Genomic DNA, 115343 nt, shown 5'->3' on the forward strand with positions numbered 1-115343 from the left:
ACTTGGCGTAAAGCTATACGCGCTGTCTTCATTCACGCTAGTTGCAGGCGAGCCTGAAATCACTGGCGCATCATTGAAATCGTATAAGACACTATATGTTGCAGCAGCTTCATTACCATTTGAAAAACCATCAACAGCTACATCAGCAACAATATCTAATGAAACACTACTTTGAATAATTGGGGTTACCAGTACAGTATATGAGCTGTTTGATAACTGAGTAAAACTTGAAAGCCCAGCATTTATAGTTGAAATATCACTAATATCAAAACCACTAATATCTTCGGAAAAATCTATTTGAACTGTAAAAGGTGATGCAACTGTACCTCCAGGACCTGTGATTGATACCGTCGGTTTAAGCGCATCAAAGTCTATATTTAAACTATTAGACGTTAAATTGTTATTACCTGCGGCATCGGTTGATTTATCAGCTGGTACAGCCAGCGAAATACTCACATCACCTGAAGCAGAAACAGTCACTTGATAATTTTTAGCATCGATGGTTTGGAAATTAGAAAGGGATGCATTACTTACTGTGATATCAGATACATCAAATCCAGAGACATCCTCACTAAATTGAATATCAACAATAAAGTCAGAGTTAACACTATTACTGGCAGTAGATAAAGCTACCGAAGGAGCCAATGTATCAACCGCAAATACATCAGACGGCCCCACTGCTGGTGCAACATTAGTGCTGTATCTTGCTGTACCCTCAGCAATGTTTAATCCAATTGTACCGTTGCCAGTAAAGTTACTAAGTTCTATGGTGGCTGAGCTAGTATCACCATTTAGAACATTAATAGAAGCATAGGCATTGCCCGTTGTATTTAAGGATACATTAGCAGTAGTAAGGTTTACTTGCTCAACGTCAGTGTAGTTAACAGAATAAGTGACGATATTGCTGCTGGTTAATATTGCAGAAGGGGCGCTTAAGCTAATGCTTGGGGTTGGAATCAAAGGGGCTGATTGATAGCTGAAAACGATATCTGTAGCAGCAAGATTACCAATGTTAGCATCTTCAGCATCAAGAGCCACACCAGCTGGAATTTGAATGGTTACATCACCATCCAGAGTAGGAAGAACCTCTAAGTAATAATTTGACTCAGAACCGGTGAAGCTACCCTTTGTTGCATTGATAAGCACAACATCACTTGCATCAAAACCTGTTACTGGAGAAGAAAAGCTAATAGATACATTAACTACAGATTCTGAAGTCGGACTACTAACATCTATACTGGTATTGGTTGTTAATTGAGAAACTGTTAATTCTACAGTGTTTGAGGTGACAGCCTGCGATATGGCATTAACTGTAGCAGAGAGAGAAACAGGCGCACTCAAATAGGATGAAGGGGCAGTCCCTCCAGGAACCTGTATATCAATAGCAAAACTACACTGCCCTCCCTCTGGTATTTCTAAACCCGTTACTATCAGAAATGTCGTACCACTTGCTGAGCTACTTGCACCACAAAACCCACTTAAAGCACCGGATACGGATTGGGCACTTGGTATAAAGCTACTTATACTATCAGTAATAGCTCCAGCTGTTGCATTGCCTGCTCCAGCTTGATTAGTGACCAAATAAGTCATTTGAACAGTTTTACTTGAACCATCTAATCGAATGCTAGAAGGAGAAATGGTACGTGATATTCTTAGTCCAGAGATATTAAAGTTGGTTGATACTGCAGGCTTAGATAAACTAACACTATTCACATCAGCGGCGAGATCTGAACTAGTTACAGTAACAGCTCCAACACCAGCTACTGGTATTTGTACTGGAACAGAGAACTCACATGACTCCCCTACCCCCAAAGAACCACCAGAAAAGGTAAGTAAGCCTGTTCCAGAAATTGAAGACGTTGCGCCACAAACGTTAGTCAAAGGTAACCCTGTTGAAACAAAACCTGAAGCTGCAGCATCCAAATCAACCGTAAAGGCAATATTTTCCGCTAAAGCAGAATTATTTGAAGAGTGGCTTAGCTTAAAATCCAGAGAAGTAGGCTCTCCAGGAAGCACAGAACTATCAGCCAGACTCATTGAAAAACTAGGGGCACTATCTAATGAAAATGAAACGCTTGCTGAAGTGGAACCTGATACAACATTTTGTCCATTAATCGATGCAGATATCGCTTGTGAGTAATAATTGTATTGACCTGCAACTGCCGAGCTATTTAGGGTTAAAATTAAATCAAAAGAACAACTGCCTCCTGCTGGTAGGTAAACTCCACTATAGGCAACGCTCCACAAATCTAAGTCCACTAATTGATTACTTGTACCGCTGCCTTGACAATAGTTTGCAGCAGGTAGAGTCGTAATCGTTGATAAAGATGGGGAACCTATAAATGAATCAAATGCAATATTAGAGGCTGCGTTTACAGTATCTATATTTTCAAGACTGTATCTGAGAGTGATGCTATCACCCGCTTTAAATGACGATTCAACAATCTCCATTGTCAAAACAGGCGCATTGGAAATAATTAAGTTACTGCTAACATCGTCATAGTTTTGAAGAGAAGAACTGATGCTTGTTATTGTATTTTGCACCGTGCCATTTGAAGCATTATTCGGCACAGAAACGGGAATAGAGAAGTTACACTTTTGCCCCGCCTCAATCGTACCTGAAGAAAGCGTGACAACATTTGTCCCAGACAAAGTTGAGCCTGAACCACAAATATCTGTCAAAGGTAAGCCGTTAGCTACCATCCCAGACAGTGCAGCACTTAAATCTGTAGTAAACGTGACATTGGCAGCTTGATTATCCCTATCAAAATTCGTCATTTCAATGTCAAGCGATGTCACTGAGCCCGATTGCACCGTTTTGGGTGAAAACGAAGCATTCACAAAACCGATAGGGTTCACCACCAATTCAGTGCTCGCTTTACCTATTGTTAAGGTCGCCCCATTATAAGTGAGTAGGTCAGTACTAATACTATAATCACCCGGTAAGGTACCTTCTACATTCATTGTGATAGTACATTGATCACTATTACCGTTTACAAAAGCCACGATTGCATTGTTGAATACAAAAGAGCTCAAATTAACCGTGTCACTTCCGGATTTGGTGGCTGTAAAATAATCTCCACAATTATTGGTAGTAATATCATCTTCACTAAACGTTAGCCCAGATGGCAGTGTGATGCCTCCTGCAAAACCATGAGCGAACCCCGCATCGTTATTCGTTAAGGTTAGTACTAAATTGGTTGTTTCCTGAAAAGGAACCGCCGACTCTTGAACGGCAAGCGTTGCAGTTATCGTCGATACAGTGACATTTAATGTATTTGAAATGTCAGAAGACAACCCTAAACTTGATTCAAACCCGTCAGTGGTGATATTGAAACTTTGATCAATGACTGATGTGGCAACTACATCAAACTCTATCTCACAACTGGCTCCAAAATTCAGCGTGTAACCGGAAAATAAAACAGACGTCGCATTAGCCGTGATATCTGTAATACCTGCAGCACATGTTGTCGAAAAATTATGTTGTTGAGATACAGTTACCCCTGAAGGTAACAAGGTAGAAAACGCAATAGCCAAAGCATTCGTATCAACAGAGTTATTCGTAAGGGTATAATGTAAAGTTGTAGCATTCCCACTAGTAACGCTCCCGCCTTCAAGGTCACCCGTAATCACTAAGTCTGTCCCAGCCGCTGATACATTAAAGCTGAGTAAAGCGAAAAAACAACAGAATATAAAGTTAATAGATTTTGAAGGGGACATGCTGATTCCAAGAGTGACTGATTAAATTCCTTTACATAATCATAACACTTGATACAGCGTTAACTCTATTTTTTATCATTCATAGTGACAACAAATATGCCAAGCCAAGATAGCTAAACAAAAAAAGATAATACTTACAGTAGAGTACAAAAGTATTAAAACCTTTTTATTATAAAATAATTCTTTCAGGTCATACCTTATAGTGTTACAAAATGCACAAAGTAAATGTATAATATTTGTTAACACTTATATTGCGACCGTTTGAGACTTTGAAATGAAAGTAAAACGAAGGAATAAACAACTCATTACCTTGGTTATAGCAGGCCTACTATCCTGTTCTTCTATGGCTGAAGGTATCGTTGCCAGCCAAACCACATTAGATTTTTCAACTGAACAAAAATTTAATCAGATCACGATACACATTACTGGCCCAAATGGTTTTAACGCTAATTACGATTTATATGATGAATCTCAATTAGACATAGATCAGCTAGGTAATGCCGCAGACGGAAATTACACCTATAAGGTGCAATACACCCAAAACGGAAAGACGGAAATTATCAATGATCCTACTACAGGTAGACAAGGCGCCAAGCGCAATAAAGGTAACATTAAAACGGTAACGGGCTTTTTTAATATTAGAGATCATGCATTTGTTACTAAAGAAGAAGCGATGAGCCAAAGCGAACCTGCTTACCAAGAGCTATAATTCAGATATTAAGGATAATAGGAAATAAAAATGAAAATTTACATAAGGTCAGCAATGGCCCTATCATTATTCGGAGCATTCTTTGCAGCTCATGCGGATCAGCAAATTCTAGATGATTTAATTGTCACTCAAAGTGCATGTATTGGACAAGACTGTGTTAACGGTGAGTCATTTGGTTTCGATACTCTACGCCTCAAAGAGAACAACCTTCGCATTAAATTTCAAGACACCAGTAACAGCGCTAGCTTCCCATCGAATGACTGGCAACTCACTGCTAATGATTCAACAAATGGTGGTTTAAACAAGTTTTCGATTGATGATATTGATGGTGGTAGAACACCTTTTACTATCGAAGCAGGCGCTCAAAACCATGCTTTATACGTTGATGATGGAGGCCGAGTTGGATTAGGTACCTCGACTCCAGTTGTGGAACTGCAAGTAGTAGACGGTGATAGCCCTACATTAAGGCTGGAACAAGACGGAAGCTCAGGTTTTACCGCTCAGACCTGGGATTTAGCGGGTAACGAAACAAACTTCTTCGTGCGTGATGTCACTAATGGTTCAAAGCTGCCCTTTAAGATTATGCCAAGTGCGCCAACCAATGCATTAGTCGTTTCCTCTAGTGGTAATATTGGTATCGGTGATCAAACTCCTGATGCCAAGCTTGATATTGAAAATGGCGATCTCTTAGTTTCTCACAATTCAGCAACAAATATTATGCCAGTGGCAAGATTTGAAATGAATCAAACCAATAACCCACACGTTAAAGTGCTAGAGCTAGAAAATTTGGGCGGCAGTTCTATTATTGGGATGAAAATAAATAATGTGCAAGAAGGCTTGCCGAATGAATGGAAACAGCAAGCACGATATGAAGACTCTACCTTCAGAATTGTAAACTCAACAAACCCGTATGAAGAGTTTGTTTTGTCTCCAAATGGTGACTTAACAATTTTAGGCACAATCACCGCTACAGGAACTGATTTTGCTTCAAGCCGCTCATTAAAAGAGAACTTTACACAGGTTGATAATAATTTAATATTAGAGAAGTTAGTTTCTTTACCGATTTCCAAATGGAATTATATTAAACAAAGTAATAACACTAAACATATTGGCCCAATGGCGGAAGATTTCCACAAAGCGTTCGGATTAAATGGTGATAAAAAGGGAAAAATATCTGTATCAGATATTGCAGGAGTATCATTGGCTGCAATACAAGCACTCAAGTTAGAATTGGATAAAAGTAAAGCTGAGATAAAAATGCTTAAAGAACTAATTCAAGAAAAATAATAGTGAATAGTGTGAATTTAAAAGGAGTGATTGTAATTTCTCATATGCTATAGAAACTACGTAAATCTAAATTAAAACTATATAGTAAAAACTTATAACATAAGAGTCATTTTTTGCGCAGTAGGGGGACATCCCCCCTTCTTTTAAAGAACAACCAAGTGATTAAGTAGAAAATTTATCCACAAAATTAGCTCAAATTAGAAATGACATACTATTGTGGCTAAGTTAATACTAGCTAAATTTATTTATGCATCTTCTTACGAGTAAGAACCTATTTATCTATGGGGTATTTACAGTCTCTAACGTTGTTTTGAAGAATTTAAAAACATAGAGTAGGTATATAACTTAAGGCTAACCATTAATGTCTAATAGACTAAAATGAATAATTAAGATATGCGATATCGTCACTATACAGCGACTCGACTATCTCTTTAGATTCGCTATCATAAAATCGCTGATAGCCTTCTCTACTTCCTTTATTCAAATGTGGTAAATTAGCTTCTATACCTAAATGCCCAAATACTCTGTCTACATCATCGTTCAAGTCTTCGAAGCGACCAATAAAATTGACCAGCAACTCACCGTCATCATCTAACAAAAAGTCAGTTTGCTTTGTCCATTGAACATGCTGCTTCTGAGAAATCAAATCCAGATAACTCTTAAAGCATGAGTCATCAGACATTCCACAAAATTCACGTAAATCGGGGCGTTTTTTCATATAAGTGTACTGGGACACTGCTTTGTCCCATGGGTTTCGCACTATTGAGAACTTATAGAATTGTTCAAAAATATCATTACCAACCTCTAACTTAATTTGTTTGGCAAGTAAGTGCTGCAACCCGCCTGTTTGGTATTTATTGTGAAACTTATCAACAAACCCCATCCACAGGTTCTCTGTTCGCCGTTCGCCGGGCCAAATCACACGTTCGATGCTCGTGCCAGCGACCTTGGGGATATGTACGAATATACACTTATGTTCGAAAGAAATCATTTGGTTTCACTAATCCAATAAGGTTGTCTAACTAACAAAATAGAATGTTGAACAAAAACATTAGATACAACATAGGCTAATTATATTACGCAAAAAAAATCAATCACTGCAAACGTAAACGACATATTGAGAATTGAAAACATTACATGCTAAATGAGTACTCAGGGAGCAGGACACGCATATTACGCTCGATTCACTTTCCCAAATGTTTCGTCAAGAAAAAGTAATTGCAGACTCAAAGACAGTGAAGCAAGCTAGAAAATCGCCTTGTGCCAATTATTAGGAAAGATTATTCTTTGATTAGAAAATACTCAGAGTATTAAGTGCTTCAGATTATTCTTGTGCCAACATATGTTGAAATTAATCATGAACTATAACTAAACAGCAAATCAGACTCATTGAAATGTTCGAGATAAAGTTCAAAGTCTTTTTGATATAACTTTTTAACGACTTCAATCAAATCAGCTGTATAGAGGTTTACATAGCTTGGTACTTTACCCTGACGTTTTAAGTTCGCCAGATGAGCTGACTGGGCCCGACTATAATCTTTATCATACAATGATTCAAAGGTATCTAATCCATGGTTTGTAAGACTCCTTGCATCTGTCACTTCTATTGCTAACTTTTGTTTAAGCTTCTCAACTAAAATAGGAAACTTTTCAACACTAAAGTAATCACTATATTGTTTGTATAGTAGGAAATGATGCTGGGGTCGCCAGTGGTTATTTAAATTCAGTGCACCCGGCTGTCTTAAGCCAAGTACAAACTGCCTAAAAGTTAACTTATCTAGTTCAATATTCCGTTTTGTAAAATCTCTATATGCCCATGCAGGCCCTTCTTTAGCAACAAACTTATCTAAAAACACACTAGCAAGCCTTCTGAAAGGACAGCGTAAAACTACGAAGGTATAATCAGCTTTAATAGCTTCTGATAATGTGGGTTTAAATGTTTGATTATTACTATGAATCCAGTGCCCATCTTTTATGTCATCAATACATCCGTTTTCAAAGGCAGCAGTTAACCTAAGAGTAGAACATGCATTTTTGGGAATAAATGTATAAAGGGCACTAGTTCTGTAAAACATAATCGAATGATTCATTGCAAAATTATGCTCAGGATTCCTTGCTAGAGGGCCATGTGTTTTTGCAGCAAAATTAAATGTCAAGACTCAACCTCTTATCTTTCTATTGTAATTAAAGAATCTCTGGATTTTTTAATCAAAAAGCCAGCGACGCTGGCTTTTTATATAAAAATAGAGTTAATCATTTCCAAACAAATCACGAGTATAGACTTTATCAGCTACATCCTGAAGAGTATCTTCCATCCTGTTTGCCACAATCACATCCGCTTTTTGCTTAAATGCTTTAAAGTCTGTGATGACTTCTGAATGAAAAAACTCAGTTTCTGTCAATACGGGCTCATAAACCACAACCTCTATGCCTTTAGCTTTTATCCGCTTCATGATGCCTTGAATGGCAGATGACCTAAAGTTATCAGAACCCGCCTTCATAACCAAACGATAAATACCCACTACCTTAGGGTTTCGCCTAATGATCGATTCTGCAATAAAATCTTTACGAGTAGTATTCGCTTCAACAATCGCACCAATGATACTGTTAGGCACGTCCGCATAATTTGCACGCAGCTGCTTAGTATCTTTGGGCAAACAGTAACCACCATAACCAAACGAAGGGTTATTGTAATGGTCTCCAATACGCGGGTCTAACCCCACGCCCTCAATAATTTGCTTTGTATCTAAGCCATGACTCTCAGCATAGCTGTCTAACTCATTAAAATAGGCCACTCGCATAGCAAGGTATGTATTTGAGAACAGCTTAACTGCTTCGGCTTCTGTTGAGTCTGTATATAAAATTGGTACGTCTTGCTTTATTGCGCCTTGCAACAACAACTCGGCAAACTGTTGGGCACGCTTTGAACGTTCACCAATAATGATTCGAGAGGGGTGAAGATTATCGAGTAGTGCTCTTCCTTCACGTAAGAACTCAGGCGAAAAAATAATATTTTCACAATCAAATTTTCTACGCACACAATTTGTAAACCCGACAGGCACAGTAGACTTAATAATCATCACAGCTTCAGGGTTAATCTCCATAACATCTTTAATTACCGCCTCAACTGAGGAGGTATTAAAGTAGTTTGTTTCTGGGTCATAATCTGTGGGGGTCGCAATTACCACATAATCAGCATTACTATAAGCTAGCTCATTATCTGTAGTCGCCTTAAAATTTAAATTTTTGTGTTGCAAAAAGTACTCAATCTCGGTATCAGCAATAGGAGATATCTTATCGCTAAGCATTTTGATTTTTTCAGGGACGATATCTAACGCAATAACGTCGTTAAATTGTGCCAATAACATGGCATTAGAAAGGCCAACATAGCCAGTGCCAGCAACGGTAATATTCATTAGTTTTTTATCTCAATGGTAAAAGTATTAGTGTTCTACACAACTAATTCAGGACACTTTTCTTAAGTAAACCTGTTCACACACTATTGGCGACAGGTCATCATTAAGTGTATGTTATCTATCTGCGTTGTAATAACGCATAAATGCGTTTACATCATTTCTCACATGCTCATGAGTTGGCTGAAGTATTTTCAATAACTGGTCATGTTTAAAGCTTCCAAAGAACCTTTCAACGACATCATTATCCCAACAAGCGCCCACGTCCCCATGCTAGATCTGACACAGTAGTTAGCGAGGGATTTACGATAATGCTTACAGATATATTGCGAACCTCTATAAAAGTGAAAGACTAAATTCTTAGGCGGTTGCTGCAAGTTATATGCTTTCGTCATAGCTTTGCTTACTAAGTTCGTTGTCGTGAGCTTATCAATATGCCAGCCAACGATACGAGGCAAATATAAGTCCATGACCATGGCCATGGCCAAATACATCTTCCTTCCCCACTCATTAGATAGATCAAGCCTCAAGCCCTAACTTGATTAACTACAATAGAATTTAAGTATTGATTCAATAAGTTACAAGCTACAGCATCACTATACTTGCGCTTAGTTGTGACCTTATGAGCAATTCGTTGAGTCACATCTAAACCTAACTTACCAATGAACTTTTGAACACTATAATCACAGACCTTAGAGGCTTTTTGCAGGATCTATTATGCAATTCCCGATAGCTAAACTATATCGACTTTGCACGAAAATAGTTCTAGCTCTTCAGTACATATTAAATTACTTAGTAGAAATCAGTTTTGCTTGTAGCTTTAACTAGACGTAATAAACTTAGCGACTCACCTTCGTCATTTGGCAAAGCTTAGTTACAAAAACTATCGCTGAAAGTTGCTTAATCGTTTTGAACATTACTTGATTTCCTTGAGCAGGTAGTCACTGGCCTTTTTAGAATCTCTTTTCACATCCTTGGCTCTTTACTTTCCTTACATTACCTTAATAACTCAGCTCGTTCGTCATAAATTAAAGCCGCTACAGACTGGTCAGTTTAAAACTTTACATTCCTATTATAGTGGACTATACGTGATGCCTAAAGACGCAACAGCCTTGGGAATGCTGTAACTTTGTCCGGTTACCTATGCAACGGCTTCTTGTTTAAACTCAGCCGAATAACTTCTAAAAGTTAGTGTAGTCATTTAAATCATCAATAATTGGATTATATTCCATTATCAAAGTATTCTGTTTGATTAAATCAGATCATAATTTTACTTTGTTCTTGCTTAATGCAATTTCGTATTGCTTAAGTTTTTTAATAACTCTCGGCCCGTTAGGTCTATGTTTAAAGGCTATTTGCATAAGCTGATTAGCTTTCCTTAAATCTATACTTTCTAGTAGCAAAGCTGTCTCAATACAAAAACTCGCGTCAAAATGATCTTTTTTCTGAAACAATTGTAATAACAATTCAGTATCTCTAACGCCCATATTCTTTAAATAAGTATAAGCAAACTCTTTTACAAACTCAGATTCCCCTTTCGCAACCTCAACTAAATTCTTAGCATCCAGTAGACTAAATTGATATTCCTCGCTGAAAGTGTATTTTTTATCAGTAAACCCCTCCCCAAGTAGCTCATATAATCGGTTATTTTCTTCATCTAATAAAGATTTTACTTGTTCATACTCACGCTTAGTTAAACTGAATTTATCTGAATCAAATGATAAATCTAAATAGTAACGTCCCTTTCTAATTGAATTCGGCTTACCAGATTGTATTGATGGATAAACTTTATTGAGCTCGTTAATAAATCGAGTGGACTTGTTACCAATACCTTTGTTATCAGACACAAACTCAATGTTTGATTGTTCTTTAACTCCTATCAAGTCAAGAAAAAAACCAGCTGGACCATTTTCGTGCTTGCAAACTAACTCAAAAGGATAGAATTCAGAATTTGGGAAAATTGAAATTAATTTTTTTACATCCTCTGATACGCTAAAACTTGGTAGGTTATTAAAATCAATTACACCTCCTGATTTAGCCTTTTGTTGTAAAACAGAATTTAAAGAAGAGTAAGGACTTCTTACAAAAGCTATAGGACGAATTTTGAACTCTGAATTATTTAATTTAGCTAAAAGTTTTCTCAATTCGTTACGATTAAAACTGGGAATAGTTTCAGATGACAGAATTATATCATTAGTTTCGGACAATATTTCATCTAAAACTTTCTCATAGAAGCTATTGACCTCTTCACTATCAAAGTTATTTAAAATATTATCTCTAAAAGTTTGAGGGCTATCAGAAAACAAACTCGTAAGCATATTAAAATGACTTTGCATTTTCCTATTCTTTAAATCAAGGAACCGAGGATAACTAACATCAATTAAACCCTCATTTTTAGCCAATGTTGCCTGTACTGACGTAGAAGCCGTTTTACCAAACCCCATATGTAAGTATAAAGTTTTCATTTCTATCCTTTATATTTTCAGCCATATCTCAATTAACATGGCCGAGTATAAATTTTGTAATTAATTTAGCACATCTAGGTAAACACTAATATTTTTCTCAACAGTATAGTTCTCTGAAATATCTTTATAAGCATTTTCTCTTATAGATTCCCTAAAGTTATCATTTACGATTAATGTTTTAACGGCTTGATACCATGCTTGCTCATTGTTACTGGCAACCAAACAATTTTTCCCATGTTCGGCAATGCCTTTATATGTAGGAACATCAGAACAAACAATTGCTAAATCTAACGCTGTATATTCAAGAAACTTAAGATTACTCTTGCTTAAGTTAAAATCATCATCTTTCAGCGGGATTACACCAATATCCCAATGAACTCTCTTATGTAACCATTTAACGAAACTCGTATAATCATTGGCTTTAGGAAGAGCTACTTTACTCCCAAAAAGAGGGGAAGTTTTGTGATATGCACCTATTACTTCAATTTCAATTTTAGAACCAAATTCACTTTTCAACCTATTCATAGCTGATTGTATAATTTTCAAATCTGAATCATGAGTAGGAGTACCTATGTACCCAATTCTAATCGGGTCACCTTCTTTCTTTATATAACTATCTTTACAACCAACGCTTTCATTACCTATTTCCCACAATTTCTCATCGAGAAAATTAGGTACTATTCTTACATTGTTATTATATTCTAACAAAAGTTCTTTTAGCTTTTCCGTTGAAACTGTCACTAAATCGGCAGACTTTGCTAAAAAGATGATTCGTTTTTTTAATTTTTCAGCATCACCTGCAAAACCTCTTTCTTTTAAAGCTTTGACTTCAAAAAGGTCATCATCAATTTCAAAAATTAGCTTATTATTTTTTTCTTTCCAACAAGTAAGCCAACTCTCAAGTTTATGCTGGGAGATATGCGCTATGTCTCTTTGAATCACAACAGCATTATAATCTGAAGGTTTTGGAAGCTCTTCCCCTAACATTTCATTAACGTCCCACTCACCCAATAAATGAGGATTAGAGTATGGGTAATTTACTCTTACAAACCCAGAGCCAGTAGCAATACCATCTCCTCGTCTTGTTGGGACTAAAGCTAGTTTCTTTTTAGTAGGTATGGGACATTTTTTCCTAAAAGCACTCAAAGCACTGCTAAATAAGCACAACTCGCTTATAGCTGCTTTATTTACTGAGAACTCTGTTGCCGTTTGAATGGCACTCCTTTGAAATTCCGGAAATAGGTGCCAATTCTTCAGAAATTGATTAGCCTTTTCAAAACACTCATCTTCATTGAGAGTATCGACTACTATTGAATTAAAATTATCAATTGCATACTCGTCACCACCACCGTGAGTAGGTAAAATAGGAACTACTCCACAGGCCATAGCTTCAAGAGACGTCCTGCCAAATGCTTGATAATCTGACAGATCAACAAAAACATCTGACTTACCTAATATATCTGAGACCTGTGGTCTTTTCAAAATACCGTGATTCGTAAATTCAAAACTCTTATCTAAAAATTTATATTGAGAGTCGCTGCTCGTACAACCGAAAATGTTTATATCTAGATTGTCAAACTTCTGTGACAATTTCTTTAGCAACCTCATAGTTTTCTCAGCTCCTCTAACAGGAGTTTGAGGTCTAATCATTGCAGTAATATTGATCCTAGAGCTATTTAATCTCTTTTGCACCCTATATACATCATGATCTATACTTGGGTTTACTTTATGAACATTAATGTTATGGTGTTTTCGTACTTCTTTACGTATCCAATCAGTTTTCGCGAAACACAAAGATTCTGGAATTAACTCATAAGATTCTTTAGCCTTTTTCCAAGATTCACTTTCGGGTTGAAAAAAATATGGTTCATAGTCTTGTATGTAATATGCTGGAATAATATGTGGAAATACATTAACAATATTTTTAATTATCCACATTGAATGGAAAACAGTTCCAATCGCAATATCATAATCTTTAGCTAAAACCAAAATATTACTGTCATCGAATTCTATAAATAAATTTTGAGCATATTCTAGCTCTTTATACTGCTCTAAAAAGCTAGATTTTCGACCTCTTTTCACCGCAACATTTACTTTAACCCCAAGAGAAATCATATGGTGTGCTTCCTGTACAACGGAATGAGAGCCCCCACCACCACCATTTACAGGGAGAACAAAAAGAATTCTTGATGATAAAATGCCATCATACACTCCTCTCTCAACAGCTCTTGCTTCAAGGTCGAGCAACTCGTTGTTAATAGATTTGCGTACCTTGTCTAAATCTGAGGTATTTTTAACTTTAGTAATTAGACTCTCAAAATATTCTTTTGTATGCTTCTCTCTTAATTTCAAAGCCCCTTGCTGTGAAAGTTTTTTTCTATTTGTATGACCAAAGCTTTTCGATTTTGCATGGAAAACATAACTATCATCAGCTATTGCTAATTCATAACCAGCTTTAATTGCTCGGATACAAAAGTCATTTTCCTCTCCATAGCCTAAAGGAAAATTTTCTTCGTCCATATAGCCGACTTCTTGCAACACATTTTTTTTAATCATGAAGCAAAAACCATTGACGAAGGGTAACCTCGGGTAAGATCTCTCTGAATTATTTGACACTATTTGAGCAAATTCATCAGGTGTTAAACCTAGAGGGATCTGATTAATACAAAAAGCACCATCATCATCAAATAATATCGGCACACTCTGCCAGCTCGCAGCATTAGATAGTGGGCCCGCAATACCAATATTCGAATCTGACTCTAGACACTTAATTAAACTAGTCAACCATCCGGTCGTGACTATAGTGTCGCTATTTAGTGTCACAACATAATCCGCTTCTGAATGTCTCAGTCCTGTATTAACTGCTTTGGTATAACCTTTATTAATTTCATGCTCAATAAGAGTAACTGTGCCGTAAGACTCTGAAAATTCCCTCAACCAATCAGTGGTCTCTTGATTGGACCCATCATTTACAGCTAATACTTTAATTAAATAGCCATCATCCTTTTCCACTACAGAGTTTAAGCACTTTTTAACATCGTCTAAAGCATTGTAAACAGGAATAACAATATCAACTGACTTTAGTGACAGGGAATTGCCAATATTGTATTTCTTTGTCAGTCTATCCTCTAAGGCACCAAAAAGAATGTAATGCAGCAATGGGTTTACATTCGCACTTTTTACATCTGGATAGTTATCTATATAGAAATTTGTAGAAAATTTATCAGAAGGGTCTATCCCCTTAAGGTAGCCTTCTTCAAGATAATTTTGAGCGAGTTGTTCGGGAGTTAGCTCCTTTCGTTCAATTTGGTGGGCATAATACGCAGGATCGAAGTATTTAGATTGAATTATAAGAGAAATATAATCTAGGTTTTCATCATTGGCTTCTTTCTGTTTTAGGGGTTTTATAGTTCTACCTTCAGCCTGGCCATGTAGAATGTAATGAATTAAAGGGTTTAGCCCACTTTTTTTAACATCGCTATACTGTTCTAGGTAATGAGCTGTTGAAAATAATTCTGACGGGTCATGTCCTAAACTCGCCCCTTTTAGCAAATAATGAATGGCAGGATGTAGCTCGGCTAATTCTTCATAGTGATGCTTTAAATAGAAATCTTCATCAAAATAATCTGAGTTCAATAAAAGATCGTACTGCATATATAGATGACTATTTTTTTCACCATGTTCTAGTTCAAAAGATTCACTATATATTTCTCTACTTTCTTTCATGCCAAATTGCAAATAATGAACAAAAGGTTCAACACCATCAGCTTGTACATCTGGATATTGAGTTAAGTAAAATTGAACAGAAAAATTTTTATTTGGATACCTTCTAATAAGTAAAGGAGTTTTTAAGTAGTGTTCAATTGCATCATCTTCTGTTGCAAACTTTTGAGTTTGCTCGGTATAAAATGCTAGGTCGAACAAGCCACTTTTCTTGATTAATTTTTTCTGATTTTGTGCTTTTTTTAAATTCATGTCTAAAGTAACTCCACCCACCAAGCTTCATTTGCCAGATACCATTTCAAAGTCTTTGCAAAGCCAGTTTCAAATGATTCTGCAGGCACATAACCTAGCTCATCATTGGTTTTGGTGGCATCTATAGCATAACGTCTATCATGGCCGGCACGGTCAGTAACATAAGTAATAAGCGATTCAGTCTCGCCTGAAATGGCTGCTTTGGCATTAGGGTAACGTGAAGCTAATGATTCATCTTCAGCAAAAGACTCATTCATCACTTTACATATCAATTTTACAATATCGATATTGGCCCATTCATTGTTGCCACCAATATTGTAGTTTTCACCCACACGGCCTTTATTCAGTACTAAATCAATTCCACGAGCATGATCTTCAACGTATAACCAATCTCGGATTTGTTGACCGTCACCATAAATAGGTAGCGGTTTGTTATTCAGAATGTTGGTCACAACCAGTGGGATCAATTTTTCTGGGAAATGGTATGGCCCATAGTTATTTGAACAGTTGGATGTAGTCACTTCTAAACCATAGGTATGGTGATAGGCGCGTACAAGGTGATCTGACGCTGCCTTAGAGGCTGAATAAGGTGAATTTGGTGCATAGGCTGTTTCTTCAGTAAAAGCTGGGTCACTTGGGCTTAATGTGCCATAAACCTCATCTGTTGAAACATGGTGGAATCTGTGAGGGATAACCTCTTTCCCTTGAGATTTTGGTTCATCAATCCACTTTTGTTTTGCCGCTTTTAATAACGCGTACGTACCAATAATATTGGTTTCAATAAACGCATCTGGGCCAGTAATAGAACGGTCTACATGCGACTCCGCAGCAAAATGGACGATGGTATCAATTTGATGTTCAGAGATTAACGACTCTATTAAACCTTGATCGCAAATATTGCCTTCAATAAAAGTATATTGTGGGTTTGACTTTACCGGCGTTAAATTTTCAATATTGCCAGCATAGGTTAATGCATCTAGCACAATCACTTTATCTTTCGTATGTTGCCCTAACCAGTAATGTACAAAATTGGCACCAATAAAACCCGCACCACCTGTGACTAGGATATTTCTATTTGAGTTTGTCATAAAAATGCTTACTTATTCTAAATTTATGTCCGTATACACGGATGAAAAAATATTGGGTTTGATGGCTATAATTCGGCCATCATCTTAGCTAATTGCTTGCGCCAATGAACCGTTTGATATTGGCTCAATTGCTCAGCTTCAGTCTTATCAATCACGCTAAATGCAGGGCGCGCAGCAGGCACTGGGTACTGTGAAGCAAAAATAGGATTAACAGGAATCGCTTGAGTCAGTAAGCCTTTTTCTAAAGCAATTTCTTGTATTGCGACTGCAAAATCATACCAAGATGCCACACCGGCATCTGTCCAATTAATAATTGGTGTTTGATTATTACTGGCAAAGCCTAGGCAGGGGTTCGTACCTTCACTCCCTTTTTCCACTTTCCCAATCAGTGACCAGATCATCAGTGCTAAACCTTTTGCCCAAGTTGGCGTGCCTACTTGGTCTGAAACAATCCCTAACACAGGCTTTTCAGCCATTAGACGTAGCATGGTTTTAACAAAATTATTGCCATATGTTGAATACACCCAAGCGGTACGGATAATCACAGCCTGCTCGGCCAGAATTTCTGCCACGAGCTCTTCACCCGCTAATTTACTGGCACCGTATACGTTGATTGGATTTGGCGTGTCTTCTGCTGTGTATGGGCTGGTTTTAGTACCATCAAAAACAAAGTCTGTTGAGATGTGGACTAATTTGGCATTGTGCAGCTTACATGCACTGGCAATGTAGCCAGAAGACGTGCCATTTACAGCAAATGCTAATTCTTGTTCTTGTTCAGCTTTATCTACTGCGGTATAAGCCGCTGCATTGATAACATAATCCGGGTTTAACTCCGCAATTGTGTTAATAACTGCGGTTTCATCTGTAATATCTAATTGTATTTGATCTAAACAGATTACATTGACATGTTCTGGGGCCGTTACCGTTAGCTCTGATGCTAACTGACCACCTTTTCCTGTAACTAACACCTTCATAAATTTTTCACCTTAAAATTTGGGGGCGTCAATAAATGACAAGCCAGCTTCATCTTTGGCCGACAATTGAGGTGGCAAATCATCGACTAAAGGCCATTCTATGCCAATGGATGGATCATCCCACTTAATTGAAATTTCTGCACTAGGGTTGTAAACATCAGTACATTTATAAACAAACTCAGCTATATCGCTAGTAACATAAAAGCCATGAGCAAAGCCTTCAGGCACCCATAGTTGGCGCTTGTTTTCAGCTGATAACAATACTCCTACCCATTGTCCATATGTCGGTGAGTGTTCTCGCATATCAACAGCAACATCAAATACCTCACCTTTAGTAACACGCACTAGCTTTCCCTGTGTATTCTCGGTTTGATAGTGCAATCCGCGTAAAATGCCATGAGCTGATTTACTGTGGTTCTCTTGTACGAATTCTCTTGGTGCGCAATGTTCATTAAACAATGACGTTCTAAAAGTTTCCATAAAGAAGCCACGTTCATCACCAAATACTTGCGGCTCAATGATTTTTACATCTGGTATTTCTGTTTCAATAAATTTCATATTAACTACTTCATAAACCTAAAAGACTTTTTGTTCCAATATCTCTAAAAGATATTTTCCGTAACCCGATTTCTTCAACGGCTGGGCAAGCTCTCGTAGCTGTTGATCATTGATATAGCCCATACGGTAAGCAATCTCTTCCGGACAGTTTATCTTAAGGCCTTGGCGCTTCTCAATGGATCGAATAAAGTTTGCTGCATCTAATAAGTCATCAAGTGTGCCGGTATCTAACCAAGCAGTACCACGCCCCATAATTTCAACGTTTAGCTCTTCGAGTGCTAAATACTGTTCAATTACATCAGTGATTTCTAATTCACCACGTGCAGAAGGTTTTACGTTCTTGGCAAACTCAACCACACGACTATCAAAGAAATATAACCCTGGTACAGCGTAATTAGATTTAGGTTGCTGTGGTTTTTCTTCAATTGAAATAGCCTTACCGTCTTCGTTAAATTCGACAACGCCATATGATGTAGGATTAGCTACGTGGTATCCAAATACAGTTGCACCTGCACGGCGATTTGCTGCACGTTGCAATGATTGAGATAAATCATGTCCATAAAACAAGTTATCACCCAACACCAATGCGGCTGGGCTACCCGCTAAAAACTCTTCCGCTAGAATAAATGCTTGTGCTAGCCCGTCAGGAGAAGGCTGTGCAACGTAGTCAAATACCACGCCCCAAGCACTGCCATCACCTAACAAAGCTTTGAATCTAGGTAATTCTTCTGGTGTAGCAATAATCAATATTTCTTTAATACCCGAAACCAGCAATGTAGAGATCGGGTAAAAAATCATTGGCTTATCATACACGGGCATTAATTGCTTACTCACTTCCTTCGTAAGTGGATAAAGTCGAGTGCCTGAGCCGCCAGCGAGGATGATACCTTTACACGCAGGAGGTTGTGAGAGAGGGTTAATATTATTCATGATTTTTCCAATACTAATTGTTCAGGGGTTAATTTAACTCTTTGACAGTTGCTACAATGACTTTACCTATTCCAAAAATCATCAATAGAACAACAAGCAATAGTGTTAAATTATAAAATATTTTGGGATACTGGTTGTCTTGAGGAAAAGTTGCAGACTCTACTACAACTAAAAACTTTAATTGTCGATAAGCTTCAATCCTTGCTTTTTCGAGTGATATTTCCGAAGAAGTGTATGCTTGCAATGCCAGTTCAAGTTCAATTTTATAATCTGAATAACTCGCAATAACTTGACTTACAGACTGTGATGCTAATCTGGTGCTTTCAGGTGAAAAGTTGCTCCCCTGATGTCTTTTTACCAGCGATAACCGCTCACGCTCAAACTCTAATTGAGTTTGCAACGCATTGAGTTGCGCTTCTAAAATAACCACTTGTGGAGCTTGTGCTGTCATCACTGCCTTTAGTGCTTTTAGCTCAGCTCGTTTAGAGGCTATTTCAGATTCCATACCATAGGTTATTTGCTGTAATGCAGCCCCTTCTGCTTCTGGGTCTAGCAAATTGTTTTCTTGTTGGAATGTTAATAATTTCTTTTTTGCCTCAAGTAATCTTGCTTCAACCAGCTGATGCTCTTGTCTAATAAAGTTTAATTGTGCATCGGCGAGCTGGTGGCCAATTGAGTTAATGTACCATTCAGCTCTTTCAACAATAGCTAGGTTTAGCTCAAGAGCGAATTGTGGGGTGAAGCCCTGTACAAAAACGCTGATGACACCCGATTTCTCATCAAGCTCAACCACGACATGTTTAGCATAAAATTGGTATATATCCTCTTGACTAGCATCTGAACTTAATCGCGAGAACACATCAATACTGGAATCACTATAATGCGCCAAGAACTCAACTTTAGTTTGTACATAATCGATCATATCTTGGGAATAGATATACTTTCTAACTAACTCAATATCATTAGAGGTAGCTCCCCCCATGCCTAAACCACTTAGTAGCGCCATTGAAGCATCCATAGTCGCCATGCCATCAGGTTGTTGTACTATTACTTGTGCTCGGCTTTCGTAGCCTGGGCTCGCCCAAATAATTTGGTAAAATGCAAACATCAGAAACGGCAACAACACGAATATTACTAACGGCTTTTTCAACAAAATCTTAGCTGAGCTGGGGACCTTTTCTGACCATAACGTCATGAACAGTTTCGCAGCTGAATTGCTTTTACTTTGTTCTTGCGATGAACTAACCATTTGCTCCTTAGCTGTAGAAGCAAGTTGGTTTGAAAGTTTATTCAATAACGCCAATACCTTTTTATTTTTTGGCGCTAAATTTTTAGCTCTCTGCAACACTCTACGAGCTAAAGCAGTGTCGGTATCCTCTAACCTTTCTGCAATTTCTATTAGATCGTTTACATTATTCCAATCTTTACTATCAGTTTCATCTTTGAGCGTTCTAAATCTCTGCTCTACATTGTTCACGGCTTGTTGCGTCATATGCTTTATAGAGCCTTATAATGGCTTATACCTTGTTCCAAATCGTTGTAAAAATGCATCTGACCTTTATGTAGTACAATCGCACTATCACAAAAATGTCTTAGTTCATCCATTTCGTGGCTAACCATAATTACATTCGCCACCCTGCTCCTTTTAGTGAGTTCTTTTTTCGTTTTACGTCGAAACTTGGCATCACCAACCGATGTCACTTCGTCAATCAAATACACGTCAAAATCTACGCCCATGGAACAGGCGAAAGCCAAACGTGGCTTCATACCACTTGAATAAGTACTCACACGCAAATCAAACTTATTTTTTAAATCTGAAAATTTGTGCACACGATTAACGTATGCATCGAGATCTTTGATGCCATTGATCATACCAATAAAACGAGCATTCTCTCTTCCCGTCATCTGAGGGTGTATGCCTGTAGTCAGCGCAACTGGCCAAGACAAGTTTAAGTCAGTCACAATACGTCCTTGATTCGGATACTCACTTCCCGCCAGTAACCTAAACAGTGTAGATTTACCCGCACCATTGCTACCTAGGATGGCAATATTATGTCCACTGGGTATTTCAAAGTTCAAATTTTTAAAAATATATTGCCGCCCAATATCTGACTCATAATATTTTGTAAGGCCTTCGATTTTGATCATTTTAATTCATCGCTAACGACTAATCGCTTGTTTCCAGTAGGCGTAATAGACTGACATTGATAAACTTAACAAAGACAATGCACACAGAGATAAGAAGCTCAAACTGACTCCAGTATCACCATAGGAACCGTAAGCTGAATACCTTGCAAGCTCAATCGCATGTAAGATTGGGTTCCAATCAAAATACTTCCACATTTCTTTTGGCATATCTTGCAAAGAAAAAAATACTCCAGAAATAAAAAACAAGGGGCGAGTCATCATAGACTGTATTTTTTTCATCTCTGGTATGAAACAAATAATTATGGCAAACAGTAACCCTAATGAAAACCCAACCACCCCTAATAAAAAAAACACAGTCACTAAAAGTAGTGGGTTATCTAGGCGGAGCTCCATACCAAGCAGGTACATAATCAAAGTAATCGTCAGTGCAACAAACACCTTGACAAGTAATGTAAACATTGAAGAAGCTAGCACTGCACTAATTGGCTGTACTTGACGAAATGCAAATAATGGTTTGCTCTTTTTCATTGCACCAGATGTTGAAGCTAATGTGTCCAAAAAAAACTGTATAAAAAGCAAGCCAAACGCCATGAAGAAGAAAGTGGGGAGTGTATGAGTTTCCCCCCCATCAAGTCGCCCACGTATAAAAGACAAAACAAAAATAAAGGCTACTGGGTTGATTACCGCCCAAGCTAAACCAAATTTGTCGTTAAAGCCCGTTCTTATTTCCCTAACAAACAAAGCAAATATGACGTCTTTCCATATTTGCCAGTTGTTGCGCTTAACTATATGACTCAAAATATCCTACTTGATTGCGTTAGCCGCAACTGCAATTTGGTAGATAATTTGCGTCACATCTTTCACGTTTTGCATAATTTTTGCATCGACTTTCGGTAAGACTAAAATTTGATCCCCTGGGTTTAACTCACCTGTAGCATTTAATTTCACCATACCATTAGGGTGTATTACCATAATTTGCTCATAGTTAGCCCGTTCACTATACCCACCAGCCCATGCGATGTAATCTTCAACTGTCGCTTTAGGGTTATAAACCAATGCTTGCGGCATCATCACTTCACCACCAATTTGTATTAAATCACTCTTGGCTGGAATATGAATAATATCACCTTGTTCTAACTGGACATTGGCAACCTTACCACCATCTGCAACTATCACTTTACCGAGCGGAATAATTTTACGCGCACGCTCTGTAAACTCTAAGATCATCTTACCTTCTTCGGCTCTAATTCGAGCTTCGCCATCAGATGAAGCTGGCGCGGTAAATACGCTACGTTCTAGCCGTTCAAGCGATTGGTCAATCATCTCTTTTTGCTTTTGCGCAACACTTTTTCGCTGGATATATATCGACTGAAAGTCAGAGAGGTTTGGGTCAACTTGAACATTGGCAAGTAAATCATGTAAGCGGGTATCTTTTTTAACCGCAAAATATGAAGGACCTAAATAACTACCGGCCACTTGAATATCAAATACTTGCGCACGGATGTCATCATTAAAGAAAATTCTGTCACCGTCTTTGAGATCAAAGGCTGCAAAGTCATTAAACGGCATATACAAGGAAAAAGGTCCAGTATCTCTGTCACCAACAATGCCCACATGACTGACTTTGGCATATGGTCTAGCATATTTAATGAGCTCACTGCCATTTGCTTGTTGCTCAGTAAATTCAAATCGAAACGGGTTTCTGACACTACCGGTGACGAGTACGGTTGCTTTTTGTCGCTCGACAAGAATGACATCACCATCTTTGAAATTAAAACGAGGTAATATGCCTTGGGTAATAAAATCATATAAGTCAATATTTTGGATGACCTGGTTATCGCGCATCACTTTAATGTGACGATAACTGCCTCTTTCTGAATCAATACCGCCAGCACGTTTTAAGTAATACAGGATACTATCAGAGGCAATGCCAGCATATTGACCAGGGCGAATAACACTCCCAGTGATATAAACACTCACGGGAGTTGCTGTTAGCAAATTGACATAGATATTGACACTGGATTTATACACCTTTTGTATTTCTTGTGTCACCACAGTATTTAACTGACTCGCCTTAACATTCGCGACATTAACTGGGCCAACATTGGTGATAAATAAGTTGCTCTGATTATCAACCGTTAATACTTCAGATAAATTAACAGCCCCCCATAACCAAATAGAGACTTTGTCGCCTGGTGCTACGATGTAATCATCATTCAAGCCATCAGAACGCTCACTTTCATAACCGCCGGCAAACAAGTTAGCACCAAACGGTGGGGGAAGACCGGCTTCTGAGGTAGGTAAAAGCTCCTCAGCACTCGCTTCACCTGGCAAAAGCACGCCATTACGAGACTGCTTGTTAAAACTACCTTGCTCTAACCCAGTATTGGTGACACTTTGAGGCGTTGTACCTAATGACTGCAGCTGAGTTAAATTCTGAGGTTCAGCGGCTATTACCACAGTACTAAATAAGACTGCTGAACTGACTATTAATTTGTTTAAAAAGCTCATAAATTTTCTTTGTAATGTCTGACAAACCAAAGGCAAGTTAACCTTAGCTCAGGTTAGTTAGCAAAAAAGTGGCTTGTTTCTTTATCCATTATTTGAGGGACAAGAAACCATTGCTCCTCAGCATTTTGGCAAACAAGATGTTTGTTCTCATCTTGAATCTCAGTTTTGTGAACCGAAAGTTGCAGACAAGCTGTACCTAACGCAGAGTGGTACTTCTTAGTTGCCTCAATGGTATGGTTGTTATAAGCAAAGTGACTTCCGACAACAGCAGAGTCTAACTGAGACCATAATTGTTGAGGCACTTTCTGATAATGCTCAAACTTAGTCTGTGCTGTTACTAATGCCACATTGGGCTGTAATTGTGGCGGTGACATGCTGCAAGCAGACAAGATCACAACACTTAATCCAGCGATATATTTTGATAGTTGTTTTTTCATGTGTTTATTTAGCGACATCTTTCCGAAATGCTTTGAGAATTTTCCATATATTTTGCAATATCCAGTTATACACTAAGAACGTGCAAATAAAAATTGCAAACATAATCCATTCAGCTACTTGATTGACTTCTGACCAACAACCTGCGATGGCAAAAATAGCGCCAAGGATGCTGATGATCAACAAGGTTTGTTTACGGCTAAATCCGGCACGCTCAAAAATATGATGTAAATGCTCGCGATCAGCTTGAAACGGAGATTGGCCTCTGCGAACTCTCCTGATCATAATGGCAGCCATATCCATCAACGGGATAGCAACCAAATACAATGCGGTAACAGGTCTTAAATGTCCGTGTTCAGGTTGAGCTCCAATCACCATCAACCATACAATCGTAAGGCCAATAAACATATTGCCTGCATCCCCCATAAACACCTTTGTTAATGAGCGATGTAACCCCAGATTAAACATCAAATAGGCAGCCAATGAAGAGATAAATAAAATAGGCAATAAAAACAGTGCATGGGCTCCATCTGCAAATAAAAATGCTAGGGAGAGGAACGTAATAATGCTTAAAGAGCCAGCTAAACCGTCAATGCCATCGATCATATTAAATGCATTAATACCGGCAATAATACCCAATACTGTTACAGCTGCACCAACAAAGCCGAGTTTTATCTCGAAAAATCCGAGTAATTCGCCGAGGGAGGTAAGGTGAATCTCAGTACCAAAAATCATTAAGGCACTGACTAATATTTGAGATACGAACCTGACTCTAACACTCAAATCATATCTGTCATCTAATCCACCTAAAAACAAAATCATTGCAGCTGCCAATAGGTAAATATTCAATAACTGGCTCTGCTCAATAAACAACATAGAGGCTGTTAGGATTGAGATGAAAATACCAAAACCTCCCACAAGTGGAATGTCACCCACGTGGGTTTTTCGTGATGCATTTGGCGAATCAACCAGGCCCGTTTTGATGGCGACTGGCTTACTTAGCCTTATGGTTAAAAATGATATGATGAAACTGCTAAAAAACGGTATCAGGTAGTCCATACTTGTCCTTAAGTCTTTGACTGATTATCCAATAGTGTAGTTGATCGTGGTATTTCCGTTAACCACGTAGTATTTGTTAATTTGTACATATTAATAACACCGTAATTAACAGTTTAGTTTTACTCCGTTTTTTAATGAAATTATCAAAATCCACTTTCAAATTATATTGTGGATGCTTGGTAACGTTCTTTAATTAGTAACTAGTATGTTTCGGTGTATATTGTAAAACCCATTAAATTTTTAGCGTTACTTTACAGGTTAAGTAATAACCTTAGAGCATTTGGGCACGCTACCGACCCGCGTGGCGGTCGAGACGACCTTCGGCGTCCGCTTAACAAATGAAACTCTTCATTTGATGCCCTTTGGGCACGCTACCGCCCATGGATTATGGCTTCCAACATGCCCATCACTGTCCGAATTTTTTATTGTTTTGTGCTTTGTGTTTCGTGTAGATTAGCTCTTTCTACAATTGAGAAACTTGGTCTTATAAGGCTTTGATACTGCTGATATCAACATTGATTCTTTTCTGCTGCCCCATGATGTTGAACAGAACAAAGCACCGTTGTTGTGAGTCTGACTGTTCAAATATTGCATCAAGCTCAGAAAACGGGCCTTCAATAAACGTCACTTTATCCCCTTTTGATATAGCACCAGTTTCTTCAGGTGTATGCCACTCAACTCTTTGTTTAATCGAGGCCAAAAGGTCATCAGAAATAGGCGTCATTGCTTCTCTACAACCCACAATGCGGCTAGCACCACGAGTAGAGTGAATACGACTGACACTAAATTCAGTAGGGTCAAAATTAATAAATAAATAATTAGGGAATAAGGGGGATTCTACCAACTTTCCATTTGGAGAAGATTTAGACTTTTTTTGTTGCGGAATCATAGGCAGATAGCTTTCTACCCCCTGCAAAGCTAGGTTTTGTTTTGCCCTGAGCTCTTCACGAGGCTTACAGAACAGTAAATACCAAGATTTCATAATTCTCACTTCAAAATAGAATAGCGTGATACTCCTTATCACCGCGAGTATTCTAACAGACCTGAATTATCGGGTAAATGCTCTATACAGTATTAAATCTTGAAAAAACATAGTACTCGGTTGTTATTTTCGCACCGCAATATCCATAACCTATACATTCAAAAAATCAAATACTTACAAACAATTATTTTTACTAGCACAATGGGTTAAAAATGTATCTTTTTGTCCATCACATATGAGAAAAGCCACCTAAGCATCTAATTTGACATTTTTAATCAAGTTGTCCTACAAGTGAAAATGCTCCTATCTAGGAAAATAACACTAAAAAGATTTTAAATGAGGTATAAAAAGATTTGACTCCATGAAGTTAACCTCACAAAAAATGCCTCATTAAGAGGCATTTTCAAATGATGTTTTGTTTATTGCTAAAGCAATTCAAGCTAAGTCAATTCAAGCTGAACCAATTTACTCTGCTTGCGGCGGGAAGTTTGCCATCACTTGGTTAATTGCTTTGTTAACGACTTCAACACGCTTTTCCGGTGTTTTGTGATCTCTAATGGTATCTGCTACCGTGCCACGCCATACTAGTGCACCTTTTTCTTTGTCAACTAAATCAACAATTAAGGTACCCACTTTATATTCTCTCACAGTGGTTTGAGTATGCATGCTGCCACCATATGCCCATCCGCCTCGGTGGTAAGGGTAATAGCCAAAATTATTGTTGAATGTGTCAACGTTGATTTTTTTGTCAACTTTAGTCAAATAGTTAACTAATAAGTCTGCAGAGTCGGCATCGACTTTCTTCATGCCTTTAGCAGCCATTTCAGCATCAATTGCACTTCGGACCCGTTGATCCATTAGGCCATCTAAGTGATATTTCTCACCAGTATTTTTTTGCTTTACCCATGCGTAGGTTTTGTAGTTATCAAACGATACCGATGGGTCAAAGTCAGAATTAGTTTTCATTGAGCTACAGGCCGTCAAGGCAAGTGCTGCGAGAATAATTATTATATTTTTCATGTTTGCTCCAAATACTGGGTACCGAATATTTCTTCTAGCTTATATTGGCAAAGGTGTAAGTCAAGTAACACTCTGGATTATGTTGATTTTTCAGCCTCTTGCTATGCCATTAATCTAGAAAATTCATGTTTAAATTAGTTTATATTGATCATTATACGCAGGCAAACTGAATGACAACTGACTAGTCGTATATTTATGGAGCGCATAGGAAAGTTAATTGCTAATCCAAACTGTTTGGTAAGGTGCTAACACCATGACGCTTTGCTCTTCGTCAATGGACACTTGGCTGATGAGATCTTTCCAAGATTCAGTAATAATCAGGTTAATCTCTCCTAATACCAAATCTTGCTGTTGGTCAGTGACATTACTAATACAAAAAATGCTTTGTTTTCTATCTAGACTTTGACGCCACACGCCAAACATACCTAGCCCCAAGTGCAAGGTAAACTGAATTGCATTGGGGTGAAATGCACTCTGCTCCTTCCTTATTTCTATTAACTTACTTAGTTGAGATAGCACCTTATGATTCAAGCTTGATGTATCATCGAGCAATGGCGTAAGCGCTTTTTGGGGCCATCTATGACGATTAATACTGCGGTTTTGACCCGTTAATGTTTGACGCTCATAATCATTTTGCGTCCCCAGCAATGAGTGGATATAGATCCCAGGAACCCCTTCAAGGCTTAGCATGATGGCATGAGCACAAATGAACCGCTCAAATCCTAGTGTATCTTCACCCTTTGTGGTTCCTTTTAATGCATCAAATAAAGCAATGTTTATTTCATAGGCGGTTTTACTCGACTCTTTACTCGTATCTTTATCAGCAACAGTTGCTCGCCATGAAATTTTGCCACCAAATGAAGTCATCGTATCGATAAGTGTATCGATTTCAGCTTGCTCCAGTAACCCTTCAACAGGGCGCAACCCAATCCCATCATGTGAGGCAATAAAATTAAAGTAAAAGGTACCGTTTTGTGCTGGCGGCATACTCATTAACCAGCGTTTGAGGTACAAACAACTGCCTGTGATTAAGGTATTTACAAGTAAAGGAGGGAGCGAAAAGTTATAAATGCCATGGGCTTCATTGGCATTTCCAAAATAAGTTAAGTTTTGTGTATTAGGAATATTGGTTTCAGTGATAATAAGTGCATCTTGCTGAGCGTGTTCAATCAGTGTACGTAACAGCCTCACCACTTCATGAGTTTGTGCAAGATTAATCGATTTACTCCCAGGTATCTTCCATAAGAATGCCACAGCATCTAGTCGAAAAATATTCACACCTCTATCAAGATACAGCCTTATAATTTTGACAAATTCAATCAACACTTGTGGATTACGAAAGTCAAAGTCCACTTGGTCATGACTAAACGTCGCCCACACATGCTTTATGCCTTCCTTAGTTTCAGTTGGCCTAAGTAAGGGGGATGTTCTTGGTCTAACAACCGCAGATAAATCATCATCAGGTTCGGCCAAATAAAAGTAATCTTTTCCAGGGGATTTTTGCTTGATAAAATTATCGAACCACAGGCTACGACTAGAACAGTGATTGATCACTAGGTCAGCCATTAAGCGCCGTTTATTCGCTATATTCTCAATATGTTGCCAATCACCAAGGCCTTCGTTCACACATGAGTAATCGATAACGGCAAAGCCATCATCTGAGCTGTATGGAAAGAAGGGTAAAATATGCACGCCAGTAATTGAGCTTAAATACTGGTCTAGAAAATTATCTAATGTTTCGAGTGGAGGCTGATGTTCATCAATGATGCTATCGCCATAAGTGATCACGATGACATCTTGTTCAGTCCAATGATTGGCATAAGGTGTAGGGCAAACATGGGATTGTTCGAGACGCATCGCTTCAATCAACTGCGTGGCTATAGAGTCCAGCGTTTGAGTTAATAAGATATCGGCATAGATCAGGCTAAGTTGCTGAATCAATTTACAGTACAATGTTTTTAACGCTTGCTCATGTGTGTTATTAACCTCCATATCGCCCCCTAGCCTTTTATTTTAATTGACCTTCAATTGTCGCCCCTAATTTAAAGGCGGTGAAATTCTCATTCTAAATACTATTTTGAAGTTGTGGTTTACTAGCCAACAGTATTCACATAAATTCAGCATGATCAGCTTCGACTGCATCTTTCAAGCGCTCAAGCACATCAGGCATAGCACTGATCACACGGCTCCATGTTGGAATAAACGGCGTTTCCATCGGATTATCTAAGAAGCGTTGACCTGCCGTAACAATATTTTGAGCAAACATCTCAACCGCTTTTTCTTCCATATGGATATCAGTGGTGAGGCCATTCATTAAGGCATCGTTGTGATAGTTTTCCACATAATCTAAGGCTATTCGGTAATATGTTGCTTTTAAGCTTCTGAAAGATTCACTACTGAAGGTATTACCTTGTGTCGCTAACTTGCGGTAAAACGCCTTAGTAATATCAATAGACATTTTCGACAAACCGGCTTCAGGGTTTTCAAGTGATAAATCTTGATGCTTATGATCGTAATTATCTGCAATATCCACCTGACAAATACGGTTCGTCGCATAATTTCGCTGCATTTCACTGAGCACACCAATCTCTAAACCCCAATCACTGGGAATACGCAAATCATTAAGTACATCACGCCTAAATGAGAACTCTCCCGCAAGTGGATACCTAAAGCTGTCCATATACTCAAGGTAATCATTGTGACCCACGATACGCTTCAACGCTTTAATCAAAGGGGTAACTAATAACCTTGAGACTCGACCATTGATTTTGCCATCAGCAATACGAGCGTAATAGCCTTTGCTAAATTCATAATTAAATTGTGGATGAGCCACGGGATATAACAATCTTGACAATAATGACTTCTCATAGGTCACAATATCGCAGTCATGCAGCGCAATTGATTCAGATTTACCTGAAGCTAACACGTAGCCCATGCAGTACCATACGTTGCGCCCTTTGCCCATTTCCTTTGGGGCTAAACCGAGTTGTTGCAGCTCATTATCAAGGGCCTTTAGCCTAGGTCCATCATTCCACAAAACGCGGTGATGTTGCGGTAATTGCTTAAAGAATTGCAATGCATGTTGGTACTGTTCTAAGTTGGCGCGATCTAAGCCAATGACCACTTCTGATAGATACGGCACCGTTGCGAGTTTATTGACAATATCAGGTAAGGCTTGACCTTCAAGCTCAGAAAACAAAGACGGTAAAATAAGTCCAAGCGGTCTCACTTGTGCAAACTTGAGTAATTCAGTTTCTAGGGCTTCATCGCTGCGTTGAGACAATTGATGTAACGTAGTGATGATGCCATTTTGATAAAAATCTGCCATGTTCTACTCCTAGTATATTGCCTTAATTTTTGCCTTGATGAGTAAACCTAAACATTACGCATTGAGTACGTTGCTCGTCCTCGATGTGCTGTCCAAACTAGAGTTGTTATTCGTTAATGAAGGCTCATCAAACAGTAATGCCTGCAATGCTTCAGCCCAGCCTTTAGGCCCAAATTGGTTGCTTTGGATCACCAATGCTGACGTTTCTAATGCGGGAAAATCGTGAACAGGTGATTTAATTTGCACTGCAATATCGGCCGCATTAAGCATGGCAACATCGTTTCCACTGTCGCCAAGTGCGATAGTTTGCACGACTTTTTGAGGTGATTTTTGCTGTATTTTTTGTTGATAAAGGTGAGTTAGCCAATTCATAGCATGTGCCTTGTTGGTTTTCCCACCTACATGTAGAAAGCGACCACCTTGCAATATTTCTGCGCCAAGACTTTGTAGTTTTGCCGTAAACTGTTGTTTAACTAGATCATTTCCTAGCCATAACAAGGGCTCGGTATGCTCTCTGAGCAGCGCGAGCTTTGCTTTAGTTGGTGTCAGATCTGTCACCGAACACAATGACTCCACCGTCATCGCGGAAAACCCGACATAGTAATTCTTAAATTCTGCTGCTTGATTTGCTAGCAGGTCGAGCCAATGCTCTCTCGCCGGGCTAAAGGTTTTAACCCAGTAGTAGCCTTTCTCTTCAGTCGTTTCTGGTTGCAGTTCGAAATAGCCTTTTGGGATATAAACTGCCGCACCGTTTTCACAAATGAATGGACAATTGAGTCCTAAGGTTTGCTGTATGTTAACCAGCTCGGCAAAGGTTTTTGAGGTGTTAGCAATAACAGGAATATTCAATGAAGCGAGTTGCTCAATGGCAGGAATAGCAGCGCTAAAATCATAACTATAATGGTCAAGCAGCGTGCCGTCTAAATCGGTATAAATGATGGGTTGGTTGATCATCTGAGCCCCTAAATCACTACTTAACAAATGTGTAATTTTAGGGTTTCAGTATTTATGCCAAAATGGTGACATGTTTCAGCTGATCAAATCAGCAGCTCAAGCTATTGATTTTTAGAATTAAAAATTTTTAATCATTTTTATTCTGATAATAAAATCAAAAACCAGATGCCCTGTAAGTATCAAACAAAATGTAATTCGCACCATTTTGGTGCGAAACAGAATGCTGATTTGAATTATTCAATGTTTATGATGATACTCAAGTGCTGCGGCTTCTATGCAAAAGAATGTGTGAAAAATGTGCAAATAAATCGTGGGGAAACAATAATTAACGCTAGTTAAATGAGTTTTCGAAATAGCTTTCAACAATTAAAACTGCAGATACGGCATCGACTTGATCTTTAGTTAACGCTTTATACCCGCCTAACTCAAACAAACGGGCTTTAGCATCAGCTGTAGTGAGTCGCTCATCTTGTGTCGCGATTTTAATACCAAATCTGCCATTAATTCGATTGGCGAACTTACGTGCACGCTGGGTCATTTCCTGCTCGGTACCGTCCATATTCAAAGGTAAACCAACGACTACAATATCTGGCTGCCACTCTTTAATTAAATCACCAATTTGATCCCAATTTGGAATGCCATCATTCGCTTTTATCGATAGTAAAGGTCTGGCTGTGCCAGTCACAGCCTGACCAATTGCAATACCAATACTCTTCGTGCCAAAATCAAAACCAAGAACTGTTTGAGGTAACATGTTATTCCAACTAATAATATGGGGATAAGTGCTATGAGCAGCAAGCTTAAGCGCTTGTTTGAATCATCGATTAGCTAATCGACAAACTAACTAAAAATAAGACTTACAATATAGTGTCGAATAGCCGCACCAGCAGTTATTACGCATGGCCGACTTGTGAATTAAGCTGCCAGATATCAAACCCTAACTGTTTCGCGGCTTTTTGCCACAGTTGCTCATAATCTAAATCGTAAAGCAGCTCTGGACTGGCTTTAATCGTGAGCCAAGTGTTGTCAGCAAGCTCCTGTTCAAGCTGGTCTTTACTCCAACCTGCATAGCCAAGCGCGACAATAAAGTTTTCTGGTGCATCATTTTCAGATGCTAACGCATTCAACACATCGCGAGAGCTCGTCAGCATGCAAAAGTCACTCACTTGAAAACTATTGACCCACTCTGACTGTGGTGTATGTAATACAAAGCCACGCTCTGGTGACACAGGCCCACCGACAACCACTTGAGAGGTCAATTTAAATGCCATTTCTGGTGATGGGTTTAACTCCATTTGTTCCAATAACCCCTCGATATCAAGCCCGATAGGTTTATTGATGACCAGCCCCATTGCCCCTTTATCGTCATGCTCACATAGGTAAATAACACTCTTTTCAAAAAAGGTGTCATTGAGTGATGGCATGGCTATTAAAAAATGTCCTTGCAGGCTTTCCATAGGTTTGTTACATCCCCTTATACAATCTCAATAAGGCGGCAAGCTGGCAATATAATTGTGCCAACTTACTTATGACAAAAGTGAATTCGTTTTCAGATTAAACTTAATAATTCAAGTTAACAATTCAAATTAACAAGAGTGGGTTAATACTGGCGCAACTATCCACCAGCGAGTTTGACTTTATAATTCATTTTTTCGAGCGAGGTTTTAATCTGTTCGCGGTTATCTGTTTGAACTTCAATATTAAACTCTTTTACCGTACCACCACATCCACATTGTTTTTTAAGCTTTTGAGCAAGCGCTTTAAGCTCTTTGGCATCTAATGCTAACCCTTTGATAACGCTCACACCTTTACCTTTACGGCCTTTGCTATCTTTATGAATACGCACAATGCCATCGCCTTGAGGCACTTGTTCGGCTTGTTCTGGCTGCTCAATGCGGCCTTTATCAGTGCTATAAACAAGGGAAATATTAGGATCGATTCTCATAACTTACGGCTCAACGTTGTTTTACGGCATTATATTTGAGTTTACCAAAGCCATGCAAAGAGTCACGTAATTAAACAGCTTTCATCTACAATGCTGCTATTTACTTCAAGTTGAGTTTACTTTCTTCAAAGAGTAATGACCCAAGTAAAGAATCCACCTTCTGAATAAGGTGGCTTTCATTCAGCCCCCTAAAAGGGGGCGTTTCAGTTATTTTGTAACCTCAGTAGCATCTATGAGTAATGATATTTAAAGCCGTTGAAAACATGGATGTTTTCGTCGAGCCCACAGGGATGTGCTTGCTGCGTGCTTTAAATATCATTGCATAGCTGAATCAACCTCAAGCTGGCACGCCATATAAACAAAGATACAGGCAAACCCTAATTGATGATAACCACCTACTGAAGTAGGTGATTTAGGGCTGAAAATAAAAAGGCACCGCAAGGTGCCTTTGTCGTTCATTCTCAAGTGCTGTTTTATCAAGCAACATTGGAGTGAGTACTATGCAAAGCTAACGTTACATTGTTCTCACTACGTTAAATATACGGCTTTACAATGTTTGCCATCATTTGAATATGCGCATCGTCATCGTTTAAGCAAGCTATGTACCTGAAATCTTTACCGCCTGCTTCTTCGTAAACCTCACGGTTCTCACCTTGAATCTCCTCAAGGGTTTCTAGGCAATCAGCACTAAATGCAGGGCAAATAACGGCGATATCATCCACACCCTCTTTAGCAAGTTGTTCTATGGTTGCATCAGTGTATGGACCTAACCACTTCGCTTTACCAAAACGAGACTGGAAGGTCATCACGTAATCGTCTTCGGCAAAGCCAAGCTTCTCAACAACTAAACGTGTGGTTTTTGCACAGAAACAATAGTAAGGGTCACCTAAGTGCAAGTTACGCTCGGGCATACCATGGTATGACATGACTAATTTCTTGGCTTTACCGTGATGCTGGTAATCTTTACTAATGGAATCTGCAATAGCCTGAATGTAGTCTTCATTGTCATGGTAAGTATTAATGAAATGCAATGAAGGAACATAACGCCACTTGATCAACTCTTTTGAAATAGCATCAAATACTGAGCCTGTTGTAGGGCCTGCATATTGAGGATATAAAGGTAATACGACAATATCGTCTATCCCCTGTCTATGCATCTCTTGTAAGGTTGATGCCGTAGATGGATTACCATAACGCATAGCTAAGTGGACAGATACATCTGAGCCATTATCAGATAATAGCTTTTGTAGTTTTTGTTGCTGTCGCACACTGATATCCATTAATGGCGAGCCTGCATCAGTCCAGATTTCTTTATATAAAGCAGCTGACTTCGCCGGACGTACCCGTAAAATAATGCCGTGTAAAATGATCATCCAAACAAGGCGCGGGATCTCAACTACTCGTGGATCTGACAAAAACTCAGCTAAATAGGTTCTGACGGAAGCCGTTGTTGGTTCATCAGGTGTTCCTAAATTCATCAGCAAAATACCCGTTTTGCCTCTTTTTTTATGTCCTGTTTCTTTATCTAGCCCTGAATACTTATACAATTTTTTGCTCCGCTATGAACCATTATTTTCGCTAACGACTTTGCCAGTGAATACCGATAAAGGTTAACTAAAACTAACAAAAAGACCACACAATTTATCCGATGTTATCAAAAACATTTCCTCATTGTGCAGTCTGTTTGAATAATTTAGCTTTTAATCACATACTTATTTTTAAAGCACTGACTCAATTGCTTTTTTCATCTCTTCACTGTCTGGTTTTGCACGAGAATTAAACTGAGTCACTTGTTTGCCGTCGCCAGATACAACGTACTTGTAAAAGTTCCATTTCGGCGAAGCACTTTTAGCATTCAAATGCTGAAAGACTGAGTTCGCATCTCCCCCTCTAACGGGTGAAGTCGCAACCATAGTAAAAGTCACACCATAATTGACAAAGCATACATCCGCGGTTTTCGCTTCATCATCTTCTTCTTGGAAAAAATCATCTGATGGGAAACCTATCACAACTAAACCTTCATCTTTATATTGCTGGTGCACAGCTTCTAATGCTTCAAACTGAGGCGTAAAACCACAGTTGGACGCCGTGTTAACAATGAGCACTGGCTTACCTTGAGTTAACTCACATAAATTAACATTCTCTTCTGAATGCAGTTTACGCGCTTCTACGTCCAAATATTCAGGGCAAACATTAGCTTGGGCTTGACCACTCAAAGCCAGTAAACCTCCAGCAGCCAACAAAGATAAAAAAGATAAGGTTTTCATGTTAGTTCCTTTGAACACTATTTAATTGGCTTTCAATACGTTGCCTATGCTTATATCGATCACCTAAGTTGAGTTTTGTCATTAAAAAGGCCGCCATGTGGCGACCTTAAATATAGAAATCTTCGCTAATCTAAATCCAGTGTTACGCCTTCCATAAAGCCACTGCCACTTGAAGAGTCATTATTATGCAATTTAATCATTAGACGTAAATCATTTGGTGAGTCAGCATGATGCAAGGCATCGGCATAACTAATTTCACCTTCAAGATAAAGTGCTAATAATGCTTGGTCAAAAGTCTGCATTCCTTGCTCATTTGACTTAGCCATGGTGTCTTTTAAATGGTGTAATTCATTTTTTGCTATCAAATCAGCCACACGAGGAGTATTAATTAACACCTCGATTGCTGCGCGACGACCTGTACCATCAGATTTAGCAACCAATTGCTGCGCGACAATACCTCGGAGGTTTAACGATAAATCAAACAACAGCTGATTATGCTTATTCTCAGGTACTAAGTGCATGATGCGGTCTAACGCTTGGTTAGCATTATTAGCATGCAGTGTTGCCATACATAAGTGACCCGTTTCAGCAAATGACAGCGCAAATTCCATGGTTTCTTGAGTACGGATCTCACCAATCAGAATGACATCAGGCGCCTGACGCAGTGAGCTTTTCAGTGCGGCATCAAATGATTCGGTATCAATACCTACTTCACGTTGAGTAATAATACTTTTTCGATGATCGTGCACAAATTCTACTGGGTCTTCGATGGTAAGGATATGCCCGCGAGCATGCGCATTACGATAACCCACTAAAGCTGCAAGTGAGGTAGACTTACCCGTACCGGTACCACCGACCATGATGATCAAGCCACGCTTACTCATCACCAGATCTTTCAAGATGGGTGGCAGTTTCAACTCTTCAACTTCAGGAATACGCGTTTCAATCCGGCGCATCACACAACCTGCAGATTCACGTTGCCAGAATGCGCTGACACGGAAACGACCAAGATCTTTCGCGGCAAAAGCAAAGTTACATTCGCTCGTGTCATGAAACTCTTGTTTTTGCACATCCGTCATCAGTGATTCAACAAATTCTAGTGATTGCTGTGGAGAAAAGCTGGTCTCACCTAAAGCACGCAACTCACCATCAATTTTTGCACTTGGCGGAAAGCCGGCAGTAATGAATAAGTCAGAAGCTTTCTTCTCGACCATCACCTTTAAAAATGGGCTTACATCCATTTTAATCTTCCTTAAATTTAGTCTAATTAGGTCAGACTAATCATCCGTACTAAAAGTTAGCCTGTTTATTTGAGCTTTTAGACATTGCATCATCACGGGTAATTTGCCCGCGGTTTACTAGATTTTGTAAACATTGCTCCAAAGTTTGCATACCATGAGCCATACCAGTTTGAATGGCAGAATACATTTGAGCGACTTTATCTTCGCGAATAAGATTACGAATAGCTGGCGTGCCCATCATAATTTCATGTGCAGCCACACGGCCACCACCAATTTTCTTAATCAGCGTTTGTGAGATAACAGCCTGTAGTGATTCTGACAACATGGTTCGTACCATGTCTTTTTCACCCGCCGGGAATACATCTACCACACGGTCAATGGTTTTTGCCGCCGAAGTGGTATGCAGTGTACCAAATACTAAGTGACCCGTTTCTGCCGCCGTCATAGCTAGCCTAATGGTTTCAAGGTCACGCATCTCACCCACAAGGATCACATCCGGGTCTTCACGTAATGCACTACGAAGTGCAGCATTAAAGCTATGGGTATGCTTATGAACTTCACGCTGGTTGACCAAACATTGTTTATTGGGGTGAACGAATTCGATAGGGTCTTCGATGGTCAAAATGTGATCATGGCGATTTTCATTGATGTAATCTACCATCGCAGCCAATGTGGTCGATTTACCTGAACCTGTTGGACCGGTAACCAACACTAAACCACGTGGGAAACTGGAGATCTTTTTGAAAATTTCTGGTGCGCCTAACTGCTCAAGTGTAAGGATATCTGATGGAATGGTACGAAAAACAGCACCAGCACCGCGTGACTGGTTAAATGCATTCACACGAAAACGTGCAAGACCAGGAACTTCAAATGAAAAGTCAATTTCTAAATGTTCTTCAAAGTCTTTTCGTTGCTTGTCGTTCATGATGTCATAAACTAAGCTGTGAACCCCTTGATGATCTAGGGCGGGTAAATTAATTTTTCTGACTTCACCGTCAACACGGATCATTGGGGCAACGCCTGCAGAAAGATGCAGATCTGATGCATTGTGCTTTACACTAAAGCCTAGTAATTCAGTGATTTCCATTTATAGACATCCATTTTATCAACACTATGACAACAATAGCAGACAGAATATCAATCGCCCAGAGTAGAATCACGCAAGCGGCGCAAAATTGTTCACGTGATAAGCAAGAAATTGACTTACTTGCCGTTAGCAAAACAAAACCTATCCAAGATATTATAGCTGCTTACCAAGCAGGCTTAAGAAAGTTTGGCGAAAATTATGTGCAAGAAGGCGAGCAAAAAATTATCGAACTAAAGCCTCAATACCCCGATATTGAATGGCACTTTATTGGGCCGCTTCAATCCAATAAGAGCAAAGTTGTTGCTGAGCATTTTGATTGGATGCATACCGTGAGCCGAGAGAAAATTGCATCAAGGTTAAATATCCAGCGTCCTGAAAACCTACCGCCATTAAACGTATGTATTCAGGTCAACATTAGCGAAGAAGAAAGTAAATCTGGCATATGTGTCGGACAAATACAGCCCTTAGCGGCGGCTATTGCAACTATGGATAATTTGCAATTAAGAGGATTAATGGCCATTCCGACTGCGACCCAAAGCGCTGAACTACAGCAGCAAGAGTTTTCTCAATTACAAACGGCTTTTGAACAGCTCAAACAGCAATACCCTCAGGTAGATACTCTCTCAATGGGGATGAGTAATGACTTAGATGTTGCTATAGCAAATGGCTCAACCATGGTCAGAATTGGCAGTGCGATTTTTGGCAAGCGTAGTTAATAAACAAATGTGTGCTTTATCCCTATGTAGGTATATCACACACTCCCAATTGATGCTGGTTTAAAGGCAAAGCAAACGCGATAAACTATTCTGATGCCGATAAAACATTGCCATTGAAATATGTTACTTTGCCTCCATATCGTCTTTATATCTAAAACAAGTTCAACATTCGACAATAGGAACAACATGACTCAAGCTAAAGTTTGCTTTATTGGCGCAGGCAATATGCCGCGGAGTATTATCAGCGGCATGGTGAATAACGGATACCCTTCATCAGAAGTTTATGCCACTAACCCGAGTCAACCAAAGCTTGATGCGCTTAAAGCGGATTTCGGCATCCACATTAGTAACGATAACCTTGCCACTGCGCAGCTTGCTGATGTCATTATCCTGAGTGTAAAACCACAATTGATGCAGCAGGTTTGTGAGCAGCTAAGTAGCATAGACTTGTCAGAAAAACTGATTGTCACTATTGCTGCGGGGATTCCCGCAAGCCGTTATGCAGAATATCTGAAGCAACCGATTAAACTTATTCGCACCATGCCTAATACCCCAACGCAAATTGGTTTTGGTATGACAGGTTTATTTGCTGATGACAGCATTAGTAATGAACAAAAATCCTTGGTTGAGACCATCATGCAAAGTGGTGGTAAAACCTTATGGGTTGAACAAGAAAGCGGTCTAAACCAGGTGATTGCTCTTGCCGGTAGCTCACCAGCTTATTTCTTTTTGTTTATTGAATCCATGGTCGAATCTGCAAAGAAAACGGGCATGAGTGAACAACAAGCCAGAGCATTAGCTCAAGAAGCTGCACTAGGTGCAGCACAAATGGTGATCCAAAACCCACACACCTCGCTAGCGACTTTACGTGAAAATGTCACATCCAAAGGTGGTACTACAGCTCAGGCGGTGGAAACTTTTGAAAAAGGTGATTTACGTGGTCTAGTTGACTCGGCTATGACCAACTGTATTAATCGCGCAGAAGAAATGGCAAAAACTTTTTAAGATTTTTTGATACATATCATTAAGCTTACGTTATTTAAGACAGCGTTAACCTAGCTTATCTATTATGATTAGCTTAATTGATTTTTAGCAAACCTGTGACATAGGCAATTTATGGATGCAATGACATTTTTAGTGAACACCTTATTTGATTTATATCTGATGGTGGTCATATTACGCTTCTGGCTACAACTTGTACGCGCCGACTTCTATAACCCGTTCAGTCAATTTGTGGTCAAAGCAACCCAGCCTATCATCGCGCCAATGCGCCGTGTGTTGCCTTCAGTGGGTAGCTTAGATTCGGCTTCTATCGTATTAGCATTAATCGTGGTGCTTGCCAAAATGCTGATACTCAGTGCCATGGCCGGCGCGCAAATTGATATTATTACTTTATTGCTTTACAGCTTTGTCGCCGTACTAAAAAATGCGGGGGTATTGCTATTTTGGATGCTACTTATCCGCGCTATCCTCAGCTGGTTTAACCAAGGGTATAATCCAGTTGTGATGATTATGGGGCAACTCACAGAACCATTATTAGCTCCGATTAGGAAAGTGATCCCTCCAATTGGTGGCTTGGACTTGTCTGTACTGTTGCTGTTTATTGCGATGAACTTTATCAACATTTTGTTTTCGCAGTACATCCCATTCTGGGCAATGATTTAAAGCTTAACTTTGTGTATTCCCACTCCCCTTTGAGTGGGAATACCACTTCCCTCGTTAAATCCTGAACGCTGTTTTCAGCAAAGTCAGTAGCCTTATCCACTTTTGTCGCTTTACTCAGCCTAGTAGCAAGGTATCATAAGCCTCGTTGATTGCCCTCAGGTATTGAAAAAGGAATATGTATGCTACGTTCACTGACTTTGTTTGCAGTTATGTGTTTTATGAGTTTATTGTTAACGACAACGGCTAATGCCGAGCAAAAACAAAGTATAGGCAAGTATGATATTCATTACATGGCCATAGACAGTACCTTTCTCACACCTGAAATAGCCAAACACTATGGCCTTACTCGCAGCCAGTATAATGGCATCATCAATATCTCAGTGCTTGATACAAGCAAAGAAGGTAACCCTTCTGCTGCAGTAGAGATACACGGGGTCGCAAAAAATTTATTACAGGCAAGCCAAACGCTTACTTTCAAAGAAATAAGAGAAGGTGGCGCCATATATTATATTGCTGAGCTGCCCTTTCGCGATGAGCAACAAACCAACTTTAGTATCTCTATTCGACGCGGAAATGAACTCAATACCCGTTTAGAGTTTAGCCATAAGTTTTACATAAACTAACGTGCTTCTTACCTCGTGCCTGAACATGACTCTTCAGGCACTGCAAATGCTTCATTTATCGCCTTTTGCAGAGTATCATTAGCGCCAAATTTTCTAATGCAGCAGGCTTTCTTCATGCAACAAATCGTTCTTGCCAGTGGCAACAAAGGCAAACTTGCCGAATTTGAGCAAATGTTCAGTCCTTTTCAAATAGAAGTACTACCTCAAAGCCAATTTGATGTAACAGAAGTACCAGAAACAGGCACAACCTTTGTAGAAAATGCCATTATTAAGGCTAGACATGCAGCTAAGATTACAGGGATGCCTGCCATTGCTGACGACTCAGGCATAGAAGTAGATGCACTTAACGGACAGCCAGGCATCTACTCAGCTCGTTACTCTGGCGAAAATGCCAATGCGGTATCAAACTACCAAAAGTTGCTTGAGGCAATGACGGATAACACTATCAGAACCGCGCGTTTTCAATGTGTACTGGTTTATATGCGTCACGCTGAAGATCCTACTCCGATTATCTGTCAAGCGGCATGGGAAGGCACCCTTACCCATGAACCGATAGGCGAGCAAGGCCATGGTTATGACCCAATATTTATCCCTAATGGCAGTAATGAAACCGCAGCACAAATGAGCAGTGAAATGAAAAATGCGCAAAGCCATCGCGGTAAGGCATTGGCATTATTGCTAACACAATGCAAAGCAAAAGGCATAATAAAATAGTTTGCCCGTTTGCTAGCTAAGCATTGGTTCGCGGCTTTTGCTAGTAGCTATAGAGCAGACTTATGAGTAACTCATAGCTTACTAGCAAACAAAAACTGCTGTTAAACACCTGATATTCATCGTTCAAGGAACACTCATGCTGCAATTGCCGCCATTAAGCCTTTATATTCATATTCCTTGGTGCGTTCAAAAATGCCCGTATTGTGACTTTAACTCACACGGGCAAAAAGGAGAGTTGCCACAACAAGCGTATGTAGACGCATTACTGGCAGACCTTCAGCAAGATATTGGATATGTTCAAGGAAGAAAACTGCACAGTATCTTTATTGGTGGTGGTACGCCTTCTCTATTCTGTGCTGCTCAAATTAAGCGATTGCTCACAGGTGTTGAGCAGAAGATAGCGTTTGAAGATGATATCGAAATCACCATGGAAGCCAACCCAGGCACATTAGAGCATGATGACTTTGCAGCTTATCGTGCAGCAGGTGTAACACGACTATCAATTGGTATTCAAAGCTTCTCTAAGCAAAAACTTAATTTACTTGGACGAATTCATGATGAGCATGAAGCTGTCAATGCAGCAAAACATGCAAAAAAGGCTGAGTATCAGAGCTTTAACCTCGATTTAATGCATGGTTTACCTAATCAAAGTTTTGATGAAGCTATTTCTGACATTGAACAAGCTGCAGATCTTCAACCACCGCATTTATCTTGGTACCAATTAACCATTGAGCCAAATACCTTGTTCCACTCAAAACCGCCACAACTACCCGATGATGAAAATCTTTGGCAAATATATCAACAAGGTCAACAACGTCTAGCAGACTTAGGCTACGAGCAATACGAGATATCGGCATATGCTAAACCTGGGTTTCAGTGTCGACATAACCTAAATTATTGGCGCTTTGGCGACTATCTAGGCATTGGTTGTGGCGCACATGGCAAGTTAACGTTGCCAAAAGAAAACAGAATCATCCGCACGGTAAAAATAAAACACCCGAAAGGGTATTTACGCAGCGATAACTATACGAGTGATATCAGCGACATTGATCTAGCGGATTTACCCATTGAGTATCTCATGAACCGACTCAGGCTTATGGCTCCCATAGAAAAAAGTGAGTTCGAACTGCGTACAGGTCAACCTGCCAGTACAATTGCGCCGCAAATGCTAAATGCTGTCAATAAAGGCTTAATTATTGAATCCACTTCCCATTGGCAACTGACCGATAAAGGCCATATGTTTGTAAATGAAATCCTTTCCGAGTTTTTATAAAGCTCACCTGAATTTCAGTTAAATAGCCAAATAGAGAAAACATGATGTTTAGTATCATTCATAACTCTAATGGCTATTTTTAAACACAAGCCCACCAATAGTGCCCTTTAATAATGCTTTATGATCTACTAACCATCATTCAACTCCCCTTTTCTACGCACTAAAGTTTAATAAAACACGCATAAATACGTCCTTGCACTTGCAAATACATTATGAACACAATTTCTAACATTTGATTTAACACATTTTTAATCAGGTTTAGTTAGGATAGTTATCGGAAATTCATTTATTCGGAAAGCTAACAATGTCCATAAAAACCAAAACAAGCGTCATTGCTCTAACCCTTACCGCCTTATTAGCCGGAGCGGGCTGTACTCAAACAACATCTACAGCCAATAACAATGAGCAACCGACTGCTGTCGTTGCTCAAACCGAAACAGAAAAAGCCAATGCGCTTTTCCAAGAGATCTTCATGGAAAACGTCATGGCGAGCCCTATCAGCCAAACATATTTAGGCATTAAGAAAGATTACGACAAGTGGGGCGATATATCTGACAAGAATGCAGATGAAGGCTTAGCACGTGCAAAATCACAATTAGCCAAATTGGCAAGTATTGATGCAAGTAAACTCGATACGCAAGCAGCACTGAGTTACTCGCTGCTCAAAACCAGCCTTGAGAATGGTATTGCTGATGATAAATGGCGTTATCACACTTACCCAGTAAACCAAATGTACGGTTTACACTCTATGGTGGCTTCCTTTTTAATCAATCAGCACCAAGTAAAGAGTGTTGAAGATGCGCAAGCTTACATCAGCAGATTAAATGGCACCAAGGTGCTGTTAAAGCAGCTTGAAGGAGAGCTTGAAATCCGAGCACAAAAAGGCATTATTGCGCCTAAGTTTGTGTTCCCTTATGTGATTTCAGATAGCCGTAACATTATCACCGGCGCACCTTTTGCTACAAAAGAGCAAGATAGTACCTTATGGGCTGACTTCAAAGGCAAAGTGGAAAAGCTTGATATTAGCGGTGAGCAAAAGCAAACGTTACTGACAGATGCTAAAGCCGCACTGATTGATAATGTACAACCCGCCTACCAAAGCCTGATTAGCTATCTCGATACACTCGCTGAACGTGCTGATACCCGTGATGGTGTGTGGAAACTACCTGAAGGTGAGACTTTCTACAATAATGCGCTGGCTCGTACCACCACTACAGATATGACATCTGAGCAAATTCATCAGCTGGGGTTAAGTGAAGTGGCCCGTATTCACGATGAGATGAAGCAGATTATGGTGAAAGTGGACTTTAAAGGTAGCTTGCAAGAGTTCTTCACCTTTATGCGCGAAGACGAGCAATTCTACTACCCACAAACAGATGAAGGCAAAGCCGCTTACTTAAAAGAAGCTAAAGCCATGATTGACGTGATGGAGACGCGCTTAGATGAAGTATTTAAAATCAAACCTAAAGCGCCACTGGTAGTCCGCCAAGTTGAAGCTTTTAGAGAAAAATCAGCAGGTAAAGCCTTTTATAGCCAACCAGCACCAGATGGCTCACTGCCGGGTATTTACTACGCAAACCTTTACGACATGAAGGCCATGCCTAAATACCAAATGGAAGCGCTCGCGTATCACGAAGGTATTCCGGGGCACCACATGCAGATTGCTATCTCTCAAGAGCTTGAAGGCATTCCGATGTTCCGTAAGTTTGGCCGTTACACCGCCTATACCGAAGGTTGGGGACTATACACTGAGTACTTCCCGAAAGAAATGGGCTTATACCAAGACCCATACTCTGACTTTGGTCGCTTGGCCATGGAACTATGGCGCGCCTGTCGCTTAGTTGTCGATACAGGTATCCACAGCGAAAAGTGGACCCGTGAACAAGGTATTGCCTACTACATGGAAAACACGCCAAATGCTGAGTCTGATGCAGTGAAAATGGTTGAGCGCCATGTGATCATGCCTTCTCAAGCGACTGCGTATAAAGTCGGTATGATTAAAATCCTACAGTTACGCGAGCATGCTAAACAGCAACTAGGTGATAAATTCGATATTCGTGACTTCCACACGCTTGTGTTGAAAAACGGTCCTTTGCCATTAGATGTGTTAGCACAACAAATCGATGTATGGATAGAGCAAACTAAAGCGTAATATTGCAAGTCCTTGAGGTGTTAACAATTGTTCGCTAATACTTCGGCAGCGTTGATTAACCTAATATAGAAAACAATCGAAACGAGCTCATGTTTGAGCTCGTTTTTTATTGCACATATCTTGCTCAGCCGCAGAAACTGGCATTGTATGCAGACTACAAGTACGGCCTTCTTGAACTCATGTTTAGTGAGATGCTCATATGCTGCAATTAACATAACATCAACACAGGCTAAGTCGCACTTTTCTTATATTACCCACACAGCTTTCCACTAATAATGGTAAGTAATCGAAGGGGCCCCATATAGAAACACAAACATAATTAATAGGAAAACAGCATGAAAAAACGAAGGGTTACTGAAAAACAGACAAAAATAACCCCAGAAAGCTCTGGGGTACCAAAAAATTAGGATGATGGTATAAAAGCCGACATTGTTTTAGTTATTAAACCGCTGCCAGCTATGATCCAAAACTGCGAAGTTGCGGATTTGTATCACTGATAAAGAAGGGGTCATTTCTTTATCAATGATAGGTATCAAATCATTTTGAACCAACTGACTTCATTGTATTTATATACAAACAGAGTGCAATAGCATTTCAGCGAAAAGTTTTGTAAGTCATTGATTTAATATTAGACAGCCCTGAATTATAATACTCATAAGCCTATGTTATGTAACAGAAATTTAAAAGCCGTGACCAAGGTCACGGCTTTTTGCGTAATTCAAAACAATGTTTTCACATTTATTTACGCATTTTGTACAAGTGTTCATATTTAGCATCCCAATATGGCGGGCTACCAATATGACCTTTAATGAAGTCTATGAAAGCACTTACTTTAGGTGCTAGATGTTTACGACGAGGATAAACGGCTTGCAGAGGTAAGTTATTAGTTAACTGCCATTCTGGCAATAATGGGACTAATGTACCTTGCTCAATTTCATCTTCTAATAGATAACTTGCTAGATACACAATCCCCAACCCACTTACAGCGGCAGACTTAAGTGCAGGAGCGTTATCAACACGGAAGTTACCCGTCACGCCGATTTCACAGTAATCTTCAGCTTTCTTAAACTGCCACATGCTGTGCTCGTGCCACTCACCTTGATAAACCAAACAGTTATGATCAACTAGTTGTTCAGGTCGAGTAATCGTGCCATGTTGTGCAATGTATTCCGGAGATGCGGCTAATACAAACTGACACTTCATTAGCGGTCTAGCAACCATGCCAAGTGGCAATTGCTCTGACATAGTTAACAGTAGGTCTAAGCCTTCACTGACTACGTCAACTTTATGGTCGAGTAAGCTCACCTGAAGTTCTAACTCAGGATGTTTCGACATAAATTCAGGCAAAGCAGGAATAATGTGCATGGTACCGAAGGATTGTGAAATACCAACTTTAAGCACACCACGGGTTGCGTCATTAAGGTTATGCACGCTAGCTACAGCTTGTTCAGCATCTCTAAGCAGTTCTTCACCTTGCAGGTAGAGTAAATTCCCTGCTTCAGTCAAACTTAAACTACGGGTGGTACGCTGGATCAGCTGCACACCAAGTTTATGCTCTAAGTCAGCAACCTGAGTACTAACCTTAGATTTAGAAATACCTAAACGTCTTGCCGCAGCACTAAAGCTACCTGCACGTGCAACATGGGTAAAAATTGCAATGGGTTCTAACAGTTCTAACATTGAAGTCGCCTTAAAATAGTTACGGCACAAGTTAAATTTTCAACACATCCGTCACGCTTGTTAACGCCATAGGTCATTATTAACGAAACATGAAGTATGGCAATACAAGTGATATATGGGTCTGCATACATCTTGGGATTATTCGAAAATCCATCAAAATCGAAAATATTAAGGTATTTTTCTTATAATTCTTATGAGTATAACAAAAAACTATCCAATTACTCTATATTTATAATTGACAATTTTTAAAAACGAACAACGTTGTTCTATCAGTGGAAAGGTGTGTTTTTTAGTTTAATATGAAGGGCTTAAACAAAAAGCCCCAGTATCCGAGATCATGAATACTGGGGAAGGTCAGGTATATTTTAATTTACAAAAATATAAGACATGCAATCGATTAACTTAGCTACGCAGTAACAACTTACTCATATTTCACAAAATCCTTTGATGGTTTTGCCAATACATAAGGTGCAAGCTCAGGTACATTAGTGCGCAGGTTTTGCTCCATCGCCATTAAAGATTCGAAGTCGTTACACACTTTGTCAGCTCTATATTCAATATCTTTTGCTTGATGTTCAATTTGCGTTTCGATTTCTTGGCCAATGTTTTCCATCTTCAATGCAAACGATTCAATTTTCTCATCAAAACTGCCACCTTCAGATGACATGATTTCACTCCCTAGCGTCATCATGATAGTACCAATTGAGTTAGTCATGACTTGTTCAATCTCTTTCTCGAATTCTTCGTTGAAAGCACTTTCCATGGTGGTTTCAGTTGATCCTAAGAAAAATTTATCACCTTGCTGGTAAGCTAGTTCATCAACTCGTTGCTGAATGCCCACTAATAGCTCATCAATTTGACTACCAGCTGCGTCACCTAAGATTGGCGTGAGTGCCATGCTGACAGCTTGTGTTGCTATTGATACTACATCGCCAACGAAGTCTATAACTTCAGGTACTTGTCTAGATAACTCATTAGCGTAGTCATTGACTAGAGCCTGTTGCTGTTCATTCAACTCAACCTGCTCACCGTTGACATACAAGTCACCTTGCTCAATCCGATATTGCTCGGCACCACTTTGACTGACTTGTAAGCGTTTTGGCTCTACGGTGACATCATAATTTAATGCCACATTACATTGTTCATCACCTAGAGAGATTTTTGCTTGAGCTGGTGCGACAAAAGCTGCTGAAATTAATAGTCCTGAAATTGCAGCGCTCGCTAACCATTTTTGCGTTTTCATTATCGTCGTCCTTTTCACAGTTTGGAAACTTAGTTGATGCCTGAATAAAGCAGGTGTTGTGCCAACTTTGATTTATTCATATATTTCAGACAGATAAAAACAAAACAATGAAAAGTAATAACGAATGACTTTTTGAATATTTTGTAATAGTGAGTAATTTTTTCACTATTTGGTGAAAAACACCACTGAGGAAGGTGTTAGTAAGAATAGAAAAAGCGCGCTAAAATATAGAGCGCCCCAATTGCTGGCAAATGTGCTCAAGCATGGCTGTCCCCGCTAAAGAGTTACCATTTACATCAAGCTCTGGTGACCACACACAAATAGACATATCACCCGGGATCACCGCGATAATGCCACCACCGACACCACTTTTACCCGGCATACCCACCCGATAAGCAAACTCACCCGCACCATCATACAGGCCAGAAGTCGCTAGCAAGGCATTCAGTTGGCGTGTTTGAACGGGTGAAATAAGTGCATTACCTGATAGGGTTTTACCTTTATTAGCCAGATAAAACATGGCTTTTGATAAATCAGCACAGTTCATCCGCATTGCGCAATAATGAAAGTAGCTTTTGAGCACAGTGTTGACATCACCGTTAAAGTTACCAAAAGACTTCATCAAATAAGCAATGGAGGCGTTACGGGCACTGGCCTGATATTCAGATTGCGCCACCACTTTGTCTGACTTAATGGTTGAATTTAAACTCAGTTCACGGATGACTTCCATCATATGATGCTTGGGTGCCCCAAGGCGTTGCTGGATTAAATCAGCAATAATTAACGCCCCTGCATTAATAAACGGATTACGAGGTTTACCGCGCTCTAATTCGACTTGTACTAATGAATTGAATGAATGACCAGAAGGCTCTTTGCCTACTCTTGACCATATTTCATCTTCTTCGTATAAATTCAACGCCAGTGTTAGGCTGAATACTTTCGAGATACTCTGAATAGAAAACGGTGTTAAGTAATCACCTGCACCGATGGTTTTACCATCCATCGTCGTCACCGCAATGGCTAGCTGGTTTGGGTTCACCTGTGCCAAAGCAGGAATATAATCGGCTACTTTACCTTGACCTAAAAGCGGCCGAACTTTGTCGACCGCTTGCTGTAAAAGTGCTACATCAACCAATGTTAGTGATTCCTAACTTAATCCCAATACAAGTCATACAGTGGGCTTACAGCAACATCTTTAACAGGCTGTTTTTCCCAGAATGCTTTTACCGCAGCAATGTCTTCTTCAGTGCACTTGCCAATAGTCTGAGTAGCAATGATGCCTTCCCATGACTTGTGGCCGCCACCGTGGAAGCCCAGCTTACGGGCTTCTATCACATCATCAATAAACTGATCAACAAACTGGTCAATTTGCTCTTCTGTTACTGAATCTTCAAATGTCCAATTAACATCAAAACCAAACTCTTGGAACTCATCAACACGCAACTTTTTACGCAAACGACGGCTACGGTTCTTGGCCATGTTTTATCTCCTTAATGATGTGATAGCTTAAGCAATGCGCTCAAACATAATATCCCAAACACCATGACCTAAACGATGGCCACGGGCTTCGAATTTGGTAAGTGGACGATGTTCTGGGCGAGGAACAACAGTACCGTCTGCAGACAGGTTTTTATACCCTTGCGCTTGGTTCATCACCTCTAACATGTGCTCACTGTAGTTTTCCCAATCTGTTGCCATATGGAATACACCGCCAATTTTTAACTTACGGCGGATTAACTCAGCAAATGCAGGCTGCACAATACGGCGCTTATGATGACGTTTTTTATGCCAAGGATCTGGGAAAAATAGCTGCACCCTAGCAAGAGCACCATCTGCAATGCTGTTTTCTAGCACTTCCATCGCATCATGATGATAAACACGTAAATTAGTCACACCAGCTTCACCCGCATCAGCTAAACATGCACCAACACCCGGTTTATGTACTTCAATACCAATGAAGTTTAATTCAGGTGCGTCGGCAGACATTTCCACTAAAGAAGCGCCCATACCAAAACCAATTTCAAGTACCGTGTCAGCATCTCGGCCAAACACGTCAGTTAAATTGAGTGCTTCAGGGCTGTAATCTAATCCCATTGCTGGCCAGTGTGATTCTAAAGCCTGTGCTTGGCCTTTGGTTAATCGCCCTTCCCTAAGCACAAAACTTCTCACTTTACGAAGATACTTACCTTCTTCATTAAATTCAGCTGTGGTTACGTCGCTCATCTTTGCCTCATTTATTATTGCAGTGTTGAATTCACTAATAGTTAGTTGAGTCCACTGACAATAATAGTCATTCAATTCGTTTAATCGCATATTATAGCTAAACTCGTTCACCGAATGGTAGTAATACCGATAAAGATATCAACCAATAACACTGTACTTGTGAATTATTAATGAGCTGTTTACACTGCCCCGATGAATTCTATAGCTAGCTTTAGCCAACGCATAGTCAGTTGGTACGATAAACACGGCCGAAAAAGCCTGCCATGGCAACAAGATAAAACGCCATATCGCGTATGGATTTCGGAAATCATGTTGCAGCAAACTCAAGTCGCAACAGTGATCCCATATTATCTGAGGTTCATGGAAAGCTTCCCTACTGTGACCGATTTAGCCAACGCCGAACAAGATGAAGTACTGCATCATTGGACTGGCTTAGGTTATTATGCAAGAGCACGTAATCTGCATAAGGCTGCACAAACCATTCGTGATAAGCATCAAGGTTTTTTTCCAACTGAATTTGAGCAGGTACTAGCCCTTTCTGGTATTGGCCGCTCAACCGCTGGCGCAATATTATCGCTATCGCTCAATCAGCCCCATGCCATTTTAGATGGCAATGTGAAACGGGTACTGGCACGTCATAATGCTATTGATGGCTGGCCAGGCAAGAAAACCGTTGAGCAGCAGCTATGGCAGCAAGCTGAAGATCTCTCGCCTGTTAACAATATTGCTAAGTTTAATCAGGCCATGATGGATATGGGGGCAAATGTCTGCACTCGCAGTAAACCTAAATGCGAGCAATGCCCAATTGCCGTTGATTGTAAAGCGCAGCTGCAAGGCAAACAAACCGATTACCCAGGTAAAAAGCCCAAAAAGATCATTCCAGCAAAACAAGCTTGGATGCTAGTGCAGCTTGATAATCAGCAATCTGCAAAGGTGCAATTAATTCAACGACCACCAGCTGGTATTTGGGGTGGCCTTTGGTGTTTTCCAGAATATCCTGATGAGGCTTCATTAACCCAAGCATTAGTACAACAAAACTTGCAGCCAAGCCCACAATTACTCGATGGATTTCGCCATACTTTTAGCCATTTCCACCTCGATATCACACCCGTTTTAGTGCAAGAAACAACAAGTACCGAAGCACATAACAAAAAGCCAGCAAAGATAATGGAACAAAACGCCGTGCTTTGGTATAACATCAACCAACCAGCGAAAGTAGGATTAGCAGCCGCAACCGAGCGGATTTTAGACAATTTATCAGGGCTATTACCTCATATCGCAACCGATCCCATTAAGGAGTAATTATGGCTCGTACCGTAAACTGCACATACCTGAAAAAAGAAGCTGACGGATTAGACTTTCAGCTGTATCCGGGTGAGTTAGGCAAGCGTATTTTTGATAATATCAGTAAAGAAGCTTGGGGCCTTTGGCAGAAAAAACAAACCATGCTAATTAACGAGCACAAACTTAACATGATGAATGTTGATGATAGAAAAATGCTTGAAGAAAACATGGTGAGCTTTTTATTCGAGGGGAAAGACGTCAAAATCGATGGTTATGTGCCGCCGTCTGAAGACGAATAACACCTCAAAACGGTTAAGCACTTTTTGCAAGCCGCTTTCAAAATACAGCCCTAGAGGCTGTATTTTCGTTTTAGTTCCCCTTGGAATTCGAAAACGTGACAGCCTAATCAAATTATTAAACAAATCTCTAATGTAGTGATTAATCTAGATTTCTCACACATATTTACATCTTTATATTCGATATAATTTTCTGCATATCTGGTCATTTCTTGAGAACATAATGCGATACGCAACTTTCACACTCGCTGCACTACTTTGTAGCTTTATCGGCACAACTATCATTACAGCTCCAGCACATGCCGATGTTAATGGTATGAAACCTTTTCCTGTAGAGGGCGCACCTCTGGGTTATATCATTCATAACCCATATGAAAATGCACCATTAACAGCACTAGTGACGTTAAATGGGCACAATATTAGCGATGTGTCAGTTACTGTACACGCCAAAGATGAAACTGGTGTAGACATTAATTACTCAGTAAGTGACATGCGAGTAATGAGTGAAGGCGGCGTACCAATTTTTGGACTTTATCCGGCACTGCTGAACAAGTTCACAATTAAATGGACCCAAGATGGAAAGCAGCAATCTCACGACTACCAAATGCTGACACCCGATGTAGATATGGGCTTTTCTGAAAGTCAGTGGGCAAAAGCACCCAAAGTGGAAGTAGAATATGTTGCAGATGACTTTAAAGATCGACTGTATTTTGTTAACTGGACCAACCCTGATGGTAAATCCAGTCCACTGATGCATAACAATGTGTCAGCCCCCGGCGCATTTTCTTGGGACGGAAAACCAGGCTTTTTTATCATAGATACCTCTGGCGATATCCGCTGGTACATGAACCCTTACACAACACATAATTCAAAGGCTTATGACACAGCAGGCTATGCCATGGGAATGAACGTCACTCAAGACGGGAATATGGTATGGGTACAAGGACAAACATGGAAAAAAATGTCGTTGATGGGACGCATGATCAGCGAACATAATTTGCCCGGCAATTTTATTGACGCCTCTCACGAGGGCATTGAAGGTGCAAATGGTAATATTTTTATTCGTGCGGCTGCTAAAGACTACCGCCGAAGCGATGGTCGCGTAGTGAATACCGTGCGCGATCAAATCATCGAGGTAGATACAACAGGCAAACTAGTTGATTACTGGGATCTAAACACTATCCTAGATCCATTTCGAGATGCCGCTTTACTGTCGCTGGATGCTGGTGCAGTCTGCTTGAACATAGATATTGACCAAGCGGGTCACCAAGTCACCGTTGAAGATTTACAATCCGCGCCTTATGGCGATATTCATGGTGTTGAAACTGGCCGCAATTGGGTGCATGCAAATTCTGTTGATTACGACCCCGCTGACGACAGTATTATTGTCAGCTCTCGTCACCAATCCGCTATTTTCAAGATTGGCCGTGACAAGCAAATAAAATGGATCCTCAGTCCCCGTGAGGGTTGGTCAGCAGCATTCCAAGACAAGCTATTACGCCCTGTTGATGCTGGCGGTAAACTTTTAGAGTGCAGTGATAAAGGCTTGTGCTTAGATACTGATTTTGACTTCACCTATACACCTCACACGGCTTATAAAGTCCCACAAAAAGGCACTTATACAGTTTTTGATAACGGTGATGGCCGTTTTCTCGCTCAGCCAATGTTTCCAATGGACAAGTATTCTCGTGCTGTAGAATATAAAATTGATGAGCAAAATATGACAATCGAGCAAGTCTGGCATTACGGTAAAGACGAGTTAGGTTATGAAGGCTATTCACCTGTAACTTCAATCGTTAAATATCAGCAAGACAAAGACAGCATGCTAAGTTACTTTGCCTCTGCAGGTTTATTTGGCATTGGCGGTGGCTACGGTAATCTAAAAATGGATGAAACCACCGGAGTGGTTAAATCTATTTTGGTTGAGCACAGATACGGTGAAAACAAACCGGCTGTGAAGATTAACATTGATAGCCATGACCTTTATGCCACGGGTTATCGTGCACAAGTGATTTTACCTGAGAAAATGCTGAAATAAGCTGTTTCTTTTCAGAGGTAGATACACAGTCATCAAAGCGACTCATTAATAGACTTATTAGGCCGAGATATTCTCGGCCTTTTCATGCGACCTCTATTTAAAATCAATTGTTTTTTGCTTCCTCTAGTCTTAATAGTCTCTTGTTTTTTAGCTGTTTTATAGTTATTGTTGCCGGTGAATAATTCATCAACCGCTTGCTACACTCTATGAAATTAGATACTGACAAATCATATTGTTAAGATAAAAACACACATCAGCACCTCAATATACTCACCTGTAAAACATTGCACCTTCTCTCAATTTTTTACGCCTATTGTTCAAAAAATAACTAGCCAAAACTGACTTCATACTTTACATTCTAGTAACAATGTAAGCGGTTACATTTTTTATTGAAAAATTAATACCAATAAAAACATAGTGTTAAAAGTTGCGGTTTTCGTGTATTTTTAGGGACAAAAAATGAATAACGGTCATCTTCAGCCAAACCAGATCCTGTCGTTAAAAGAGAAAGTGGGTTATGCCATGGGAGATGTGGCGTCAAACTTCTATTGGCGGGTATTTGATGTATTTCTATTCATTTTCTACACCGACGTATTTGGTATCTCAGCAGCTGCGGTGGGAACAATGATGTTGGTCACCCGTTTAATCGACGCCTTTTCCGATCCATTAATGGGCGCACTTGCTGATAGAACTCAAACACGCTTTGGCAAATTTCGTCCCTATTTATTGTTAGGTATCTTACCGTTGGCCGCCGCGGGAGTACTGACATTTACAGTGCCAGATCTTAACAGCGACGGAAAATTGATTTGGGCCTATGCGACTTATATTTTCATGATGTTAGCTTACACCTTTATCAACGTGCCATATGGCGCGTTGCTCGGGGTGATCACTGCCAATAGTCAGCAGCGAACAACATTAACGAGTTTTAGATTTATTGGCGCATTTTCAGGCGGTACACTCGTCGCTTATTTAACACCAGAACTGGTGAATTGGCTTGGTCAAGGCGATGATATCGTTGGCTGGCAATTAACTATGGCCTGCTACGGTATTATTGCTGCTATATTATTTAGTATTACCTTTCTAAGCACCAAAGAACGCATTGCTCCGCCGGTTGAACAACGCAGCAGTATCAAACAAGACATTCAAGATCTGCTCAATAACATGCCTTGGTTAATCCTCTTTTCTCTTGCCTTAATCATCATGTTAACCATTACCCTGCGCGGGAGCACGGGCACGTTTTATTTCAAATATTATGTCCATCGCGAAGACTTAATCGGCGCATTTACCGCAACTTACATGATATCACTGGCCATTGGTGCAGCCTGCACACCATTACTTACTCGACTGTTAGATAAAAGGCGGTTATTAATTTTACTGATGAGCATGGTAGCGGCTTTGTGTTTCGCCTTCTATTGGCTGCAACCACAGCAAATTGCCTTGATGTTTGTACTTCAAGCTTTGATAGGCTTTTGTTTGGGACCTAAGTCACCATTGGTATTTTCTATGTATGCCGATACGGCTGATTATGGTCAATACAAGCACGGACGCAGAGCCACAGCCATGACCTTCTCTGCAGCGGCTTTCTCTCAAAAACTCGGCGGCGCTTTTGCCGGTGCCATGATGGGCTGGATCCTTTCATCTATGGGGTATGTCGCAAACCAGCAACAATCTACTGACTCAGAAATGGGAATTTTACTGCTAAACACCATTATACCCGCGGTGTTTGCCATTATCGCGGTATGGGTGATTCGATTTTATAGCTTAGATGAGCAAAAAATGGCACAAGTTAGCCAACGTCTCTATCAAACCAATTCGTCGGAGAGTCACTCGTGATCACTTTACACAATACGGGTGAAGTAACCTTAAACAGCCCAACATCTATGCCCAATGCCGCTAGTTTTCTGTGGAATAAGCATATGATGATCCAGATGAACTGTCGAGGTTATGCCACTGCGCAATTTATGCAGCCTGAACCCGCTAAATATAGTCGCGGCCCCAATATTGAAGCAACTACTTTTATTCAACCTGAGCATCCATATTACAGTCATCATCCAGGGCGTTTTTTCTATATAAAAGACCACAGTGACAACAGTTTATTCTCTGTACCCTATGAGCCAGTGCGCAGTAAGGCGCAAAAGTTTGAATTTAAAGTCAGCGCAGCAGCCATCAGTTGGCAAATAGTTCAACAAGGATTGTTAATTGAGCTCACATTGAACTTAAGCACACAAGATGCTGCAGAAATGTGGCAATTAAATATCACCAATTTAGAACAAAAAATGAGAAAAATTAGCGTATACAGTTATTTTTCTGTGGGGTATATGTCGTGGATGAATCAGTCAGCACACTTTGATGATGAGCTAAATGGCATTTTTTGCCACAGTGTCGCTCCCTACCAAAAAGTGGAGCAATACTTTGCTAATCAAGAAAACAAAGACAGTTGTGTCCTGTTAACGGACTACCCTGTCACCAGCTATGAAACTCGACAAGCTAGCTTTGAAGGTGAAGGTGGATTACACAACCCTGATGCGATACAAAAACAAGAGCTAGATAATGGTGAAGCTCTGTATGAAACCCCGACTACGGTAATGCAATTTGCCATTGAACTTACACAATCACAAAAGCATCAACAGCAGTTTATTTTTGCTCCTGTGAAAGATAAACATCAGGCTCTGCAGCTTAAGCAGCGCTATTTTGAGCAGCAAAGTGCTCGTGATATAGCTAGTCAATATCATGACTACATCACACAACACTCCCCAAACCTTGATATCAATATGCCTGATAGCAAACTGGCGCACTATATCAATCATTGGTTGCCAAGACAGGTGTTTTACCACGGCGATGTAAACCGTTTATCAACCGACCCACAAACCCGTAATTACCTACAAGATGCTATGGGAATGGTGTATATCAAGCCGCAGCAAGCAAGAAGTGCATTCATTACCGCGATTCAACAGCAACAAGAAAATGGTGCTATGCCAGATGGCATATTATTGCATCCAGATGCTGAGCTTAAATACATCAACCAAGTACCCCATAGCGATCATTGCGTATGGCTAATTATTTGTTTACAAGCCTACCTTGATGAAACAGATGACTATCAATTACTGTCGCAACACCTGCCATTTAGTAACAGTGACAAACAAGCAAACGTGTTTGAACATGTGACCATGGCGCTGCAATTCCTCTATGAACATCGAGATCACCGCAGTTTAAGTTTGATTGAACAGGGGGATTGGTGCGACCCAATGAATATGGTTGGATATAAAGGAAAAGGTGTGTCCACATGGCTGACTTTAGCCACAGCTTACGCAATGAAAATTTGGGCGAAAATAGCCGAAAAGTATGGCAGTACAGATATATATCAGCAGATGATGACACAACAAGTTGAGTTAAATAATGCGGTAAACTTACATTGTTGGGACGGCCAGTGGTATTCCCGAGGTATTACTGATGCCGGCAAGCCATTTGGCGTCAACCAAGACTCACAAGGCAAAATCTATCTTAACCCGCAATCATTTGCCATGCTTTCATCTGCAGCAAATGACGACCAAATTGCGCAAATACAACATCAGGTAGATAAACAACTTTCTACCCCTTTTGGGCTGATGATGCTCGCGCCAAGTTATACTGAAATGCACGAAGATATTGGTCGCGTCACTCAAAAGTTTGCTGGTGTGGCTGAAAATGGCTCGGTATATAACCATGCTGCCATTTTTTATATTCACGCGTTATTTGCTCAAGGCCATGCAAACCAGGCTTGGCATTGGCTGGACGCAATGATGCCCACTGAACAAGATGACTTACTCATTCGAGGTCAACTCCCCGTATTCATCCCAAATTATTATCGCGGCGCATTTTATCAACATCCCGATGTGGCTGGTAAATCCAGTCAGCTATTTAACACTGGGACTTGCGCTTGGTTTTTAAGGGTGATCATTGAACAATTATTTGGATTACGAGGCTGTCGCGACGGGTTAATGGTATCACCCAACTTACCTTCACACTGGCCACAAGCCTCAATAAAGCGCCAGTTTCGTGATGCACAGTTTACGGTAAACTACCAAAGAAAAGCTGAAGTTAAGCAGGTAACAGTATATCTAGATGGCAATTTGCTAAATGGTAATGTCATCAAGCAATGGCAAAGCGGTAAACACTATCAAGTACAGGTTGACTTACCCATGGTGTAACGCTGACATCCCCAAGGTATAACCAGGCTCTATGCATTATGAGTGATTGCAGACTTATATTCTGACGTTAGCTATCGAATATAAGGTGTAATCAAGCTGCTTTTTGAGCAATATTAAGCGAATTGCACTGCTATAAAGACCGAATTGCACAAATCCTAAGCTAACGAGAGTGTTTGGCATAAAAAGCACTTGCACCATAAAATGCATCCCTATAATATGTGCGCACTTCAAACAACAACGGCATTATTAATGCTTGTTTGAAGTAGACGACTAACACTCAGTTTAGTTGCCCGAATAGCTCAGTTGGTAGAGCAGAGGATTGAAAATCCTCGTGTCCCTGGTTCGATTCCGGGTTCGGGCACCACAATTTATTTAATAGTGAATCACTGTTAAAGCAAATAAGCCGGTATAGCTCAGTTGGTAGAGCAACTGACTTGTAATCAGTAGGTCCCGAGTTCGACTCTTGGTGCCGGCACCATATACAGACAAGCCACTCAATCGAGTGGCTTTTTTGTATCTTAACCATCACGATACAAAATCGCTTGAAACAGGTTATCTGCCGCAACTTGGTTATTAGGTGCATATAGAAGAAACCTGCCCTAAGCCAGCTTCAAGCTGATTCTAAGCCAAATTATCGGCAGTTAACTTAAGAAAGGCGAAAATCCGAAAAAACCACTTGCACGTTAAAATACATCTCTATATTATGTGCCCACTTCGAACAACAATGACATTATTAATGCTTGTTTGAAGTAGATGACTAACACTCAGTTTAGTTGCCCGAATAGCTCAGTTGGTAGAGCAGAGGATTGAAAATCCTCGTGTCCCTGGTTCGATTCCGGGTTCGGGCACCACAATTTATTTAATAGTGAATCACTGTTAAAGCAAATAAGCCGGTATAGCTCAGTTGGTAGAGCAACTGACTTGTAATCAGTAGGTCCCGAGTTCGACTCTTGGTGCCGGCACCATATACAGACAAGCCACTCAATCGAGTGGCTTTTTTGTGCCTTTATCCCCACCGAAAAACAAGGCTTTATTGGCCACTACCTAACACTTTCATACAACTTATATTCACAGTTCCAGTTAACTTTTCTCTAGCCGTATAACCACATCAAGTGATATACGAAACAGATAATTAGTGAAACCATACTTGCAAGAACCCTGATGGGTGCTTATTTTTTAGTTAGTATTTTGTTGTTTAAAGATAATACACAACAACAGATACATACTCATAAACTACAAACCAAGCAATTTTACGCCTAACAAGGTGTCATGAGTCAGGGTTTGGATATTTGCCTTCAAGGGGTAGATCAGTGACCAACCAGTCAAGCAGTGAAATCGTTATTCGCAGGCTATATCAAATCACTCAAGCTCATGACAAAGGTTTTGAGCATCAAGTTATTGAGTTGCTATCTATGGGGTTGGAGAGATTCGAACTCGATATCGGTATTTTATCTCAAATTAATGGCAGTGATTACACAGTTAAATACTGTGTGACTCCAGAAGGGGTTCCGTTACAGCCGGGAGATAGTTTTAACTTTGATGACACTTATTGCAGTATCACTTGCCAAGCTCAAGGGCCTGTCGGCATAGAACATATGGGCGAAGATGAAGTTTACGCAGTTCACCCCGCCTATAAGGCCTTTGGATTAGAGTCCTATATTGGCATCCCCATTCGCGTAAACGATGAGCTATATGGCACGTTAAACTTTTCCAGTCCAACACCCTACCCTAGACACTTTAAAGACGTAGATATTGATGCGCTGCAATTAATGGCCTCATGGATTGAAGTTGAGCTTATCCGCCGTAAACAGGAAGCTCAATTAAAAGCGTTAAATAAAGATTTACATCACCTAGCCAATTATGACAGCCTGACGAATATTCCGAACCGTCGCGGCATGCTCAGAACACTTAAAAAAGACTTTAACCGTTTGAACCGTTGCCAAGGCCACGGTACTTTGGCGATGATTGATATTGATAGGTTTAAACAGCTTAACGATCAATACGGTCATCAAATGGGTGACAAAGCACTGCTAGAAATAGCCACCTGCATATCAAGCATTTTGCGAGACTATGATCTCGTTGCGCGATTTGGCGGTGAAGAATTCTTATTGTGGCTACCAGATACAAATCAAACAGGTGCCGAGCATGTTTGTCAGCGAATTATGCAAGATGTGGCGAAAATACCGCTAACAGGTTCTCCAATGACGGTCTCAATTGGTGCATGTTTCTTCCATTGCCAAGAAAACTTGGATACTGATATCGATAAACTGATAGATGAGTTAATTAGTCAAGCGGATACCGCGTTATATCAAGCTAAAGCTGAGGGACGTAATCGCACTGTTCACATCGATGCAGGGCTTTCCTAAAACACGTTAAATGAATCATGGATTGGTATTCAAGAGCCCTCATTGTGACTTAAAACAGATTATTGATTAAGTTTATATATTAGAAAATAAAAAGGCGACCTTAGGTCGCCTTTTTAACACAATGAACTAGCAATAATTAGCCTAGCTTAACTCGTGCGTTACGGAACATACGCATCCATGGGCTATCTTCACCCCACTCGTCTGGATGCCAAGAGTTCGCTACCGTTCTAAATACACGCTCCGGATGAGGCATCATAATCGTGACGCGACCATCAGTAGTACAGATACCTGTCATACCATTTGGCGAACCATTCGGGTTAAGCGGGTACTGGGTTGCAATTTGGCCGTTACCATCTACATAGCGTAGTGCAACTGTGCCAGAAGCTTCTGCAGTTGCTAATGCATCAGCAGACTTGAACTCAGCTAAGCCTTCACCGTGAGAAACCGCAATTGGCATACGTGAGCCAGCCATTCCTTCGAAGAACACTGATGGACTCTCTTGTACTTCAACCAAGCTAAAGCGTGCTTCAAAGCGCTCAGAGCGGTTACGCACAAAGTGCGGCCAGTGCTCACTACCAGGAATGATTTCTTTCAGGTTTGATAGCATCTGACAACCGTTACACACACCTAATGCAATGCTTGAATCACGCTCAAAGAATCGGCTGAACTCATCACGTGCGCGGCTGTTGAATAAGATAGACTTAGCCCAACCTTCACCAGCACCAAGTACGTCACCGTATGAGAAACCACCACAAGCCACAAGACCTTGGAATTCCTCAAGGCTTAAGCGACCTTCAAGAATGTCAGACATGTGCACATCGCGACTTTCAAAGCCTGCACGGTCAAATGCCGCAGCCATTTCGATATGCGAGTTAACACCTTGCTCACGTAAGATGGCCATCTTAGGCGCTGCACCTTTTGCAATATATGGCGCTGCCACATCTTCACTTGGGTCGAAGCCAAGTTTTACTTTAATACCTGGGGCATCTGCGACTTTCTTAGCATCAAATTCTTGCTGTGCACACTCAGGGTTATCACGCATCGCTTGCATGCGGTAAGTGGTTTCAGACCATAATGTACGTAGCGAAGTACGGCTATCAGCAAACACTTCACGTTCACCATCATTAATGGTGATTTGGTTTGCAGCAGTCAATGTACCAATACTGTGGCAAGCAACATCTTTCGCTGCAAACTGTGCTTTAACAGCATCAACATCAGCTTTAGCTACCTGAATAACGCCGCCTAGCTCTTCGTTAAATAAGCGCTCTAAATCGGTACCAGCAAGTGCCGCGATATCAATATTCAGACCTGTGTTACCAGCAAATGCCATCTCAACTAGGGTTGTAAACAAGCCGCCATCACTGCGGTCATGATAGGCAATCACAGATTGCTCATTAACCAGCTTTTGCATGACTTCAAAGAAGCCAGCAAGCGATACCGCTTTATCAAGCGTCGGTGCAATATCACCTAACTCACTATAAACCTGTGCTAAACAAGAACCACCTAGACGGCTTTGACCATTACTTAAGTCAAGCAGTAGTAACTCAGTATCACCTTTGTCGGTACGAAGTTCTGGCGTCACGGTCTTACGAATGTCTTGTACTACACCAAATGCAGTAATCACTAACGACATTGGAGAAGTAACGGTTTTTTGCTCACCATCGTCTTCCCAAGCCGTTTTCATCGACATAGAGTCTTTACCCACTGGGATAGTCAGACCAAGCTCAGGACATAAGTCTTCACCAATGGCTTTTACTGCTTCATAAAGGCCAGCGTCTTCACCAGGGTGACCTGCTGGGCTCATCCAGTTAGCAGATAACTTAATGCGCTTGAACGAACCAATATCGGTACCAGCAATGTTCATGATTGACTCAGCAACGGCCATACGGGCGGATGCATCAAAATCAAGCAGTGCAAGCGGTGTGCGCTCACCCATTGACATTGCTTCACCCGTGTAGCTATCAAAACTTGATGCAGTGACAGCACAATCAGCAACAGGTACCTGCCAAGGGCCAACAAGCTGGTCACGGTTTACAAGACCAGTAACAGAGCGGTCACCAATGGTGATAAGGAAAGTCTTATCAGCGACTGTAGGCAGTGAAAGAATGCGCTTAACTGCATCTTTAAGATCAATTTTGCTTTGATCTAACGCTGGTGATTCAGCTTTCGCTGATACCACGTCACGGCTCATTTTAGGCGCTTTACCTAAAAGGACTTCAAGCGGTAAATCAATGGGCTTGTTGTCAAAGTGGCTATCTTCAAGCGTTAAGTGACGCTCTTCTGTGGCTTCACCCACAACGGCAAATGGCGCACGTTCACGAGCACAAATCTCAGCAAATTTTTCTAAGTTTTCAGGAGCAACAGACATCACGTAACGCTCTTGTGATTCATTACACCAGATTTCTAATGGGCTCATGCCTGGCTCATCAGATGGCACATTGCGTAGGTCAAATAAACCACCACGACCACCATCGTCTACTAGCTCAGGAAATGCATTTGACAGTCCGCCCGCGCCGACGTCATGAATAAATTGAATTGGGTTGTCGTCACCGAGTTGCCAACAACGGTCAATCACTTCCTGACAACGACGTTCCATTTCAGGGTTTTCACGTTGCACAGAAGCAAAATCTAAATCTTCACTTGATTGACCAGACGCCATAGATGAGGCTGCGCCGCCGCCTAGACCAATGTTCATGGCTGGGCCACCAAGTACAATCAACTTAGCGCCAACGGTAATCTCACCCTTTTGAACGTGTTCTTCACGGATATTACCTAAACCACCGGCAATCATAATTGGCTTATGATAACCACGCACTTCTTCACCATTGTGGCTAGAAACTTGTTGCTCGTAAGTACGGAAATAACCGGTTAATGCAGGACGACCAAATTCATTGTTAAATGCCGCGCCGCCTAATGGACCTTCAATCATGATATCTAAAGGCGTGACAATGCGATCAGGCTTACCATAGTCACCTTCCCAAGGCTGCACAAAGCCAGGGATTTTAAGATTAGACACAGTAAAACCAGTTAAGCCAGCTTTTGGCTTAGAACCACGACCCGTTGCGCCTTCATCACGAATTTCACCACCAGAGCCTGTTGCCGCTCCCGGATATGGACTAATTGCGGTTGGGTGGTTATGGGTTTCAACCTTCATCAACACGTGCATTGGCTCAGTATGATAGTTGTAAGTACCATCTGGGTCTGGGAAGAAACGCCCTGCTACGCTACCTTCCATCACTGCTGCGTTATCTTTATAAGCAGACAATACGTGCTCAGGAGTTGTCTCATAAGTATTTTTGATCATCTTGAACAATGATTTAGGCTGAACTTCGCCATCGATTGTCCAATCTGCATTAAAGATTTTATGACGACAATGCTCTGAGTTTGCCTGTGCAAACATCATCAATTCAATGTCGTTAGGATTACGGTTTAACTTGATGAAGTTCTCAACCAAGTAATCAATTTCATCTTCTGCAAGCGCTAAGCCTAGTTTGGTGTTCGCGACTTCTAAAGCTCGGCGACCTTCACCAAGAATATTCACACTGCTAAATTCAGCAGGCTCAGTACGTTCGAACAACACGCTGGCTTGCGCAAAGGCACCTAAAACCACTTCCATCATGCGATCATGTAATAACGCATTCAGTTGTTTTTGTTGTTCAACAGTTAACTCCGCTGATTCAACATAGTAAGCAATACCACGCTCTAAACGGGTCACCTTGTCTAAGCCACAGTTTTTTGCAATATCTGTTGCTTTTGAAGACCAAGGCGAAATTGTGCCAGGGCGAGGAGTAACGAAGATTAACTGTCCAGTTGGGGCATGTGACTCAATTGCTGGACCATAGGTAAGAATACGTTCTAGTTGCTGACGTTCATTGTCATCTAAAGCTGCTGTTAAATCGGCTAAATGGGTATATTCAGCATAGATATTTGTCACAGGAAGCGCAGCGCTATCGCAGGCCTCCATGAGTTTTTGAACTCTAAATGCAGAAAGTGCAGGGGCTCCGCGAAAGATTTCCATCACGTGTATTCACCTTATATTGTAGTGCAGGGTCTGAATTGGCCGCTATTATAGGGAATTGACTACTACAAATCATCAGCAACATCTAATCAAAACAGTGTTTCCCGATAGGAAAAATATCCCAACCACAATTAGCCCAGATAATCGATCACAGCAGCACTTACGGCCGAAAAGGTTGATAAAAATTAACCAAATTGAGTCAAGATTTAGGTGAAATTGATAACTAATGGTAAACTGTAATACAGGTATGCCGATACACAAATTATAATAACTCTAAGTCATATTGTGCTTTAAAACCTCATTATAGATCTGTTTAACTCCATAAAATAAAACAACTTTTACTGTACAAGCACTCAATAAACATAAACAACTAAGTTCAAATAGGTAGCTAACATACACACGATGAAGAGCGTTTTTTGTGCCATTTTTGTCACTTTCTTGCTAAGCGCATGCGAGCAAGTTGAAGTTGAACAAAACGTCACCACCACAATGCCCGCACAACGCACGGTATTGAAAGTGGGGACGCTCTACGGCCCGCAAATCTACCTTAACTCTGAACGTGGTCAATCTGGTTTTGATTATGAAGTCGCTAAACGTTTTGCAGACTACCTGAACATAGAGCTAGAAATGGTTGCCTTCTCGGACCGCTCAATGCTGTTTCACGCTCTAGAAAACCAGAAAGTAGACATTATTGCTGCAGCAATTGCTAAAACCCCCAGTCGCAGCGAACGCTTTAAGTTGGGGCCCACCCTTTATCATGTTGACCAAGTCTTGGTGTATAAATCTGGCCACTTTAGACCACGAGAAGTCTCACAGCTCAATGGCAAACTTAAAGTTTTAGCTGAATCATCTGCCGAAAATACGCTTGTTAGCTTACAAAAAAGCTTCCCAGAGTTAACTTGGGAAGTCACAAGTAATACTGAAGAAGAAGCCCTACTGCTTGATGTGGTCAATGGCGATTTAGACTACACCGTACTCGACTCCAATACCTTGCTAATTTCACAGCGATTTATGCCGGAACTTCGTGAAGCCTTGGTCTTAGAAGAGCAGGTCGAGGTGATGTGGTTGTTGCCTCCTAGTGAAGATGACACCTTGATGAGTCAACTGCTGTCGTTTTGGCACCAAGAGAAACGTGCCGGCACCTTTGAGTACTTAGATGAAAAGTACTTTGGCCATGTAAAACGATTCGATTATGTTGATACTCGCGCCTTTATTCGCGCAATTGATAATGTATTACCTGAATATCAGGCATTATTTGAAAAGTATGCAGGCGAATTAGACTGGCGAAAACTCGCCGCTACCGGTTACCAAGAGTCGCATTGGAATCCTCGCGCCCGTTCTCCTACCGGCGTTCGCGGTATGATGATGCTAACTCTACCAACAGCCAGTTCTGTTGGGGTCAATAATCGTTTAGACGCTGAGCAAAGTATTCGCGGCGGTGCTGAATATTTATCGAGCATGATTGAAAGACTGCCTGAATCTATACCTGAAAACCAACGTATCTGGTTTGCTTTAGCCTCGTACAATGTGGGCTTAGGGCATGTAGAAGATGCGCGTAGGATAACACAATCTATGGGGATGGACCCCAGCGCTTGGCGAGATGTAAAAAAAGTCTTGCCTCTGCTGCAACAAGCTAAATATTATAAGCAAACACGCTATGGTTATGCTCGTGGTGGTGAAGCGGTTCACTATGTCGATAGTATTCGCCGTTATTACGACACGCTGGTGTGGGTTGATAATCAAACCAAGGCGCTGGAAGCAGAACAGTTATTAGAGCAAGAGCAGCAAGCCAAAGAAGTGATCGCCGAAGAGCAGCAATCAGTGACACTTGAGTCGGCTCAATAAAGTTAACTGATAAATATAAAAACAAAGTCGTTTTTGGGAATGGATCGGAGAAGATATGCGTAAGAAGTCGAATGTAAGTGCCATGTCACGTCGTAGAGTCATGATGAAACAGCAAAAACGCCGTATGCATGAGCGACAACGAGCACATTTTTTGTTTTGGCAAGGTTCAGAAAGTAGTTAGTGAAGCCATTTTCTACATCGCTAAATCAGCGGGGGCTAGACACTTATCTGCTAACGCCTTTATCCCCTCATAGCTTTAGGTGGTTGTTTACCCGTTAATATAAACAGTTATGGCTTATTTGAAAGTCGAAGTGAAAGGTTGAAACTATGGCTTTACCCAAACCGAGTTTGGAGCAAATTAACACTCTTTGTTAGCCTGCTTTAACGCTTTCTTCTCTGCCCTTCTGCGCTTAAAAAAGTCACTTAACTGTGTTGCACATTCGCTAGCTAACACGCCCTTTGTGATTGCCAATTGGTGATTAAGCTTTGGATGCTGTAATAGGTTCTCAACACTACCTGCCGCACCTGTTTTTAAATCATCTGCCCCGTAAACCACTCGTTCTATTCGGCTATGGACCATGGCGCCGGCACACATTGCGCAAGGTTCTAGCGTCACATACAAGGTTGTGCCTAACATGCGATAATTTTGTAACGCCTGCCCTGCTGCCCGAATACACTCAATTTCAGCATGGGCTGTTGGGTTATGCTCACAGATACTTAAATTGAAACCGCTAGCAATCAATTGATTGTCTTTAACTAGCACAGCGCCAACAGGCACTTCCCCTTTAGCTTCAGCAAGTGTTGCCTGCTGCATCGCCTCTCGCATCCACTTCTCATCTAGTGTTAGCTGCTCTGCAGACAATTCTTGTTCTACTAATTGTCCAAGGTGATTTATATGTTGATTGACCAAAGTTGGCATCGCACTCTTCATCTAATTTATGGTTTATGTCGGTTTTGGATATTTTAAAACAAAAAAGGCGCCTAAGCGCCTTTTTCAACATTAAAATGGAATTTACAGCTTATTCCCACTCAATAGTTGCAGGTGGCTTACCTGAAATATCGTAAACCACACGCGAAATACCGTCGATTTCATTGATGATACGGTTAGACACTCGACCTAGGAAATCATATGGCAGTTGTGCCCAATGCGCAGTCATAAAGTCGATAGTCTCTACAGCACGTAATGATACAACCCAGTCATATTTTCGACCGTCGCCCATCACGCCTACCGAGCGCACTGGTAAGAATACCGTAAAGGCTTGGCTCACTTTATTATAAAGGTCAGCTTTATGTAACTCTTCAATGAAGATAGCATCAGCACGGCGCAGTAAGTCACAATACTCTTTCTTCACCTCACCTAAAACACGTACCCCTAGGCCTGGACCTGGGAATGGGTGACGATAAAGCATGTTGTATGGCAGACCCAGTTCTAAACCGATTTTACGTACTTCATCTTTAAATAACTCACGTAATGGCTCAACTAAACCTAGTTCCATATCATCCGGTAAACCGCCCACATTGTGGTGTGACTTGATCACATGCGCTTTACCCGTAGCACTACCCGCTGATTCAATCACATCTGGATAAATTGTGCCTTGCGCTAGCCATTTTGCATTGACGCATTTCTTAGATTCTTCATCAAAGATATCTACAAATACATGACCAATGATCTTACGCTTAGCTTCTGGCTCAGCTTCGCCAGCAAGCGCTTCTAAGAAACGGTTTTCAGCATCTACATGAACAATGTTCAAACCAAAATGGTCGCCAAACATTTCTAATACTTGATCAGCTTCATTGAGACGCAGTAAACCATTGTCAACAAATACACAGGTCAGCTTGTCGCCAATTGCGCGATGCAGCAACATGGCCACAACAGATGAATCAACACCACCAGAAAGACCTAAGATAACTTCATCATCACCGATTTGTTTTTTCAAACGCTCAATGGCATCTTCGATGATTGAAGCTGGCTTCCAGTTTGCGTCACAACCACAAATGTCTAATGCAAAGTGCTCAAGCATACGTTTGCCTTGACGCGTATGAGTCACTTCTGGGTGGAATTGTACGCCGTAGAATTTCTTGTCTTCATTGGCCATTGCTGCAAATGGACAAGTTTCAGTGTTGGCAACGGTAACAAAGCCTTCTGGGATTTGTGAAACTTTATCACCATGACTCATCCATACATCAAGTAATGGCTTGCCTTCAGCGCTGACGGCATCTTCAATACTTTTAAACAGCTCTGATTGTGCTTGGATCTCTACTTGCGCGTAACCAAACTCACCTTCACCAACACCTTGAATAACCTTACCGCCTAATTGCTCAGACATGGTTTGCATGCCGTAGCAAATGCCTAATACAGGTACACCCGCATTGAACACATATTCAGGCGCGCGTGGTGAGCCTTCAGCAGTCACACTTTCTGGGCCACCAGCTAAGATTATGCCATTCGGGGCAAACTCTTTGATTTGTGCTTCAGATACATCCCAAGCCCAAAGCTCACAGTAAACACCGATTTCACGGATGCGGCGGGCGATCAACTGGGTGTATTGTGATCCAAAGTCGAGGATCAGGATTTTATGGTCATGAATGTTGCTCATGGGATACCTTATTTCTGGTGTTACTTAAAATTGAAATCTTGTAGGTGTACTTCAAGCGATTGTATTTGGCTTGAAAAAAGGCGGCAAAATTATTGCCGCCTAATAGACTTATGAACCACTACGGTAATTCGGCGCTTCTTTGCTGATGGTCACATCATGTACGTGTGATTCACCCATACCAGCTGAAGTAATCTTAACGAACTCAGCTTTTTCATTCAGTTCTTTAATGGTTGCACAGCCAGTTAGGCCCATGCATGAACGTAAACCGCCCATGTGCTGGTGAATGATCTCTTTTAATTTACCTTTGTAAGCTACGCGACCTTCAATACCTTCAGGTACAAGTTTGTCTGCAGCGTTATCACTTTGGAAGTAACGGTCTGAAGAACCTTGTGTCTGTGTCATTGCACCTAGTGAGCCCATACCACGGTATGACTTGTAGGCGCGACCGTTATAAAGCTCGGTTTCACCTGGCGCTTCATCAGTACCGGCAAACATTGAACCAGCCATAATGCATGATGCACCCGCAGCTAATGCTTTGGCTAAATCACCTGAGAAACGAATACCACCATCGGCGATAACCGGAATGTCTAAGTGCTTAACGGCAGCTGCAGCATCCGATACTGCAGTAATTTGCGGCACACCAACACCAGTAACAATACGTGTAGTACAAATTGAACCAGGGCCAATACCGACTTTAACGGCATCAACACCGGCTTCTACCAATGCTAATGCACCTTCAGCTGTGGCGACGTTACCACCAACAATTTGTAAATCTGGGAAAGTCGCACGAGTATCACGAATGCGTTGTAGTACACCTTCAGAGTGACCGTGAGATGAGTCAATCAGCAATACGTCAACACCCGCTTTAACTAATGCAGCAATACGCTCTTCATTACCGGCTCCAGCACCTACAGCAGCACCTACACGTAAGCGACCTAGCTCGTCTTTACATGCATTAGGTTTACGCTCTGCTTTTTGGAAGTCTTTTACAGTAATAAGACCTTTTAGCTTGAAGTTATTATCGACAACTAATACTTTCTCAACGCGGTGAGAATGCATCAGTGTTTGAACTTCATCAAGTTTAGTCCCTTCAATCACAGTCACTAGGCGATCTTTAGGCGTCATCACTTGTTCAACGGTTAAGTCCCAGTTAGTCACAAAGCGAACATCACGGCCAGTAATAATACCGACTAATTCGTTTGCTTCATTCACTACAGGGTAACCCGCAAAGCCGTTGCGCTCAGTTAGCATTTTAACATCGGCAAGGGTTGTATTTGGCGTGACAGTAACAGGTTGTTGAACAATACCTGCTTCATAAATTTTAACTTTACGTACTTCTTCGGCCTGCTGCTCGATTGTCATGTTTTTATGAATAAAACCTAAACCACCTTCTTGCGCCATGGCAATAGCCAAGCGAGCTTCGGTTACCGTATCCATTGCTGCAGATACGATTGGGGTGTTCAGTTCTATTTTTTTAGTCAGACGTGTTTTGAGAACAGCGGTATTTGGGAGAACGGTTGAGTGAGCTGGCACCAGTAATACATCATCAAATGTTAGTGCGTCATTTCTTAATCTTAACATGCAACATCTCCCGATTAGTGTAGGGTGTGAAAGGGTAAATATTGCGGCGGGATTATACCTTGCATATATGGCTTGGTAAATGGGAAAATAACTGAAAATAGCCATTTGATAGCGTTTTATTATGCAAGCTACGAAAAACAATGTTTACACAGTTTCACGACTCAACAGTGAAGTGCGCGATATTCTCGAAGGTCAGCTAGGTAAAGTCTGGTTAAATGGCGAAATTTCAAACTTTTCCAGTCCAAGTTCTGGTCATTGGTATTTAACTTTAAAAGATAGTCGTTCACAGATCCGTTGTGCCATGTTTAAAGGACGTAACCAAGCAGTGCGCTTTTATCCAAGTAATGGCCAGCAAGTATTAGTGAAAGGCGCGATCAGTGTTTATGAGCCCCGCGGAGACTATCAATTATTAATTGAATCTATGTTACCCGCAGGTGACGGCCTGCTTGCGCAAGAATACGAAGCGCTCAAAATGAAACTGGCTGCAGAAGGTTTATTTGCTGCTGATACTAAAAGGCCACTTCCAGACACCATTCAGCGCGTTGGCATTATCACCTCGGCCACAGGTGCTGCATTGCACGATGTTTTACATGTATTACAAAGACGCGATCCATCGGTTGAAGTCATTATTTACCCCACTCAAGTACAAGGTAGTGCTGCCAGTGCATCCATTTGCCAAGCAATAGAAACAGCAAATAGACGCTTAGAAGTAGACGTACTGCTGCTAACCCGTGGTGGTGGTTCCTTGGAGGACTTGTGGTGTTTTAATAATGAATTGCTCGCCCATACCATTTATAACAGTGCATTACCCGTGGTCAGTGCCGTTGGGCACGAAGTAGATATCACTATTAGTGATTATGTTGCAGACTTGCGCGCTCCCACGCCATCAGCCGCGGCAGAGTTATTATCAAAAGATAAAGGCAACAAAGCAGAAAAACTACATTTGGTATTCAACCGCTTAAAGCAAAGCATGCGTCATTATCATTTAAGCAAGCAGGCGCAGTTAACCAATGCCAATCATCAATTACAACGCCAAGACCCTCAGCGACGTTTGCAACAGTTTGAACAGAGCTTTGATGAGTTACAGATGCGACTACAAGCTGCGTTTGAGCAAAAAGTCAGTCAACTGACATTTAAACAGCAGCAGTTACAACATCGATTGCAACAACGCTCACCCAAGCAATATGTTCAGTTAGAGGCACAGCGACTTGATTACCTTTCTGCTAGATTAACAAAAGTCACCGAGTCACATTTACAGCAAGCCACACAACGTATGGCACAAGCCGCTCATCAACTAGAAACCGTTAGCCCTTTAGCAACATTAAGCAGAGGTTATTCGATCACTAAAAATGCGCAAGGTAAAGTGGTTACGAATGCAACTGAGCTGACTTCAGGCGATACGATTAATACAACACTGGCTAAGGGTGAGCTCGTCTCAGTGGTGAAGTAGTCTCAGAAGTTAGCTTGTATCAATACTGAAGAAAGCAAAATATAAATTAAGGGCAATATTATTGCCCTTTTCTGTGAACAGCGAATTTATATAACAGTGCATTCATTTAGCTGACATGCATCTTGCTAACATCAGGAGAGATGCTTTTTACGGCGATAGATGGCTATCATGAATAGACCGACTGTGGCTACAACCCCTAAGCTACCTGAAGAGTATTCTTCAACAATAATTACTTCTGCAGCGTCGATATCCCAATCACTGCTCTCCAGTGGCAAGGCATATAAACTATCCACATCCTCGCTGCTAATCGTTGCCACTATATCGCTATAACCCACCTCATATAAATCAATTAACACATCATAATGATCGGTTGGATAACCACTCGCCAGCGTAGTGAGCACTTCATAATCATCGTCACTTCGATCGCCTTCAATGGTAAAAATATCCGTGGTGTAATATCGCTCCCAAGGTCCGCCGTTTTTACTTAAATACATTTCGGCATAAACATTGGCAATTTCATACCCTGTTGGCCCTAATATATCCGCATCAAAAGTCACGGTAAAAGTTTGATAAAAGCCATTGTAATTAAAGTCATCATACAAACGACTATAAGCATCATAAATACTAAAGTCATAATATAATGCTGCATTCGTTGGCTGGCTAACTAAGGCACTGTCTACTTGAGTGCTGTCCACTTGAGCAATGGCCACTTGCGCACTTGATACTGGTGTAATAGAAGCTTGAGCGCTAGACAATTGGACGTGGCTTGAACTTGGGCTGCGCTCAATAGATTGCTGCATTTTTGCTTTGATAACCTCATCACGGTTTAAGCGAGTTGCTTGCGAAGATGGTTCTTTTGCAAACTGTCCGCGTAAACGTTGCAGCAAGTATGAATTTGGCACATCGCTATCTGATTCAGAAAATTCATCGCTTAAGGCAGAGTTAGAGACCCCCTTTGCTTGTTGCAATGGATGTTTATCAGATGAAGTAGGCTTACGCACTTGCCCGCCGACACTCACCGCGCCTTGAATGCTACTCGATAGCTGGCTAGTCATTACTATCAGATTATCAAGCTCAGTGTCATCCACGTTTTGAGCAAAGGCTGAGTGACAGCCTAACCATAAAATGACAGCCACACTACTTGCCAATGTAGAGGTAAGCTTTTGCCTGAGGTAAGTTAACCCAGGCTGCATCGTCATGTTTTTAGTCCTTTGTTTTTCTTGCTGCGCTTTGTGATTTTGCATAATCTTCCTCGTGAATTTATGACTGATGCAATCATTAAATCTCGTTTCATGTGAACATAAGCTGAACAAAAACAGTCTTTTATTTGTTCAGCTTATGTTCATTCTTTACAAGCTAAGCTGTGATAAGTAGTCATGATTTTTAGATGCCTAAACGGAAGCAAACACCAATAGTCAGTGGCTTAAGTGCGTTATAGGCAAACATGATTGAGCAAGTAATGGGTAAGGATAAGAATAAGGAGAATGGCAAGGATTGAGTGGTAATGGAAAACCGACAGTGATAGACATCATCAGAAATACACAAGCAATAGATTCATATGATTCACATTTACAACCAATGGGTTGATTTGATTGCATAACACTATTTCTTCAATGCGGTTAATCTTTTACACTGATAAGACAATAATTAGATGAGTACACATCATGACAATCGCTATACCAATTAAATCTGCAATATTGTGCCTACTGCTAATGACACCTGTTTGTCATGTGCAGGCTCAATACACAAAGATGATGGGCAGTGAACGTCAACCTTCTTATCAAGTTCCTGGCCTGCAATCTGAATTCACGCCTAACCCAAACAAAAAGCCCAAAAAGCAATCACTTAAAATCAACAGCAGCCAACAAGCCATTGCCCGCGTACAACAGCAATATCAAGGCAAGGTGTTAAGAGTGCAGGCAAGTGGTTCTGGGAGCAGTTATCAGGTGAAAATGCTGAGCAATGATGGCCGAGTGTTTTATGTCACAGTTGATGCCAGAACGGGATCAGTGAGAAGGAATTAGGGACTGTTGCTCTTTGTTGATAAATTATGCAGTCGTCTATTTTCTGTCAGACAATCGCAAATGAGCGCAGTTTAGCCCGCTAAAATAGTGAATTTGTGGGCAGTACGGCTGGAAAACAGCCACTGCCTGTATGGTTGAGGCAAAATGGTTTTATCTCTCAACATAAAAAATAAACAAACAGAAACAGGCCCTTACTATGAGATTATTATTGGTTGAGGACGACCTAGAACTTCAGAGCAACTTGAAGCAACATTTACTTGATGCCAATTATCGTGTTGATGTGAGTAGTGATGGTGAAGATGGTTTATTTCAAGCTCAAGAATATCAATATGATGCAGCCATTATCGATGTAGGCTTACCTAAAATAGACGGCATTAGTTTAATCACCCAACTAAGAAGCCAAGATATTGGTTATCCCATCATGATTTTAACGGCCAGAGATAGTTGGCAAGATAAAGTCACAGGTCTAGATGCCGGAGCCGATGATTATCTCACTAAGCCGTTTCAACCTGAAGAATTAGTCGCTCGCATAAATGCATTAATCCGCCGCTCAGCCGGCAAAGCGAGCCCCGTTGTGAGTAATGGGCCTTTCACCATTAATACCCGAAGTTTAGAAGTCTTTAAGGAAGGACAAGCAATCAATTTGAGCAGCTCTGAATATAAGTTGTTTGAGTATATGATGCATCACATCGAGGCGGTTTCATCAAAATCGGTTCTGATTGAGCACATCTATGATCAAGATTTTGATTTAGACTCAAACGTTATTGAAGTCTTTATTAGGCGACTGCGTAAAAAGCTAGACCCTGACAATCAACACCAGCTTATCGAAACCTTGCGTGGTCAAGGTTATCGTATGAACAGAGTGAAGTAACTTCGCAATGCATTCTTTAAAAGCCAGAATTATCATCAGCGCACTCCTTGTTATATTGGTCATAGTCCCAACCATTGGGGTAGCGCTGAACAAGGCTTTTGAACAGCAAGTCATGCAATCAACCCAAGACCAGCTACAAGCTTATGTATATTCGGTGCTTGCCATGGCAGAAGTCGAAAATGGTAAGCCCCAAATGCCAAGCCATTTAATGGAGAATCAGTTTAATCTTATCCAATCTGGCCTATATGCTTTAATAACCTATCAAACACAAAACAATCCATCGACGTTAGCCTGGCAGTCTAATTCTTCTATTGGCATCACCTTACCCACTCAATACCCTACCCCAACTACTGGCGAGAGTGTCTTTAACCCGCTAATAATCGATGACCAGCCCCATTGGATATTGAGTTTTGCAGTGAGCTTTGAAAAGGCAGGCAATATCTACCCAATTACATTGCACATCATTAAATCGCAAACTCAGTATCAGCAGCAAATCGATGATTTTAACCAAAAGCTGTGGACTTGGTTAATTAGCTTGATGCTGGTACTACTGGTCGTGCAATTGAGCTGGTTACTGTGGACACTGCAACCTATGGCCTCTTTTGTGCGTGAAATTAAACAGGTAGAACAAGGCAAAGCGACTGAACTATCAAGCCGATATCCAAGCGAACTTAGAGTGCTTGCGAAACAAATTAACACCTTGCTGGCATCAGAAAAAAATCAACGTACTCGCTACCGTAACGCATTAGCTGATTTAGCCCACAGTTTAAAGACGCCACTGGCAGTAATACAAAGCCAAGCTGAGCTAAACCAGACCTCCAAGGAACAGGTTTCAACCATCAACAAGATTATTGCCTATCAACTCAAACGGGCACAAAGTGGTGCAGGACAAGCATGGCACGTTGGCTTTCCAATAGATGATGTCATGAGTAAGCTGGTACGTACCTTGACTAAGCTCAATGCCCAAAACTTTATCGATATCCAATACCAGCCTTGCGCAGATGTTATCTTTAAAGGTGATAAAACCGATTTTAGTGAGATGATTGGAAATGTGCTTGATAACGCCTGTAAAGCGGCGAAATCTCAAGTGCTAGTGCGTGTTTCTGGCAACGAACAACATTGCATAATCAGCATTGAAGATGATGGTGAGGGTATTTGTGAATCAAAACAACAGCAAATATTTGAACGTGGCGTAAGAGCTGATACTTATCAAAAAGGTCATGGTATTGGCTTAGCCATCACACAGGATTTAGTGCAAAGTTATAGCGGTAAATTAACCGTTACCCGTTCAGAAAGACTAGGTGGAGCCAACTTCACTTTTGAATTTGACTCAAGCTTACAGCATTAATATCAAGCATCACTCACCAATGAGTCAATTGATTAGCGCAATCATCGCCTTTATATACAGCTTCTTATCACTAGCGACCGAGAAAACCTCTTTTCAATCGAAAAAAACATCATCTAGCCTTTTGGTTAATCATGTTTATCTCAGTTTATATTTTACTTTCAGCTTATGTTCATCTTGACCTAGTTATCCTGTCATCAACATCAGTTAATGTCAGTTATTGACCTTGGAGAAAAGATGCAAACACTCAAACACAATCACAACCTACTGTATAAGCTTGCTATAAGTGGCGTCATGATGTGCGCGATGTTTTTATCGACGCAAACTCTAGCTCAAACTAATTCAAGCTATGAAAATCTCGCCGAGAAATCTGATTACAAAACGGCAGAAGATACGCTATCAGAAGCTGAGCTTGCGCAAGCACTAGCACCAATTGCCTTGTATCCAGATAGCTTATTAACCCATATATTAATTGCAGCAACTTACCCACTTGAAGTCGTACAAGCGCAGCGCTGGCTCGAACTGCAAGGTGATGTTGAAACCGACATCATAATGCAACGTGTTGAGGGCCAAAGCTGGGATCCGAGTGTACAAGCTTTAGTGGCTTTCCCAAATGTGCTTGAGCGCCTTAATGACGACTTAGAATGGACACAAACGCTTGGTGATGCCTTTTTACAAGATGAAGGTATGGTGCTTGATAGTATTCAAATCTTACGACAGCAAGCAGATGCTGCTAACGCATTTGATGATGTTGAAAATGTCACAGTGACGAAGACTGAGCAGAAAATCATCATTGAGCCTGCACAAAAAGAAATTGTGTATGTGCCATATTATGATACTCGAGTAGTATACGGTAACTGGTATTGGGCAAGCTATCCGCCAGTATACTGGCGCCCACCTGTGTACCCTGTTTATCCAGTACATCCTATCCATCGTCCAATTTATTGGGGGCCGGGGATCCACATCAGCTTTAACTATTATTTCAGTGCTTTTCATTGGCATAGCCGTCGAGTGGTTGTTGTGAATCACCGCTACTCTCATAAATATCGTCCACCAAGAAAGATTGCCTATAGCACTGGCGCAAAACGCTGGGCACACAAACCTCAGCACCGACGCGGAGTCGCATATCGCTCAGCAGTCGTCAGTAAGCGTTATCAGGGGCATTATGCAAAACCGCATACTAGGGTAAAACCAACGCATGCAGTTAGTCATAACAAGGCAAGAGTTGAGCAGGTACACCGCGGATTAGACCGCTCTAAAGCTGTGAGCAAACCAAGCCATTACGCAAATAATACGCAAAAGACGACTCGCGAAAGCAGAGAAAGAACATCTGCAAATAAACAGCAGACTAAACAATATAATCAACCAATGAGCCGTGAACAGGTAAGCCGAGAAAGTCGTAATAAAGCCAGTAGTAGCCGTGATTTATCGCAGCCGACGAATCAGTCTCGCCCTACAGCAGGACAACGACCAACTTCGAGTACGAAAGCTGATAAGTCATCGAGGGACTACCAGTCTAATAGACAATATAGCTCGCAAAATATGAGCAAAAGCAAACAAAGTCAGCCAAGCTATTCTTCACAGAATAGAGCTAATCAGGGGTACTCTCATGCAAAAAACTCTCAAACTAAAAGCTCAACAATGAGAAGCACACAAACTCGCAGCTCACACGTGAAAAGCACTCAAACAAGGAGCAATGCAAGCAGTAGTCAGCGAAGTCGACAAGGCAATAAATAGCCAAGTCATGACTTCAATGCCATAACAGTCAATATCGATATAAGTAAAAAGTCGGCACCAACAAAAAAGCCTGAATCTCAGATTCAGGCTTTATTTTTATTAATCAGGCATCACTTTTTGCGATCTTTAATGTGGCTAATCGCACGCTTACGGCGACGCTCCTGACTTAAGGTCAGCTTTTCAGTCTTGCCTTCAAACGGGTTAGCACCTTCATGGAAACGTAACTGAATCGGTGTACCAACAACATTTAACGAACGACGGAAGTAGTTCATCATGTAGCGTTTATATGAGTCTGGTAACTTACTAACCTGGTTACCATGTACCACAACAATTGGTGGGTTATAGCCACCTGCATGGGCATACTTCAGTTTCACTCGGCGACCATTCACTAATGGCGGCTGGTGATCGTCTTGCGCCATTTGCATCACACGTGTCAACATAGAAGTGGTCACGCGACGAGTTGCACTGTCATAAGCTTCTTCAACTGATTCGTATAGATGACCAACACCGGTACCGTGCAATGCAGAAATGAAGTGAATACGTGCAAAGTCGATAAACCCTAAACGGCGGTCTAATTCATTTTTCACTCTGTCTTTAACGTCTTGGTCAATACCGTCCCACTTGTTAACCGCAATAACTAATGCACGACCAGCATTAAGCGCGAAACCCAGTAGACCCAGATCTTGCTCTGCAATACCTTCGCGAGCATCAATAATCAGTAACACTACGTTGGCATCTTCAACAGCCTTTAGCGTTTTGATCACTGAGTATTTTTCTACCATCTCATGTACTTTAGCTCGGCGACGAACACCTGCGGTGTCAATCAAGATGTACTCTCTACCATCACGCTCCATAGGGATGTAAATACTGTCGCGAGTGGTACCTGGCGAATCATAAACAACAACACGCTCTTCACCTAAAATACGGTTAGTCAGTGTCGACTTACCCACATTGGGTTTGCCGATAATGGCTAGCTTAATTGGTAAGCTCTGTAGACGATTTTGCTCCGCTTCTGCTTCTTCTTCGGTGTATTCACGCTCATCAGCCTGATCTTCTTCATCTGATTTACGCGTAATCCCCATCGCTTCAGCAAAAGGTGTTAAGGCATAGTCAATCATATTTGTCACACCACGCCCTTGCGCAGCTGCCATTTGATATACTTCACCTAAACCAAGCGACCAGAATTCAGCACAAGCTGAATCACCATCTATACCATCAACTTTATTAGCAACCACAAAGGTCACTTTATCGCGGCTACGAAGGTGTTGCGCAATAGCTTGATCTGCAGCAGTTAAACCCGCACGAGCATCTGTCATAAACAATACGACATCGGCCTCTTCAATCGCCGCTAATGACTGCTCAGCCATTTTGGTTTCAATGCCTTCTTCTGTGCCATCAATACCACCTGTATCAACAACGATAAACTCGTAACCAGCCAAAAACGCACGACCATACTTGCGGTCACGAGTTAAGCCTGGGAAATCAGCAACTAATGCATCACGAGTACGTGTCAGACGATTAAATAAAGTCGATTTGCCGACATTCGGTCGCCCTACCAGGGCCACTACAGGGATCATGATTTTGCCTCTAAAAAAACATTCAATAAAAAACCCCCGGAAAGCTTCCAGGGGCTCTAAAACGTATTATAACTTACTTTTTAAGGAAGCGTGACTGTTGCGACAGTACCACTGCGTCCTTGAACATAAACTTTACCGTCAACGACTAATGGCTGAGAATATAAACCGCTGCTATCAACTTGTACTCGCCCCACCACTTCACCTGTTGAACGAGATAAGAAGTGTAAATAACCTTCAAAGTCACCCACTATCAAATATGGACCGATAACAGCCGGCGATGTTAAGTTGCGGTTTTTCATGGAGTTGTTACTCCATAACTCTAATCCGTTACGCTTATCTACAGCATATATTCGGCTAGCATCGTCCACTAAGAATAAGCTCAAACCTGCTTCAGCAAGTTCATTAAAACTTGAATAGCTTCTACTCCAAACGATACGGCCATCACGTAACCCCATAGAAACAAGGTTGCCGTTATAGCTAACAGCATATAGATTTTCACCTGAAATGATTGGCTTCATATCTACATCAGCCATACGGGTAAACTCATTACCCCCTTGCGGGCTAAATACTGTTTGCTCCCAAGCGACTTGACCATTGGTTTTCACAATTACGGCAACTTTACCATCTGCAGTGCCAATGAAAAAACCACCTGCTTCAAATGCTGCAGAGCCTGTGCCACGAAGCGTGAGTGAAGGTAATTGACGCTCATGTGTCCAAGCTTTTTCACCTGAATCAACATAGAAAGCTTCAAATGCCCCCGTACTGGTACTGACAGCAACCATGTCTTCTGCAATGGTTGGGGCAGAAAGTAATTCGCCATTAGCTTCTGAAGCCCAAACAACAGTACCTGTTGCTTCATCTAGTGCTGCCAGTAAACCCGTTTCACCACCGACAAAGACCTTATTACGCGCAACAGTGACACCTGCAGCAAGTCGAATTCCTTTAGTTTGCTTGTTCAACTGCTCATTAAGCTGACGCTCAAGGTTAACACGCCAAACTTGTGCGCCCGTTTCTTGATCGTATGCAGCAACAACGCCTGAGCGGTTAGCAACAAAGATTTTCCCATAACGTACAGCAGGTCTTAATTGAGAGTAGTAATCACCGACACCGCTGCCTGCATTGGTACTCCAACTAATTTCTGGGAATACGCTTGCTTGAATTTCAACTAACTCACTAATCTGCTCTTCTTCAACATCACTAGAAGAACAAGCAGTAAGTAGCGACATGCCAAGTCCTACTGCGAGTATACTTTTATACCACGACTTCATCGGCGAGTTCCTTATGCCTTGTTCAGGTTATCTAACTTCATTGTTAGCGCAGGGCTAGTGGTAGTGCCACCATTATCGACTGCGGTTTGATAAGCAATTCGCGCTTTATCTAGTTCACCTTGACGCACTAAAAAGTCACCTTTCAACTCTTCACGTTGTGCTACAAATGCAGCATCGGTTACAGTTTCTAGCGTTGAAAGTGCAGTACCAATATTGTCTTGCTCAGCTTGAATGCGTGCTAAACGCATCGTGGCAATGCTAGCTAATCCAGCTCCCGGCTTATTAGCAATCACGGTTTTTAACGCCGTTTCAGCTTTAGTAAAATCACCAGCATCAATGGCAGCTTTAGCAACCATTAAATCTAGCATTGCTTGGTAGCCAGCTTGCTTATGATCAACACCAAAGCTTTCAGCAGCACTTAGCATCGCTTGCGGCTCGTTAGCTTGAGTCGTTAGATTTTGAAACGCATCTGAAGCATTTTCAGCAGCTTCAATTTTCATGTCTGAATAAGTGTTCCAACCATAAAGGCCACCTAGACCGACAACAGCACCGACAATGATCGATGTTCCATAGTCTTTCCAGAACTGCTTAATAGCATCTACTTGTTGTTCTTCTGTGCTATAAATTTCCACGCGGACTTCCCCTTTCTAAATCAGTTCTGCAATTGTGGTTGCTAATTGTTCACGGGCAACCAATTGTTGTTCATTATTTTCACGGAGTGGCTTAACAGCCACCTGGTTATTGTTCAGTTCATTTTCGCCAATGATGAGGGCAAACTGAGCGCCGCTTCTATCAGCACGCTTCATTTGTTTTTTAAAGTTTCCACCACCACAATGGGACATGACTTTAAGCGTTGGCAGCGCATTACGCAACTCTTGAGCAATTTTTATTGCTTCAGGTATACATTGCTCACCCATTGCCGTTACATATACGTCAACTTCTGATGGCAGATTATCATTTAATCCAAGCGTATCAAGTAACAATATAATACGCTCAAGCCCCATTGCGAAACCAACGGCAGGCGTGTCTTTGCCACCTAACTGACCAACAAGTCCGTCATAGCGGCCACCAGCAAGCACAGTGCCTTGCGAGCCTAAACTCGTTGTCACCCATTCAAATACGGTTCGATTGTAATAATCTAATCCACGTACCAATCGAGGGTTAATGGTGTATTGGATACCGACAGCATCTAAGAGTTCACATAAAGTTGAAAAATGTGTTTTTGACTCTTCACCCAAATAGTCCATTAAGGCTGGTGCATCTTTTAAAATAGCTTGCACATTACGGTCTTTTGAATCCAATACGCGCAGTGGGTTTGAGTACATTCTGCGTTGACTGTCTTCATCAAGCACATCTTTATGTTGCTCTAAAAAGGCAATAAGTGCTTCACGATATGCAGCACGCTCTTTTGGATCACCCAAGGTGTTTAATTCCAAGGTAACATGCTCTGAAATTCCCAGCTGCTCCCATAGGCGCGCTGACAACATTAATACTTCCGCATCAATATCTGCCGTGGCGATACCATAGACTTCAACACCGAATTGATGGAACTGACGGTAACGACCTTTCTGTGGGCGTTCATGGCGGAACATAGGTCCCATATACCACAGACGCTGTTCTTGGTTATATAGCAAACCATGTTCATTACCCGCACGCACCGTTGAAGCCGTCCCTTCAGGACGCAGAGTCAGGCTATCGCCATTGCGGTCATCAAAGGTGTACATTTCTTTTTCAACAATATCGGTTACTTCGCCGATTGAGCGCTTGAATAAATCGGTACTTTCCACAATGGGTGTACGGATTTCACTGTAACCATAGGCACTGACTGAAGAGCGGATCACCGCTTCCAATTTTTGCCAAGCGGGAGTTTGGGTCGGCAGAGCATCGTTCATACCGCGAATTGCTTGAATTTGTTTAGCCACTATTTACTCGTTTTCTCTATCAATTTGTACATTGCACTGATTCTTTGTCAATACAACTGTGTTATTCGCTTTTATCTTCTACATCGATGCGGTTTGCCACCATGCTGACTTTGGCACGGATTTTCGCTTCTAATGAATCGACGATATTGTCATTATCAAAACGCTCTTTCTGGCGAACACCATCATCGTAATAACCACTTTTACGATGACCACCAGTTAAACCGATATCAGACACTAATGCCTCACCAGGACCGTTAACTACACAACCAATAATGGACACGTCCATCGGTGTGGTGACATCTTCCAAACGTCTTTCTAACTCATTGACGGTATTAATCACATCAAACTCTTGGCGTGAGCATGATGGGCAAGCAATAAAGTTAATTCCACGGCTGCGAATGCGTAGTGACTTAAGAATATCAAAGCCCACTTTGATTTCTTCAACAGGGTCGGCAGCAAGTGATACACGTAACGTATCACCAATACCTTCAGCCAGAAGCATACCTAAACCCACAGCAGATTTAACTGAGCCAGAGCGCAAACCGCCTGCTTCTGTTATACCAAGATGCAAAGGTTGTTGAATTTGTTTCGCCAGTAAGCGATACGATTCTACCGCTAAAAATACATCCGACGCTTTTACGCTTACTTTAAATTGGTCAAAGTTAAGGCGATCAAGTATGTCCACGTGACGCATGGCAGACTCTAGCAATGCCTCTGGCGTTGGTTCTTTATATTTATCCATTAGATCTTTTTCTAATGAACCACCATTTACACCGATGCGGATAGGGATATTTTTATCGCGAGCACAATCAACTACATTACGAATGCGCTCTTCATTACCAATATTGCCAGGGTTAATGCGCAAACAATCAACACCATATTCTGCTACTTTAAGTGCGATGCGATAATCAAAGTGAATATCGGCAATTAAAGGAATATCAACGGCTTGTTTAATTTGTTTAAACGCTTCAGCCGCATCCATGGTGGGAACAGACACTCGCACTAAATCTGCACCGACATTTTCAAGGGCGCGAATTTGCGCAACCGTGGCTTCAACATCAGTGGTGCGTGTATTAGTCATTGACTGCACCGCAATTGGTGCACCGTCACCAATCGGCACATTACCTACATAGATTCGTGTCGAAGGTCTACGGATAATTGGAGTTTCGTTATACATGCAAATAGGCTCTAAATCAGTTTATTGTCAGCATTAAATGCTTGCGTTTGGCAAGGTTAACCTCGCCACTCGACCACTGCTGAATGAAGATAAATCGATTGGCGAACCATCGATTTGTAAGCTCACCACCTGCGGTGCGCCTAAAACAACTTGTAGTGGAGCTGCGCCTGTTGCGCTAATCACTCGCCCAGGAGACTTCACTCCATCAATAATTACGCGGCCAGTAGCATCTGTCACGTTTACCCAGCAATCACCTGATAGTTCCATCGATATTTGCGCTTGGGTAAATGACTCATGGTTCACAGTAGTCACGGTCGGCGTAGCGGCATTAGCTATGACGCTATTATCTTCAACTTGTGGAGCTGAAGTCACTTCATTCGCCGTATTTTGTGATACATCATGGGTTAATGAACCGCTTTGAGTCAATTGTGACTGCTGTGATGTGACCTGTGCAGGCAGTTGTGCGACCTCAGGTGACACAGCTTCTGCTTCAACATTTTCAATCGCTTGCTCATTCATCTCAGCAGCAATTTGTTTTGCCTGTGATTCAGTCAATTCGATTTCTGATTGATTACCTGCTGTAACTGCCATATCAATGCTTTTTTTGGCTGCGATTTCTTCTACGGTAGGTTTAGACAGGTCAATATTGGTTAACTGCTCAGTTTTTTGTACCCACCACAATATCAGCATGGCAACCAGCGCTATTGCAATGAGATAGGTTACCAATTTCAGACGGCTGTCTCTTGCTTGACGCGACGTCTTGCGTGAGAAGCTTTGCATTGAAGGGGCGGTAATATCTGGTAATTGATGTTCTAAACAGGAGTTAATCGCTTCTATGTCTGCGTCAATCAGCTTGGCATAATTGCGAATATAACCGCGAACATAAGTGGTTGATGCAATGTCATCAAAATTATCAGCTTCAATATCTACCAGCACTTTAGGGCGAAGATGCAATGATAAAGCTGCAGCCTCAATACTCATACCCTTGTGTTCACGCGCAGCTTTTAATATAGCGCCAGTGGTCGCCACATCATCTAAGACTTCTGTTTGCTCGATTTCAGCATCAATGTCTGGTTGGTTATCATTATTCATTAGTGCATATTGGCTCTATATTCTTTCGCTTGTGGCGAAGTAGGGAACTTGGCAATTAGCAAAACGCCATAGCGTTTCATGGCTTCAACATTGCCCAATTCTCGCTCTATTTGGATCCCTAAAGCTAACGTTTCTGCACTATCTCCCACAACACTATAAAGGCGGGTAAAATATTGACGCGCAGAGGCATAATCAGCCGCATCCATGGCCAACTCGGTAAGTTCTAATAAACTGGTGATTCTTCTGGCGTCATACTTTAACGCCATGGTGAAATAGTGCTGTGCTTTTACTAAGTCACCGGATTTACGGGTACACACCCCTAAGTTTTCATAACTTGACGCGGTACGTGTATAGCGCGAGGTGTTAATCGCCGCTAAAAACATTTCTTCAGAACGGTCATATTTTTGTTGCTGACACAAAAATACACCAAAATTATTCTTAGCATCGCCAGTGGCATCACTGCGTGAAATGGCCTTATCATAGGCCTGTTCAGTGCGAGCTAGATCTCCTACCGTTTGATAATAATAAGCTAAAGCAACATACACTTCACTTAGTTGCGGCGCATAGTCAACGGCTTTGTCTAAATTGTATTTTGCTTGTTCGCTGTTGCCACGCTTAAGGTAAGTTAACCCTAATTGCATTCTCTCTCTTGCTGCAGCATTCATATCGATAGCACGTTCTGCTACTGGCACATCCGTACCACTGTAGGTGCGTTCAGTCACACACCCTGTAATCGAAAAAGACAAAAATGACAAAGCCAATAATTGCGGCAACTTATGCTTCATTAACAGTCCTATTATTTGCACAAACAAAGAGTTAGTCCATTGTGACCGAAATCTGTTGCTGTTGCATTTGTTTTTTTGCTAAACGTTTAGTGCGGTCACGAATATCACCCGCTAACTGTCCGCAAGCAGCATCAATATCATCACCTCGTGTTTTACGCACAATAACGGTTAAACCGTACTCCATCAACACTTTAGAAAAACGATCGATACGAGAGTTTGATGAGCGCCCATAGGGTGAACCCGGATAAGGGTTAAATGGAATTAAGTTAATCTTACAAGGTGTCTCTTTCATCACCTTAGCTAACTCATGGGCTTGGTCTGTGCTGTCATTAATATGATCGAGCATCACGTACTCTACGGTCACCCTGCCACGATTCGCATTAGATTTGGCTAGATAACGGCGAATAGAGGCCAAAAACTCTTCAAGTGGGTACTTTTTATTGACCGGTACTAATACATCGCGCAGCTCATCGTTAGGTGCATGAATACTGACAGCTAGCGCAACATCAAGTGCGTCACCAAACTTATCTAACGCAGGTACAACACCAGAGGTTGATAAGGTTACACGACGCTTAGACAAACTAAAGCCAAAATCGTCCAGCATGATATCAATGGCAGGAATAACATTGGCAAGATTCAACAAAGGCTCGCCCATTCCCATCATCACAACATTACTGATTGGACGCTCACCCGTGTCTCTTTGGAAACCTAAAAACTGCGATACACGCCAGATTTGACCAACGATTTCACCAACGGTTAAGTTTCGGTTGAAGCCTTGCTGAGCAGTTGAGCAGAAGGTACATTCAAGTGCGCAACCCACTTGTGAAGAAACGCATAAGGTTGCGCGATCTTCTTCAGGAATATAAACCGTCTCAACTTCCTGACCTTGACCTACGTTAATCGCAAACTTAATGGTGCCATCGGCAGATTTTTGAAAGTTAGAAATTTCAGGCGCCACAATTTCACATTTGGCGGCGAGTTTAGCTCTTAATTTCTTATTGATATTAGTCATTTCTTCAAAGTCACTAATACCAAAATGATAAATCCATTTCATTAGCTGATCAGCACGAAATGGCTTCTCGCCCATTTCAGTGAATAAAGCGCGTAAGCCTTTACGATCTAAATCTAATAAATTGATTTTGTTCTCGCTCATTTAACCTAACCTCAAAAACCACAAACCTGCTACAGGGCGGCGAATTATACAGATCCTAACAATTATTAGCCAGTATTACCGCCATGGCTGATTACGCTGTACACAAAATGCAGCTGATTAATTATAAATTCAATAGGTTTTATAAAAGTTTATGCTAAAATTTGTGAGCGCTAATATTTGCGTGACACATGAGACTGATAAACCCCGTATGATAACCCTTATCATTATAGTATTTTTTGCTATTGCTATTTCTTTCCTTTGCAGTGTTTTTGAAGCTGTTTTACTGTCAGTGACACCAAGCTATATCGCCTCACTGGCCAGCACAGACCAAAAAGCTGCCGCCCGTTTAGACAAACAAAAAGCCAACGTTGAATCACCTCTGGTGTCTATTTTGACACTCAACACGGTCGCTCACACCGTTGGTGCTGCGGTTGCAGGCGCCCAAGCGGCAAAGGTATTTGGTAGTGAAATGTTAGGCGTGTTTTCTGGCGTACTGACATTCTTAATCTTATTTTTCTCTGAAATTATCCCAAAAACACTCGGTGCTAATTACTGGCGTCGTTTGGCACCTGCTGTGTCACTTATTCTGGTTTGGCTTGAAAAGCTCACTATGCCTTTAATCTGGATGTCACAAAAAGTCACTAAGCTGATGGGCAAAGGTGATGAAGGCCAATACATTCGCCAAGAGATGAGTGCAATGGCAAAAATTGGTAAAGAGTCTGGAGAATTAGACGAACAAGAGTCTGGTATTCTGACTCAAATGCTGTCAGTCAAAGATATGCCAGTAAAAGCAATTATGACGCCAAGAACAGTCATTTATAAGCTGGACAGTCAAACCTCTCATCAAGAGTTTTTAGCCAAGCACATTGGTGTACCTTTTACTCGTTTACCCGTTTATGACGGTGACAGAGACAACATCATTGGCTATATCAATCGCACAGATGTATTGGCCAATGCGTCACGTACACCACACGAAAGTATTGCGATTCACAAAAAGAATTTATTGGTGATCCCTGAAACAGCAAAAGTACTGCCTCTATTCCAATTGATGACCAAGCGTAAAGCTAAAATGGCAATGATTGTCGACGAGTACGGTTCTAATGAGGGTGTGATCACCATTGAAGATATTGTTGAATCCCTATTAGGTCTCGAAATTGTTGACAGTAATGATCCCGCAATCGACATGCAGCAACTTGCAAGAGAGATGTGGCAGCGCCGCATGAAGAATAAAGGTATCGTATTGTCAGCAGATGATGGCGAATTTGCCCGCCCTCATGATGTGCCATCGTCAAATTAAACAATGTGTGCTCGTAAGATAACTTACGAGCATACTTTCACCATTAAGCGGCTATATGACCCAAACCTACTCCCTCAAGCTTGCCCACATTAATGACACCCACTCTCATTTTGACCCGACCCAAGTTAGGTTTAGCCTTCAGCATAGCAACCAGCAATTTCAGGTGTTAGCTAATAGTGGCGGATATGCTCGAATCGGCTACCAAGTTGAACAAGCAAGGCAGCAAGCCAACGATAATCAACAAGCATTTGTATTTTTACATGGTGGGGATAGCTTTCAAGGCACCTTGTATTTTAGAGAGTTTCAGGGTGCAGCAAATGCACATTTACTCAACTTATTAAAACCAGATGCCATGGTACTGGGTAATCATGAGATTGATGCAGGTAACAGCCCAGTGCAGGCATTTCTCAATAGAATCGATTTCCCAATGTTGGCTGGCAATATGGACCTAAGCCAAGAAGACCGGTTTAAACCTGGGCGGTTGTATGGTCATCCAATGCTATACGACTATGACGATACGGCAGACAGAGCAAAGGTATTAATCAAACCTTTTCATGACCAAAAGCTTGCTATTGTCGGAATTACCTTAGATCAAATGCGCCTGATTGCACGGCCCGATGCCGACACGCACTTTGCCAACGCCATTGACACTTTGGAGCACACCATTGCCAATTTGCATCAGCAAGGTATCAAACACATTCTTGTATTAAGTCACTTGGGGCTTGAACAAGATAAAGAGCTTGCCGAGAAAGTGTCTGGCATTAGCCTCATAGTGGGTGGTCACTCACATACCTTACAAGGCGACTTTAGCCAATTAGGTATGAGTAACATGCCGTATGGGGAACGAGTCAATGATGTGCCAATATTGCATGCGGGCAAGTATGCAGAAACCATAGGTTTAGCAGATATCACCTTTGACGAACAAGGCAAAGTCACCGAATTAAACGGCTGCAACTATTTTATGTTATCAGATGATTTAGATATCCAATCTGAGCAAAAAACGACACAAGCAACCTTAGATGAAGTCAAAAAACACGTGTTGACCCACAAGTATGTACTAGGCGCAGAATCTAACTCAGAGGTTGATGATGTCATTGCCGCAGATTACCGCCCTGCACTACAGGTGTTAGAAAACAACATCTTGGCGCATATACCTAAAGACTTCATTCATACTCGATTGCCCAGCAAACACTTCCCCCATGGCAGTGAGATTGCGCCATGGGTCAGTCGTAGTATGTACAAATCAGCGAAACAAATTGAGCCGAATTTAGACTTTGCACTGCACAATGCCGGTGGTGTTAGACAGTCATTAATTAAAGGCCAACTTTCAATGGCCGATGTTGTTGGCCGGATTTTACCATTTGAATTACCTCTGACCTTGTATCAAATTCAAGGTAAATACATAATCCAAGCCATTGAGTCGGCCATTAATGCTGCAACCAACAATGGTGTTACAGGCACGGGAGCGGGTAGTTTCCCTTACCCGTATGGGCTAAGGTATTTTTACGATGGCACCCGCCCAATGGGACAGCGTGTTACTCAGGTACAAGTGCTAAGGCAAAAGCAATGGCAAGATATGGGGCTTGAAACCAACTATATTGGCGTATCAACTGCCTATACAGCAGCGGGTAAGGAAGGTTATGATGCACTGCTCTTCGCCCAGTGGCAGCAAGGCATCGACACCAAAACACTGCCAGAAGCCTTTGTTGACTTTGTCAGCGAGCACAGTCATCTCATTGGTGACAAACTACTTCCTAATGTCAATTACATCAGCCATCACCAATAATGGTTTTTAATGGTCACAATCTGTAACAAACTCGGCTTAGATCACAGACCCATTTCTATCAGCGTGATTAAATGATTTATTAAGTGCTTAAGTAGTAAAGTTGAATATCAATTGAGCACTTGGTCTAGAACATACAACAAAGACACAATTAAAGAGATCATTCCATGAAAGCAAAATTTATTAAATTGATTGCAGCAGCCACGCTCGCATTAGGCGTCACTTCAGCTTGGGCGCAAGGTGTGATCCATCAAGGTGAAGTATTAGAAACAATGAATGGCGGTGGCTACACTTACGTTCAAATTAAAAATGAAAAAGATACATTTTGGGCTGCTGGTCCACAAACTGAGGTAGCAAAAGGCGATATCGTTCAGGTCTCTGAGCAAATGTGGATGTCGAACTTTAAGAGTTCAAGCTTAAATAAGACTTTCGAAAAACTCATGTTTGCCGGTCACATCACCAAAAAATAATTCGCTTTTACATTAAAAGCAGTAATAATCGGCTAATCATTTGATTAGCCGATTTTTTTATGGTCTATTCGATCATTAGTTTTCAACGTGCTCATGCTACTGCCATCGCTCAGGTCATGCATCAAGCCGTGCAACACATTCATCATGTAAGGTACCCACAAGCCAAACTTGATGCTTGGAGTAAGCAGCCTCGTTCTACCGAGTACTGGCGCAGGCAATGCGTTAATGGCCCAAGCTGGGTAATAGTTGATTGCGACCAACAAGTCTGTGGTTTTATCAGCTGCGACAAACCAAGCCGGCAACAGTGCCATGTGGCACATTTATATATTGACCCATCGCACCAACGTAAGCAGCTAGCAACCTTGCTAGTAAAGCATCTACAAGCATGGGCTAAAACACAGCCCTTAAATGCAATCACTGTTGATGCATCTCACCTATCAAAGGGCGTTTTTTCACAATGCGGCTTTGTCGTAACGATGAAGAGTATTCAACGAAAACGTAGTCAAAGCTTGAATGGGTTTTATATGACATATCAAATGCCAGAGGATGAGAAAGCACAGTAGATATTGGATTTATCCATCTTGTAAAACTTGCGCTTGAGTGCTGATAATTTTGGATTGTCAATTGGCGTTGAAAATATGCTCAAAGCCAGATCTTCTTTTAACAATAGAATGAGGGGGGATGAAGCTTTGCCCTAACCTAATCATCCTTAAGCAGCGGCATTAACATTGATTCCAAACCATTCAATTTAACTTCATAAATCAATGCAAGCTGCTGACCTATTTTACCTTCAGGGAAGCCTTTGCTGTGAAACCACACTAAATAGGGCTCAGGAAGTGTGAGCAGCTTTCTACCTGCATACTTGCCAAAGGGCATTCGCTGGTTAATCGCTTCAAGCAATAATTTGTCGTGCACTGTCACTCCTTGCATGCAAACGATTTATATTAGTTTGCTATATAAGATGGGTATTTAGAGAGTTTACGTTATATATGAAATCACTGCATTATCCATTGTAGATTATCAGGCTGACAATTGGGGAGGCAATATCTACCTAAGTCTCTATTCAACATAGCAATTTCAACCACAAACGGCCATGTATTCGAATGGTCAATTTTCCGTCTTTCTTAATAGTAAAGTCAATAAACAATCACAGTGCCATTTAAGAAAAAGTGTCAAAATTCAAGCAATTGACGAACTCACAAGTTGATTTTACAGTTAATCAAAATAGTTAACTAAAAGGTAACAACATGATTCTGTTAGTCGGTGGAGAAAAAGGAGGTAGCGGTAAAAGTTGCTTAGCGCAAAATATCGCCGTTTTCCTCACAGCAGAAGCCAAAGCCTCTGTCATCATGGTTGATTGTGATCCACAACGTACAACGTCAGATTGGATCCAAGCTCGTAACAACAACCCAGAGTTACCTGCAATCAATTGTGTGCAACTGTATGGCAAAATCCGCAACGATTTACTCAGTCTTGAGCAGCATTATGATTATGTCATTGTTGACTGTGGTGGCCAAGATAACCTCGCGCTTCGTGCCAGTCTCTCAGTTGCCAGCTTTGCCTTGATCCCGTTGCGCCCAAAACGTCGCGACTTAAAAACAGTCAGCCATATGGATGACATCATCGCCACTTGCATGATGATTAATCCCAATATGCAGGCAAGCTTTGTAATTACTCAATGCCCAAGCTTACCGAATCAAGCAAACCGTATTCTAGAAGCAAAAGATGTATGCCGTACATACGACATCAATGTGCTTGATGCCGTTAACTACAGCCGCAATATCTATGATGATAGCGAAGAGTCAGGGCGTTCAGTTTTCGAAATAGAACCCAATGGCAAAGCTGCTAACGAAATGCGTCAAATAGCCTGTGAACTACTCGGCGTTGAGCATGCCAAACAACTCATAGGTGCCACAAAAACACAATTATTACGCACAGGAGTGGAATATGGGTCTAGCCGATCTCAAGAAAAACGTTTCGTCATGTAATCATAACTTTCAACGAGAAATGTCAGTACATGAGTTTATTGAGGCAGCTAACTTGTATGCCGCGGGCAAGGCTACGCCAATTAGCAATAACAATGACAAAATCACGCCAATACATGCGCACCCTAAACATAAAGCATGCATGTCTTTGGTTGAGAGCAAATGTGAGAACCAACAAGCGATTTCAAAGCTGTTGAATACCCATAGCTCATTGACCTCACAACAAATACAAAAGAAGCCCTTTAGAAGAGCGACATTCACACTGAGCGAAATGGCAATAAGTCAGTTGCAAACGTTAAGTCAAAGCAGTAAAACGGCTAAATCAAAATTGATTAGACAATTAATAAATCAGCATTTTGCACTTACACCGTCACAAAGAAGCAATATCAATGCTGAGTTAGACATCGACTAACACTTACAATACAAGGAGGTATCAAGGTGCTAATGAGGTTATTAGCCAACAGCTAAATTGTTACGATTAAACGTAAAGTAAGACAGCCTTGCCAATAGCAAAGCTGATGAAGATTGTTATTAATAGTATTTTTATCCTAAACTCCCAACTTTCGCTAACTAGGGTTATCTCCCCTAGTTAGCGCTTTTATTTGTGCTGAAAATCACTCAAGCCCAAGAGTCAATACGCAACTCAGTTGCTATAGGCTTTATCACACATCAAACAAACCTTCATCGAGGAATAGTTAATCGAAGGGTTGAATTATTGGCTTTCCCCCCAATCTATTAATTACACCCTAGCAATCATTTATCGAGGGAACAGGGATGATAGCGCTCATCGTATTATTTATTTCAGCAACCGCTGCCATTGCATGGATTGCAACTATTCCACTGCGGCAACGATTGCGTCGCCAAAAAGTGATGAGTAAACCGTTTCCACAGCCATGGCGAAAAATCCTTAAGCAGCGATTTCCATATTTTAAATCTATGCCGACAGATTTGCAGTTGCAGCTCAAAAAGCACATTCAAATCTTTATTGATGAAAAAGATTTCGTTGGCTGCCAAGGCTTAACCATAACTGACGAAATCAAAGTCACTATTGCTGCGCAAGCCTGTTTGCTTTTACTCAACCGTAAAACCGATTTTTACCCTAAGTTAAAACATATTCTTGTTTACCCCCATGCCTTTATTACCCAACAGCAAGTCACTGATGCAGCGGGTGTGCAGTCACTGCAACAGAATGTGCATTTAGGTGAATCTTGGGGGAATGGTAAGGTCATTTTGTCTTGGCACAATACACTAGCCGGAGCTGCTCAACCAGATGATGGTCATAACGTTGTGATACATGAGTTTGCACATCAGTTAGACCAAGAGACAGGTGATGCCAACGGTGCGCCTTTTTTGCAAAAGCTTACTGACTATCCAACCTGGTCTGAGACATTACGTTCTGAGTTCAACCAGCTACAATATTGTGCCCAAAACCATATACCTTCACTTTTCAATTACTATGGCGCAACTAATCCGGCTGAGTTTTTTGCAGTGATAACAGAAACCTTTTTTGAAAAGCCTCAGCAGTTTCACCAAGAACACCCAAAACTTTTTCAAGAATTAAGCCGCTTTTATCAACTTAACCCTATTCATTGGCAATAGCACGGGTTACAGTTTTCATTAAAGCTGAATGGCTAACGACTTATAAGAGGAATTCTATGACAACCATCGTCAATAAACTGGGCTTCATCGCTATGCTGGTGACGACTGTGTCAGCATTTGACATTTTAGCGCATGAGCATAAATCACATGAGACGACAAACACCGGTGAAACTCAAGCATTGACCACGGTAAATGCCAGTAAAAGCATCGACACCACATTAGAAACTCAAAGTGAACATGTCAGTCAACAAAGCCAACAAGTCGTGAAACCACTTGGGGAAGCCGAGCGAGTCATCTCTTCCAATGGTTTGGACGCTCAAGAAAATCAGCAAATTAATAGCTTGTTGAACCAACTCCATGAAGCCGCAGCGACTGCAAACTGGCAGACTTATTTTGATTTGTACCACCCAAAGGCAGTATTTATTGGTACAGATGCTTCTGAACGCTGGAGCATGATTCAATTTCAGCAATATGCTGAAAAAACCAGTGGCTGGAGTTATGACTTACAATCAAGGGAGTTGATTAAAGTCGACGGCACAATTGTATTTGATGAGCAACTTTACAGTGCATCTTATGGCGTGAGTCGCGGAACTGGTGCATTGGTAAAAACAGAAGCCGGCTGGAAAGTATTACAGTACCATTTGAGTTTCCCAATACCCAATGAGCAAGCAAAACGCATTACCACGCTCATCAAGCAAATGAGATAAGATCAAATAAGCCAGCTTTTAAAGCTGGCTTATTCTCTATGTGTATTAACTCAGATGAGAACTGACACTTCTTATTGAAAAGTAGGTAGTTCCCCCGTTACTTCATTGATGTGGTGAAGCTCAAGTTAGCCAACTGAATCAAATGACAGAAGCTCTCAAAGTCACTCTCATTAAAGCCACTTTCTGCGGTATGTCTGTCTGCGTAAAATAACCCCAACACTTTAGACTCAACCATAAGAGGCGCAATCATAAAACCTTGAGACGGCAATAACTCCTGTAATTTTAATTCCAATTCAGAGGCTATAAACGGTAACTTCTTCTCAGATACCAGTAGGTTTTGTTTCTGCTCAATACACTCGGAAAAAATGCCAGCTTGCTGTTTTAATGAAACATGAAAATGATGCTTAAATTCGGTCTCGCCATAGCCCATCAACACGCGAGGCTCTAGAAACTTTCTATCACGAGAGATTAGCCACACACCACAGCGATCCACCCCGATGCCTTTTAATATGCCATCTAAAGCGATCTGCATTACTTTATTGAAGTCAGTTTTATTAATAATCGCGTGAGTTAAATGTCTGATCTGCGCCATTTGAAAACTCAAATTAGGCTCAAAGCTGATCACCTCATTAGACTCATCATCAGCAATCTTATCAATCACATCTTGCCCATTAGCAATAAACTCAACTATGTCTTTGGCACCATAGGCCTCAGCAAGTTTATGTGTTTGTTGATTGCACTGAATGAAACGCTGAATAAATTGTTGCTGATCAACACCTACTAAGGATGCTGCTTGCGCAAGTGTTTTTTGTAATTTAGTTTTATCGAGTTTTTTAGCTGAGATTATCTCAGCCAATTGATCTGACACATATATGCAGCGAATTTCAGTGGTGCGCGATAATGGATCGGTTAATGATTTCACCAGTAAATCGCCTAAGCCCCAATTTCTGGCAACACCTTGGGAGAGCTGATGAAAACTCGTGCCCATTTCATGCATGATCAACGCTTTGGTATTTTCGTCATTTGAATCTGTAAGTAGCTTATCAATATGAACGGTTTGCTCATCACCCAAGCTCCAAAAAGCGACCTCACCGATACGATATAGTAGTGAAGCAATAAAGGCCTCTTCTCTAGAAGATTCTTCATGTTCACCCAGCATCATCCGCGCAATCATAGCGGATTGAAATGACTGAGCCATCAACTTTAAAAGACGCTGATACACCTCAGGAGACAAATTTTTACTTTCAAGTAAACTAGTTAGCATCTTAGCGGTGATGCAAATATTGCGAATAGTATCAAAACCGAGTACTACCGCAGCTCGGCTTACCGTCGAGATTTGGTTATTGCCTTTGTTATAAATAGCACTATTGGCAACCCTTAAAATACGTGAGGTTAATGCATTGTCATGCATGACACTTCGACCGAGTTTTGCAAGTGAAGAAACATCGTCTCCGGCAAGCTTTTCTAACTCTCTCACTGTTGAGCAAAGGGCTGGGATTTCTTGATTACTAATCCGTTTTGTCCAATATTCAGTGCCTCTATTTTGTCCTGATACAGCTTTCAATCAGTATCCCTTGTTTTATTTTTATATTGGTTCAAGTATACACAAAATGTATATCAAAGATCTTTGCTGTGTATAACTTCAATTAAAGGTTTCAACTGAGAATGATTAAATCTGCTTAGTATCAAAAGTTGGCTGCTAAGATTAGTGCTCATTTAATAAAAAAAACGGCTCAACAATGAGCCGTAAACACAAGCAGTATGGTTGTAAAACCTTACGGGTAGGAAGATCCAAACCAATAAAACCAACAGCTTCCGTGCAACATACACGAACATAGCTTAATGAATTGGATAAAAATCCCACGCGGCCTGTAGGTGAACCGCATGGGTAATACTCAAGTCACAGTGAGTGCTTAACCGCAAACTTGAATAAACTTGTCAAATAGCGACAAAAGGAAGTACATCAGATACTGGTGCTTTCACACCAGTATCAACTGGCTCACTAGAACTGCTCTTCTTCGGTAGAACCGGTCAGTGCAGTCACAGAAGATTTACCACCTTGAATACAAGTTGTGACTTGGTCAAAGTAACCCGTACCCACTTCTTGCTGGTGCGACACGAATGTATAACCTTTCTCAGCAGCAGCAAACTCAACTTCTTGTACTTTCTCAACATAGTGCTTCATACCTTCACCACGAGCATAGTCATAAGCAAGGTCAAACATGTTGTACCACATGTTGTGAATACCCGCTAAGGTGATGAACTGGTACTTATAACCCATGTTAGAAAGCTCTTGCTGGAACTTAGCAATCGTTTCATCATCCAAGTTCTTTCTCCAGTTAAACGACGGAGAACAGTTATACGCAAGTAGTTGGTCTGGATATTGCGCGTGAATTGCTTCAGCAAACTTCTTAGCTTCTTCTAAACACGGCGTTGCTGTTTCACACCAGATAAGGTCAGCATAAGGTGCATAAGCTAAACCGCGTGAAATAGCTTGGTCTATACCGTTGTTAACACGGTAGAAGCCCTCTTCAGTTCGGTCACCTGTGACAAAATCACGATCATAAGGGTCACAATCTGAAGTCATCAAATCGGCCGCGTTTGCATCGGTACGTGCAATAACTAATGTTTCAACACCACTGACATCGGCAGCTAATCGCGCCGCAACCAGCTTTTGCACAGCTTCTTGCGTCGGAACCAATACTTTACCGCCCATGTGACCACACTTTTTAACTGACGCCAATTGGTCTTCAAAGTGAACACCCGCAGCACCGGCATCAATCATGCCTTTCATCAGTTCAAACGCATTTAGTACGCCACCAAAACCTGCTTCAGCATCCGCCACAATCGGTAAGAAATAATCGGTAAAGCCTTCATCACCAGGGTTAACATCTTTACCCCATTGAATTTGGTCAGCACGGCGGAATGAGTTATTAATTCTGCTCACCACTGCAGGGACAGAGTTTGCAGGATATAGCGACTGGTCTGGATACATAGTACCAGCTAAGTTTGCGTCGGCAGCGACCTGCCAACCTGATAGATAAATCGCTTCAATACCCGCTTTAGCTTGCTGTACCGCTTGACCACCAGTCAACGCGCCAAGAGAGTTCACATAGCCTTTTTTAGCACCACCATTCACTAAATCCCATAGCTTTGCAGCACCACGTTGGGCGATGGTGTTTTCAGGAACAACTGATCCACGTAGCTTCACCACTTCCTCTGCGGTATATGGACGTTTAACACCTTTCCAACGTGGGTTTTCAGCCCAATCTTTCTTAATCGCATCAATCTGTTGTTGACGGGTTAACTGCTCTGTAGTGTTAGACATAGTGTTTCTCCTTCCTGTGTGTTTTGTGTAGCAAGCATCCTTATGTTGCTTGCCTAATCTTGCTTAAATTTATGTTGTAAGTGTTTTATGCGGTTAATAACTCATAACCGGGCAATGTTAAGAAATCGATGAGTTCATCAGAGGTGGTGATTTGCTCAAATAACTTGGCAGCTTGGCTAAATTGACCAGCATTAAAGCGCTCTTCCCCCAACTCGGCTTTGACGTATTGAATTTCTTCTTGGAGCATGCTTCTAAACAAGTCTTTAGTAACTAATTTGCCGTTAGAAAGCGTTTTCTCGTGCTGGATCCACTGCCATATGGAAGTACGTGAAATTTCTGCAGTTGCCGCATCTTCCATCAAGCCATAAATAGGCACACAACCATTACCCTGGATCCATGCTTCGATGTATTGCAATGCAATGCGGATATTTAGACGCATACCTGACTCAGTGCGCTCACCATCACAAGGTTCTAACAGCTCAGCGGCTGAAATTGGCGCATCTACATCACGAGTGATATGCAACTGATTAGTATTGCCGCCACCAATGTAATCATTGAATATCCCCATGGCGGTATCAGCTAATCCAGGGTGCGCAACCCAAGTGCCATCGTGACCATTGCGAGCCTCAAGCTCTTTATCGCCTCTTACTTTTTCAAGCACTTGTTTGTTTGTCGCTTCATCCTTTGCAGGAATAAAGGCAGCCATTCCGCCCATCGCTAATGCACCACGTTTATGGCAGGTTTTAATTAACAAACGTGAATATGCACTAAGGAACTTTGTATCCATTGTGACCGCTTGACGATCAGGCAAAATACGGTCTGAATGACGCTTTAATGTTTTGATATAACTAAAGATGTAATCCCAACGGCCACAGTTAAGTGCCACGATATTAGCGCGCAGTTCATAGAGTATTTCTTCCATCTCAAAGACCGCTGGCAAGGTTTCAATTAAGCAAGTACATTTAATCGTGCCGGGTTGTAAGCAAAAACGTTCTTCAACAAACGCGAACACTTTTGCCCACCAACGAGCTTCTAAATGGCTCTCAAGTTTAGGGATGTAGAAATAAGGACCAGACTCTTTAGTAAGCAGTTCACGGTAGTTGTGATAGAAGTAAACAGCAAAATCAAACAAGCCCCCAGGAATGGGGATACCATCGTATTCCACATGCTTTTCTTTTAAGTGCAACCCGCGAACACGGGCAATCAATACTGCAGGGTCAGGGTCTAACGAATAATGTTTTCCAGTACTAGGAGCGGTGAACTCAATCGTGCCTCTTACCGCATCACGCAGGTTAATTTGCCCTTGAACCACTTTCTCCCAACTTGGGGCAAGTGAGTCCTCAAAGTCAGCCATGAACACTTTCACATTGGCATTTAGGGCATTGATAATCATTTTACGGTCTACAGGGCCGGTGATTTCAACGCGTCGATCTTGTAAATCATCTGGAATACCCCGAATAGACCAATCACCATCACGAATGGCTCTTGTTTCCGGTAAAAAATCAGGAAGCTCACCATTATCTATGCGTGCTTGTTTTTGAATTCGCTTTTCAAGCAACTCAGGGACTTCAGCAGCAAAGTTTTTGCACAGCACTTCAAGTAACGCTAGCGCACCTTCATTCAGTACTTCCTCTTGTCCTTCTACAGCAGCGCCAAGTACAGCTAATTTTGTAGATGCATCAGCCTGATTATCAGATGAGAGCTGTGAATATTTAGCAACTAATTGTTCTGCCGTCATAGTGATTCCCTTTTAGACTGTTAAGGCAACCCTGTATAAGTAATGTGATTGATATTTAGTATTGGCAGACTTGTATCACCATGACCAATTCACATACTGAACAGTTTTACACCTTCAAATGTTTGTTTCGTACTAAAAACTAACCACATACCTTTGTAATTGCAACAGTTGGCAGACGCGACTTTCGTCTAAAAATTCATCAAAAAAAGCATTTTAAATTGGTAATACCAAGACCACCAAAGCAAAAATAAAACCCTAAAAATCAAACAAATAAGAAAGGAATAAATATGAGAAAACCATAAAATAACGTACTAACCCAACAAGTCGTCTTACCAATTAACCAAGACCATGATATGTAATAAAATTTCAACCAAAAAACACCAAGTGTAAACGTTTAATTACTAAACTTTAGTCTAATTTTGTAGCATGCACTCTAATAGAGCGTTTTGAAGCTACGCAGAGGTAAACCTATTAAAGCGTTTATTTTCAATACCTTACAACAAAACCAACGCAAACCACATTCAAACGACCGTTTTATTCTTACCTTTACGTAAACTAACCCCAAAAAGCAATTTTTGATTTATAAAATTGAGGTCGTGTTGCCCGATCATCAGATAAAAAAAATGCAAAAAAATGCATTTTTTTTCACTTTATTTATAAAAAAATGAATTTTAAGGGAGGTAATGGGTGATTAATAACAAATCAACATGAAAGTTAGCTCACACATTAATCCATTTAGAGTGCACTAAGAGTATGAACACGAGCAGGATCTTGTGCTTTTTTAGGTTGAAATGGCAAATATAAACAGAAGATCCATCTACATCAGATTTATGTGATGGCGGGAATGTAGGATGCAATCAGGTTGAGTTTGAACTGGAAAAATGATTAGAGCATTAACTTAAAAGACTATCGAGTATATTAAGGGTACAGAGCCAATTCTAGGCTGAAGTGAATCAAGACTGAATTTCACATTAATGGGCAATGGCTTGCAAGCTCCACATATAGAGGTGGTTATACTACCAGCCATCAAACATAACGATAAAGACGACATTCAAGCGCAATCATTAAGCCTGCTTTTAAGCTTCCCCCTTAAGGTTCAACCTAAAGATGTGATCAAGAGTGAAAGTTTAATTGCACTAAGATGTTGAGCGCTGTTGCTTACGAACGCTTTTCTCAAAGCTTTCCTCATAAACCACGACACTATTACGCCCTTGGCGCTTGGCTTGATATAACGCGGTATCAGCACGCTGAACTAGCGGGTCGACACTTAAATCACTTTCTGTCACGCTGCTGACCCCGATGCTTAAACTGACTGTAAATTGGTGCCCGGATAACTTGGTATCAATTTCTGATACGAGACGGCGAATACGCTCTGCCATTTCAGCAGCCACAAGTTCAGTCGTATCGGGTAAGAATACGCCAAATTCCTCACCACCAAGCCTCACAAAAATATCTTTAGGCCTAATCGTGTCATGCACAACGCCAGATACACACTTCAACGTCCAGTCACCTGTGGCATGACCAAAGCGGTCATTAATCGATTTGAATAAATCTAAATCCATTACCAGCACACTAAATTGCTGCTCTTTTGCCTGAGCATGAATAAACTCATTTTCAGCGCGGTTTTGGCCAGCGCCTCGGTTTAACGCTTTGGTTAATGCGTCGTATTGTGCCTGCTTTCTAAACTGATTACGTTGCACCCAAGCTGCAACTAACATCAACATCAATAAAGCTGCTGCGCCAGCAAAAACGGTTGAAAACATGTATGAGGCACTTTTCTGTTGATTCAATAACTCACGCTGCTTAATAAATAGTTCGTGATCTTGCATGAGCTTGTCTAATTCGCGGGTTTTCTCGGCAATTTCAAACCTTGCCATTTGATAGGCATTTTGCTTTAACTTTTGCTCGTCTAATACCTGAATACTTAAGGCATGGGCAATGACTCTATGTTGATAGGCTTGCTGAAAATCACCACGTTTACTGGCAATCATTGAAATCACTTCATGGGCGCGGACTTTTGGCTTCTTATAGAAAGCTTCATTGGGTAAGTTCGCCACAACTTGTGCATATTTGTAAGCCTCATCAAATTGGCCTAGATAGTACTGAACTTCGCTCAAGTAACCATAATTATCATAGATTTCAATATTAAAATTGACCCCTTCATATCGCGACAGTGAATCTAATAAACCAGGTAAAGCTTGCTGATACTTCCCCTGTTTGAATAACACTGCAGCACGCCCCTTAATTGCCATGGCCTCAATCAAAGGCAATTGATACTGTTTACAGTACTGTTCAGCATCGCTGAAAAAGGTTAATGCTTCTGGATAGTAATTTAAATAGAGGTTCCCAACCCCTCGGTATAATTTACCATAGCACTCATGCTTCACATCTTGACCATTATTAAGTTTAAGCATCTTATCAGCCGTGGTTAATAATTCATCGTAAGCTTCTAACTGCAGGTAGACATTCGACAAACGAATGTATGACTGTACTTTTATACTGTCATCTGAATTCATTTCGATGCGTTTCAAGTTTTCTTGCAAGAGTAAAAATGCTTGCTGGTAATCTTCTAGGCCAATACTTGCAGTGGTTTTATAGTTGTAAATCCGAGTAAGTAGCGTTTCATCTGGGTTTAACTTTAACGCTCGGTTTAAATTTTCTATTGCTTTAGAAAAGTCACCGACATAGAGATCTTGAATAGACACCAAAGTGAAGAAAAGCGCTTGGTGCTCAATGGGAATTTGCTGTTGTACTTGTTGTAGTTTCTGCAACTGATTTATCGCTTCGCCTCCACCTGAAGACAGCGCTAAATCTAAATTATCTAATTCTTTTTTAAAATCAATATTAGCCTTACCCCAGCTTGGATAAGCAAAGGCTAATAGTAAAATAAAAAAGCTAGCTCTAAACAATTAAGTTCACTCTTATGGATGATGTATGATCATGAAGCTTTTCATATCACTACCATCAAAAGCCTTAATTTTTTCTAAATCACCGCTTAATACCGCTTGTATTTGTTCTTCGCTCAACCCATGTTGCTCCATCACTTCCCTTGGGTTAGCTTTATAAGACTCCAGTAAATCTGAGTCTTGGTTAATTTGGGTAAAAAAATCACTAAAATTCGACATGTTTTCTCCTTAACGTTGTACACATAACCCCATGTCACCACAATAGTGCCATGGTAAAATTAACCTAGTTCAGCCTCGGTAAAGCCTAAACGTTCACACATAGCTAAATTCAAAGATAATGTTTTCGCAGGTGGAATAAGCAAAGTACTGATCATTTCCAGTCTGGCATCGGGTAAATCCTGTAATTGAATACGATCAATTCTCGGACTTTGCACGGGTAAATTAGCAGCTTCGTAAATTATCACCTCATGTGACAATGGGTACCATTGACTAAGGTGCTCAACTAATACCTGTAAACGAGACTTTGTCGTTGAAAACGCTGTTAATGTTGGCTCTCCAGCGAGCGCTATCTGCCATAGTAATAGATGCGTTTTAGGATTGGGCACATGGTTATAAAGCAGGAATTGTGTCGCTTCATAACTCTGATGGCCACTTCGGCCTGGATCAATACTTAAATCAGCCCATAAACATGCTTCAGCTGATATTCCAGGCAGCATTTTGGCATCAATGCCTTCTAACTTAGCTTGTGCAATCGCATTATGTGACACGCAAGCAAACACACCTGGGTGGCCATACAATGCCACCACCACTTTTAATCCTTGTCTCACCTTTTCTAAAATAGCATCGACCATTTGCGTATAAGTATCACGGCGACTTTTTATCTCATTGCCTTGTGCATAAAAAGGCTGCAGTGAAGCATGATTAGGGTTCAAATCAACGATCCATTGCTCGGTAAAACCATCTGGCACCAAGGAGAAAACCCAATCGGCTTGTTTTAAATAACTCAAACTTAAAGCGCCAATTTGGCCGGCAAGTTGTAAACCTGTGCCGATAAAAACCAATCGACCTTTATGAACCTGTGGTTGCAATGCATTTATCCTGTTAGAGAAACCGGCTAAACCAATCTGTTTTGCGTACTGATACGACAGTAAAGCCCCAAAACATAAAGTTAACAACTTGATATCACAACTACAACTTAATATTTGTCAATTTACTCATCAATTTCGCTTGTTTCAGCTAAGGCAGACAGGAACTAATTGCCTTGTTAGCAATCAAAATGCAAACAAGTGCGCAATCCGCTTGTCTTTATAGGTAGGGCTTGGGTATCATGGCCGACAGAATTAAGGAAGTAATACGAACAATGATTAACAAAAAACAAAGTCTTACCATTTTAAGTGCCGCTCTTTTGAGCCTTTCTTTGTCAGGTTGTACTGTATTTGACTGGTTAATATACAAACCAGATATCCCACAGGGTAACTATATGGAAGCGCAGCAAGTAGAACAACTGCGTGTAGAAATGACCAAAGAACAAGCAGAGTTCATATTAGGTCGCCCAGTATTACGTGACACCTTTGCTGATAATACTTGGTATTATGTATACCATTTCAAAAGTGGTCGTAATGCCAGTATCATTCACAAAGAGCTCATTATTCACTTCGAAGACGACAAAATTGTCCGTGTTGAAGGCGATTATGAAATAAGCGAAAACTTTAATACGCCGCTTGAAGATGGTGCATTACCAACCATCAAGCCATCTGGTGCTGAGCCACTCGTACCAGAAGGACGCCCAGACAGTAAGCCGTTAGTTGAAGAAAAAATGCAAGAAATGATTAATAACAATGATGAGCTAGAAAATAGAAACAAAGCTGATTAATCGTGTTACCTTTGGCGCATCTTGTTTAGCCTATTCTTGTTTAGCCTATATGGTATAGTTTAGAAAGCTAAAGACTAAAAAGCAGAATGACATCATTCTGCTTTTTTTGTGCCTTTTAAAGTAGCCAGTAAGACTTATCGGCAGGTGTAAAGTATGTCGACAAAACTCAAGCTACACTTTCGCGCCAGTAACTTTGTTAATGCGCCCTTCTTCTTTTGCTTTTTCAGCACGCTTGCGGCGCACATCTTTAGGGTCGGCAATCAAAGGGCGATACAATTCCACACGCTGCCCAGGCAGCAGCACTTCATTATGCTTAACCTGACGACTAAAAACACCGAGCTTAATGCTGGCTAAATCAATATCTGGAAAGAACGCCTGAATGCCACTTTGCTCTACAGCCTCAATAAACGTCGTGCCTTGACTTACATTTACCGTAATCACTTTTTGCTGCTCGGGTAACGCATAAATCACGTCAACTGGAAATGTTTGCTCATTACTTGCCACGATAAATTACCTTTGCTCTGTCTGTGAACGCCGTTACCATCGACCCCATTAGCTCTCTAAATACTCGCCCGAAAGCCACATCTGCTAATGGATTTGAAAACTCAAAGTCTAAATCGAACTCTACTTTACAGGCATCTTCTGCCAGCTCAGTGAACGTCCAATGCCCTTGTAAATATTTAAATGGGCCATTCTCTAATGCCAATGAAATCGATTTTGCTTCAACCACCTGATTACGGGTAGTGAACGTCTTTCTAATGCCTGCTTTACTTACATCAACCGACGCCACCATGGTCTTGCCATCAAACTCAATGACTTTGCCGCCAACGCACCCGGGCAAGAATTCATGATAAGACTCTACATCATTGACTAGGTTATACATTTCTAATGCGCTAAAACGAACTAGCACATTTTTCGAGATTTTCGGCATGTCACATCACACATTGGCTATCAGTAAGGAGTCGGATTTTATCATGTTGTCAAAAAAAGGCATCTGTTAGCTGTAATTTATCTTGCCCTCTTCTTGTTGTACTGATTGAAACAAAAGCTTGAGCAAGGTCAGTGATTTGTACCCATGAAACCCTCGCATCTTAGCTAGGTTTGGGTATAATCCCTTGAAATAGATAATTCCTCCCCCATATCTGTTAATAACAAGCACAGAAAAGCAATGGGCAACAGCGGGTATACCACGCGAATATGGCTAAAAAGAATTCCAAGAAATCAAAGAACCCACCAGCAACGATAACGCGCAACAAACGTGCGACCTTTGAGTTTAAAATTGAAGATAAAATCGAAGCTGGATTAGAGCTACAAGGTTGGGAAGTAAAGTCCCTGCGTATGGGTAAAGTGACCCTAGCTGACTGCTACGTGTATATAAAACACGGTGAAGCATTCATGCATGGTTGTACTGTACAACCACTGAATACCGCTTCTACCCATGTTGTGTGCGATCCTATTCGTACCAAAAAATTGCTACTAAAACGCAGCGAGATTGATAAATTAGAAGGCTTGATTGAACGTCAAGGCTACACCTTAGTGCCATTATCACTCTACTGGCGCAAAGGTGCCTGGGTAAAAGTAGAAATCGGCCTAGGTAAAGGTAAGAAAGATCACGATAAACGCCAAGACACTAAAGAACGTGAATGGAAAGTTGAACAATCACGGGTCATGAAGAAGTCTAGATTGGACGGATAATGAACAAACAATTGTTAATTGGTGAAATGCATTAGGTTTTTTGGCATTTACCCGATACAATCAACAGACTTTGGGGGCGATTCTGGATTCGACAGGATTCACGAAACCCTGGGAGCATGTCGAGGGGCGGTTGGCCTCGTAAAAAGCCGCACAGTTATAGTTGCAAACGACGATAACTACGCTCTAGCAGCTTAGGCTCGCTAGCCATCAGCCACACGTTTCGCATATGGGCAGTGGATTTTGATGGTCATCTTACATTATGCTAGCGAGGGAACCTTGTTCGGGGGTGAACCGCGAAATAGTACCGGACTCGCCTTGTAATATCCTGTCTTTCGGAGCTTGCAAGGTTAACCAAAAGAGAGACTAAACATGTAGCGCCTTGGATGTAGGCTTTCTGGACGCGGGTTCAAGTCCCGCCGCCTCCACCAAATACTAAAAAGCTCACCTTCGGGTGAGCTTTTTGTTTTCAGCCATTCAAAAAGCCTATCCCAAATAATGGCTTAAAGCCAAAATAAAACGCTGCGACAAAATCTGTCGCAGGTTAGTATTAATTTAATAGTCAGGTTTTTTTGAGGGCTTATTAAATGGCAACTAACATCTCACGCTATATCGAAATGCTAAAACATATCAAAACTTATCCCGCTAAAGTCACTACCGCAGAGCTGACCGAAAAGCTAAACAGTCGTGGATACTTTGTAGATTTAAGAACCGTGCAGCGTGATTTAAATGATCTGCTTGATGAAGGCCAATTTGGTTTAGAAGTCGACAAGCGCAATAAGCCCTTTGGGTGGTCAATTTCATCATGTTGGAACAAGCTTAAACTGACAATGATGGATCAGCATATGGCGCTGGCATTTTATACACTCAAACACAATGCCAGCCAGTTGTTGCCACCACAAAGCATAACCCAGTTAACACCTTACTTTGACAGTGCAGATAGAGTGCTAGGACAAAACAGTGATAGTCCTTGGTTGTTTTGGGCATGTAGAGTTGCTCAATTGCCACAACCGTTTCCGATCATTTATCAAGAACAAGACCCACAAGCCCTTGCTATTATCCAAGAAGCCTTGCTGCATCAGAAACAGGTGGCTTGCCAAATTCAACGGGCTATTGGCAATACCTCACACTGGTTTGATTATGACCCTATTAATCCCCAAGGCATCCGAGTATTGAATGGTGTGCCATTACTCATTTTTACCGTCGCTACGGCATTACACTCCAAACGCTACGCTAAGCCTATTGATATGCTTCGCAATGTACGACTTCTTAACAGCAAAATTGAACTACACCAACCAAACCTATCACTGCCTGAAAAGCCAAAAGCGATGATTGATTTGGAATTGATTTTCGCCCCATCGGCCACCTTTATATTACGAAATGCCAAATTCAGCCACCAACAAACCACTACCAGATTACCCAGTGGTGACTTTTTGGTAAAAGCGCGTGTAGAAGACTCTGAAAACCTCAGATCGTACCTATGGGGAATGGTCGATAAAGTTGAGGTAATAGCCCCCGCTAAATTGCGCGGACACTTTAAGCGAAAAATAGACAAAATGACTCAGCGTTACCAATCGTCTACGACGAGAACTGTCGCTATTGCCAGTTAAGCTTGCTCAAACGGTAAAGGGAGTTCAATTATGTTCGAGTTAATACAAGATGATAGCACCAGCCCAAGAATTGCTGTGTTCGGCGTAGGTGGTTGCGGCTGCAATACAATCAATCAGTTATGTCAGGCAAATTTAAGTGCCAATGTGCAGCTTATTGCCGTCAATACAGACTCACAATCTCTTGCCTTGTCGCAATGCGGTATTCGTCTGCAAATAGGTGAACAAACCACTAAGGGTTTAGGTGCTGGCGCTATACCGCAAAAAGGCTATGAAGCCGCTAAGGAGTCAGAAGCTCAGCTTAAAGAATTAATTGCACAAGCAGATATTATTTTTATCACAGGCGGCATGGGCGGCGGCACTGGTACAGGCGCCCTGCCATTAATGGCAAACATCACATCTGAGCTAAACAAACCCACTGTCAGTGTCGTTACTACGCCATTTGCTTTTGAAGGCAATAAACGCAACCATTACGCCAATCAAGGGCTTGAGCAGTTAATGCAACATAATAATGCCGTTATTGTGTTGCCAAACGATAAACTTGCAAAAGCACTAGATAAGAAAATATCCCTGATAAGTGCCTTCAATGAAAGTAACCAAATTCTTGAAGATGTATTGGTAAGTCTCACCACAACAATCAGTCAGGCTGGGCTCATTAATATCGATTTAAACGACTTTATTGAAGTCATTAGCCATCAAGGCCAAGCAGCAATGGGCGTGGCAAAGCAGCAAACAGGGCAAGACATTGAGTTAACCATTAATGAAGCACTAAAGAACCCACTACTTGCCGAAATGGACATCAGCCGAGCACAAGGGGCAATTGTAAGTGTGATGGCCACTGAAGCAATTGAACTCAGCCAATACCACCAAATAGGCGAATGTTTGCAACAGCAATTAGCACCAAATGCACTAGTCATTATTGGCCTGACAATCGTACCTGAATTAGACAATGAGCTTGAATTGATGGTCATCACTACTGGAATGAGTCAAGCAGCTCAAGAGGAAATAAAACTCAGCAATCCAGCAAAAGCAATAAAACATTATGAAGCGGAGAAAACCGATAGTGGTACGAGTAAAACAACAAACGAGAATTCAAACTTGTTAAATATACATGATTTTTTACAGCAAAACGCTCAGCAAACAAATTTAACTAAACCGCAAGCTCATAGCATAAATCAATTTGAGCAAGATTTAGAAACTCCAACATATCACCGTCGGCGGTGCTGATTTAGAAAATATGTTATTTATTTCAATAGCATAGACTCACTTTTTCCAAAGTATGCTATCAGCAATAGAGTTTTAACCATAACTACAACAAAAACACCCGCACAAATCATTGATGCGGGTGATATCCAAACTTGAACACATTAGCTCAAAATGAAGCTAGCCATAAAAGCGCAAACTAATTTAATTGCTTGTGACTCGACAATTCAGCTTCTAATTGTTCCATTGTTTTTTGTGCTCTAAACTCTGAATAGAGTGCAACTTCATCATTAGGATCTAAGTTCTTACCAGATTGCTCTAACAACTTGTCAAACACAACTTTAGTGTCTTTCATCACGACAAGTACACAAAGCTGTTTTTGGTCGTCAATTCTCGCGAAAACAACTTCTTCTGGAGTTGAACCAACAAGGTTTTGCTGTGCAACCTGTTTGCTCACCTGCGCAAAGTTTGAACTTGTTTGAGTTTTATTATTTTGTTGAGTTTGTTCATTGACCAACTTATCCATGACCATTGCTTTGGTGTTAATTTGTGTCGCAAGGTCAGCTCTAGCATTTGCAATAGCTTGAGCTCGGCTAGCAGCCATATTACCTGTCCACATAACACAGCTCGATGATGCTAGGCCTTGTTCATGCTTAGGTAAAAATACCCAACTTGGCACACTGTCATTCTCAGATAAAGGTGTTGATTGTGGTTCGTGAGTGCTACTACATGCAGTTAATAATGCCATCGCTCCTACTAAGCAAACATATTTTTTGATCATATTGTGATATCCCCATTCCATTTAGGTATTTGTGACTGATATTGCGCCTCGAGCTTACGCACCTTTTTTAAGTACTTCTGTGTTTCTGAATATGGCAATTTGCTGAGCAGGGTTTGATAAACCTCTTCACTACTCATCGCATTAATCTTTGCTAATGCCTGTTTGACACTCTTATTGTCTCCACCATTAAATGCCCGAGCCACATTACCTGACCCTGTGTTGTAAGCAGCAATCACACAAAACTTTTTACTCTCTTGGTTGTGTATACCCTTTAAATACTGATTGGACAGAATTGATAAATATCCCGCGCCATATAGTATATTTGTATTGGGCTGATACAACTCAGTTGCAGTAGGTGCTGAGGATTGTTTTAGCAATTTATTAGCGACATCCATTCCAGCTGATCTAGGTACAATTTGCATTAAGCCAAATGCTGGTATATGAGATTTTGCTTGTGGGTCAAATGAAGACTCTGCATGAGAAATTGCCAGTAATAACGGTAAATCTTGCTGCTGAACATTTGCATGTTTCTGAAACTCATTGATAAACGGTGATACTTTTTTGAATAGATAATCATCAGGTAATGCCATGGTAAGAGATTGCACCTTTTTATAAGGTGTAGCCCTTTTTTCCGCGATATTAAGTTGCTTATCAAGTTCGGTTAAGCGTTGCTGATATTGCTGTTGTTCATATTGCTTTTGAGCGGCAACGTTATCATTAGACAGGTTTTTGTCGGCATCTATACTACTGAGTACCTGCTCATATTGCATATGGATGTGTTGTTTTAAAACCTGATGACTACTCACGACAACAGGTTGAGCGCTCTTCTCAAATTTACCTTGTTGATATTGCTCAATCACCTCAGGATTATCAGTAATCTCTTTCAACAACTGGATGGAATCTTGTTTTTCTTCAGCGAGAGGCTGATGACCAATTAGCTGTTCAATCGTTAATGTCTGCGATTGCTCATCGATAATGATGCGAGCATTAAGGCTATCGCTATATTCAACCTGTGTCTCAAGGGAGCTTTGTATCGGGGTAGACCAATGTGCTAAAAGTTCAGATCGATAAGCATCAAATTCATTTAGATATGCTTCTCTAAAGTCAGCAAATTGTGCTTGTTGCTGTTGCAGATAGTCTTGTTGTTGCGTCTTTTGCTGTTGTTTAAACTGGTCAAAAGTTTGATCAGCATAAGCTAAACATATGGGGACACATAATAAAGCAAGTAATTTTTTGCGCATACAATATCCTTATAAAGCGGCTGCACTCTAGAAATAGCTACTTAAGTCATCAGCCTGTTGTTGCTCTAAAGCCTCTAATTCAACCTGCGCATTCAAACTGACTTGGCGACAGGATGTTTGATCACAAGAAGACATTAAATCGATGACGGCTTGATAGCGTTGATCAGCTAACCACATTTTCCCGACAGCCAACTTACCTTGATCCAAAGTAATTTGTTGAGGAACAAGGTGTTGATCTAAATATGCTAGCCCAGAGACGGCATCTGTCTGGCTGGCGATAAGCGCAACGGCATCAGATTGCGTTTTTTCATGAGATAATGCTAACTTCAGCATAGGCCTAAGTAGTTTAAGATCATTTTTCTCAGCAGCGGCCCAAGCGGTAACTATAGCCAACCCAGCGAGGTTATAGGACTCGTCATTAACAACCACATCTCCTTGGCACTCCACACCATCAGCGGTTCTATTGTGTGTAAAGTTGGTAATGCTTGCGTCAATAAAACTGACGGAGGTAGGCAAGATTTGCTCCGTCTGCCGTTGCAATGACTGCCTAAGTTGATAACGGTTTGGCATACTTAACGCTCTGCGACAGGCTGCTTGTAAAGCACCATTTGATAACTTTTTCTTTGAGGTAACCTTCGCGATTTTGCCTTGTACTTCACTATTAAAGAAAGCACTTTCCTCACGGAAGATCCCCGCAGAATCTGCGGAAATCGAACCAGTGAAAACAGAAGCAGCCATTATAACGGCTAGCATTATAGCTCCTCAGTCGTCGATACTTTGCCTGATGCACCTTGTGGGTTAGCGCTGTTTTCATTCACACCGCCAACAGCTTTAATTTTAGAGCTTGCAGTACTACTACCTTTTAACGTGCTACCACCTTGCATTTCTTTGTTTGCTTGGCGCGCTGTAGCTTCTAAGCTTGGAGAATATACCGCCACAGAATATTGCCAGTATCCATCTTCACTCGTGAAGCTTTTAACACTCACACCTGCAGGTAACTTTCCTTTTGCTAAGGTTGAGTAATCATCTGAAATTTTCATCTGATTTAAGAACATTTCACGGTCCTCCTCCAGCACTTTCACCTGTTGAGGATCTTTCATGTACGGGTCGTCATACTGGAATTGTTGAGCGCTTTCCATTTGCTTTTCATCAAAACTGCCTTGCCAATACACTTTTTCACCTTGCATTGTTGCAAGCAAGGCTGAACGCGCACGCGTTTGTGATTGTGACTTTGCAGCTCCGCGTAATTTGTTGGCAACACTTTTATTTCTGTTTTGACGAATAATCGCTGAACCATAGCCCATAACAATCACTTCACCAGTTTCCGCATGAGTCAATACTTTCGCACCTACAGGCGGTAATACACCACCTCGAATGTCATTGACTACTTGTTTGAAAATGCTGTTAGGTTCAGTCGTCACCGCAATTGCACCAGTATTTTTGCTTATCTGTTGTCGCGTTTTTGGCGTAGATATCAAACTTACTCTTACTGTTTTTGATTCCAAATCATCAAATACATCAAAGGTGACAAAACCCGCAAGCGACCCTGAAACAGACTCTTTACAAGCTTCCGCTTGATTAGTTTGTGTATTTGCTACTCCTTCAACACCAGTATCAATGACATCCATGCTCACAGAAACCAAATTACTACACTGATGCTCAACGCCCTTCATGTTTTCTATCAATTGCTTTTTGGCAACTAAATACGCTTGGTTATAAGCACCACGTTTAGAGAGTAAGGTTGCATTGATATTGTCATAACTTGTATAGCTCACGCTGCCGATGGATAAAATGCCAGTGCCACTTCCCACTTGGATCATTTTGATACCATCTTCATCATTCTCAATTAAAGCTTGGTGAGCAACAGCAACAGCTTGTGAAGCATCTGTACCGGCTACCGCATCGCCTTTCATGACCACATTGTCTGCGTTTTCAACTGATGTTCCTGGTCTGGCTGGCACCATATCCGTCAAATCAAAATCTAAATTTGCACTGGCAAATGAAGGCATGACTAATGCCATTGCTAACGTTATTATTTTTAATTTCAAAATAGCTTCCTTACTGATATCTGAGGGTAAAATCATTTTCGATATTGATTGCTGGTAGCTGTACTCCAGCACTGTTAAACATTTGGTGAATAGCTTGCGCTAACTCTCCAGTCGCACCTTTAAAGCGCATGCTGGCAACAATATTGCGGCCCTGACGACCAATGGCAACGTCTGATACGCCACCTAGGGTACTCAGCATGCTCTGCAGTTTTTCAGGCTGGGATATATGTGATTGTGGAAGCCATAGCTGCCGAACAATTCCGCCACGTGCGACTACCTGAGTAAATGCTTGTTTCAATGAGGCTTGTAAGGCCTCACTTTGCTCCTCATGAGCAAGATGAACTGACATAAGGTTATATTCGGCATTTGAGTTACTTGGCAGTGCAATTAACGCTGGATTATTTTTCCAATGGCCATATTGATTTCCATTCAAATCATTCACCGCAACCGATAGATGAAGGCGACTGGTGTTATTAGTTTGCGATATATTGGAAGTGGCTTGTATAACGAGACTGGCATGTGGCTCAACTTCAATTCCTTGCTGACCAAGCCAAGCTGATAGCTCTGAGTATAATGGCTCAGGCGCGATAACTTTGACTCTAGGTGATCCAATGACATCTAATAAATCAGATGTTTTCTTAATTAAAGGGGCTTTGTCCACCACCGCATGAACCGTCACTCGCAAGCCATCATTATTAATAGGTTTAGCGTCCAATGTTTGCCACTCTTTTACCAAACCTTCAGTATGAGTGGATAGTTGATGACCAATAAACTCCTGCATATTGGTTGTTTCTGAACCATTGTTTAGCTGTAAGCTCATTTGAGATGACTGGCTATGTTGCTGGCTCAGCCAAACACCCACAACTTGTGATACAGCTCTTTGAAGGGCATCCATTTCTGCATGATACCGTGCAGTTTGCCCGCTTTTGGGCCAGCCCTCTCCAGTCACAGTGACGCTAATGCTTTCAATTTCATCAGCCCACTCTGACTCAGAGGGTGCAGATAGTGCATGCATGGCTACACCAACCGTCACACAAGTATCATTACCACTTAATGTTGGTGATGATGTTGAGATTTGCAACGCATTCATGCTTAAACCTTCCAACAACAGCGATCTATTTTGCTCGTACATTTGCACAGTGCTGTCATCAATCCCGGTTTGTAGTTGTTGATTAGCATCATGACTTGCAAGACTTTTATTTCCTTGCACAAACGCAGCTATATCAGCCGTTCCTTGTGCTTTAGCTACTGCAATAGCTGTACTTCCACGCCCATATGCACAAGACACAGTTTCAATTGTGCCATCAGCCTGCACTTGTACTTCTGCAAGTGCAGTTGAAGACACAATCATCAATAAACTTACGCCTAGCTTGATCATGTACGCTTCTCCAAGAAACCATTGGGCGTACCAACCGAAACAGCAAATATTTTCATACCGCTTGCAGGGCGATAAATCCCCTTCTTAGCTGTTTTTTGAATGTTTCCAGCCAAATCACCGCTCTTCCAACGTGTGATTTCACCAATTGCACTATTAGCTGAAGGAGTGACATGCGCCACACCAATAGGCTCAATGAAACCTGCTTCATAACTAAACACAATCATTGTTTCATTAGGTAAAACACCTGCGTTCTGCCCTCGGTCTAGACTAATTTGGTTCCCTTTAATGCCGAGTACTTGGGTAGTTGCAGGCATTTCAGTCAACATTCGGGTTAAAAGAATATCGATGCCACGTGATGCCATATCGTTTACAACGGCATTAACATGTGCCTCATCAAAGTATCTGTATCCGCTGACATATCGATTATTGGCTTTAACAAACTTAAGTTCTGAGCGTTCGCGAATATCTTCAGATTTGACTCGAATTTTACCTAAATTGGGGTGTGATAATTTTTCACGGGTATATGGATTGATAACGGCACTGGTTAGCTCAAGTGTATAATCCATCCAACTGGTGATGCTGCCTTCGGTTTTTACAGTGCGCATCGAATCAAGCTTGACGATAAAATCTGGCTTTAGAACTGAATGCTGGCCGACACGTTTTGCTAATTCACTTGCTCCTTGTTGCTCTAGATAAATTTGTTGTTCTT

General features: G+C 41.2%; 95 protein-coding genes, 4 tRNA genes, 1 other RNA gene and 1 pseudogene (1 of these 101 only partly in view). 39 read left to right on the top strand and 62 right to left on the bottom strand.

What is annotated here, in order from left to right; all coding sequences use genetic code 11:
* Window positions 1-3720, bottom strand: a 3720-nt coding sequence (locus tag ACHUGF_RS01135; protein WP_394128932.1) for a beta strand repeat-containing protein, incomplete at its 3' end; no start/stop codon positions are given.
* Between the two features lie 274 nt (window positions 3721-3994).
* On the opposite strand from ACHUGF_RS01135, the gene ACHUGF_RS01140 reads away from it, so the two are divergent.
* Window positions 3995-4429, top strand: a complete 435-nt coding sequence (locus ACHUGF_RS01140) for a hypothetical protein (protein ID WP_394128933.1) — start codon at window positions 3995-3997, stop codon at window positions 4427-4429.
* A gap of 54 nt (window positions 4430-4483) precedes the next feature.
* Window positions 4484-5716, top strand: coding sequence for a tail fiber domain-containing protein (locus ACHUGF_RS01145; RefSeq protein ID WP_394128934.1), 1233 nt, complete (start codon window positions 4484-4486; stop codon window positions 5714-5716).
* 373 nt (window positions 5717-6089) lie between these two features.
* Here ACHUGF_RS01145 and ACHUGF_RS01150 read toward each other — a convergent pair whose 3' ends face one another.
* The 28 genes and pseudogenes from ACHUGF_RS01150 to ACHUGF_RS01290 form a co-directional block, all read right to left on the bottom strand.
* Window positions 6090-6707 (bottom strand): sulfotransferase family 2 domain-containing protein, encoded by a 618-nt coding sequence (locus ACHUGF_RS01150; protein WP_394128935.1) that lies wholly within the window; start codon window positions 6705-6707, stop codon window positions 6090-6092.
* 364 nt (window positions 6708-7071) lie between these two features.
* The gene (locus ACHUGF_RS01155) at window positions 7072-7872 is read right to left on the bottom strand and encodes a sulfotransferase family 2 domain-containing protein (protein ID WP_394128936.1); all 801 of its coding nucleotides are present in this window, start codon (window positions 7870-7872) and stop codon (window positions 7072-7074) included.
* 93 nt (window positions 7873-7965) lie between these two features.
* Window positions 7966-9132 carry a nucleotide sugar dehydrogenase gene (locus ACHUGF_RS01160; RefSeq protein WP_394128937.1) on the bottom strand — a complete coding sequence of 389 codons (1167 nt, stop codon included), beginning with the start codon at window positions 9130-9132 and terminating at the stop codon, window positions 7966-7968.
* Window positions 9133-9282: 150 nt separating this feature from the next.
* A pseudogene (locus tag ACHUGF_RS17960) lies at window positions 9283-9811 on the bottom strand (transposase family protein); the annotation flags it as partial.
* A gap of 580 nt (window positions 9812-10391) precedes the next feature.
* On the bottom strand, window positions 10392-11594 hold the full coding sequence (locus ACHUGF_RS01175; protein ID WP_394128940.1) for a hypothetical protein: 1203 nt from the start codon (window positions 11592-11594) through the stop codon (window positions 10392-10394).
* A gap of 60 nt (window positions 11595-11654) precedes the next feature.
* Window positions 11655-15569, bottom strand: a complete 3915-nt coding sequence (locus ACHUGF_RS01180) for a glycosyltransferase (protein ID WP_394128941.1) — start codon at window positions 15567-15569, stop codon at window positions 11655-11657.
* 2 nt (window positions 15570-15571) lie between these two features.
* Window positions 15572-16657 carry a dTDP-glucose 4,6-dehydratase gene (gene rfbB, locus ACHUGF_RS01185; protein WP_394128942.1) on the bottom strand — a complete coding sequence of 362 codons (1086 nt, stop codon included), beginning with the start codon at window positions 16655-16657 and terminating at the stop codon, window positions 15572-15574.
* A 65-nt stretch (window positions 16658-16722) separates the two neighbouring features.
* Window positions 16723-17631 (bottom strand): dTDP-4-dehydrorhamnose reductase, encoded by a 909-nt coding sequence (rfbD, locus tag ACHUGF_RS01190; protein WP_394128943.1) that lies wholly within the window; start codon window positions 17629-17631, stop codon window positions 16723-16725.
* A gap of 12 nt (window positions 17632-17643) precedes the next feature.
* A complete protein-coding gene (gene rfbC / locus ACHUGF_RS01195) occupies window positions 17644-18189 on the bottom strand; it encodes a dTDP-4-dehydrorhamnose 3,5-epimerase (RefSeq protein WP_394128944.1) in 546 nt (181 codons plus the stop codon).
* A gap of 18 nt (window positions 18190-18207) precedes the next feature.
* Window positions 18208-19119, bottom strand: coding sequence for a glucose-1-phosphate thymidylyltransferase RfbA (gene rfbA, locus ACHUGF_RS01200; RefSeq protein WP_394128945.1), 912 nt, complete (start codon window positions 19117-19119; stop codon window positions 18208-18210).
* Window positions 19120-19147: 28 nt separating this feature from the next.
* Window positions 19148-20611 (bottom strand): KpsE/RkpR family capsule polysaccharide export protein, encoded by a 1464-nt coding sequence (locus ACHUGF_RS01205; RefSeq protein WP_394128946.1) that lies wholly within the window; start codon window positions 20609-20611, stop codon window positions 19148-19150.
* Window positions 20612-20616: 5 nt separating this feature from the next.
* Window positions 20617-21267: an ABC transporter ATP-binding protein gene (locus tag ACHUGF_RS01210; protein WP_394128947.1), complete on the bottom strand. Its 651-nt coding sequence runs from the start codon at window positions 21265-21267 to the stop codon at window positions 20617-20619.
* Between the two features lie 12 nt (window positions 21268-21279).
* On the bottom strand, window positions 21280-22065 hold the full coding sequence (locus tag ACHUGF_RS01215; RefSeq protein ID WP_394128948.1) for an ABC transporter permease: 786 nt from the start codon (window positions 22063-22065) through the stop codon (window positions 21280-21282).
* Between the two features lie 6 nt (window positions 22066-22071).
* Window positions 22072-23778 (bottom strand): polysaccharide biosynthesis/export family protein, encoded by a 1707-nt coding sequence (locus ACHUGF_RS01220; protein WP_394128949.1) that lies wholly within the window; start codon window positions 23776-23778, stop codon window positions 22072-22074.
* Window positions 23779-23831: 53 nt separating this feature from the next.
* Window positions 23832-24215, bottom strand: a complete 384-nt coding sequence (locus ACHUGF_RS01225; protein WP_394128950.1) for a hypothetical protein — start codon at window positions 24213-24215, stop codon at window positions 23832-23834.
* Window positions 24216-24219: 4 nt separating this feature from the next.
* Complete coding sequence (gene wecA, locus ACHUGF_RS01230) at window positions 24220-25272, bottom strand: UDP-N-acetylglucosamine--undecaprenyl-phosphate N-acetylglucosaminephosphotransferase (RefSeq protein ID WP_394128951.1); 1053 nt, start codon at window positions 25270-25272, stop codon at window positions 24220-24222.
* A 484-nt stretch (window positions 25273-25756) separates the two neighbouring features.
* Window positions 25757-26254: a transcription/translation regulatory transformer protein RfaH gene (gene rfaH / locus ACHUGF_RS01235; RefSeq protein ID WP_394128952.1), complete on the bottom strand. Its 498-nt coding sequence runs from the start codon at window positions 26252-26254 to the stop codon at window positions 25757-25759.
* 465 nt (window positions 26255-26719) lie between these two features.
* Window positions 26720-27274 (bottom strand): DUF4136 domain-containing protein, encoded by a 555-nt coding sequence (locus tag ACHUGF_RS01240; protein WP_394128953.1) that lies wholly within the window; start codon window positions 27272-27274, stop codon window positions 26720-26722.
* Window positions 27275-27487: 213 nt separating this feature from the next.
* Complete coding sequence (locus ACHUGF_RS01245) at window positions 27488-29266, bottom strand: sugar phosphorylase (RefSeq protein ID WP_394128954.1); 1779 nt, start codon at window positions 29264-29266, stop codon at window positions 27488-27490.
* A 115-nt stretch (window positions 29267-29381) separates the two neighbouring features.
* On the bottom strand, window positions 29382-30602 hold the full coding sequence (locus ACHUGF_RS01250; protein WP_394128955.1) for a glycosyltransferase family protein: 1221 nt from the start codon (window positions 30600-30602) through the stop codon (window positions 29382-29384).
* A 54-nt stretch (window positions 30603-30656) separates the two neighbouring features.
* Complete coding sequence (locus ACHUGF_RS01255) at window positions 30657-31556, bottom strand: HAD-IIB family hydrolase (RefSeq protein ID WP_394128956.1); 900 nt, start codon at window positions 31554-31556, stop codon at window positions 30657-30659.
* Window positions 31557-31887: 331 nt separating this feature from the next.
* Complete coding sequence (gene ruvX, locus ACHUGF_RS01260) at window positions 31888-32310, bottom strand: Holliday junction resolvase RuvX (protein WP_394128957.1); 423 nt, start codon at window positions 32308-32310, stop codon at window positions 31888-31890.
* A 139-nt stretch (window positions 32311-32449) separates the two neighbouring features.
* Window positions 32450-33013: a YqgE/AlgH family protein gene (locus ACHUGF_RS01265; RefSeq protein WP_394128958.1), complete on the bottom strand. Its 564-nt coding sequence runs from the start codon at window positions 33011-33013 to the stop codon at window positions 32450-32452.
* 158 nt (window positions 33014-33171) lie between these two features.
* Window positions 33172-33501 (bottom strand): stress response translation initiation inhibitor YciH, encoded by a 330-nt coding sequence (gene yciH / locus ACHUGF_RS01270; protein WP_394128959.1) that lies wholly within the window; start codon window positions 33499-33501, stop codon window positions 33172-33174.
* A 533-nt stretch (window positions 33502-34034) separates the two neighbouring features.
* A complete protein-coding gene (gene hemH, locus ACHUGF_RS01275; protein ID WP_394128960.1) occupies window positions 34035-35048 on the bottom strand; it encodes a ferrochelatase in 1014 nt (337 codons plus the stop codon).
* A 171-nt stretch (window positions 35049-35219) separates the two neighbouring features.
* Window positions 35220-35768: a glutathione peroxidase gene (locus tag ACHUGF_RS01280; protein WP_394128961.1), complete on the bottom strand. Its 549-nt coding sequence runs from the start codon at window positions 35766-35768 to the stop codon at window positions 35220-35222.
* A gap of 125 nt (window positions 35769-35893) precedes the next feature.
* A complete protein-coding gene (locus tag ACHUGF_RS01285) occupies window positions 35894-37009 on the bottom strand; it encodes a PilT/PilU family type 4a pilus ATPase (protein WP_394128962.1) in 1116 nt (371 codons plus the stop codon).
* Between the two features lie 49 nt (window positions 37010-37058).
* A complete protein-coding gene (locus tag ACHUGF_RS01290) occupies window positions 37059-38096 on the bottom strand; it encodes a type IV pilus twitching motility protein PilT (RefSeq protein ID WP_394128963.1) in 1038 nt (345 codons plus the stop codon).
* Window positions 38097-38122: 26 nt separating this feature from the next.
* On the opposite strand from ACHUGF_RS01290, the gene ACHUGF_RS01295 reads away from it, so the two are divergent.
* The 7 genes from ACHUGF_RS01295 to ACHUGF_RS01325 all read left to right on the top strand — a co-directional run bounded on the left by ACHUGF_RS01295 (window position 38123) and on the right by ACHUGF_RS01325 (window position 45239).
* Complete coding sequence (locus tag ACHUGF_RS01295; protein ID WP_394128964.1) at window positions 38123-38812, top strand: YggS family pyridoxal phosphate-dependent enzyme; 690 nt, start codon at window positions 38123-38125, stop codon at window positions 38810-38812.
* A 186-nt stretch (window positions 38813-38998) separates the two neighbouring features.
* A complete protein-coding gene (proC, locus tag ACHUGF_RS01300) occupies window positions 38999-39817 on the top strand; it encodes a pyrroline-5-carboxylate reductase (protein ID WP_394128965.1) in 819 nt (272 codons plus the stop codon).
* Between the two features lie 111 nt (window positions 39818-39928).
* A complete protein-coding gene (locus ACHUGF_RS01305; RefSeq protein ID WP_394128966.1) occupies window positions 39929-40477 on the top strand; it encodes a YggT family protein in 549 nt (182 codons plus the stop codon).
* A 179-nt stretch (window positions 40478-40656) separates the two neighbouring features.
* A complete protein-coding gene (locus ACHUGF_RS01310; RefSeq protein ID WP_394128967.1) occupies window positions 40657-41100 on the top strand; it encodes a DUF4426 domain-containing protein in 444 nt (147 codons plus the stop codon).
* A 114-nt stretch (window positions 41101-41214) separates the two neighbouring features.
* On the top strand, window positions 41215-41814 hold the full coding sequence (gene rdgB, locus ACHUGF_RS01315; protein ID WP_394128968.1) for an RdgB/HAM1 family non-canonical purine NTP pyrophosphatase: 600 nt from the start codon (window positions 41215-41217) through the stop codon (window positions 41812-41814).
* Between the two features lie 136 nt (window positions 41815-41950).
* Window positions 41951-43087 carry a radical SAM family heme chaperone HemW gene (hemW, locus tag ACHUGF_RS01320; RefSeq protein WP_394128969.1) on the top strand — a complete coding sequence of 379 codons (1137 nt, stop codon included), beginning with the start codon at window positions 41951-41953 and terminating at the stop codon, window positions 43085-43087.
* A 304-nt stretch (window positions 43088-43391) separates the two neighbouring features.
* Window positions 43392-45239, top strand: a complete 1848-nt coding sequence (locus ACHUGF_RS01325) for a DUF885 domain-containing protein (protein WP_394128970.1) — start codon at window positions 43392-43394, stop codon at window positions 45237-45239.
* 738 nt (window positions 45240-45977) lie between these two features.
* On the opposite strand, the gene ACHUGF_RS01330 is transcribed toward ACHUGF_RS01325, so the two are convergent.
* The 5 genes from ACHUGF_RS01330 to trmB all read right to left on the bottom strand — a co-directional run bounded on the left by ACHUGF_RS01330 (window position 45978) and on the right by trmB (window position 50385).
* A complete protein-coding gene (locus ACHUGF_RS01330) occupies window positions 45978-46919 on the bottom strand; it encodes a LysR family transcriptional regulator (protein ID WP_394128971.1) in 942 nt (313 codons plus the stop codon).
* A gap of 421 nt (window positions 46920-47340) precedes the next feature.
* Window positions 47341-48162, bottom strand: coding sequence for a YggN family protein (locus ACHUGF_RS01335; protein ID WP_394128972.1), 822 nt, complete (start codon window positions 48160-48162; stop codon window positions 47341-47343).
* 220 nt (window positions 48163-48382) lie between these two features.
* A complete protein-coding gene (gene glsB, locus ACHUGF_RS01340; protein ID WP_394128973.1) occupies window positions 48383-49297 on the bottom strand; it encodes a glutaminase B in 915 nt (304 codons plus the stop codon).
* A 17-nt stretch (window positions 49298-49314) separates the two neighbouring features.
* Entirely contained in the window at window positions 49315-49641 is a 327-nt protein-coding gene (locus ACHUGF_RS01345; protein WP_394128974.1) for a YggL family protein, read from the bottom strand.
* A 27-nt stretch (window positions 49642-49668) separates the two neighbouring features.
* The gene (gene trmB, locus ACHUGF_RS01350; protein ID WP_394128975.1) at window positions 49669-50385 is read right to left on the bottom strand and encodes a tRNA (guanosine(46)-N7)-methyltransferase TrmB; all 717 of its coding nucleotides are present in this window, start codon (window positions 50383-50385) and stop codon (window positions 49669-49671) included.
* A 192-nt stretch (window positions 50386-50577) separates the two neighbouring features.
* Between trmB and mutY the strand changes: the two genes are divergently transcribed.
* From mutY to ACHUGF_RS01400, 10 genes are all read left to right on the top strand, one after another.
* Complete coding sequence (gene mutY, locus ACHUGF_RS01355) at window positions 50578-51687, top strand: A/G-specific adenine glycosylase (RefSeq protein ID WP_394128976.1); 1110 nt, start codon at window positions 50578-50580, stop codon at window positions 51685-51687.
* Window positions 51688-51689: 2 nt separating this feature from the next.
* Entirely contained in the window at window positions 51690-51968 is a 279-nt protein-coding gene (locus tag ACHUGF_RS01360; protein ID WP_394128977.1) for an oxidative damage protection protein, read from the top strand.
* A 220-nt stretch (window positions 51969-52188) separates the two neighbouring features.
* On the top strand, window positions 52189-54003 hold the full coding sequence (locus tag ACHUGF_RS01365) for an aryl-sulfate sulfotransferase (RefSeq protein ID WP_394128978.1): 1815 nt from the start codon (window positions 52189-52191) through the stop codon (window positions 54001-54003).
* A gap of 459 nt (window positions 54004-54462) precedes the next feature.
* Window positions 54463-55836 (top strand): MFS transporter, encoded by a 1374-nt coding sequence (locus tag ACHUGF_RS01370; RefSeq protein ID WP_394128979.1) that lies wholly within the window; start codon window positions 54463-54465, stop codon window positions 55834-55836.
* Complete coding sequence (locus tag ACHUGF_RS01375) at window positions 55833-58190, top strand: GH36-type glycosyl hydrolase domain-containing protein (RefSeq protein ID WP_394128980.1); 2358 nt, start codon at window positions 55833-55835, stop codon at window positions 58188-58190. Before ACHUGF_RS01370 ends, ACHUGF_RS01375 begins: the two co-directional genes overlap by 4 nt.
* Before the next feature lie 288 nt (window positions 58191-58478).
* A tRNA-Phe gene (locus tag ACHUGF_RS01380) sits at window positions 58479-58554 on the top strand.
* Between the two features lie 38 nt (window positions 58555-58592).
* Window positions 58593-58668: transfer RNA gene (locus tag ACHUGF_RS01385), tRNA-Thr, on the top strand.
* A 297-nt stretch (window positions 58669-58965) separates the two neighbouring features.
* Window positions 58966-59041: transfer RNA gene (locus ACHUGF_RS01390), tRNA-Phe, on the top strand.
* A 38-nt stretch (window positions 59042-59079) separates the two neighbouring features.
* Window positions 59080-59155 (top strand) — tRNA-Thr (locus ACHUGF_RS01395).
* 345 nt (window positions 59156-59500) lie between these two features.
* Entirely contained in the window at window positions 59501-60556 is a 1056-nt protein-coding gene (locus tag ACHUGF_RS01400; RefSeq protein ID WP_394128981.1) for a sensor domain-containing diguanylate cyclase, read from the top strand.
* A 136-nt stretch (window positions 60557-60692) separates the two neighbouring features.
* Here the strand turns inward: ACHUGF_RS01400 and purL are convergent, their stop codons facing one another.
* Window positions 60693-64574 (bottom strand): phosphoribosylformylglycinamidine synthase, encoded by a 3882-nt coding sequence (gene purL / locus ACHUGF_RS01405; RefSeq protein WP_394129131.1) that lies wholly within the window; start codon window positions 64572-64574, stop codon window positions 60693-60695.
* Between the two features lie 402 nt (window positions 64575-64976).
* On the opposite strand from purL, the gene mltF reads away from it, so the two are divergent.
* A complete protein-coding gene (mltF, locus tag ACHUGF_RS01410) occupies window positions 64977-66419 on the top strand; it encodes a membrane-bound lytic murein transglycosylase MltF (protein ID WP_394128982.1) in 1443 nt (480 codons plus the stop codon).
* Window positions 66420-66474: 55 nt separating this feature from the next.
* The gene (locus ACHUGF_RS01415) at window positions 66475-66600 is read left to right on the top strand and encodes a hypothetical protein (protein WP_394128983.1); all 126 of its coding nucleotides are present in this window, start codon (window positions 66475-66477) and stop codon (window positions 66598-66600) included.
* 177 nt (window positions 66601-66777) lie between these two features.
* Here the strand turns inward: ACHUGF_RS01415 and tadA are convergent, their stop codons facing one another.
* The 3 genes from tadA to guaB all read right to left on the bottom strand — a co-directional run bounded on the left by tadA (window position 66778) and on the right by guaB (window position 70597).
* A complete protein-coding gene (gene tadA / locus ACHUGF_RS01420) occupies window positions 66778-67338 on the bottom strand; it encodes a tRNA adenosine(34) deaminase TadA (RefSeq protein ID WP_394128984.1) in 561 nt (186 codons plus the stop codon).
* A gap of 100 nt (window positions 67339-67438) precedes the next feature.
* Window positions 67439-69016 (bottom strand): glutamine-hydrolyzing GMP synthase, encoded by a 1578-nt coding sequence (gene guaA, locus ACHUGF_RS01425; RefSeq protein WP_394128985.1) that lies wholly within the window; start codon window positions 69014-69016, stop codon window positions 67439-67441.
* Window positions 69017-69124: 108 nt separating this feature from the next.
* Entirely contained in the window at window positions 69125-70597 is a 1473-nt protein-coding gene (gene guaB / locus ACHUGF_RS01430; protein ID WP_394128986.1) for an IMP dehydrogenase, read from the bottom strand.
* Window positions 70598-70718: 121 nt separating this feature from the next.
* Between guaB and xseA the strand changes: the two genes are divergently transcribed.
* Window positions 70719-72047, top strand: coding sequence for an exodeoxyribonuclease VII large subunit (gene xseA / locus ACHUGF_RS01435; protein ID WP_394128987.1), 1329 nt, complete (start codon window positions 70719-70721; stop codon window positions 72045-72047).
* 131 nt (window positions 72048-72178) lie between these two features.
* On the opposite strand, the gene ACHUGF_RS01440 is transcribed toward xseA, so the two are convergent.
* Window positions 72179-73291: a choice-of-anchor H family protein gene (locus tag ACHUGF_RS01440; protein WP_394128988.1), complete on the bottom strand. Its 1113-nt coding sequence runs from the start codon at window positions 73289-73291 to the stop codon at window positions 72179-72181.
* A gap of 420 nt (window positions 73292-73711) precedes the next feature.
* Between ACHUGF_RS01440 and ACHUGF_RS01445 the strand changes: the two genes are divergently transcribed.
* The 4 genes from ACHUGF_RS01445 (at window position 73712) to ACHUGF_RS01460 (ending at window position 78024) form a co-directional block, all read left to right on the top strand.
* Window positions 73712-74071, top strand: coding sequence for a PepSY domain-containing protein (locus ACHUGF_RS01445; RefSeq protein ID WP_394128989.1), 360 nt, complete (start codon window positions 73712-73714; stop codon window positions 74069-74071).
* A gap of 196 nt (window positions 74072-74267) precedes the next feature.
* A complete protein-coding gene (locus ACHUGF_RS01450; RefSeq protein ID WP_394128990.1) occupies window positions 74268-74942 on the top strand; it encodes a response regulator transcription factor in 675 nt (224 codons plus the stop codon).
* A gap of 7 nt (window positions 74943-74949) precedes the next feature.
* Entirely contained in the window at window positions 74950-76290 is a 1341-nt protein-coding gene (locus ACHUGF_RS01455; RefSeq protein ID WP_394128991.1) for an ATP-binding protein, read from the top strand.
* Between the two features lie 234 nt (window positions 76291-76524).
* Complete coding sequence (locus tag ACHUGF_RS01460) at window positions 76525-78024, top strand: DUF3300 domain-containing protein (RefSeq protein ID WP_394128992.1); 1500 nt, start codon at window positions 76525-76527, stop codon at window positions 78022-78024.
* A gap of 110 nt (window positions 78025-78134) precedes the next feature.
* On the opposite strand, the gene der is transcribed toward ACHUGF_RS01460, so the two are convergent.
* The 8 genes from der to rlmN form a co-directional block, all read right to left on the bottom strand.
* Window positions 78135-79601 carry a ribosome biogenesis GTPase Der gene (gene der / locus ACHUGF_RS01465; RefSeq protein WP_394128993.1) on the bottom strand — a complete coding sequence of 489 codons (1467 nt, stop codon included), beginning with the start codon at window positions 79599-79601 and terminating at the stop codon, window positions 78135-78137.
* Between the two features lie 80 nt (window positions 79602-79681).
* Entirely contained in the window at window positions 79682-80869 is a 1188-nt protein-coding gene (gene bamB / locus ACHUGF_RS01470; protein ID WP_394128994.1) for an outer membrane protein assembly factor BamB, read from the bottom strand.
* Window positions 80870-80880: 11 nt separating this feature from the next.
* Window positions 80881-81501, bottom strand: a complete 621-nt coding sequence (locus ACHUGF_RS01475; RefSeq protein WP_394128995.1) for a tetratricopeptide repeat protein — start codon at window positions 81499-81501, stop codon at window positions 80881-80883.
* Between the two features lie 15 nt (window positions 81502-81516).
* On the bottom strand, window positions 81517-82791 hold the full coding sequence (gene hisS, locus ACHUGF_RS01480) for a histidine--tRNA ligase (protein ID WP_394128996.1): 1275 nt from the start codon (window positions 82789-82791) through the stop codon (window positions 81517-81519).
* Window positions 82792-82852: 61 nt separating this feature from the next.
* Window positions 82853-83968, bottom strand: coding sequence for a flavodoxin-dependent (E)-4-hydroxy-3-methylbut-2-enyl-diphosphate synthase (gene ispG / locus ACHUGF_RS01485; RefSeq protein WP_394128997.1), 1116 nt, complete (start codon window positions 83966-83968; stop codon window positions 82853-82855).
* A gap of 33 nt (window positions 83969-84001) precedes the next feature.
* Window positions 84002-85060: a RodZ domain-containing protein gene (locus tag ACHUGF_RS01490; protein ID WP_394128998.1), complete on the bottom strand. Its 1059-nt coding sequence runs from the start codon at window positions 85058-85060 to the stop codon at window positions 84002-84004.
* A complete protein-coding gene (gene pilW / locus ACHUGF_RS01495; RefSeq protein WP_394128999.1) occupies window positions 85060-85845 on the bottom strand; it encodes a type IV pilus biogenesis/stability protein PilW in 786 nt (261 codons plus the stop codon). The genes ACHUGF_RS01490 and pilW overlap by 1 nt, the downstream gene beginning before the upstream one ends.
* Window positions 85846-85876: 31 nt before the next feature.
* Window positions 85877-86998: a dual-specificity RNA methyltransferase RlmN gene (gene rlmN / locus ACHUGF_RS01500; protein WP_394129000.1), complete on the bottom strand. Its 1122-nt coding sequence runs from the start codon at window positions 86996-86998 to the stop codon at window positions 85877-85879.
* Window positions 86999-87206: 208 nt separating this feature from the next.
* On the opposite strand from rlmN, the gene ACHUGF_RS01505 reads away from it, so the two are divergent.
* The 4 genes from ACHUGF_RS01505 to ACHUGF_RS01520 all read left to right on the top strand — a co-directional run bounded on the left by ACHUGF_RS01505 (window position 87207) and on the right by ACHUGF_RS01520 (window position 91111).
* A complete protein-coding gene (locus ACHUGF_RS01505; protein ID WP_394129001.1) occupies window positions 87207-88295 on the top strand; it encodes a CNNM domain-containing protein in 1089 nt (362 codons plus the stop codon).
* A 55-nt stretch (window positions 88296-88350) separates the two neighbouring features.
* Window positions 88351-90081 carry a bifunctional metallophosphatase/5'-nucleotidase gene (locus tag ACHUGF_RS01510; protein WP_394129002.1) on the top strand — a complete coding sequence of 577 codons (1731 nt, stop codon included), beginning with the start codon at window positions 88351-88353 and terminating at the stop codon, window positions 90079-90081.
* Window positions 90082-90245: 164 nt separating this feature from the next.
* A complete protein-coding gene (locus ACHUGF_RS01515; protein WP_394129003.1) occupies window positions 90246-90548 on the top strand; it encodes an NrfJ in 303 nt (100 codons plus the stop codon).
* Between the two features lie 59 nt (window positions 90549-90607).
* Window positions 90608-91111: a GNAT family N-acetyltransferase gene (locus ACHUGF_RS01520; protein ID WP_394129004.1), complete on the top strand. Its 504-nt coding sequence runs from the start codon at window positions 90608-90610 to the stop codon at window positions 91109-91111.
* 136 nt (window positions 91112-91247) lie between these two features.
* Here the strand turns inward: ACHUGF_RS01520 and ACHUGF_RS01525 are convergent, their stop codons facing one another.
* A complete protein-coding gene (locus ACHUGF_RS01525) occupies window positions 91248-91463 on the bottom strand; it encodes a DUF3820 family protein (protein WP_394129005.1) in 216 nt (71 codons plus the stop codon).
* 332 nt (window positions 91464-91795) lie between these two features.
* On the opposite strand from ACHUGF_RS01525, the gene ACHUGF_RS01530 reads away from it, so the two are divergent.
* The 4 genes from ACHUGF_RS01530 to ACHUGF_RS01545 all read left to right on the top strand — a co-directional run bounded on the left by ACHUGF_RS01530 (window position 91796) and on the right by ACHUGF_RS01545 (window position 94839).
* A complete protein-coding gene (locus tag ACHUGF_RS01530; RefSeq protein ID WP_394129006.1) occupies window positions 91796-92536 on the top strand; it encodes an AAA family ATPase in 741 nt (246 codons plus the stop codon).
* Window positions 92496-92945 carry a hypothetical protein gene (locus ACHUGF_RS01535; RefSeq protein ID WP_394129007.1) on the top strand — a complete coding sequence of 150 codons (450 nt, stop codon included), beginning with the start codon at window positions 92496-92498 and terminating at the stop codon, window positions 92943-92945. Before ACHUGF_RS01530 ends, ACHUGF_RS01535 begins: the two co-directional genes overlap by 41 nt.
* A 362-nt stretch (window positions 92946-93307) precedes the next feature.
* The gene (locus ACHUGF_RS01540; protein WP_394129008.1) at window positions 93308-94132 is read left to right on the top strand and encodes a M90 family metallopeptidase; all 825 of its coding nucleotides are present in this window, start codon (window positions 93308-93310) and stop codon (window positions 94130-94132) included.
* A 56-nt stretch (window positions 94133-94188) separates the two neighbouring features.
* Window positions 94189-94839 (top strand): nuclear transport factor 2 family protein, encoded by a 651-nt coding sequence (locus tag ACHUGF_RS01545; RefSeq protein ID WP_394129009.1) that lies wholly within the window; start codon window positions 94189-94191, stop codon window positions 94837-94839.
* 97 nt (window positions 94840-94936) lie between these two features.
* Here ACHUGF_RS01545 and ACHUGF_RS01550 read toward each other — a convergent pair whose 3' ends face one another.
* The 6 genes from ACHUGF_RS01550 to ACHUGF_RS01575 form a co-directional block, all read right to left on the bottom strand.
* Window positions 94937-96403 carry an HDOD domain-containing protein gene (locus ACHUGF_RS01550; RefSeq protein ID WP_394129010.1) on the bottom strand — a complete coding sequence of 489 codons (1467 nt, stop codon included), beginning with the start codon at window positions 96401-96403 and terminating at the stop codon, window positions 94937-94939.
* 438 nt (window positions 96404-96841) lie between these two features.
* Window positions 96842-98167, bottom strand: a complete 1326-nt coding sequence (gene aceA, locus ACHUGF_RS01555) for an isocitrate lyase (RefSeq protein WP_394129011.1) — start codon at window positions 98165-98167, stop codon at window positions 96842-96844.
* Window positions 98168-98252: 85 nt separating this feature from the next.
* The gene (aceB, locus tag ACHUGF_RS01560) at window positions 98253-99905 is read right to left on the bottom strand and encodes a malate synthase A (RefSeq protein WP_394129012.1); all 1653 of its coding nucleotides are present in this window, start codon (window positions 99903-99905) and stop codon (window positions 98253-98255) included.
* A gap of 1136 nt (window positions 99906-101041) precedes the next feature.
* Window positions 101042-102814 carry a tetratricopeptide repeat-containing diguanylate cyclase gene (locus ACHUGF_RS01565; RefSeq protein WP_394129013.1) on the bottom strand — a complete coding sequence of 591 codons (1773 nt, stop codon included), beginning with the start codon at window positions 102812-102814 and terminating at the stop codon, window positions 101042-101044.
* 12 nt (window positions 102815-102826) lie between these two features.
* On the bottom strand, window positions 102827-103030 hold the full coding sequence (locus ACHUGF_RS01570; RefSeq protein ID WP_394129014.1) for a hypothetical protein: 204 nt from the start codon (window positions 103028-103030) through the stop codon (window positions 102827-102829).
* 59 nt (window positions 103031-103089) lie between these two features.
* Window positions 103090-103899: an SAM-dependent methyltransferase gene (locus ACHUGF_RS01575; protein WP_394129015.1), complete on the bottom strand. Its 810-nt coding sequence runs from the start codon at window positions 103897-103899 to the stop codon at window positions 103090-103092.
* A gap of 272 nt (window positions 103900-104171) precedes the next feature.
* Here ACHUGF_RS01575 and ACHUGF_RS01580 point away from each other — a divergent pair, with 272 nt between their 5' ends.
* Window positions 104172-104684 (top strand): outer membrane protein assembly factor BamE, encoded by a 513-nt coding sequence (locus ACHUGF_RS01580; protein WP_394129016.1) that lies wholly within the window; start codon window positions 104172-104174, stop codon window positions 104682-104684.
* Window positions 104685-104855: 171 nt separating this feature from the next.
* On the opposite strand, the gene ACHUGF_RS01585 is transcribed toward ACHUGF_RS01580, so the two are convergent.
* Both ACHUGF_RS01585 and ACHUGF_RS01590 read right to left on the bottom strand, forming a co-directional pair.
* Complete coding sequence (locus tag ACHUGF_RS01585) at window positions 104856-105188, bottom strand: RnfH family protein (RefSeq protein ID WP_394129017.1); 333 nt, start codon at window positions 105186-105188, stop codon at window positions 104856-104858.
* A complete protein-coding gene (locus tag ACHUGF_RS01590; protein ID WP_394129018.1) occupies window positions 105178-105615 on the bottom strand; it encodes an SRPBCC family protein in 438 nt (145 codons plus the stop codon). Before ACHUGF_RS01590 ends, ACHUGF_RS01585 begins: the two co-directional genes overlap by 11 nt.
* A 266-nt stretch (window positions 105616-105881) precedes the next feature.
* Between ACHUGF_RS01590 and smpB the strand changes: the two genes are divergently transcribed.
* From smpB to ftsZ, 4 genes are all read left to right on the top strand, one after another.
* On the top strand, window positions 105882-106379 hold the full coding sequence (gene smpB, locus ACHUGF_RS01595; protein WP_394129019.1) for an SsrA-binding protein SmpB: 498 nt from the start codon (window positions 105882-105884) through the stop codon (window positions 106377-106379).
* Window positions 106380-106451: 72 nt separating this feature from the next.
* Window positions 106452-106807, top strand: a transfer-messenger RNA (tmRNA) gene (gene ssrA / locus ACHUGF_RS01600).
* Between the two features lie 156 nt (window positions 106808-106963).
* The gene (locus tag ACHUGF_RS01605) at window positions 106964-107986 is read left to right on the top strand and encodes a helix-turn-helix transcriptional regulator (RefSeq protein WP_394129020.1); all 1023 of its coding nucleotides are present in this window, start codon (window positions 106964-106966) and stop codon (window positions 107984-107986) included.
* A gap of 30 nt (window positions 107987-108016) precedes the next feature.
* Window positions 108017-109210 carry a cell division protein FtsZ gene (ftsZ, locus tag ACHUGF_RS01610; RefSeq protein ID WP_394129021.1) on the top strand — a complete coding sequence of 398 codons (1194 nt, stop codon included), beginning with the start codon at window positions 108017-108019 and terminating at the stop codon, window positions 109208-109210.
* 175 nt (window positions 109211-109385) lie between these two features.
* Here ftsZ and ACHUGF_RS01615 read toward each other — a convergent pair whose 3' ends face one another.
* The 6 genes in view from ACHUGF_RS01615 to ACHUGF_RS01640 are tightly spaced (at most 27 nt apart) and all read right to left on the bottom strand, a layout consistent with a single transcriptional unit that may run on beyond the window.
* Entirely contained in the window at window positions 109386-109967 is a 582-nt protein-coding gene (locus ACHUGF_RS01615) for a hypothetical protein (protein WP_394129022.1), read from the bottom strand.
* Complete coding sequence (locus tag ACHUGF_RS01620) at window positions 109964-111208, bottom strand: transglycosylase SLT domain-containing protein (protein WP_394129023.1); 1245 nt, start codon at window positions 111206-111208, stop codon at window positions 109964-109966. Before ACHUGF_RS01620 ends, ACHUGF_RS01615 begins: the two co-directional genes overlap by 4 nt.
* Before the next feature lie 27 nt (window positions 111209-111235).
* Window positions 111236-111961, bottom strand: a complete 726-nt coding sequence (locus ACHUGF_RS01625) for a hypothetical protein (RefSeq protein ID WP_394129024.1) — start codon at window positions 111959-111961, stop codon at window positions 111236-111238.
* On the bottom strand, window positions 111961-113256 hold the full coding sequence (locus tag ACHUGF_RS01630; RefSeq protein WP_394129025.1) for a hypothetical protein: 1296 nt from the start codon (window positions 113254-113256) through the stop codon (window positions 111961-111963). The genes ACHUGF_RS01625 and ACHUGF_RS01630 overlap by 1 nt, the downstream gene beginning before the upstream one ends.
* Window positions 113257-113266: 10 nt before the next feature.
* Window positions 113267-114634, bottom strand: coding sequence for a hypothetical protein (locus ACHUGF_RS01635; protein WP_394129026.1), 1368 nt, complete (start codon window positions 114632-114634; stop codon window positions 113267-113269).
* Window positions 114631-115343, bottom strand: partial view of a hypothetical protein gene (locus tag ACHUGF_RS01640; protein ID WP_394129027.1) — the 3' portion only. The gene runs 415 nt beyond the window's last position; only the last 713 of its 1128 coding nucleotides appear in the window; its start codon lies beyond the right edge, outside the window; the stop codon is at window positions 114631-114633. Before ACHUGF_RS01640 ends, ACHUGF_RS01635 begins: the two co-directional genes overlap by 4 nt.

Origin of the sequence: Shewanella maritima, assembly GCF_043643735.1 — a bacterium.
Classification (GTDB): Bacteria; Pseudomonadota; Gammaproteobacteria; order Enterobacterales; family Shewanellaceae; genus Shewanella; species Shewanella maritima_A.

What these genes read in the sequence shown, in the direction of transcription:
- ACHUGF_RS01140 (WP_394128933.1), top strand. Translation starts at nt 3,995, where the DNA reads ATGAAAGTAAAACGAAGGAATAAACAACTCATTACCTTGGTTATAGCA.
- ACHUGF_RS01145 (WP_394128934.1), top strand. Translation starts at nt 4,484, where the DNA reads ATGGCCCTATCATTATTCGGAGCATTCTTTGCAGCTCATGCGGATCAG.
- ACHUGF_RS01150 (WP_394128935.1), bottom strand. Translation starts at nt 6,707, where the DNA reads ATGATTTCTTTCGAACATAAGTGTATATTCGTACATATCCCCAAGGTC.
- ACHUGF_RS01160 (WP_394128937.1), bottom strand. Translation starts at nt 9,132, where the DNA reads ATGAATATTACCGTTGCTGGCACTGGCTATGTTGGCCTTTCTAATGCC.
- ACHUGF_RS01175 (WP_394128940.1), bottom strand. Translation starts at nt 11,594, where the DNA reads ATGAAAACTTTATACTTACATATGGGGTTTGGTAAAACGGCTTCTACG.
- ACHUGF_RS01180 (WP_394128941.1), bottom strand. Translation starts at nt 15,569, where the DNA reads ATGAATTTAAAAAAAGCACAAAATCAGAAAAAATTAATCAAGAAAAGT.
- rfbB (WP_394128942.1), bottom strand. Translation starts at nt 16,657, where the DNA reads ATGACAAACTCAAATAGAAATATCCTAGTCACAGGTGGTGCGGGTTTT.
- rfbD (WP_394128943.1), bottom strand. Translation starts at nt 17,631, where the DNA reads ATGAAGGTGTTAGTTACAGGAAAAGGTGGTCAGTTAGCATCAGAGCTA.
- rfbC (WP_394128944.1), bottom strand. Translation starts at nt 18,189, where the DNA reads ATGAAATTTATTGAAACAGAAATACCAGATGTAAAAATCATTGAGCCG.
- rfbA (WP_394128945.1), bottom strand. Translation starts at nt 19,119, where the DNA reads ATGAATAATATTAACCCTCTCTCACAACCTCCTGCGTGTAAAGGTATC.
- ACHUGF_RS01205 (WP_394128946.1), bottom strand. Translation starts at nt 20,611, where the DNA reads ATGACGCAACAAGCCGTGAACAATGTAGAGCAGAGATTTAGAACGCTC.
- ACHUGF_RS01210 (WP_394128947.1), bottom strand. Translation starts at nt 21,267, where the DNA reads ATGATCAAAATCGAAGGCCTTACAAAATATTATGAGTCAGATATTGGG.
- ACHUGF_RS01220 (WP_394128949.1), bottom strand. Translation starts at nt 23,778, where the DNA reads ATGAGCTTTTTAAACAAATTAATAGTCAGTTCAGCAGTCTTATTTAGT.
- ACHUGF_RS01225 (WP_394128950.1), bottom strand. Translation starts at nt 24,215, where the DNA reads ATGAAAAAACAACTATCAAAATATATCGCTGGATTAAGTGTTGTGATC.
- wecA (WP_394128951.1), bottom strand. Translation starts at nt 25,272, where the DNA reads ATGGACTACCTGATACCGTTTTTTAGCAGTTTCATCATATCATTTTTA.
- rfaH (WP_394128952.1), bottom strand. Translation starts at nt 26,254, where the DNA reads ATGAAATCTTGGTATTTACTGTTCTGTAAGCCTCGTGAAGAGCTCAGG.
- ACHUGF_RS01240 (WP_394128953.1), bottom strand. Translation starts at nt 27,274, where the DNA reads ATGAAAAATATAATAATTATTCTCGCAGCACTTGCCTTGACGGCCTGT.
- ACHUGF_RS01245 (WP_394128954.1), bottom strand. Translation starts at nt 29,266, where the DNA reads ATGGAGGTTAATAACACACATGAGCAAGCGTTAAAAACATTGTACTGT.
- ACHUGF_RS01250 (WP_394128955.1), bottom strand. Translation starts at nt 30,602, where the DNA reads ATGGCAGATTTTTATCAAAATGGCATCATCACTACGTTACATCAATTG.
- ACHUGF_RS01255 (WP_394128956.1), bottom strand. Translation starts at nt 31,556, where the DNA reads ATGATCAACCAACCCATCATTTATACCGATTTAGACGGCACGCTGCTT.
- ruvX (WP_394128957.1), bottom strand. Translation starts at nt 32,310, where the DNA reads ATGTTACCTCAAACAGTTCTTGGTTTTGATTTTGGCACGAAGAGTATT.
- ACHUGF_RS01265 (WP_394128958.1), bottom strand. Translation starts at nt 33,013, where the DNA reads ATGGAAAGCCTGCAAGGACATTTTTTAATAGCCATGCCATCACTCAAT.
- yciH (WP_394128959.1), bottom strand. Translation starts at nt 33,501, where the DNA reads ATGAGAATCGATCCTAATATTTCCCTTGTTTATAGCACTGATAAAGGC.
- ACHUGF_RS01280 (WP_394128961.1), bottom strand. Translation starts at nt 35,768, where the DNA reads ATGAAAACCTTATCTTTTTTATCTTTGTTGGCTGCTGGAGGTTTACTG.
- ACHUGF_RS01285 (WP_394128962.1), bottom strand. Translation starts at nt 37,009, where the DNA reads ATGGATGTAAGCCCATTTTTAAAGGTGATGGTCGAGAAGAAAGCTTCT.
- ACHUGF_RS01290 (WP_394128963.1), bottom strand. Translation starts at nt 38,096, where the DNA reads ATGGAAATCACTGAATTACTAGGCTTTAGTGTAAAGCACAATGCATCA.
- ACHUGF_RS01295 (WP_394128964.1), top strand. Translation starts at nt 38,123, where the DNA reads ATGACAACAATAGCAGACAGAATATCAATCGCCCAGAGTAGAATCACG.
- proC (WP_394128965.1), top strand. Translation starts at nt 38,999, where the DNA reads ATGACTCAAGCTAAAGTTTGCTTTATTGGCGCAGGCAATATGCCGCGG.
- ACHUGF_RS01305 (WP_394128966.1), top strand. Translation starts at nt 39,929, where the DNA reads ATGGATGCAATGACATTTTTAGTGAACACCTTATTTGATTTATATCTG.
- ACHUGF_RS01310 (WP_394128967.1), top strand. Translation starts at nt 40,657, where the DNA reads ATGCTACGTTCACTGACTTTGTTTGCAGTTATGTGTTTTATGAGTTTA.
- rdgB (WP_394128968.1), top strand. Translation starts at nt 41,215, where the DNA reads ATGCAACAAATCGTTCTTGCCAGTGGCAACAAAGGCAAACTTGCCGAA.
- hemW (WP_394128969.1), top strand. Translation starts at nt 41,951, where the DNA reads ATGCTGCAATTGCCGCCATTAAGCCTTTATATTCATATTCCTTGGTGC.
- ACHUGF_RS01325 (WP_394128970.1), top strand. Translation starts at nt 43,392, where the DNA reads ATGTCCATAAAAACCAAAACAAGCGTCATTGCTCTAACCCTTACCGCC.
- ACHUGF_RS01330 (WP_394128971.1), bottom strand. Translation starts at nt 46,919, where the DNA reads ATGTTAGAACTGTTAGAACCCATTGCAATTTTTACCCATGTTGCACGT.
- ACHUGF_RS01335 (WP_394128972.1), bottom strand. Translation starts at nt 48,162, where the DNA reads ATGAAAACGCAAAAATGGTTAGCGAGCGCTGCAATTTCAGGACTATTA.
- ACHUGF_RS01345 (WP_394128974.1), bottom strand. Translation starts at nt 49,641, where the DNA reads ATGGCCAAGAACCGTAGCCGTCGTTTGCGTAAAAAGTTGCGTGTTGAT.
- trmB (WP_394128975.1), bottom strand. Translation starts at nt 50,385, where the DNA reads ATGAGCGACGTAACCACAGCTGAATTTAATGAAGAAGGTAAGTATCTT.
- mutY (WP_394128976.1), top strand. Translation starts at nt 50,578, where the DNA reads ATGAATTCTATAGCTAGCTTTAGCCAACGCATAGTCAGTTGGTACGAT.
- ACHUGF_RS01360 (WP_394128977.1), top strand. Translation starts at nt 51,690, where the DNA reads ATGGCTCGTACCGTAAACTGCACATACCTGAAAAAAGAAGCTGACGGA.
- ACHUGF_RS01365 (WP_394128978.1), top strand. Translation starts at nt 52,189, where the DNA reads ATGCGATACGCAACTTTCACACTCGCTGCACTACTTTGTAGCTTTATC.
- ACHUGF_RS01370 (WP_394128979.1), top strand. Translation starts at nt 54,463, where the DNA reads ATGAATAACGGTCATCTTCAGCCAAACCAGATCCTGTCGTTAAAAGAG.
- purL (WP_394129131.1), bottom strand. Translation starts at nt 64,574, where the DNA reads ATGGAAATCTTTCGCGGAGCCCCTGCACTTTCTGCATTTAGAGTTCAA.
- mltF (WP_394128982.1), top strand. Translation starts at nt 64,977, where the DNA reads ATGAAGAGCGTTTTTTGTGCCATTTTTGTCACTTTCTTGCTAAGCGCA.
- ACHUGF_RS01415 (WP_394128983.1), top strand. Translation starts at nt 66,475, where the DNA reads ATGCGTAAGAAGTCGAATGTAAGTGCCATGTCACGTCGTAGAGTCATG.
- tadA (WP_394128984.1), bottom strand. Translation starts at nt 67,338, where the DNA reads ATGCCAACTTTGGTCAATCAACATATAAATCACCTTGGACAATTAGTA.
- guaA (WP_394128985.1), bottom strand. Translation starts at nt 69,016, where the DNA reads ATGAGCAACATTCATGACCATAAAATCCTGATCCTCGACTTTGGATCA.
- guaB (WP_394128986.1), bottom strand. Translation starts at nt 70,597, where the DNA reads ATGTTAAGATTAAGAAATGACGCACTAACATTTGATGATGTATTACTG.
- xseA (WP_394128987.1), top strand. Translation starts at nt 70,719, where the DNA reads ATGCAAGCTACGAAAAACAATGTTTACACAGTTTCACGACTCAACAGT.
- ACHUGF_RS01440 (WP_394128988.1), bottom strand. Translation starts at nt 73,291, where the DNA reads ATGCAAAATCACAAAGCGCAGCAAGAAAAACAAAGGACTAAAAACATG.
- ACHUGF_RS01445 (WP_394128989.1), top strand. Translation starts at nt 73,712, where the DNA reads ATGACAATCGCTATACCAATTAAATCTGCAATATTGTGCCTACTGCTA.
- ACHUGF_RS01450 (WP_394128990.1), top strand. Translation starts at nt 74,268, where the DNA reads ATGAGATTATTATTGGTTGAGGACGACCTAGAACTTCAGAGCAACTTG.
- ACHUGF_RS01455 (WP_394128991.1), top strand. Translation starts at nt 74,950, where the DNA reads ATGCATTCTTTAAAAGCCAGAATTATCATCAGCGCACTCCTTGTTATA.
- ACHUGF_RS01460 (WP_394128992.1), top strand. Translation starts at nt 76,525, where the DNA reads ATGCAAACACTCAAACACAATCACAACCTACTGTATAAGCTTGCTATA.
- der (WP_394128993.1), bottom strand. Translation starts at nt 79,601, where the DNA reads ATGATCCCTGTAGTGGCCCTGGTAGGGCGACCGAATGTCGGCAAATCG.
- bamB (WP_394128994.1), bottom strand. Translation starts at nt 80,869, where the DNA reads ATGAAGTCGTGGTATAAAAGTATACTCGCAGTAGGACTTGGCATGTCG.
- ispG (WP_394128997.1), bottom strand. Translation starts at nt 83,968, where the DNA reads ATGTATAACGAAACTCCAATTATCCGTAGACCTTCGACACGAATCTAT.
- ACHUGF_RS01490 (WP_394128998.1), bottom strand. Translation starts at nt 85,060, where the DNA reads ATGAATAATGATAACCAACCAGACATTGATGCTGAAATCGAGCAAACA.
- pilW (WP_394128999.1), bottom strand. Translation starts at nt 85,845, where the DNA reads ATGAAGCATAAGTTGCCGCAATTATTGGCTTTGTCATTTTTGTCTTTT.
- rlmN (WP_394129000.1), bottom strand. Translation starts at nt 86,998, where the DNA reads ATGAGCGAGAACAAAATCAATTTATTAGATTTAGATCGTAAAGGCTTA.
- ACHUGF_RS01505 (WP_394129001.1), top strand. Translation starts at nt 87,207, where the DNA reads ATGATAACCCTTATCATTATAGTATTTTTTGCTATTGCTATTTCTTTC.
- ACHUGF_RS01510 (WP_394129002.1), top strand. Translation starts at nt 88,351, where the DNA reads ATGACCCAAACCTACTCCCTCAAGCTTGCCCACATTAATGACACCCAC.
- ACHUGF_RS01515 (WP_394129003.1), top strand. Translation starts at nt 90,246, where the DNA reads ATGAAAGCAAAATTTATTAAATTGATTGCAGCAGCCACGCTCGCATTA.
- ACHUGF_RS01520 (WP_394129004.1), top strand. Translation starts at nt 90,608, where the DNA reads ATGGTCTATTCGATCATTAGTTTTCAACGTGCTCATGCTACTGCCATC.
- ACHUGF_RS01530 (WP_394129006.1), top strand. Translation starts at nt 91,796, where the DNA reads ATGATTCTGTTAGTCGGTGGAGAAAAAGGAGGTAGCGGTAAAAGTTGC.
- ACHUGF_RS01535 (WP_394129007.1), top strand. Translation starts at nt 92,496, where the DNA reads ATGGGTCTAGCCGATCTCAAGAAAAACGTTTCGTCATGTAATCATAAC.
- ACHUGF_RS01540 (WP_394129008.1), top strand. Translation starts at nt 93,308, where the DNA reads ATGATAGCGCTCATCGTATTATTTATTTCAGCAACCGCTGCCATTGCA.
- ACHUGF_RS01545 (WP_394129009.1), top strand. Translation starts at nt 94,189, where the DNA reads ATGACAACCATCGTCAATAAACTGGGCTTCATCGCTATGCTGGTGACG.
- aceA (WP_394129011.1), bottom strand. Translation starts at nt 98,167, where the DNA reads ATGTCTAACACTACAGAGCAGTTAACCCGTCAACAACAGATTGATGCG.
- aceB (WP_394129012.1), bottom strand. Translation starts at nt 99,905, where the DNA reads ATGACGGCAGAACAATTAGTTGCTAAATATTCACAGCTCTCATCTGAT.
- ACHUGF_RS01570 (WP_394129014.1), bottom strand. Translation starts at nt 103,030, where the DNA reads ATGTCGAATTTTAGTGATTTTTTTACCCAAATTAACCAAGACTCAGAT.
- ACHUGF_RS01580 (WP_394129016.1), top strand. Translation starts at nt 104,172, where the DNA reads ATGATTAACAAAAAACAAAGTCTTACCATTTTAAGTGCCGCTCTTTTG.
- ACHUGF_RS01590 (WP_394129018.1), bottom strand. Translation starts at nt 105,615, where the DNA reads ATGCCGAAAATCTCGAAAAATGTGCTAGTTCGTTTTAGCGCATTAGAA.
- smpB (WP_394129019.1), top strand. Translation starts at nt 105,882, where the DNA reads ATGGCTAAAAAGAATTCCAAGAAATCAAAGAACCCACCAGCAACGATA.
- ACHUGF_RS01605 (WP_394129020.1), top strand. Translation starts at nt 106,964, where the DNA reads ATGGCAACTAACATCTCACGCTATATCGAAATGCTAAAACATATCAAA.
- ftsZ (WP_394129021.1), top strand. Translation starts at nt 108,017, where the DNA reads ATGTTCGAGTTAATACAAGATGATAGCACCAGCCCAAGAATTGCTGTG.
- ACHUGF_RS01615 (WP_394129022.1), bottom strand. Translation starts at nt 109,967, where the DNA reads ATGATCAAAAAATATGTTTGCTTAGTAGGAGCGATGGCATTATTAACT.
- ACHUGF_RS01620 (WP_394129023.1), bottom strand. Translation starts at nt 111,208, where the DNA reads ATGCGCAAAAAATTACTTGCTTTATTATGTGTCCCCATATGTTTAGCT.
- ACHUGF_RS01625 (WP_394129024.1), bottom strand. Translation starts at nt 111,961, where the DNA reads ATGCTAGCCGTTATAATGGCTGCTTCTGTTTTCACTGGTTCGATTTCC.
- ACHUGF_RS01635 (WP_394129026.1), bottom strand. Translation starts at nt 114,634, where the DNA reads ATGATCAAGCTAGGCGTAAGTTTATTGATGATTGTGTCTTCAACTGCA.